The organism is Bacillus sp. USDA818B3_A, assembly GCF_009928415.1.
Taxonomy (GTDB): domain Bacteria; phylum Bacillota; class Bacilli; order Bacillales; family Cytobacillaceae; genus Neobacillus.
Genome location: NZ_JAABNN010000021.1, coordinates 1 through 84507 on the forward strand (window position 1 = coordinate 1; position 84507 = coordinate 84507).

The following is an 84507-nucleotide window of genomic DNA, read 5'->3' on the forward strand; positions in this document are numbered from 1 at the left end:
GAAAGTAAAAGAGATAGCGTAAGCTATCCCTTCGAAATCAGTTTCTTACTCTACTCTTGTAAAAAGCTTAACAAAGCTGTATTGAAGACTAAGTAAAAATCCGTATTTAAGAGATACTCACTGCAAAAGCATCATCTTCTCACATATGATGAGGGCCTTTTTTATTTATGATGATGGAGCTGCTTTGGAAGCGGGCAATAATTGTCGAAGGATTTTGTTTCAACTTACTTCAAGAGGGTATCTAAATAGAAAATCGTTTAGAGGGGGTGGCACAATATGAAACTGGATGTGAAATGTAATGTTAAAAACTGCAAATACTGGGCTGATGGTGACCAATGTGTGGCTGACTCCATCTATGTGGTAGGTTCACACGGCAGCAGAGAGGCTGATACAGTAGAAGAAACAGCTTGCAAAACTTTCGAGCTTCGTGAATAAAAACAGGGGACTGCTCTTCTGCTTCTGAAGCAGAAGAGCAGTCCCTTTCTTAATTTTTGGAAAGTAACGGTATAGCTTGAACGAGAGAGGAGAAAATCAAGCATGGGAAAACGATACATAATAATTCTATCGTGCGTGTTTCTGATGGGGGTGCTGACTGGCTGCATCCAAAAGGACCAGCTGGCAGATGGAACAAAGCTGATAGATAAGCAGAAATTTATTTTTGCAGCTTCAGGAGAATTTAAGCCCTTTAGCTACGTTAAAAATGATGATTTATCGATGACTGGATTCGATGTTGAGGTAGGAAACGCAGTCGGAAAAGAATTGGGACTTGTACCAGTCCAAAAGAGGATGAAATTCAAAGGACTCATCGAGGGTATTAAAACGGGGCGGGCAGACGCAGCCGTTGCCAGCCACACCATTAACCCAGAGCGTGCTAAACAAGTTGATTTTTCCACACCCTACTATTATTCAGGTCCACAGATTTTCACAAGACTTGACAGCAAAATTAAAACAGTAGATGACTTAAAAGGAAAAGAAGTTGCTGTAGCAAAGGGCTCCACCTATGCGGATACAGCTAAAAAGTATACCAGCAATATTAAAATGTACGACAGTGATATTACGGCATTAAAAGCACTAAGTATTGGCCGGCATGACGCCGTTATTACCGATTTTGTCACTGGTAAAAGTGCAAAAAAGGAAGGATTCAAAATTCAGGGGCAGCAGTTAATCGAGCGAAGCGAGCAGGCGATTGTTATTCCGAAAGATAATCCAATCCTGCTCAAGCGGGTAAATAAAGCACTTCAAAAACTTCGTAACAATGGAACACTATCCCGAATCAGCGAAAAGTATTTTGGTGAAGATATTACGAAAAAACCAGAATAATAGATTGATTAATAGAAAGAAAGGATGTCGTTATTTTGCCTAGTTTTTCGCACTTTTTACATACATTTCTCAGCAGCGAAAACCTTTTCATTGATGCAGCGCTGTTGACGTTAAAACTTACGATCGTTTCCATTTTAATTGGGATTTTATTCGGATTATTTTTTGCTCTTTTAAAAATTTCAAGGATTAAAGTATTGGGCTATATTTCAAATGCGTATGTATTCCTTGTAAGGGGAACTCCACTCATTGTCCAGATATTTATTCTATATTTTGGCTTCAGCGGGATTTTCCTCATTCCTGACTTTTGGGCAGCGGCTCTTGCGCTCGCCTTCCATAACGGTGCCTATATTGCAGAAATTTTCCGGGGGACGATTCAGTCCATTGATAAAGGGCAAATGGAAGCGGCGCGCTCTCTCGGTATGACGAGAATTCTAGCCATGCGCCGTATCATTCTTCCACAGGCCTTCAAGAGGGCACTGCCTCCGCTTGGTAACCAATTTATTATTGGACTTAAGGATTCATCTCTCGCAGCCTTTATTTCGATGAATGAGCTGTTTAATGTTTCGACGACACTGGGTTCCAATAATTTCGATGAAATGACCTACTTATTAATAGTAGCTGTTTATTATCTAGTACTAGTTGCAGTATTAACCATGCTGGTGAGCCTGTTCGAAAAGAGATTGGCAGTTAGTGATCGATAGGGGGACGAAAAAGTGAATGAACGAGAAATGATTAAAATAGAAAATTTACATAAATCTTATGGCAATTTACATGTATTAAAAGATATAAACGTGTCTGTGTATGAAAGTGAAGTTGTCTGTTTGGTTGGAGCATCTGGCTCTGGTAAAAGTACTCTGCTGCGATGCCTTAACTTTTTAGAAAAAAGGGATGGTGGGAGAATTTCAATCCGCGGCGAAGAGATTAGCCTGGAAACCCACAATATTAACAATGTCCGCCAAACAGTGGGGATGGTTTTCCAGCACTTTAATCTATTCCCGCATAAAACCGTTCTTGAAAATGTCATTGAAGCACCCATCATGGTAAAAAATATCCCAAAAGACCAGGCCATTGCTGAAGCAAAGGAGCTGCTCCAAAAGGTGGGCCTCGAGGATAAGGCGAATGTTTATCCCAGCAAATTGTCCGGCGGTCAAAAGCAGCGTGTAGCAATTGCCAGGTCGCTGGCGATGAAGCCGGATATCATGCTTTTTGATGAACCGACATCCGCCCTGGATCCGCAGCTTGTTGGTGAGGTATTGGCAACCATGAAGGAGTTAGCCGATGAAGGAATGACCATGGTAGTGGTTACGCATGAAATGGGCTTCGCTCGTGAGGTTGCTGATTGGATTGTCTTCATGGATGATGGCAGAATTATCGAAAGAGATCGGCCGAATGAATTTTTTGATCATCCAAAGGAGCAGCGTACAAAAGAATTCCTCCAAGCTACCATGTTAAAATAATTTGCAAATGGGTTTCTGGCTGCAAAGATCGTTTTTAATTAGAGTATACCGAAATGGCCCAGTTCAAACTGGGCTATTTTGTATGTGGAAATTTTGATTTGGTGAAATTAAACAGTTCCAATCTGTTTGATTAATAGTACTTGAGCGTGGTATAAGTGTAAAAGAGCATCTTGCTTTTTTAATTTTGGGATAAAGGGTTTGCATGGTATCCCATAATGAGAGGATTTGAATTTGAATATGAAAGATAATTTTTGGCGTGATTTACCACGACCTTTTTTTATACTAGCGCCCATGGAAGAAGTGACGGATGTTGTTTTTCGTCATGTAGTGAGTGAGGCAGCCCGACCTGATGTGTTTTTTACAGAGTTTACAAATAGCGAGAGTTATTGTCACCCAGATGGAATTAAAAGTGTGCGCGGGCGTTTGACTTTTACAGAGGATGAACAACCAATTGTCGCTCATATATGGGGGGATAAGCCTGAAAACTTTCGGAAAATGAGCATTGGTATGGCGGAACTGGGCTTTAAGGGTCTGGATATCAATATGGGCTGTCCCGTCCCTAATGTGACACAGAACGGGAAGGGAAGCGGCCTGATCCGTCGGCCTGAAGTTGCAGCTGAATTAGTTCAAGCGGCTAAAGCAGGAGGATTGCCCGTAAGTGTAAAGACAAGGCTTGGCTTTACGGAAGTAGACGAATGGAAGGGCTGGCTGAAACACATATTGGAACAGGACATTGCCAATCTGTCCATTCATCTCCGTACAAGGGATGAGATGAGCAAAGTACCTGCTCATTGGGAGCTGATCCCGGAGATTAAAAAGCTTCGTGACGAGTTGGCTCCTGAGACCCTTTTGACGATCAATGGGGATATTCCTGACCATCAAACTGGCTTGAAGCTCGCCCAACAATATGATGTCGATGGGGTTATGATCGGCCGCGGTATATTCCATAATCCATTTGCCTTTGAAAAGGAGCCGAAAGATCATTGCAGTCGGGAATTACTTGATCTCTTAAGACTGCATATGGACCTTCATGATAAGTATTCGCATCTAGAGCTGCGGCGGTTCACAGCGCTTCATCGATTTTTTAAGATATATGTCAAAGGATTCTCAGGGGCTGGTGCTTTAAGAAATCAATTGATGAACACGAAATCAACAAATGAAGTTCGTGCATTGCTCGATAACTTTGAATCAAAGAATCTTGATGGAAAAGAGAACAGTAGCAGTGCCCCAAATCAGGATAAAAGTGAAGTAGGAAGTTAAAAGGGCAGCTGAAATCAGGCCCCTGATAGACGAAGGATATGTCTATCAGGGGCCTGATTTATTTCTGTTTATTGAAATTTAAAACACAAAACGTAATACCATTATCGAGACGATTCCTGCTAAAACAGTTCCTAATAAACTGCGTGTTACAATCGCAATAATAAAGGTGGGCAGCGCGGCAATCAGTTCAAGGTTATTTTGCAAAGGTTCCAGTTTTCCGTTGGGTGTTATCAATTCCTGCCCCACTAAGGCTGCCATAACGGCAATGGGAACGTAGTTCAACCAACGCATGGCCCAATCTGGCAGTTCAACACGACTTAGAATCGCAATTGGAAGCACTCTTGGAATGAATGTTACAAGGGCTGAGCCTAAAATAATTAAAAAGATCGACCATCTTACTTCCATTTTTCCACCGCCATTCCCACGCCGGAGGCAATGATAGTTGCCACAATAACACCTGCACTTCCAGATGCCATTAAGCCTACCCCAACAACAATGGCAACGGCACTTAGTGCGACAATTACATCTTTCAGCAATTTTTTTCGGCTGGCCATCTGCAGGACCAGAAGTCCAATAAACATTCCCGGCAAGGCAAAATCAAGACCGAATTTTTCCGGATTTGAAATCCATTCACCAAAATATGCCCCTGCAATATTGGCAATAAACCAATTCAAATAAGCAGTTATATTTAGCCCATGCATCCATTTTTCGCTAAGCCATTTCTTGCTTGCTGCTTCATTCATTGCTACACCAAAGGTTTCATCAGTCAGTAAAGAACCGATTAATATATTCTTGCCTGGTGTAAGATGACGGAAATAAGGCGATAAAGCCGCGCTCATTAAAAGGTGGCGGAGGTTCACAAAGAAAATAGTAAAGATGATCGCTAGAGCGGGACTATTTGCCCCAATCATTGCGGCAGCAATAAATTGACCAGAACCTGCGTATAAAAGCAAGGATATCAAACCAATTTCAACAATCGAAAGTCCTGCTGTTTTTTCCACAACACCTGCCGCAAAGCCAATACTTAAGTAACCAAGTACAGTGGGCAGACAATCCCGTACACCGGCAAAGAAGTTGTTTTCTTCCCGCAAAAAAGTGTTATCACTGATGTTCAAAATCTTTCACCCACTTATAAAAAATTGTATGTAAATACTTTATCATCCTCATTGTATGGCTTCAATGATATAATTCTATGCAATACAATTTTTCAGATGAAGGTGTTTTAGTACATTCATATTATTGAATTTAGAAAATTGGATTATATTTAAATAGTTTAATAAGGATGCTCAAAAAGACAAAAACGGCGGATTGATTATTTAGAATATTTTGATATAAAGGGCAAATTATGTTTATACCAAAAATTAATACTTCTACAACATTTAATGTTTGTGCTATATTAATAAAGTATTGTTTTTACTCTATTAACAATAATCAAAAAATAGGGGTGTGCTAAATGAGGAAAATTGGTTTATTTAGTCTGTTTTTAATTCTTACTATCTTTATCGCTGCTTGCGGAAGCAAGGATACAGGAAAAGAGAAAGCAGATAGTGAAAAGGTATATAAAGTTGGTGTCGATACTACTTACCCTCCCTTTGAATATAAAGAAGGAAATGAGTATAAAGGGATTGATATTGACTTAATCAATGCAATTGCGAAAAATCAAGGCTTTAAAATAGAACTTAACCCAATGGATTTTGGTGGAATTATCCCAGCCATGCAAGCTAATCAACTTGATGTAGCTATTGCTGGAATGAGTATTACAGATGAGAGAAAAAAGGTAGTAGACTTTTCAACTCCATATTTCGATGCAGGCTTAACTGTTGTTGTTCAAAAAGATAATTCAAGTATTAAATCAGTTAATGATCTTAAAGGAAAAACAGTTGCTGTTAAAAAAGGAACGACAGGTGCGAAATATGCACAAGATAATGCATCAAAACTGGGAATAAAAGTGGTCCAATTTAACGATAGTCCAGCCATGTTCCAGGAAGTATCAAATGGAAATGCAGATGCACTTATTGAAGACTATCCTGTCATCTCCTATGCGATTGCACAGAAGGACCTTGGTTTGAAAATTGTTGGGGACCGCTTAAATGGCGACCAATATGGAATTGCTGTTTTGAAAGGGCAAAACAAGGACTTAATTGAAAAGATTAATAAAGGACTTGCTGAACTCAAAAAAGATGGAACATATGATAAAATTGTAAAAACCTATCTTGCTGAATAATTTAAATCAACGGGCGCGCATAAAGCGCGCTTTCTTTTTGAAAGGGGATGAAAAATATGGACGTAATTACAGCATCTATACCGATTTTATTAAAGGGCCTTCAAGTTACCATTTATATATTTGTTATTGCCATTATTCTAGGTTTTTTAATTGGGTTATTGATGGCCCTGTTACGGCTTGCGCCTATTAAGATCTTAAATTGGATTGCCAAATTGTATGTGGATGCGATTCGGGGAACACCATTTATCGTACAGCTATTTTTTATTTATTTTGGAGTAAATTCCCTGCATTTGATTTCCTTGAACAGTACCACTGCTGGTATTATCACTGTTGCGATTAATGCCGGGGCCTATTTTGCAGAAATTATCAGAGCAGGTATTCAATCCATTGATAAGGGACAAACAGAAGCCGCTAGATCCATTGGATTTACTGGGGCGCAAACCATGCGTTACGTGGTCCTGCCTCAGGCTTTTAGAAGAATGCTTCCTACGATTACGAACCAATCCATTATTAGTTTAAAAGACACGTCTCTTTTATCCGTTATTGGTATTGCGGATTTAACTCAGCAGGGTCAAATTCAAGCTTCAGCAACCTTTGAAGCTTTTAAGATTTGGCTGGCTGTAGGTGTTATTTATTTTATCATTATTTATTTATTAACCCTTCTTGCTAATTTTGTTGAAAGGAGGATTCAAGTTCGATGAGCATTATAACTGTAAAAAACTTAAGAAAGTCCTTTGGGAAACTAGAGGTGCTAAAAGATATTAATGCCGAAGTGCAGGAAAAGGAAGTAATTTGTGTCATAGGTCCTTCTGGATCAGGAAAGAGTACCTTCCTTCGGTGTCTAAATCGCCTAGAAGAAATCTCTGGTGGCGAGGTAATCATTAACGGCCATAATATAACTGACCCAAAGATTAATATAAACAAGGTTAGACAAGAAGTTGGAATGGTATTTCAACAGTTCAATTTGTTCCCTCATAAAACCGTTTTAGAAAATATTACTCTAGGCCCTATTAAAATCCTTTCTTTTGATAAAGCAAAGGCTGAAAAAATGGCCCTTGAGTTGCTTGAAAAGGTTGGACTTAAAGAGAAAGCAAGCAGCTATCCAGGAGAACTATCTGGCGGACAAAAGCAGCGCGTTGCTATTGCAAGAGCACTGGCAATGAATCCAAAAATCATGCTTTTTGATGAACCAACTTCAGCACTTGACCCGGAGATGGTCGGGGATGTTTTAGAGGTTATGAAGCAGCTTGCTAAAGAAGGAATGACGATGATAGTTGTTACCCATGAAATGGGATTTGCCCGAGAAGTGGGAGATCGTGTTATTTTCATGGATGGAGGGTATATTGTTGAAGAAAATGAACCGAATCAGTTATTCGGTAACCCTCAGCATGAAAGAACTAAGGCTTTCTTAAGTAAGGTACTATAAACAAAATAGCAAAGGTCGGTATCCTAAAATAGAAATACGTAAGGGCTTGCTATTTATTTCACTTTAGAGCATGGATTCATGCTCTTTTTTTTATATTGAAGTAAAAAAAGTACATAAGAAAGTGTTCACATAATTGTAGAGAAGTATGAGAAAAGACAAAATTTTTTGAAAGAGAATGTGATATTATTTTTTCTGTAGGAAAGTAGCAATATGAAAAAAGACAATAAAATAATTTCCTTTTTTATTTTGCCGTTCCTCTCCTCATAATCCTCCCATAAAAGCCTCTTGAAATGAAAACAACTAATGAGTTAAGCGAGCGTTTCGGAACAACCCCTTGATCGTAACTTCACATTTTTCCACCGATACTAATCTTTTGTCCTACCATAAAATTTTAAACGAAAACCTTCTAATATATAAACAAGCGTGAAAGGAGTGATAGCCATGTAAATTTTTATTTGGGAGCATTCTAAGAAAATCGCATTCCTTGTTAACAATTTTATAATTGAAGGAGAATGATTAATGGGCCATGATATATTAGGATACAATAAAGTAGGAAAAGAGATTGCTTATGCGCGTTTTAGCATGGGAAATTATAATGCAGTCATACTGTACAGGCTGCTTGATGCAATTAAATACTATGCAGGAGTGAGTGGAATAGGCGCCAGTACTACCTTCTCAAGACAACAAATTGAAAAGGCTTTGAATACCTACAAGGAATTATATGATAATGGTGACAGCAAATTCAAAGGTGATCTATTATCTTGGGATCAAAAACAAATCCTGACTTTTATACTAAATTGTTTGGCAACGGCACAAAAAGAAGAGAGTGTAACAGTGTACTTTGGCTAATTTTTTTTTAGTTTTATCCTTATAACTAATTTAGTAGCAATTACTTCTTATCCCTACTTACACCAAGTCCATCTTATCAATTGTTTTTTATTCCCCCAGTTGCTCTTAAGGATCTATTAGACATCTATTATCTTATCGGCAAAATAATCCTTACTCCCATTTACAGTCTCCTTACTACTCTTAATTTTACTAATAGAACTCTAAATATAATCACTTTTACTTTATATATGAGCTGGGATTACAATGGTCTTGAGAATAGAACAAGAGTTTAGGAGGGAACGCAGTGGGAAATCGATATATTATAATCAATGAGAATGATAACGTTGCTATTACAGTAAATGCAATTCCGGCAGGTACCATTGTCATGGACGATATTCTAGCAAACCAGAACATTCCCCAAGGACATAAAATTGCCCTATCCAATATCGGCGAAGGCGAACCAATCATTCGATATGGCGTCACGCTAGGATATGCCTTACATTCTATTGAAAAGGGCGACTGGATCAATGAACATATGCTGGAACTTCCAATTCCGCCAAGCCTAGATGAAATGCAGTTTGGAACAAATTTAGTAACAGACTTACCTGAACCGCCAGCAAAGACGTTTATGGGTTATCCAAACAAAAACGGGGAATATGCTGGAACAAGAAATATATTGGGAATTGTTACAACTGTTCAATGCGTAACAGGTGTATTAAATAACGCGGTAAAGAGAATTAAAAAAGAACTTCTTCCAAAATATCCAAATGTAGATGATGTTGTCGCAATCAACCATGCCTATGGATGCGGCGTCGCCATCAATGCACCTGAAGCAGTTATCCCAATTCGAATGCTGCAAAACATGGTCAAACATCCAAATTTCGGTGGAGAGACAATGATCATCTCATTGGGATGTGAAAAGTTAACCTTAGAAATGTTACTGGATGAAGAATATAACACTTCAGACAATATTGTAACATTTCAAAACGAAATGGGTCATGATGCGATTATGGCAGCAATTATGAACATGGCTGAAAACAAATTAAAAAGATTAAATGAAAGAGTTCGTGTTGAGCTGCCCCTTTCTCAATTATGCATTGGATTACAATGCGGCGGCAGTGATGCGTTCTCAGGTGTAACAGCGAACCCTTCAGCCGGATATGCAGCCGATATGTTAGTCAATGCTGGTGCAACCGTTATGTTTTCTGAAGTAACTGAGGTCCGTGATGGTGTCCATATCATTGCAGAGCGTTGTGTGGACGAAGAAGTTGGGAAGAAATTAGCTGACGAGATGAAATGGTATGATCAATACCTGAATAATGGCCAAGTCGACCGTTCAGCGAATCCAACGCCTGGAAATAAAAAGGGCGGTTTATCGAATATTGTTGAAAAAGCAATGGGGTCGATTGCTAAATCTGGTTCATCTCCGATTGTTGAGGTTCTTTCACCAGGAGAAAGACCAACGAAAAAGGGTATGATTTTTGCTGCAACTCCAGCCAGTGACTTTGTATGCGGCTCGTGCCAGTTATCTAGTGGAATGACTCTTCAAGTCTTTATGACAGGACGGGGAACAACTTATGGATTAGAAGCTGCACCAGTCATTAAAGTATGTTCAAGAGATGATATGAAAAATATGTGGCAAGATTTGATTGATGTCAATGCAGGACCAATTGCAACGGGTGAAGCTACCATTCAAGAAATTGGAACTCAATTATTCAATGAAATTATCGATGTTGCCAGCGGAAGAAAACAAACTTATGCAGAAAAATATGAAATTTATAATGATTTTACTCTCTTTAACCCAGCACCAATAACCTGATTAAAATATGTGTCTAGTTTGAATTTAGGGTTCTCCTCAGGGTATGGTATACAGGAGGAGTGATGATATGAATAAAACAATTGAATTATTAAGGAATCACCGTTCCATACGGGAATTTGACTTTGAAAAAGAAGTAACCGAAGCACAGGTTAAAACAATTATTGAGGCAGCCCTAGCTGCGCCGAATTGGATTAACGGTCAGCAGGTTAGTGTGATCGAAGTGAGAGAGCATGAAAAGAAATCCTCATTGGCTAAGGCTGCAGGTAACCAACGATGGATAGAAGAGGCTCCGGTATTCCTTGTCTTTTGCATCGACTTTTATCGTGCAAAGCTGGCAGCTGAAAAACATGGCCATGATTTTCAAATTGTCGATGATCTTGAAGCTGTAATCGTCGGATCAACGGACGTCGGGATTGCACTTGGCAGTGCGGTCGTAGCGGCTGAATCGATGGGGCTCGGTATTGTGCCAATTGGAGGGGTAAGGAGAAACCCTCAGACCTTTGTTGACAAGTTAAACCTCCCGGAATATGTATTTCCGATTTCGGGCTTGGTTGTTGGTCATCCAAGAACAATCCCTGACCAGAAACCTAGGCTGCCTCTTAAGGCAACACTTCATAAAGAAAAGTATGATGCTGAGGTTCAAATGGCAGTCATTGATCAATATGATAATACGATTTCAGCTTATATGGCAGAACGCACAAGCGGCAAAGATTCCAGTGACTGGTCCAGTAAAGTAGCACATTTTTACGATGAGGGATTTGAACAATATGCAAAAAGCACCAGTCCTGCGATAAAGAAACAAGGATTTCGTTACAAATAGAAGAAGGGGATCTTAAGTGGTCCAAGCACTAAAGAAACAGGATTTCACCCTGTTTCTTTTTCTTTGTACTAAGGGTATTTTCTATAAGGAATGAATATATGTCGAAAATATATAAGATTATTCTACATAAAATTACATTTATATTACATTATCGACGGTTTCATTGTTTTTATTCAATCCAGACTATAAACTAGTAATATATTAAGAAGAAATTAAGAATCAATTTACATAGGTTACTAGAGGGGAATTTAAAATGTTAAAAAAATTAATCAAATATACCGTATCCGCTTCCATTATTGCTGCGATGATTCATACAACACCTGCTTTTGCTAACCCAGTGACTCAAGGACAAATCAATGCTACCCAAGGCAAAATTGATGACTTTGAAACGAAGATTCAACAGCTAGACAACCGAATCTCACTAGCGATGGAGAAGAGTCAAAAACTAAATGACCAAATCGAGACTCAACAAGCAGAGATTGAAGAGACAAAGGGCGAAATCGTTGAAGCTCAAAAGTCTTTAGATGCCCATAAAGAAGTTTATTCTGAGCGGCTAAAAAGCATTCAGTATGAAGGGAAACAGTCAATCGCTACATACGCAGAACTTTTGGTGTCATCCGACAATATTTCTGAGTTTTTAACTAGGTTTACTGCTATTTCTAATATCTTAGAAAGTGATACAGACTTACTTAACGGATTAAATGAAAAAGAACAAGTCTTAAAAATTGCAGAGGAAAAATTAAATAAAGAATACGATCAATTAAAAGAGAGCAAAAATGAACTAGCAATTGAACAAAACAACATAAAAGAAGATAGAAAAGAGATTGAAGTTGAATTAGCAACGGCAAAAGATACATTAGAAAGCCAAAAAACTCAATTGGCGGAGCAACAGGCTGAAGAGGCTAGACAACGTGCCGCTGCTGCAGCGGCTGCCGCAAAGGCAGAACAAGAACGTCAGCGTGCCGAACAAGCAGCTGCAGAGACTACAGCGCAGTCAACTCCTGCTACACAACCAGCCAAGCAGACCGTGCAGCCGAAGGCACCTGCAAGCAGTACGCCTGCAAAATCAACAGCGCCAACTAAGTCAACAACACCAACTAAGTCAACAACACCAACAGCGCCAACAGTTTCTGCACCTCCTGCAAACACTGGATCGGCAAGTGCTGTCATTGCGTATGCGAAAAAATTCTTAGGTGTTCCTTATGTTTGGGGCGGATCCACACCAAGCGGATTTGATTGTTCAGGATTCACTTCCTATGTATTTAGAAATGCTGCAGGCATCAATCTTCCAAGGGTGTCAAGGGACCAGCAAAATGTGGGAACAAGAATTTCCCCAAGTCAAGTACAGCCGGGTGATTTAGTATTCAGGGGTAATCCTGCTTATCATGTAGGTATCTATATTGGAGGCGGACAATACATTCATGCTCCACAAACGGGTGATGTTGTAAAAATCGCTTCTTATAACCCATCTAAGTTTTCTAGTGCTGCAAGAGTTCTACGTTAAAAAACGGTTAACTAAATTAAATATCTAAAAACATCCTATCATGGCATAGGATGTTTTTTTGTGTGTAAAAATATTTTTTATACTGCACATAGAAAAAACAAGTTTCAAGCCAGATAGAATAAGATATAACTTATTTTTAAGATAAATAGATAGAAACAAACGAATAATTTTAATTGGCTGAATATGACTGATATTATTGACTCTTCGCTGCTACCTTGTTACGATTACCCTTAATTATTTTATAAGTATTTCCTTGTATATGTTCAAGAATATGGCTTGAACGTCTCTACCAGGCTGCCGAAAATAGCCTGTCTACAAGGGGCAATGAACTTAGGCTATTTTTTATTGTCCTTTGCAGAACCTTCGGCAACTGTCCGGAGGTTTTTTTATTTTATTTCATAACTTCATAAATTCGGAGGAATCATCATGATCAAGAACTACTTTCAATTTTCCGAACGTAACACATCCTTTAAGCAGGAGAGTATTGCGGGAATTACTACATTTCTCTCCATGGCATATATCTTGGTTGTCAATCCAGTGATTCTCAGTCAAACAGGTATGGATAAAGGTGCACTATTTACCGCAACTGCATTGTCGGCCATTATTGGTACCCTATTAATTGGATTAATTGCCAATTATCCGATCGGTATTGCCCCAAGTATGGGGATAAATGCGTTTTTTACCTTTACTGTTTGTATTGGCATGAAAATAGATTGGGAAATTGCGTTAACAGGTGTGTTTATTGCAGGTATTTTATTTATGGTTTTAAGTTTGTTAAAGATTCGCGAAAAGATTATTAATGTTATTCCACAGGATTTAAAACATGCGATTGCTGGCGGGATCGGCTTTTTCGTTGCATTTGTAGGTTTGAAAAATGCCGGAATTGTGACTTCTAACGAAGCGACATTTGTGGCAATTGGGAACTTCAGATCGGCCCCAACCTTGCTCGCTGCTGCTGGTTTTATTATCACGATTATTCTCCTTAACAAAGGAGTAAAGGGTGGGATTTTTTACGGAATGGTGCTGTCAACCATTCTTGGTGTTATATTTGGAGTTATTGATACGCCTAAAGCGATTATGGGGAGTATCCCAAGCATAGAGCCATCATTTGGTGTTGTATTCAGTCACATAGATACTATCTTTTCGCCTAAAGTACTGATTGTTATTTTTACATTTTTGTTCGTAGCTTTTTTTGATACAGCTGGAGCGTTAATCGCTGTTGCTTCTCAGGCTGGCTTAATGAAAAATAACGAGATTCCCAATGCAGGGAAGGCACTTCTTGCTGATTCTATGTCAACGATTGTTGGTTCAATTTTAGGTACATCGACCACTGCTTCCTTTGTAGAGTCCTCTGCTGGGATTGCTGTTGGCGGCAGGACAGGCTTTACATCTGTTGTTATTTCAGTTTGTTTCATGATTTCCTTGTTTTTCTCGCCTGTTCTTTCCATTGTTACACCAGAGGTTACAGCGCCAGCCCTTATAATTGTCGGAGCATTAATGGCAACTGAGATCAGTAAAATTAATTGGAGTAATTTTGCTGTCGTTATCCCAAGCTTTGTCACCATTATCATGATGCCTTTGACATACAGTGTAGCAACGGGCATTGCTCTTGGCTTTATCCTCTACCCAATCAGTATGATTGCCATGAATAAAACGAAAGAAGTTCATCCCATCATGTATGTCCTTTGTATAACCTTTATTGGTTATTTTGCATATGTCATTTAGTACACACAGGATCCTGTCGAACCCGATAGGATCTTTTTTGGGTTCTATTGCTTATTCTTTAAAGCTGGTTGAAATATGGTCAGAAAAACTGACAATAGTCTTCATAAAATGTCGAAGAGTCCTTATACTCTAACTATCCATATAACCATATGATCTAACAAATTGAAGAAGGAAATAAGTGAAGGGAGAACGATAAATTTGATACCAGTCACAGCGATTGTATTAGCCGCAGGGCTTTCCTCCAGAATGGGGGATTTTAAGCCTTTATTGCCTATCGATGGAGTGCCTATGCTTGAGGCAGTCTTAACAAAAGTTTTGTCTTTTCCTTTTAAAGAGGCTATTGCAGTTGTTGGACATAAAGAGCAAAAAATAAGAGAGACTATCGAGATCCAAGATGATCGTTTTAATTGGGTAGTTAATAAAAATTTTATCGAAGGATTGAGCAGTTCAATAAAGGCAGCCATTCAGCGTACAAATAATGATACATTCGGGATTTTCATATTTTTGGGTGACCAGCCATTAATAAAGAAAACAACCATTGAACAAATGCTTAAAACCATTATGGAAAAAGAAATCCATCAAACAAAATGTATTGTTCAACCCACCTTTAATGGAATGCCAGGACATCCTGTTTTTATTTCTTCTCAAATGATTCCTTATCTTAAATCATTAACCGGCGCGGAAGGGGCAAAGCCAATTTTTGCATACGCAGAAAAACACATATACCTTCCTATAGATGATGAAGGAATAATTTTGGATGTTGATACAAAGCAGGATTATAAAAAAGTATTAGCAATCCCCAAATCAATTCGAAAATAAGGCAGCTCTCTTAGCTGTTTTTTTATGGTTTGCACAGTGCTTATTAGTCATTCTCAGTGGAGAAGTAAAGGTATAATAACTATACAGAGGTAGAAATTAAAATAGGATGCCTCATAAAAATATAAGTACAAATAAGGATATAGATAGAAAAGGAGCCCAGATGACAAAATCAGGATGGAAATTTGATAATAGTTACTCCCGTCTTCCGGTATCATTTTTCACAAGTCAGAACCCAAAACCCGTAAATTCGCCTAAGCTAGTGATTTTCAATGAACCATTAGCAGCATCCTTGGGTTTAGATGATGAAGCCCTAAAAACTGAAGATGCTGCGGCTGTGTTTTCCGGTAACAAAATCCCTGAAGGTGCTGCACCGCTTGCCCAGGCCTATGCCGGACATCAATTTGGACATTTAACCATGCTAGGGGATGGCAGGGCCGTACTTCTAGGCGAGCAAATAACCCCAAAAGGTGAACGGGTTGATATTCAGTTAAAAGGTTCTGGGCGAACTCCTTATTCCCGGGGCGGCGATGGCCGGGCTGCGCTTGGACCAATGCTTCGTGAATATATTATTAGTGAAGCCATGCAGGCGCTTCGGATTCCAACTACCCGGAGCTTAGCGGTGGTTACAACCGGAGAGACGATTATCCGTGAAACCCTGCTGCCTGGTGCCATCCTTACTCGAGTGGCGTCCAGCCATATTCGAGTAGGAACCTTCCAGTATGCTGCAGGAAAAGGTGATATGGACGACCTCCGTACATTTGCTGATTATACGATAAAGCGCCATTATCCAAACATAGCAGGTGATGACAATCCATATCTATCGCTTCTTCAGGAAGTCATCAGGCGGCAGGCGGCACTTATTGCTAAATGGCAGCTGGTAGGTTTTATTCATGGGGTGATGAACACAGACAATATGACGATCAGCGGTGAAACCATTGACTATGGGCCATGTGCCTTCATGGATGTTTATGATCCACAAACTGTATTCAGTTCGATTGATCGAGAAGGCCGTTATGCTTATGAAAACCAGCCGTATATTGGCGGATGGAACCTGGCACGATTTGCTGAAACCTTACTGCCGCTTCTCCACGACAACCAAGAGCAGGCTGTCCAAATCGCACAAGATGAGATTTCAAAATATATGAATTCGTATCAAACAAATTGGCTCAAAGGAATGAGAGCTAAACTGGGAATTTTTAATGAAGAAGAACAGGATGAATCTTTAGTTGAAGAGCTTCTTAGTTTGATGCAGAAAAATAAGGCGGATTATACGAATACCTTTCTTTCCTTAACAAACGGGCAGCATACGGATAACAAGTTATTTGGTTCAACTGAATTTGCCCAGTGGCTAAAGCGGTGGAAGGAGAGACTTGGACGGCAGGAAGAAACAGAAGAATTATCACGCCAGCTAATGAAAAATAGTAACCCTGTGGTTATCCCAAGAAACCATCGGGTAGAAGAGGCACTTGAAGCCGCGGTAGAACAAGAGGATTACAGTGTGATGAATAGACTTTTACAGGCGCTGGCAACTCCTTATGAACACACTTCTGACAAGGAAGAATACTGTACATTACCAGAGCAATCTGCACGTCCCTATCAAACATTTTGTGGCACGTGACAGGAAATAGATTTTATGATGAAATAATTTAAGAAAATACAGAAAATTCATTTGCTTAAATTGGAAGAATATATTATATTTAAAATGGATACAGAGTTAAAAAGCTCTGTTCTACCCGAAAACTTGATGTAAATAGTAAAATCAAATACGGTAAAGAATTCTAGAAATGTAATGCTAGATTTTAAAGCCACAGTAAGAAGCAGGCAACCACCTGCTGGTCTTATTGTGGCTTTTTTTATTATATAAAATGTAGAAAGGAGGATCGGCCTTATGGTTATGCATGGAACCGACCGAAAAGGTGTCCTTTTAAAAGTATATCGAGATACGAATATGGATAAGGACTTCTCGATCCTATCCAAAAACCGTGATGCGTTTATCTTAATCGACTTGCAAGGGAAATTTGAATATGCCAGTCATGCCTGTGAACCATTATTGGGTTATCCAAGAGATACTTTACAGCAGTTTGAATTAGATAAACTGTTTGTCTCAGACTTTTTAAATCAAGAGCATACCTTCTTTAAAGGCAGAGAACAGAAAAAATTAGATAATTTTGATGCCCAGGTACAAGTAATTGAAGAGAGTATCTTAGAGGTTAACGTTACCTCGATCCCTATTTTTTTTGAACGGGAGTTTCTTGGATCGTATCTAGTCATTAAGGATATTACTTCAATCAAACAGAACAGATTATCAAACGAACGTGAAAAAGAGTACCACACCTTAATCAACGATCTATCCCGCTTATCGGATAAGCAAGCTACTGCAGGACAGCTGGCTGCCGGAATTGCCCACGAGATTCGCAACCCAATAACAGCCATCAAAGGGTTTTTACAGCTGCTAATGGGAGAAAACGATGGTAATAAAATCTACTTTGAAATCATTCATTCGGAAATAGACAGGATTGAAGAAATTCTAAAAGAATTAATGGTACTTGCAAAACCATCTAAAAAAAAATACGAGCGAGTAAATCTTGAAGTCTTAATTGAGCAGGTTATTACCTTAATGGCAACACAAGCTCTCTTAAATAATATTCAAATAGATACACAGTTTAATTATGCTAACATGTGGCTGCTGGGGGATACTAACCAATTAAAGCAAGTCTTCATAAATTTTATAAAAAATGCAATTGAAGCTATGCCTGATGGAGGGGGACTGCAAATTAAAGGGGAGCTCCTTATAGGAGGTAAGCTAAGCATAAGTATCGTTGATCAAGGAGGCGGAATCCCGCCTGATATTCTCCATCAAATTGGTCAGCCTTTCTTTACAACCAAAGAAAATGGAACAGGGCTTGGCATGCTGGTAAGCCGGCAAATTATCAAGGAACATAAAGGGGAATTATGCATAGATAGTAATGCAGCGGGCACCTCTGTTCATGTGAGATTACCTTTATTTTCACAAGAAGAAATTTACTAATATTTTTTACCTTATTAGTATTGTGAACAAATTGAATAAATGTTAATATGATAGATGTCTAATGTCTTGCTGTCATTAGTATTAGAAATTATTTATATTAAACGTTTTTTCATTTATAAATATATTTATCGTGATGGTAAATGGTAGAAACTATTAATTTATAGTCGTCTTAACCGTGGCCTAACTTCCAGTTTGTGGAGTTAGGCCTTTTTTATTTTTAAAGGGGGATTTGAATGGTTGCAACTCAAGAGGATTTGCTGTCTTTGAGCAGTTCAGTCAGTAGAATAATTAAGCGGGGGTTTGGAAAAGGCCCAGAAACTTGTTATACGGTTTTAAAAGAAAACCGATTATACGTTTATATCCGAAATTTTATGACATCTGCCGAAGAAATTTTAATAAATAATAATGAATATAATTTGGTAATGAAATTTCGGTCTTCTGTCATAACAGCCTTGTCTAAAGAATTAGTTCAAGAGGCAACGCAACTCTTAGGGATAACCTTTGAATCTCTATATCAAGATTGGAACTTTCATTCCAATACGGGCATCTTAATGTTAATGAACGATAGTTATGTCTCTAGTGTGAAAATAGAGGATAGTTTTGAACGGAAATTATTACAATTAGTACGGACGGTTGGGTCTCAACTGCATAAAACTCCCAGTGAGTTAAAAGTGATAAAATATACCTTGAATTCATGTGTAATTGAGGCTAAAAGGGTAATGCTGCCAATAGAAACCTTGTTAAGTGATAAGGGGGAATCAGACTTATTAATTACGCATGGCAGAGAAATAAAAAATGGCTATTACCTTCATAGAGAGTTATTTGAAGAGATGTTTAATCGGTCGATTGAGGATATCTTTATGATGTGGGATTTTAATTCTAATAAAAGTTATTTGATTTTTAGTTTCAATAAAATTTATACATAATTAAACCATAAAAATTTTACTGCCTGGACAAGATAATGTCAGGCAGTATTTTTTTGCCTTTTCGAAAGTGAGGTTAAAACATTTATGTCATCGCCTGTGCAGCAAAAATTAATGGATATTAGCAGTTTAACCAGTAAATTGTTAAGAAAAAATTTTGGGCGCGGTCCTGAATCGTGCTATGCCTATGCGAACGGCCGGTATTTGGTTTTTTACATACGGGGATTCATGTCTCCAATGGAATCTGTTTTGATTGATCATGGTAATGCCGATAATGTGGATATTTCACGAAATATAGTCATGAAAACGGTACTTGATCAATTGAAAGGAATTATTGAACTGGAGTTCGAAAGAGACATTGAATCTTTTTATCATGATTGGAACTATCCGCAAAATACAGGAATGATTGCAATCCAATTCGAAGCGGATGTTATCAAGTCTGGGGACCAGGATTCCTCTGACTCTATAGCTTTAAGAACATTAATTGATGAGGTCGATAGAATTAGTATATTGGTACAAAAGAAACCAGACAAAACAGATGCATTTTATATCTCTCCAAAAATGTATCTTGTAAAAAGAGAGGGGATTTTAATTCAGATTGAGAAAGCGTTGATTTTAAAAGGGTATGAACAGACACTTTTAGTTACCAAAGATGAATTGGAAAAGTCTTATTTGCATCGTGATGGACGATTTGAGGAAATCTTTCGGAATCCTGTTGCAGATATTTTTGTAGATTGGGACTTTAACGAGGATAGAAGTATCATTTGTTTTGTTCTAAAGTAAGTACAAGGATTATGGGAAAGATTTTTTGAAAAAGCTGACTTTTAAAGAATACGGAAAAGTTGTTTAATGACGTAAGTAAATTTCAAAAAAAGTCGTGTTTTCCTAAGGGAGAATCCGGCTTTTTTCTATTTCGATTTATTATCATGAAAACGTTGACAGAATTATCTCAAAACAGTACTATAAGTGTATACTTAATATTTACGAACATAATTCGATAATGTCGAACAATAAAGGAGAAACGCAGTGGCGGAAAGACTGATACAATCCATAGAACGAGCAGCAGACGTCCTCGAACTATTTTTAACTTCACATTCTGAACAAAGCATTAAAGAAATAAGTGACAGATTGAACCTATCAAAGAGCACCGTTCATGGCATTATCAAAACCTTGGAGCACCGAGGCTACCTAGAACAAAATACTGAAAACCTGAAATATAAACTGGGAATCAAACTCTTTGAACTTGGTAATTACGTAGGATACCACCTCGATATAGGACGAATTGCCAGACCGATAATTAAAGATTTAGTTGCGGAATTAAACGAAACCGTTCACCTAGTATCACTGCAGCGGGATGAACTCATTTACATCGAAAAAGTAGAAGGTCCAAGTGCCTTAACTATTTACTCGCATATTGGCAAAAAAGCTCCATTTCATTGTACAGGTGTTGGAAAAGCCATTCTGTCACAGTTAACTGAAGAAGAGGTGGATCGTATTTTATCTTCTGTCAGCTTGGAGGCATTTACGGAATTCACAATGACAAATATGGAGGAAATTAAGGGGATCTTACCAGCAATCAGGGAACAAGGTTATGCCTTCGATGATGAGGAGATTGAGCTTGGCCTTAAATGTGTGGCTGCGCCGATTTTTAATCATCAAGGAAATGTCATTGCTTCGATAAGCTGTGCCGCCCCTAAAATGAGGCTGGACGAAGAACGTCTGCCAAAAGTCATTGAGGGAATCAAGCAAGCTGCAGATGAGATTTCAAGACAGCTGGGATGTAAAGGTAAAGGAATCTAAAGTAAAGATAAAAAAATAATAGATGCAGGTATAGGAGGAGAATGATTTTGTCAAAAGTAAAAGTTGCCATCCTTGGCTCGGGGAATATTGGAACCGATTTAATGATAAAACTTGGCCGTTCAGAGTTATTGGAATTAACAGCCGTAATAGGAATTGACCCGCAATCAGACGGTTTACGCCGTGCAAGAGAGTTAGGCTATGCCGGAGTGGATACAGGAATTGATGGTTTTCTATCCGACCCTGATCTAAAAGCGGATATCGTTTTTGATGCAACAAGCGCAAAAGCCCATCTCTATAATGCAAAAGTGCTAAAAGAAGCAGGTATTAAGGTAATTGATATGACACCAGCTGCGGTAGGTCCGTATGTATGTGCAGCTGTAAATATTGATGACCACCTTGAAGAGGACAATATTAATCTTATTACATGCGGCGGTCAGGCAACAATCCCAATGGTCCATGCGGTAAATCGTGTGGCTCCAGTCGAATATGCAGAAATAGTTGCCACCATTTCTAGTCAGAGTGCAGGACCGGGAACACGTGCAAATATCGATGAATTTACAGAAACCACAGCCCGGGCAATTGAAGAGGTAGGCGGTGCCAAAAAAGGAAAGGCGATTATTATTTTAAACCCTGCGGAACCGCCAATCATGATGCGTGATACCGTTTATACGCTTGTTGAAGAAGGGAATATGGATGAGGCGGCCATTCGAAAGTCGATTGCTGAAATGGAGAAAGTTGTTCAATCCTATGTGCCAGGTTACCGTGTCCGTACGGAACCAATTTTCGACGGCAATAAAGTGACCATCTTCCTTGAAGTAGAAGGCGCAGGTGATTACTTGCCGGTGTATGCAGGTAACCTCGATATCATGACTTCTGCAGGTGTAAAAATCGCTGAAGCTTTCGCCACTAAACTATTATCGAAAGAAACAGTTTAAGCTGTTAGAAGGGGGTAAAGAAAATGACAAATGAAAGAGATATCCTGATTACAGAGGTAGCTTTGAGGGATGGAAGCCATGCGGTTAATCATCAATTTATAGTGGAACAAGTACTTAATATTACAAAATCATTGAATGATGCGGGCGTGCCGTTTATTGAAGTATCCCATGGAGACGGCCTGGCAGGATCTTCTTTGCAGTATGGCCTTTCCCGTACGAATGAAATGGAATTAATTGAAGCCGCCGTATCCGTTGCCGATAAGTCTAAAATTGCTGTCCTTCTTTTACCAGGGATCGGCACCTTGCATGAATTAAAAGAAGCTGCCAATTTAGGGGCAAAAATGGCCCGGATTGCCACCCATGTGACAGAAGCAGATGTGGCTCCGCAGCATATTGCTTACGCAAAAGAATTAGGGATGGAAACCGTTGGATTCCTCATGATGAATCATATGGCTCCAGTAAATAAATTAGTTGAACAAGCTAGATTAATGGAAAGCTATGGTGCTGATACTGTGTATGTTGTAGATTCCGCCGGTTACTTATTGCCTGACCAGGTTCGCGAAAGGATCCGCGCCTTAAAACAATCTGTTGGTATCAATGTCGGTTTCCACGGCCATAACAATCTATCCCTTGCGATGGCTAATACACTTGCTGCAATCGAAGAAGGGGCAACAAGAATTGATGGAAGTGTCCGCTGCCTTGGTGCGGGTGCCGGTAATACGCAGACAGAAGTATTGGTTGCCGTTTGCGAACGGATGGGGATTAAAACTGGGGTAGATCTATATAAAATGATGGATTTGGCGGAAGAAATTGTAGCGCCGATCCTCCAGGTGCCACAGGAAATTACCAGAGATAGTTTAACATTAGGATATGCAGGCGTATACTCAAGCTTTGCACTTCATGCAAAGCGTGCTGCAGCAAAATTTGGTGTCGATTCACGTGATATTTTAATAGAGTTAGGAAAACGAAAAGTGGTTGGCGGCCAAGAGGATATGATTGTTGAAGTGGCGGCTGAAATTGCTAAGAATAACAATAAAGTTGCATTAAGTTAATAGTTAATTAATAGACTTATCTGAAATAGAAAAATTCTATGATAAGCAGCTTACTTTAATAAATAGGAGAAATAGTGAGTAGACATGTCATTTTAATGAGATGTTTACTTGCTTTTTTTATTAGCATTATACTCCATCTGATTTTTTTGTTGGATTATATCATATTTAACCCTATTTTCCGAAAAATATGTTAAAATAATCGAAATAGTATTAAAATTATGTGACTATATCTTTTAATAATTATAGAACTAGGATGGGAGCCATAATCATGAAGGAGTTAAAACTTGACGTAACCTTAACCACTGAAAAAAAACAAAAGCCATCATTCGACAATTTAGAGTTTGGTAAATACTTTACCGACCACATGTTTATTTGGAATTATACAGAAGGAAAAGGATGGCATGATCCGCGAATTGTCCCTTACCAGCCAATTACCTTAGACCCTGCGGCAACTGTATTTCATTACGGCCAAACGGTTTTTGAAGGATTAAAAGCATATTTGACAAAGGACGAACAGGTTCTATTGTTTAGACCAGATGAAAACATGAAAAGGTTCAATCGATCCAATGATCGTTTGTGTATGCCGAAGCTGGATGAAGAGGGAGCATTAAGCGCCTTAAAGCAATTAATTCAAATTGAGCGCGATTGGATTCCTTCTGCAGAAGGGACTTCCCTTTATATTCGTCCATTTATGATTGCTACTGAAGCGTTTTTAGGAGTGCATCCTGCAAAAACCTATCAATTTATGATTATTCTTTCACCGGTAGGTGCTTACTATAAAGAGGGTCTTAATCCTGTTAAAATTGCAGTGGAAAGTGAATTTGTCCGTGCGGTGGCTGGCGGAACTGGTAATGCCAAGACAGCAGGGAACTATGCAGCAAGCTTAAAGGCGTCTGAGATTGCCGAGCAAAATGGCTATTCTCAAGTATTATGGCTTGATGGAAAAGAAAATCAATATATTGAAGAGGTTGGCAGTATGAACGTCTTCTTCAAAATCAATGGGGAAGTTATTACTCCGGAATTAAATGGAAGCATCCTTGAAGGGATTACCCGTAAATCCGTTATCGAGTTATTGAACTATATGGATATACCAGTTGTTGAGCGGAAAATTTCTATTCATGAAATTCAACAGGCCTATCAAGATGGGGTTTTAGAGGAAGCCTTTGGTTCAGGAACGGCTGCGGTTATCTCGCCAATCGGAGAACTTCTATGGAATAACGAGAAAATGTTAATTAATAATGGAGAGATTGGTTCGGTATCGAAGCAAGTATACGATACCTTAACTGGAATTCAAAATGGCGTAAAAGAAGATCCTTTTGGCTGGTCAGTAAGACTCTAGGTGAAACAATGACTATAAGAAAAGTCTCTATTATTGGATTGGGAGCATTAGGCATTTTATTTGGTCATCAATTATCCAAAAACATGCCTGCTGCAGATTTAAGAATAATAGCTGATCAAAACCGGATTAGGCGCTACCTGGAAGAGGGAGTTTATTGTAACGGTGAGCGCTGTAACTTCCAATACGTGACACCAGAGGAATCATGCGAGCCTGCCGATTTATTGATTATTGCTGTTAAATTTACAGGCTTACATGAGGCCATTCAAGCCGTTAAACATCATGTAGGCGAGAACACATGTATTTTATCCCTATTGAATGGAATCTCTAGTGAAGAAATCATTGGTAAGACTTATGGTTTGGATAAAGTGTTGTATTGTGTGGCCCAGGGCATGGATGCTGTAAAAGTTGGCAACAAATTAACGTATGACCATATGGGTATGCTCTGCTTTGGTGAAAAAGAACCAGGGGTGATCTCGGAGAGGGTAAACACTCTTGCTGAGTTTTTTGATCAAACAAAGGTTCCTTATCAGGTGGACCAAGATATGGTAAAAAGGCTTTGGGGTAAATTTATGCTAAATGTTGGGGTCAATCAGACAGTTGCTGTATTTGAAAGCAATTATGGAGAAGTACAGCAAGAAGGGCCGGCAAGAAGCATGATGATCTCTGCTATGAGAGAGGTTATGGATCTTTCCGAAAAAGCTGGTGCATTTATTACCGAGGAAGATTTAAATTATTGGTTAAGAGTTCTTGGTGCCTTAAGTCCAAACGGCAAGCCCTCCATGGCCCAAGATGTTGAGGCAAAACGGTTCAGTGAAGTAGACCTGTTTTCTGGCACAGTAGTGGAACTTGGTAAAAAGTTTGGAGTACGAACACCAGCCAATCAAACATTGTACGAAAGAATAAAGCAGATGGAGAGCCATTATACACATATATAAATTTTAAAGAAAAGGAAAGGCAGCTTCCGGATGGGAGCTGCCTTTCCTCTTCAATAGAGAGATTTTTTGTTTTAGTAGAAAAATGATTGTTTTTTAAAATATTATAATGTTATAATGTGGTAGTATGATAATATGGTAACGTACTAAAGGATTAATAAAATTAACTTTTAAAAGGTGGTAATATATGATGAAACGGATAGCAACAGTGATATTGACCATTGCAGCTGTATTCTCGCTGCTTACAGCCTGCGGAAAAACAACTAGTAATAAAGACGATCAGACCCTAATCATTGGTATTGACGATAAATTTGCACCTATGGGATTTAGAGATGAAAATAATAAAATTGTTGGCTTCGATATTGATTACGCCAAAGCGGCTGCGGAAAAAATGGGACAAAAGGTAAAGTTCCAGCCTATCGATTGGAAAACAAAAGAATCTGAATTAAGCAGCGGACGGATTGATTTAATTTGGAATGGCTATACGATTACCGATGAACGTAAGAATAAAGTACTGTTTACTAAACCTTATTTAAGTAATGCACAAGTAGTTGTAACAAGAACTGATTCAAACATTACCAAGCTAGCTGATTTAGAAGGTAAAGTTGTTGGTCTTCAATCACTATCCTCCGCATCAGATGCCTTAGATGCGAATCCAATTAAAGCAAAAATTAAGACTGTTACAGAGTTTAAAGACAATGTGCTGGCTTTAAATGATTTAAAGAGCGGCCGTTTAGATGCGGTAGTAATTGATGAGATTGTTATCAACTATTATATGACAAAAGAAAACGATTCGTTTAAAATAGTAGATGAATCACTTGCACCTGAAGAATACGGAATTGGTGTAAAAAAAGGTAATGAGGAATTACTTAAAAAACTTCAAAAGGCCCTTGATGAAATCAATGCGGATGGTACGGCAGCTAAGATTTCAACTAAGTGGTTTGGCGAAGATAAAGTGTTGAAGTAAAATTACCTACTATACAAAACAGGATTTCCTTTGGGAACCCTGTTTTGTTTTGTTATTCAATCAGGTAAGATAAGATTAGCTATCTTACTATTAAATCGTTAAATGGTAATCATGCTGCTTATGCTTTTTTTAATTGGAGGAAAATTAAGAATGTCAATTAATTACATTGTATCTATTCTGAAGCCAATGCTTGAAGGGGCTCAGATGACGGTCCTGCTATTCTTTATTGCAATTATCATAGCAATACCATTGGGCTTTTTATTAACTTTGGCAGTTAGAAGTCAGATTAAACCATTATCATGGCTTGCTCAAGCCTATATATATGTGATGCGTGGAACTCCCTTGTTACTGCAATTGTTATTTATCTGTTTTGGGCTGCCGATGATTCCTGTTATCGGTGAATATCTAGTTTTAGACCGTTTTGTAGCGGCTTGTTTAGGGTTTATATTAAATTATGCTGCCTATTTTGCAGAAATTTTCCGCGGAGGCCTATTGGCGATTGATAAAGGACAATACGAGGCTTCCCAGGTACTAGGGCTGAATAAATGGCAGATGACGACCAGAATTATCATGCCGCAAATGTTTCGGATCGCCTTGCCTGCTGTAGCCAATGAATCCGTCACGCTTGTAAAAGATACGGCTCTCCTCTATGCAGTAGCGGTCCCTGAACTTTTGCACTTTGCGGAAACAGCAGTAAATCGTGATTTTACAATCGTACCATTTGTAGTTGCAGGGGTTATTTACCTTTTAATGACACTGGTTTTAACTTTAGTATTTAAATGGATTGAAAATAGATTTAGATTTGAATAGAAGGTATGGGTGAATATGGCGATCATTGAAGTTTCAAACCTTAAAAAGTCTTATGGAGAATTAGAGGTATTAAAAAACATTACGTTTGATGTAAATAAAAACGATGTCGTCGCGGTGATTGGTCCTTCGGGTTCAGGGAAGAGTACGATGCTCCGCAGCCTTGTTCATCTAGAACAAGTGGATGGCGGCAGTATTTGTGTTTCAGGTGATAATTTAGTGAAGGATGGAGTTTATCCAAAGCTGCCTGAAATCAAACAAATAACTGCGAAAATGGGAATGGTGTTTCAGCACTTTAATTTGTTCCCGCATCTTACAGTTCAGGAAAATTTGATGATTGCGCCTAAATTGGTGAAAAAAGAATCAGCAGGTGACCTTGGGCACCGAAGCTCGGAGCTTCTTAAAAAAATTGGTCTCCTTGAACGTGCTAAGGCCTACCCAGCTAATTTATCGGGCGGCCAAAAGCAAAGGGTAGCGATTGCACGGGCTCTTATGATGAGACCTGAAATTCTGCTGTTTGATGAGCCTACATCGGCTCTTGATCCGGAGTTAACAGGGGAAGTACTTCAAGTAATGAAAGAATTAGCCGAAGAGCATATGACCATGATTGTGGTCACACATGAAATGGGATTTGCGAAAGAGGTAGCAAACCGGGTCGTTTTTATGGATAATGGAGAAATTGTTGAATCGGGACATCCATCCCAAATCTTTACTAATCCAAAGTTCGACCGGACAAAGGCTTTCTTAAATCGAAGTTTATAAATGCTATTAAGTCCATCTTACAAAAAGTAAGATGGACTTTTTGTTTTTGTAAGAAAATTTTTTTATTAACAATCTGCAACTAAAGGCCCATAAAAAGCTTGTCAAAAGACCTATATTCATTTTTTTAATGTACCATAGATTACCTTTTTGGTAAAATATACATGACTGTAAATTAAGAAAATTACTAAAATTCAATATAAATAATGTTATGAGGAAAGGATTCTTCCATAATGATTACAAATGAAAGAGTAAACCCAAAATCAGGAAGTGATACACATTTAAGTCAGTTAGCTTCCGTAGGGCAAATTGCGGCAGGGATTGCTCATGAGGTGAGAAACCCCTTAACAGCGGTTAAAGGGTTTCTTCAATTGCTTGAGCAGGATGGAAGAAGGGAATATATTGATATTGCGCAGGCAGAATTAGATAATGCCCTAATAACGTTAAATAATTTATTACAGGTATCAAAACCTGATTTAGAAGATGAGGGGTTTCAAAGTATCTATTTGGCTGTAGAACTAGAATCTATTCTCAATTTATTTCAAGACAAATTGTACAATATCGAAGTGTTTACGGAATTTAACTTTACAGATGTATCTATTTATGGAAAGAAAAATCAGTTTAAAAAGGCCCTCTTTAATCTTATAAAAAACGCAATTGAATCCATGGAGGAGAATGGGACACTTACGATCAGCCACGATTTAAGGGAAGATGAAGTGGTTGTAAAAATAAAGGATACAGGAGTAGGGATTCCAGAAGACAAAATCCAAATTTTAGGGACGCCTTTTTTTACCACCAAGGAACAAGGAACAGGGATGGGGCTGACACAGGTATTTTCGGTCATTTATCAGCACGGCGGGAATATCACGGTTGACAGTAAAGAAAATCAAGGTACCATGTTTACGATCAAGATTCCCAAGCAGCAGCAGGTAAAACAAAGGGGAGTAAAAACTTTGAAATTACATTATGAGGAAAGATTGTCTATGAAGGATTTCTTTTTCGAAAACCGCCAGGCATTTGAAGCAAGATTGTTACATGAAGCCATTAATGTGAAAGATAAAATAGATGAAATCCAAAGAGTAGGGAACATTAATCTGTTATCTAATGCACATAAACTCGTCTTGTTTATCGTAGAGGAACGGGAGCATGAATTAATTTCTTTTGCTAAACAAGAAGGAAAGGCATGGGCAAAATATTCGTTAACACTTGCTTTTAAGTTGGAATGGATTCAAGCCGTTAGAAGAACATTATGGGACTTTTTATATAATTATGACCTCCTAAGTAAAGCAGAAGTAGATCGAACAGCCTTCTATGGATTAGAAAAACAAATAAATGAGAGTATCGACCAGTTTCTAACATACTTTTTTATTAGTTATTCTAACTACAAAGACGAGTTGCTCGAAGCCCAAAGAAAAATGGTTGATGACCTCTCAGTTCCAATTATCCCTATCAATAGAGACATTTGCATCTTACCTTTAATTGGTACAATTGATTTATTAAGGCTTACGACCATTCAAGATAAGGTATTATCAGAAATTGAAACCCGTCAAATTCAATACTTAATTATTGATCTATCTGGAGTTACCCCAACGGATTATGAAGCATCCAAACAATTTGTTAAGATTATCGAAGGTATTTCGATGATGGGCTGTAAAACGATATTAACAGGTTTACGAGCAGACATTGTCAAAAATATAATTAACCAAGGTATAGGTTTTAACCTGATGGCTGATTTCAAAGGTACTCTTCAGCAAGCCCTAAATGATGTGATTTTTTCAAACACATTAAAGTAAAAAACATAAATATAATTTGCTTAGAGAAGGATATAAGTAAAAGGAGGTCCTTCTCAGATGGATTTAAATTTAGATAACAAAAAGGATAAAGATGAAAAGGAAAACCTTGCATCTACTCTTGAAAACTCAAAAGAAATAGAAGAAGATTTGATGCGGACTTATCTTATTACAGCAGAGCGAATTCATGATAATGAAGAATTAAAAGAACGTCTCGAAAATTTTGCTGAGGGAAATGCAAAGCGGACTAAGCAGTTAATCGATGAGTTGAATGATTTAAAAACTGAATAGCGCAAAAAGAAAAGGTGAAAGATCTCTCAAAATACTTACGAGATCTTTCACCTTATTATAATCTAGGGATTTTATCTAATCCCTTTCATTAAGCTCTGAATTTTAGGTGACAGTGCTAATAGAATAATTCCAAGAACGATGGAAGCACCGCCAATGACACCGAAGTAGGTCATTTCAGTTTCAGGAGTATAGAACTTAACGAGTTGCGCATTTAATGCCTGGGCAGCGGCACTTGCTAAGAACCAGAGACTCATGGTTTGTGCTGAGAAAGCTGCCGGAGCTAATTTGGTAGTAGCTGATAAACCGACAGGTGATAAACATAATTCACCCAGTACTACAATTAAAATACTAAGAACCAGCCATAATGGATTTACTAAAGAATCAGTTCCGCCGAAATAAGCAGGAATTAGAATGACCATAAATGACAAGCCGGCAAATAACAAACCAAGTGAGAATTTTTGCGGAATGGAAGGCTCGCGCTTTCCTAACTTTACCCAAATAGCAGCGAATACAGGTGCCAATACAATAATAAATAATGGATTTAGCGATTGGAACCATGCCGGGGAAATATCTATTCCTGCAAAGTGTAATTGTGTACGATTATCTGCATAGCTGGCAAGGATGGTTGATCCCTGTTCCTGAATTGCCCAGAACATAACTGCTGCAATGAACAATGGAATGTAGGCAATTACACGTGAGCGCTCGTCAGATGTAGTTTTAGGGCTTGTGTACATGCGAATAAAGTAAATAGCTGGAATTAAAATACCAAGAATACTAACAATGTTAATGAACCCTTCAAAGGTTAACAATCCTTTTGGAATGGTAATAAAACAAATAATAGCGACAATAACAATCCCAATTACAAAATAGGTAGATACTTTTTTCTTCTCAGCTGATGTCAGCGGATTTGCTACCATTGTTCCAGCGAGACCAAGATTTTTCTTCTTAGTTAAAAGAAATAGAACTAATCCAAGGAACATACCCACAGCTGCAATTCCAAAACCTAAATGAAAGCTGGTGTTCATGATTGTTTTGGATCCAACGATTAATGGTGAAAGGAACGCACCTGCGTTAATTCCCATATAGAAAATACTAAAACCAGCATCACGGCGGTTATCGTTTTCGGCATACATTTCACCAACAACAGTTGAAACATTCGGTTTTAATAATCCTGTTCCCAAAACAATGAGAACCATGGAAACAAAGAAAAAAGCGATACTGCCTGGAATGGCAAGGGCAATATGTCCCAGCATAATAAGAATTCCACCGAAGAACACGGCCTTTGAGGTACCGAAGATACGGTCAGCCAACCAGCCGCCGATAATCCCTGACATATATACGAGAGAACCATATATAGACATAATCGATAGCGCCAAGGTTTGGTCCATACCTAGACCACCCTTAGTTACACTATAATACATATAGTAAACGAGAATAGCTCTCATTCCGTAATAAGAGAATCTCTCCCAGAATTCGGTGAAGAAAAGTGTGAATAACCCTTTAGGATGTCCAAAGAATCCTTTCTGAGGTACACTATCCACAATTTTCTGCCTATTTAGATTTGACATTGTACAGCCTCCTTTTTATTATTCTATAATACTTTTCTTATGTTTGAATTGTCAAAAACTATTTTTGGTAATAAAGTGAATTATCTATAAAAACCTTGATAATTCAATGGATGAATGTTTCCTGCTAGTTAAAAGAAAGTTTTTTTGAAATAATGGATTTTTTTAGAAAATAGAGACTATTCTTTCTAGTAGCTTCATAGAAACAATTTGACTTGAGTTTTGGTTATTATAAGAAACCCCAGGGTATTGTATAATTATTGTTAAATTATTTCTAAGTGGTGAAGGGTAGTATGACAACAGACAATCTTGACTTTTTAAATAAAGATTTATTCTTTAAGTTATTCAACAATATGTCGGATTTGGTCTATTTGACGAAGGTAAGGGACGATAGTCAGTTTACCTACGTTCTTGCAAATGAGCCGGCAAAAAAATTCTCAAGAATCACTTCAGAAGCATACGGCAAACCCGTTAGCGAAGTTCTTCCGCCAGAGGTTTATCAAGTGATCAAGGATAAGTACTTCCAAGTCCTCTCAACCAAAAAGCCGGTTAAATATGAAGATAAATTTATCCTAGCAACCCCTAGGGACCATAGTAACAATCATATCGTTTATTGGGAATCGACAGTGACGCCAGTTGTTAATCAAGAGGGTGAATGTACACATTTATTAGCAGTAGTCCGCGATGTAACGGAACGAAAAAAATACGAGAAGCAATTAGAACACCTGGCACACCATGACAACTTAACAGGGCTTCCAAATAGGACCTACTTTTTTCAAAAGTTAAAGGAAGAAATGGAGTTATCCAAACAGACTCATACATCGTTAGCTGTCTTTTATCTTGATGTTGATCATTTTAAAGAAATCAATGATACGCTGGGACATGATATTGGGGATGAGCTATTAAAGGAATTCACCAAACGGATTAAGACATGTATTCGCGAGGAGGACATGTTCGCTCGTTTAGGAGGGGACGAATTTGTCATTTTACTGACAGGCTTATCAGACGAAAACATCATCGAAATTGCCAAGCGGATATTAACTTCCGTTAAGAGGACATGGACAGTAAATAATCATCGAATCAATATATCCACCAGCATTGGAATCGCATTCTATTCTCATTTAAACCACGACGAAAAATCCTTACTTAAACACGCGGACAATGCCCTCTACCAGGCAAAAAAGAACGGCAGAGGCAGCTTTTCACTTTACAAAAACTAACCGGTGTCTGTACACCCCGAATGGACAATGTCTTTTTGCGGTGACAGGCACCAATTTTTTTATTTTCAAGTGATTTATAGTGATTGACTTTAACGTTGCGTGAAGGTGTATCGTTATATCAAGAGGAGGTAAAACGAATGGAGTATACAGTGCAAAAGTTGGCCAGTTTGGCGGGGATTAGTACGAGAACTTTAAGATATTATGATGAAATTGGGATTCTTAAGCCGGCAAGAATCAGTTCGTCAGGTTATCGTATTTATGGCCAGGCGGAGGTCGATCGGCTGCAGCAAATTTTATTTTATAGGGAACTAGATGTCAGTTTAGAAAAAATTAAAGAAATAGTCTACGATCCATCCTTTGATGGTGCGGCCGCACTTAGAGAACATCGTGAAAAACTCCTTGAGAGAAAGAAACAATTAGATTTATTAATCGCTAATGTCGATAAAACCATTGCGTTAACGGAAGGGAGAATAAAGATGTCTGATAAAGAAAAGTTCGAAGGGTTTAAGAAAAAGATGATAGAAGAAAACGAGAAGAACTATGGTAAAGAAATTCGTCAAAAATATGGTAACGATCAAGTAGACCAATCTAATGCGAAGGTCATGAATATGACGCAGAAGCAGCATGATGAAGTCACTGCATTAGCTGAAAATATTACCGTAACTTTGGCAGAGGCGTTTAAAACTGGTGACCCTGCAGGAGAATTGGCTCAAAAGGCAGCTGAACTCCATAAACAATGGTTATGCTACTATTGGAATGAATACAGCAAGGAAGCTCATGCGGGTCTAGCCCAAATGTATGTAGACGATGAAAGATTCACAGCCTACTATGATAAAGAGCAGCCAGGCACAGCTAAATTTTTAAGAGATGCAATATATATTTACACAGGGAAAAAGTAATTAAAGGTGCCTGACACCACCGAAGGTGGTGTCAGGCACCTTTTTTCATTTATATCACTTAAAAATGTAGAAAGTCGAAAGATTGTATGAATATTTGGTACTGAAAATCAATAGATTATAGAAGCTTTTTTGTTTCGCTAGTAGAAAAGAAAAGGCAGGTGTGATGGTGGATAAAGGACCTATTCTTCGAATTAATGAATTAAAGGTATCGTTTCAAACGGGTGGGAAATATGTCCCGGCTGTAGATGGAGTCAGTTTTGATTTAATAGAGGGCGAAATTCTCGGTATTGTTGGCGAATCAGGGAGTGGAAAGAGTGTAACTTCCCTGGCTGCGATGGGGTTGGTGCCTTCTCCCCCTGGAAAAGTCGACAATGGCAACATTACCTTTGCAGGAAAGGATCTAACAGCCAGTTCGGAAAAAGAGTGGAGAAAAATCCGCGGCAATCAAATATCGATGATTTTTCAAGAACCAATGACATCGTTAAATCCGTTGTTCACGATTGGAAATCAATTGGATGAAGCCATTCGCTTACATACCAATCTGACAAAGAAGGAAATGAAAGTCAGGAGCATTGAATTACTGCGATTAGTTGGCATTCCTAGAGCAGATGAAATTCTAAAGGAGTACCCTCACCAATTATCAGGCGGGATGAGGCAGCGGGTTATGATTGCCATGGCCATGGCATGCAGTCCTAAGGTGCTGATTGCGGACGAGCCTACGACCGCTCTCGATGTGACGATACAGGCACAAATCCTTTCATTAATGAAGGATTTAAATAAAAAAACAAATACCTCCATTATTCTCATTACTCATGATCTAGGTGTCGTTGCTGAAATCTGCCAACGAGTGATTGTCATGTATGCAGGGCAAATTGTAGAACAAGGGGATGTCAGGAAAATCTTAAAGAATCCGCAGCATCCTTATACAAAAGGCCTGCTAAAGTCCGTTCCAGATATTAGAGGGAAGAAAGATCGACTATACAGTATACCTGGAACCGTTCCAGCTCCAGGAACAGTAAAACAGGGCTGCCGTTTTGCCGCAAGATGCCCTCACTTATTTGCTAAATGCCTAAAAGAAGCGCCTGAATTAGCTAATCTGCAAAAAGATGGACATGAAGTACGATGCTTCCTACATACATTGAAAGAGGGGAGTGATCAGCTTGACAAAAGTGCTACTTGAGGTCAATGGTCTAAAAAAATATTTCCCAATTACAGGCGGTTTATTTGGTAAGAAACAGGGGGAAGTCAGGGCAGTTGACGATGTTTCCTTTTTTGTAAAAAAAGGAGAGACTCTCGGCATTGTTGGGGAGAGCGGCTGTGGGAAGTCTACTACAGGCAGGTTATTATTGCGCTTACTTGAAGCAAATGATGGAAAAATAATGTTTGAAGATAAAGAGATTACCAGTATGTCAAAGTCGGAATTAAGAAGAGTGCGCAGGGACATTCAAATGGTCTTCCAGGACCCATATGCATCGTTAAACCCTAGACATTCCATTGAACAAATCCTTGAAGAACCTTTAATTGTACATGGAATTGGGACAAGGGAGGAACGCCGCAGGCAGGTAAGAGAGATGCTCGAGGTAGTAGGCTTAAGCAGTTATCATGCCAAAAGATATCCACACCAATTTAGCGGCGGGCAGCGCCAGCGGATTGGGATTGCCAGGGCACTGATGACAAAACCGAAACTAATTATTGCAGATGAACCGGTATCAGCCCTCGATGTTTCGATTCAGGCCCAAGTTCTTAATCTAATGAAAGATATCCAAAATGAGTTTAAGCTGACCTATATTTTTATCGCCCATGATTTGGGGGTGGTCCGGCATGTCAGCGACCGTGTGGGTGTGATGTATTTAGGCAGATTAATAGAGGTGGCAGACAGTGAGGAACTCTATGAGAACCCGATGCACCCGTACACAAAAGCACTTTTATCGGCGGTTCCAATACCTGATCCAGATTTCCAAAAGCGAACGGTCTTAATAGAAGGGGAGCTGCCAAGCCCGGCTAATCCCCCAAAAGGTTGTGCTTTTCATACAAGATGCACCGAATGCATGGATATCTGCAAAACAACAAGACCAATAGAAAAAGAAAGTAATGGTCATTTTGTTGCCTGTCACTTATATAACGAGTGATTTGCAGCATTGATGTTAATAAATAAAAAATTTATTAGGGGGAAAGAAACTCATGAGGAAGAAGTCTTTTAAACTGCTGTTGATCGCAGTATTAGCCATCAGTTTGTTTTTAGTTGGCTGCAGCAGCAAATCAAATGAAACAACAGGAGGCAAGGATGAGTCTGCTTCTGGAAATGAAACGAAAAAGGATACACTAGTCTATGGCCGTGGAGGGGATTCTACCTCACTTGACCCAATCACCTCAACGGAAGGGGAGACTTTTAAGATAACCGAAAACATTTTTGAAACATTAATCCAATATGGCGACCAAGATACAACAATAAATCCGGGACTTGCTGAATCATGGGAAGTCACTCCTGATGGATTAACCTACACCTTCAAGCTGCGGCAGGGAGTTAAATTCCATGATGGGACCGATTTTAATGCAGAAGCAGTGGTATATAACTTTAATCGCTGGATGAATGGAAATGCGGACAGTTTCCCTTACTATACGATGTTTGGCGGATATAAAGGGGAAGAGGGGCACGTCATTAAAGAGGTTAAAGCGATAGATGAACATACCGTGCAATTTAGCTTAACTCGACCGCAGGCACCATTCCTAAAGAACTTGGCAATGTCTCCGTTTGGGATTGCCAGTCCTGACGCTGTGAAAAAATACGGTGATAAATTTAGAGAACACCCTGTTGGCACAGGCGCATTCAAATTCGTTGAATGGAAAGAAAACGATACAATTACACTTGAAAAAAACCCAGACTATTGGCAAAAAGGCTACCCTAAATTAAATAAGGTCATTTTCCGTGTTATACCTGAAAACACCGCTCGTCTTAATGCGCTGGCCAATGGCGAGATCGATGTCATGGATGGCCTAAACAATTCAGATGAGGACGCTGTAAAAGCAAATAATAATCTTCAAGTGATTGAACGTCCATCAATGAACGTAGGGTACATTGGTTTGACTACCACTCGGAAGCCATTCGATAATAAGCTGGTTCGCCAAGCGATGAACTATGCGATTGATAAAAAATCAATCATTGATGCATTTTATGGGGGGAAAGCCCTCGAGGCCGCTAATCCAATGCCTCCTTCTATTGAAGGCTATAACAAGTCAATTGAGCCATACCCATATGATTTAGAGAAAGCAAAACAATTATTGAAAGAAGCTGGATACGAAAAAGGCTTTGAAATTGACCTTTGGGCTATGCCTGTAGCACGCCCGTATATGCCTGAGGCACAAAAGGTTGCCGAAGTGATTCAAGAGAGCCTAAGTAAAATTGGTGTCAAAGCCAAAATCCAATCGGTTGACTGGGCTACTTATTTAGACAAAGCCGCCAAAGGTGAGTTTGATATGTTCATGCTTGGCTGGACCGGTGATAATGGGGACCCGGATAACTTCCTATATACATTGCTTGATAAAGACAGCATCGGCAGCAATAACTATTCTTACTATAGCAATGACAAATTGCACGATATCCTAATTAAGGCTCAGACTGAAACAGATCAGGCGAAACGTAATGCCCTTTACGAGGAAGCTCAAGTCATCATTCATGAAGATGCTCCTTGGGTTCCGCTTGTACATTCCACACCATTGTTAGCAGCAGGGAAAGATGTGGTTAACTACCTGCCGCACCCAACAGGTTCAGAAGCGCTGACAAAGGTTGAATTTAAATAGGACAAAGAGGGGAGGGGCTTTCCCTCCCTTTTGTTTACCAATCGACGACCAAAAGAGGTGAAAAAATTGTTTCCCTACACCGTCCGCCGCGTATTGTCGTTAATTCCAGTTTTAATTGGAATGACACTAGTTGTATTTGCTATTATCCATGCGATACCGGGAAATCCAGCTCAAGTTATTCTTGGTCAAAGAGCAACGGCAGAATCTATTGCTACATTAACAAAGGAATTAGGGCTGGACCGGCCTTGGTATATACAATACGTAGATTATCTTAAAGGCTTGCTTCATGGGGACCTTGGAATTTCCCTCAGGACAAGAGGCCCTATTAATGAAGAAATTTGGTCTTACTTAGCAGCAACAGTGGAATTAACGCTTGTTGCGATGATTATTGCTGTGATTATTGGAGTAAACGCTGGTATTATCAGTGCCTGGTTCTCCAGGTCATGGTTTGATTATGCTGCAATGATGCTCGCTCTTATTGGGGTGTCAATGCCTATTTTTTGGCTTGGGTTAATGGAACAATGGGCATTTTCTATTCATTTAGGCTGGCTTCCCACAACAGGCCGGGAAAATGTTAGAGATCCCGTATCAGCAATTACTAATCTTTACTTACTAGATACCTTATTACAAGGAAGATTCGATCAGTTTATCGTGGTGCTTAAACATTTAATTCTGCCAAGTTTGGCTCTTGCCACTATTCCGATGGCTATTATTGCAAGAATGACTCGTGCAGCCATGCTAGAGGTGATGAAATCAGATTACATCCGTACAGCCAGGGCAAAGGGGCTAAGTATGTTTTGGGTAGTTTATAAACATTCATTAAAAAATGCCATTATTCCGGTATTAACCATTATCGGGCTGCAAACGGGCCTGCTGTTAGGGGGAGCTATCCTGACAGAAACAATCTTTGGCTGGCCGGGAATTGGCAGATACCTATATGATGCAATTGGCTATCGTGATTATCCAGTCATTCAGTCGGGCATTTTAATTATCGCAGCTATCTTTGTAGTTATTAATTTAATCGTCGATCTATTATATATCCTTGTTGATCCAAGGATTAAATATACGAAATAATGGAGGTGTCTTCAAAAGTGGCTGAACTTGTAAAAAAATCACCAACACTCACTCCAGAGATCGTTGAAGAGCAGTTGATACCTCCCTGGAAGGAAGCGTGGATCTCATTCTATAAAAATCGGCTTGCGCTGGCTGGCTTATTCATTGTCGCTTTTTTTATCATGATTGCTGTTTTAGCACCGATCATTGCTCCCTATAGTTTTAAAGAGCAAGTGCTGACGGACAGAATGCTCCCGCCTTCAAGTGACCATTGGTTCGGCACCGATGACTTTGGACGTGATATCTTCTCACGGATTGTTTATGGGGCGAGAATATCCTTGTGGGTCGGCTTTTTCTCCGTTCTGGGGTCTGTTGTTTTCGGGACCATCTTAGGAATAACAGCAGGATATTATGGCCGCATTATAGATACAGTTATTTCACGTATTTTTGATATTATGCTTGCATTTCCAAGTATTCTATTAGCCATTGCGGTCGTTGCCATTCTAGGACCATCCTTAAAGAATGCCCTGATTGCCATTGCAATTATTAATATTCCAACCTTTGGCCGGCTGGTCCGCTCCAAGGTTTTAAGTGTCAAACAAGAAGAATATATTATGGCCGCCCGTGCAGTTGGAATGAAGGATACGAGAATTCTCCTTCGTCATATTTTACCTAATAGTATTTCTCCGGTTATTGTCCAAGCGACCCTGGCAATTGCCACATCCATTATTGAAGCCGCTGCCCTTGGATTTTTGGGTATGGGGGCACAGGCACCCGCGCCAGAGTGGGGGAAAATGCTTGCAGATTCAAAGAATTATATTACTCAGGCACCATGGACACTCTTTTTTCCAGGTATAGCAATTATGCTGACAGTGTTGGGATTTAATTTAATGGGAGATGGACTTAGGGATGTGCTTGACCCAAAAATGAAGAATTAATCGATTCATAGACTCCGCTTGGGGTCTTTTTCTGTTCTTTAAAATGACGGTAGTTTCTAAATTTTCAATTAAGCATTATAATGATGTAAAAAAACAGGTTTGGCCTTTAGGGGGATGAAAGGTTTTGAAGAACGGAGAGAAAAGTATTGTTTTTATCGGATTTATGGGAGTTGGAAAAACGACGATTGGAAAGCTGGCCGCTAACAAGCTAGGTCGTCCTTTTATAGATGTAGATGAAGAGATTGAAAAAGAATATGGTCTGCCGGTTTCACAAATTTTTAAACAAATCGGCGAAAAAGCATTCAGAGCCAAGGAGAAACAGTTGATTGCGAATTTTGCAGAACAAGAAAACAAGGTGATTTCACTCGGCGGTGGTGCGTTTCTTCAAGAAGAGATTAGAGAGATTTGTCTATCCTCCTGCATCGTCATTCATCTGGATTTATCCTTAGAAAGTTGGAAAAACAGGCTCAGTTTAATTTTTGAAAGCCGACCCGTTTTACATGGGAAGTCTATTGGTGAAATGGAAGAGCTTTATTATAGCAGACAAGCTATCTATGCTCAGCATCATTTGAAAATCAATACAGACCAAAGAAGCGCGGATGAGATTGCTGAACAAATTGTTTCCAAACTAAAAATGGAATTTGGTGTGAAATAATGATGAAAGAAAATGTTAAAAAATACGTTACAGTTAGAGGAGTAACCATAGGTGATGGTGCTCCAAAAATATGTGTACCGATGGTAGGGACAACTTTAGCTCAATTAATAGAGGAAGCTAATTTCTTAAAAACACTTGATTTAGATGTAGTCGAGTGGCGGGTGGACTTTTTTGAACATGTTGAGCAAATTGATAAAGTCAAAGAAGCTTTGATTCAAATTCGAGAAGTTCTTGCAGAAATCCCGCTTGTGTTCACCTTCCGCAGTGCAAAAGAAGGCGGAGAAAAAGAGGTTGGCAGTGCTTTCTATTTTGAATTAAATAAGGCTATCGCAGAAACTGGCTTAGTTGATATAGTTGATATTGAGTTATTTAATGAAGAAAAGGATGTTAAAGCTTTAATCGAAGCAGCTCATGTTCAGAATGTTTATGTGATTATTTCTAATCATGATTTTCATGCAACTCCTTCTAAAGAGGAAATTATTTCGCGCTTGCTTAAGGCCCAAGAATTAGGAGGAGACCTGCCAAAGATTGCAGTAATGCCGAAGAGTACAGTTGATGTATTGACATTGTTGGATGCCACTGCTGCCATGAATGAACAATTCGCTGACAGACCGATTATTACCATGTCTATGTCAGGAAAAGGGGTTATCAGCCGATTAGCCGGAGAAATATTTGGCTCAGCCCTTACCTTTGGGGCGGCTAAGAAAGCTTCAGCGCCAGGTCAGATAGCCGTAACGGAACTTAGAAGCATATTAAATTTGCTTCATACTAGTTTATAACTCAATGATTTCATAAAATCCTAATGGGAGTTCCTTATTTTTGAGGAGCTTCTTTTTTGATTTATACATGTTTTTAGATCTATGCATATAGAATGTATAATCTTACAAAGGAGAATGAAAACGTTTACAAAATAAAAGGCGATAATTTTCAGTAAAAATAAAAAATTAAGGTATTTAGTGGTTGAATATTTATATATAAGTATGTATAATAATTCATTATGAAAGCGACTTGGGAGTGGAAGAAATGAAAGCAGCGATCATCGGTGGAACGGGTTATGGTTCGATTGAGTTAGTCAGGTTAATTAATAAGCACCCATACTTGGAGATTGGTTCAGTTGTATCCAACTCTCAAGCTGGAGTTCAATTTAGTGATGTGTACCCACATCTTTCAGATATTGTTGTGCAGCCTCTTGAAAAATTTGATACTAATAGATTAAGTGAAGAGAATGAAATTGTTTTTCTAGCCACCCCTTCAGGTGTGAGCAGCAAACTTGTACCACAGCTGCTTGAAAAAGGAATAACGTGCATTGATCTTTCCGGCGACTTCCGGCTAAGGTCACGCGTAGAGTATGAAACCTGGTATAAGCACCCATCACCGGATGAGAAGTACTTATCACGGGCAGTGTACGGTTTGAGTGAAGTTTATAAAGAAGAAATTAAGAATGCTTCTTTCATTGCAAATCCTGGCTGTTATCCAACAGCAACTAATCTTGGTCTATTGCCAATTATCAAGTCTGGATTTGCTGATGAAAGATCCATCATTATAGATGCCAAATCCGGAGTATCAGGTGCCGGTCGGGGCCTTTCATTAACTTCTCATTACTCAGAGATTAACGAAAACTTCAAAGCTTATAAACTAGGAAAACATCAACATATTCCTGAAATAGAACAAGTGCTGTCGGATGAGAGCGGTAATCCAATTACCGTTACCTTTACTACACATCTTGCTCCAATGACAAGGGGAATCATGTGCACGATGTACGTGAATCTAGAAGAAAAAATTTCAACAAAAAAAGTTATCGATTTATATAAACAATTTTATGATGAATCTCATTTTATAAGAGTACGGCCGGAAGGAAACATTCCTTCAACAAAAGAAGTGATGGGATCAAACTTTTGCGATATTGGTTTGCATGTGGATGAACGGACCAATCGGTTAACTGTCATTTCCGTAATCGACAATTTAGTAAAAGGTGCTGCAGGTCAAGCAATTCAGAACGCCAACCTGATGAATGGCTGGAATGAACATACTGGGCTCACTGATTTACCAATGTATCCATAATGAAAAGATTAATAATTACAAATTAAAAGCCCGGTTAAATGCCAAGGGGAACTTAAGGGGGAAAAGTAAATTGACACAAGCCACATCAACCAACAAGATCGTTGTACTTGGAAATGAAAGTGTAACCTTACCAAAGGGTTATAAGGCGGGCGGTATGCATTGCGGAGTTAAGAAGAAGCGTCTTGATTTGGGATATATTGTATCGGAAGTTCCGGCAGCGGTAGCAGGAGTTTATACAACAAATATTTTTCAAGCAGCACCACTCATCGTAACGCAAGAAAGTATCGCAAAAGAAAAGAAAATTCAAGCCATACTTGTTAATTCAGGTAACGCCAATGCTTGTACAGGAGAGCAGGGGCTGCTTGATGCAAAGGCAATGCAAAGTAATTTCGCAAATGAGTTAGGCATAGAGACCGATCTTGTTGCCGTAACCTCGACTGGTGTAATTGGTGAATTGCTCCCAATGGATTGCATCAATAGCGGGATTAAACAAATCCTCCAACAGGAATACGAACAAGAGGCCAATTTTAAACAAGCCATTTTAACTACGGATACATGCATCAAACAAATTGGAGTTCAATTATCGATTGATGGTAAGACCGTTTCAATCGGCGGTGCTGCAAAAGGTTCAGGAATGATTCATCCAAATATGGCAACCATGCTTGGCTTTGTAACAACTGATGCCAATGTAGCCCAGGATGACCTGTTATCAGCACTAAAGGGTATAACCAATACAACTTTCAACATGATCACCGTTGATGGAGACACAAGTACCAATGACATGGTTCTCGTTATGGCGAATGGATTAGCAGACAATGAGCAGCTGACAAAAGAGCATCCTGAATGGGATATCTTTGTAGAAGGATTAGGTATTGTCTGCAAGGAACTTGCGAAAAAAATCGCTAGAGACGGTGAAGGAGCAACAAAGCTTGTGGAAGTCCAAGTAAGTGGAGCTTTCAATACAGATGCAGCTAAAACAGTGGGCAAATCAATTATTTCATCTAATCTCGTAAAAACAGCTATCTATGGAACGGACCCAAACTGGGGACGCATAGTTACAGCTGCAGGATACAGCGGAGTACCAATTGTACCTAATTTATTAGAAGTTTCAATCGGTGAATATAAAGTATTTGAAAAGGGCCTGCCGTGCCCAATAGATGAGGAAGAAGTAAAAAGCTACTTAGAACAAGAGAATGTTGTTATATTTGTTAACTTAAATCAAGGTGACTACAGTGCAACTGCCTGGGGATGCGATCTTACTTACGACTATGTAAAAATTAATGCATCCTACCGCACTTAAGGGAGGACTTAAAATGAAATATTTAGTCATTAAGTGTGGCGGAAGTGTGTTAGAAAATCTGCCAAGATCCTTTTATGAAGATATTGTAAAGATGCACACATCCAGTGAGTGGACGCCAATTATCGTTCATGGCGGCGGCCCGCTGATCACGTCCCTATTAAAAAGTTTGAATGTTGAAACTAAATTCGTGAACGGACTAAGAGTAACTGACCATCAGGTTCTAGACATAGTCGAAATGGTATTAAGCGGTTCGGTCAACAAACAAGTGGTGAGAAACCTTGTAGAAGTTGGCGGAAATGCTGTAGGAATTAGCGGCGTAGATGGAGGATTGCTGAAGGCAGCTCCAACAGCGAATGCAAAAACCTTGGGATTTGTTGGAGAAGTGGTTGAAGTAAATCATACTATCATCGAAGGAATTGTCAGCCAAGGTTTTATTCCAATTATCTCTCCGGTTGGGATCGATTCTTCCGGCCAACGGTACAACATAAATGGTGATATCGCCGCATCTGCGATCGCCAAATCATTGGAAGCAAATCTTTGCTTCATTAGTGATATTCCAGGAATCTTAGTTGAAAATGATGGTGTTAAAACCAAACTCGATAAGGTCTCAAAGGCGATTATTGAACAGATGATCGAAGATGAAACTATTTATGGGGGAATGATACCAAAGGTTCAAGCAGCGATTGACGGCCTTGTTCATAATATCCCTGAAGTTGGAATCATTAACGGCTTTGAAAAAAATAGCCTATTAGACTATACAAATGGTAAATGCGTCGGAACAAAAATTGTCTTAGAAGAGGAGATTGCGTAATGACGAATGAGACTTCCGTTTCCCTAATCACACCTGTAATGGCCACCTACAGCCGATTCCCTGTCACCATAGTAAAGGGAAAAGGAAGTTATGTGTGGGATGACCAAGGAAACCAATTCTTAGATTTTACTTCAGGTATTGCCACTTGTAACTTAGGGCATGTTCCCGATCCAGTAAAAGAAAAACTGGAAGAACAATTGCAAAACTTATGGCATTGTTCAAACCTTTATCATATTCCTAATCAACAAAAGCTAGCTGCATTGTTAACAGAAAATAGCTGCGGCGATCAAGTTTTCTTTTGCAACAGTGGCGCCGAAGCGAATGAAGCTGCTATTAAGTTGGCAAGAAGATATGCGAATAAAGTAAAGGGAAACAGTTCATCAGAGGTTGTTACCTTTCAACAATCCTTTCATGGAAGAACCTTAGCTACTTTAACAGCAACTGGGCAAGAAAAAATTCAGCACGGTTTTGCACCACTATTGCCTGGCTTCAGCTACCTGCCATTTAATGACGAGGAAGCACTTGAAAAACTTACAACCCTTAAGCCTGCAGCGGTTCTACTAGAACTTGTTCAAGGTGAAGGCGGCGTTATTCCTGCAAAGCAAGAATGGGTAACGAAACTTGCTCAAATCTGTAAAGAAAACGAGATTCTCCTAATGGTAGATGAGATCCAAACAGGAATCGGCAGAACAGGTACATTATTTGCTTATGAACAATATTCCATCGAACCGGATGTGATTAGTATCGCAAAAGGTTTAGGTTCCGGCTTTCCCATTGGGGCCATCATTGCGAAAGAAAAGGCTGCGAAAGGCTTTGAACCGGGCAGTCATGGCAGTACCTTTGGAGGAAACCCATTGGCAACTGCAGCAGGCCTTGCCACTGTAACTCATATTGTTGAAAGCAATTTACTTGAAGATGTGAAAGTTATGTCAGATTACCTAGATCAGCAGCTTCAAGCTTTAAAGGTAAAGTACTCTTTTATAAAAGAAGTACGCGGTAAAGGACTCCTAAAAGGCTTAGTAGTGGAAATTAATGCCTTAGAAATTGTACAAAAAGCCATTACTAATCATCTTTTAATTTTAACAGCCGGTCCTAATGTGGTTCGTGTTTTACCACCATTAACTGTAACTAAAAAAGAAATTCTTGAATGTATAAAAGTCTTGGAAGAAACATTCCAAAGTATAGAGAAAGGCGCGTGAGTATTTTGGAAAAAGGTTATCTTACTTTGGAAACGGGAGAAGTATTTGAGGGTGTACTAATTGGTGCGGAAAAGGATTCTCTTGGGGAAGTCGTTTTTAATACAAGTATGACGGGATATCAGGAAATTATCACTGATCCATCCTATGCCGGACAAATCATTACTTTCTGCTATCCGATTATTGGAAACTATGGAATCAATGCATTGGATGACGAAAGCATTTCTCCAGCATTAGCAGGGGTTGTCATTAGTGATTTATGTGAAGAGCCAAGTCATTATCAATCTATTAATAAATTTTCAGAAAAGCTAAAGTCTGCAGGGGTTTCCGGGCTTGCCGGGGTGGACACAAGACGACTCGTTAAAACCATTCGCAGCCGTGGTACAGTAAAAGGATATTTAGGAAAAGAAAAGAAAAATATTGTTCCTAACGATCTAAAACCGACCATGTGGGTGGATCAAGTATCTACCAAAAAGATTCAATATTTCAAGAATAATGGTCCTCAGGTAGTGCTAATGGATTTTGGATATAAGAAGTCAATCCTTCATGCGCTTCTAGAGGAAAACTGTTCAGTAACCGTTGTTCCTTACACAACCACATTTGAGAAAATTAAATCCTTAAATCCAGATGGTATTCTTTTAAGCAATGGACCTGGAGATCCAATGCAGTTAAAAGCATGGTTCCCGGAAATAAAGAAAATCACACAGGCCTATCCAACTCTCGGAATATGCCTGGGACATCAGTTAATTGCCCTGTCATATGGGGCAAAAACGACCAAACTTGCTTACGGACATAGAGGTGGAAACCATCCAGTGAAGGAATTGACGACTGGAAAGGTAAAAATAACTGCACAAAATCATAGCTATGTTGTGATGGATGAGAGTATTGATCAAAAAGTATTTAATGTTTCTTACCGTAATATAAATGACAAATCAATTGAAGGGCTGCAACATAAATTGTACCCCATTCAAACCGTTCAATTTCATCCTGAAGCACATCCAGGACCAAGCGACACGGAATATATTTTTAAAGACTTTGTGAGTCAGATTGCATCATTGGGAGAGAACGTATATGCCGTTAAATAAAAATCTAAAAAAAGTACTTGTTATTGGTTCAGGACCAATTGTAATAGGGCAGGCAGCAGAATTTGACTATGCCGGTACACAAGCATGTATCGCTTTGAAAGAAGAGGGCGTTGAAGTAGTTCTCATTAATAACAATCCAGCCACTATTATGACAGATGAAGCAGTGGCAGATAAGGTATATATTGAACCATTAAATGTAGAAACGATTGAGAAGATCATCCAAAAAGAACGACCTGATGGTGTAATCGGTACACTTGGAGGTCAAACTGGATTAAATCTAACTGTTCAGCTATTTGAACAGAAAATTTTAGAAAAATACAATGTTGAACTTTTAGGGACTTCGGTCGCATCCATTAAAAATGGAGAGGACCGCGAGAAGTTCCGTAACTTAATGATAAAAATTGGTGAACCCATCCCTGAATCTGAAATCATCCACACGTACGAAGAAGGAGTTCAATTTGTTCAAAAAATTGGGTTCCCTGTCATCATCCGTCCTGCCTATACATTAGGAGGAGAGGGTGGAGGTTTCGCCTATAACGCTGAGGAACTTGAAGTTGTGCTGAAAAAAGGGTTAGCAGCGAGTCCTATTCACCAGGTCTTAGTGGAAAAGAGCATTAAAGGCTGGAAGGAAATTGAATATGAAGTCATGAGAGATGCAAACGATACGTGCATCATTGTTTGTAATATGGAAAATATGGACCCTGTAGGCGTTCATACTGGCGATTCCATTGTTGTGGCTCCATCACAAACATTAACAGATGTTCAATATCAAATGCTTCGTGACGTTTCGATAAAAGTTATAAGAGAATTAGAGATTATTGGCGGATGTAATATTCAGATGGCTTTGCATCCTGAATCCAATCAATACTATATTATCGAGGTAAATCCAAGGGTAAGCCGTTCATCGGCGCTTGCCTCAAAAGCAACTGGATATCCGATTGCAAGGATGGCCGCAAAGTGTGCGATTGGTTATCATCTTGATGAGATTGTGAACCCGATAACAGGTAATACCTTTGCTTCTTTTGAGCCAGCGATTGATTATATTGTGGTGAAACTGCCTCGCTTTCCATTTGACAAATTCCCTGAAGCAGACCGGACACTAGGGACACAAATGAAAGCAACTGGGGAAGTTATGGCAATTGACCGGACGTTTGAAGGGGCTTTAAATAAAGCCATTCGTTCTATGGAAATGAATGTTTACGGTCTCTGTCAAACAGCATATGAGTCATTAGATGAGTCTTCTTTGATTGATTTGCTTAAAACAGCCAATGACAAGAGACTATTTGTTATTGCCGAAGCATTTAGAAGAGGCCTCACTATACAAAAAGTAAAACAACTGACTGAAATTGACCTGTGGTTTTTACACAAAATTAGCTCAATCGTTGCGTTAGAAAAGGAACTAGCTTCCTATGAATGGAGTTTAGTTCCAATCGACCTGCTAAAAAGAGCCAAGCGGAACAATGTAGCTGACAAATTATTAGCCCAAATTTATCAAATCCCTGAAAAACAAGTAAGAGACAAGTGGAAAGAACTCGGATGGAAGCCTGGCTACAAAATGGTAGATACGTGTTCAGCTGAATTTGATGCCGTTACACCTTACTATTATTCCACTTGGCATGGCAGTGATGAGGTAGAGAATACTGACAATAAAAAGATTCTTGTTATTGGATCTGGTCCGATTCGGATTGGGCAGGGCATCGAATTTGATTATTGTTCTGTTCACGCTGCGAAAGCTCTTAAGAAAAAAGGCTTTAAGGCCGTAGTCATTAATAACAACCCAGAAACGGTAAGTACGGACTATTCGGTTGCTGACAGTTTGTATTTTGAACCGCTTGCTGCTGAAGATGTCTTACATGTCATTGAAAAAGAAAAAGTAGATGGCGTATTAATCCAGTTTGGCGGTCAAACAGCGATTAATCTTGCGCATGATTTAGAAGAAGAAGGAATTACGATTTTAGGAACATCAGTTAAGAATGTGGACCGTTTAGAGGATAGGAAGGAATTTTATCAACTCCTAGATGAATTAGCAATTCCACATATTGAAGGGAAAACCGTTTCCCATCCAGAAGAACTGATCGAAGCAGCTCAAGGATTAGGATACCCGGTACTTGTCCGTCCATCGTATGTTATTGGCGGTCAATCGATGTATACGATTTATTCAGAACAAGAATTAGCGGGATACATTGCCCAGCTTGAAGATAACTCACATGCAGAAATGTGGCCGTTATTAGTGGATAAATTTTTACCTGGCCAAGAGTGTGAAGTAGATGTTATAAGTGATGGTAAACAGATTGTGGTTCCTGGGATTTTTGAGCATATCGAAAAGGCTGGAGTGCATTCCGGAGACAGTATCACAGTGTTTCCACCAATTTCACTAACTAACAAAGTAAAAGAAACATTAATTGATTATGCAGGCAGAATCGCTAAGTCAGCACCTGTTGTTGGCATCATGAATATCCAATTTGTTATTTATGATGAAACGGTTTATGTGCTGGAAGTAAATCCGCGCTCATCACGTACCGTGCCGATTATTAGTAAGGTCACTGGCGTTCCAATGATCGAGTGGGCTACCAATGTTCAATTAGGTGATTCATTGTTAAGTTTAAGCCAAGAAATAGGATTATTAGCTGAACCTAATTACTATGCCGTAAAAGCACCAGTATTTTCTTCAAGTAAGCTTAAGGGAGTCGATCATGTACTCGGACCTGAAATGAAGTCAACAGGGGAAGCACTTGGAATTGGGACTACTTTTCAGGCAGCCCTGCAAAAATCGGTACCTTTAATCAATGGAATCAAGGAAGAAAGTTATCTGCTTTGTTCGATTTCGGACAGAGAAAAAGCAGAAAGCCTTGCGGTATTAAAGGAATTGGTAAGAGAAGATTACAAAATTGCCGCAACAGAAGGTACGGCTTTATTTCTGAAGTCTAATGGCGTTACTGTGGATTTAGTAGTTAAAGATGAAAAGGATTTAAATGATATTTTCCGAAATAAGGCGATTCAGGCCGTTATTAATATACCGAACCAAGGTCGTAATAAAAACAAATTTGGTTTCCAGATTCGTGAGTATGCAGTCCGCTATAAGGCACCTGTGTTTACTCATCTAGATACAATTGAAACCACATTGGATGTTCAAAAGAAATTTGGCGCTGAATATGAAGTACGAACGGTCAGCGAGTATTACAATTTTAAGAAAGAAGGTGCCGTTCATGTTAGAAGCAATTAATGCGGACGGAAAAAGCATCGTTAACAAACAGACATTTAAGGGTTTAAATTTTTTACAGTTAGCTGATTATAGTACGGATCAAATCCTTTACTTGCTTAATGAAGCAGTCGAATTAAAAAAACTGCAAAAGCAGGGTAAACCTCATCACTTCTTAAGTGGAAAGGTATTAGGGATGATATTTGAAAAGTCCTCTACACGTACAAGGGTTTCCTTTGAAGTGGGGATGCTCCAGTTAGGCGGGCATGCGATTTTCTTGAGCTCAAAGGACATTCAGCTTGGCCGCGGCGAGAGTATTTCAGATACCGCTAAGGTTTTGTCCCGTTATATTGACGGAATCATGATTCGTACCTTCTCACATGAGTCGGTTGAAGAGTTAGCCTCACATGCAACAGTCCCTGTCATTAATGGATTAACAGACCTGCAGCACCCGACCCAGGTGCTTGCAGATTTGCTGACCATTCTCGAGCATAAAGGAAAATTGGCAGGATTAAAGCTATGCTATATCGGTGACGGTAATAATAATATGGCCCATTCTTTAATGGAAGGGGCTGTAAAGGTCGGAATGAATATCAGTATTGCCAGTCCAGAGGGGTATATGCCTAATGAAGAAATTACTGAAAGGGCCATCCAAGCAGGAAAGAAATCTGGAACTGCGGTTACGATCACAAACGATCCTTGTGAAGCGATAAAGAATGCTGATGTGGTCGTCACAGATGTTTGGACCAGCATGGGGCAGGAAGAGGAAACTGCCATCCGTTTAAAAGCATTCCAAGGTTTTCAAGTGAATGAGGAATTATGCAGTCATGCGGATAAAGATTTTATCTTTTTACACTGTTTACCGGCACACCGCGGTGAAGAGGTAACCGGTGAAATTATTGATGGCCCTCATTCCGTTGTCTTTGATGAAGCTGAAAACCGTTTGCATGCGCAAAAAGCAATTTTAAAACTTTTACTATCATAATTGCTTCCTTTTCTATGAAACATGTTGTATAATAATTCTATCAAATGAATAAAAATCCACATTAGAGTTCGAGGAGAGTAAAAATGACTAAGGAAAAGATTGTTTTAGCCTACTCAGGCGGTTTAGATACATCCGTTTCAGTAAAATGGATCCAAGAAAAGTACGGTTATGATGTTATTGCTCTAGGTTTAGATGTTGGTGAAGGAAAAGACTTAGAAGCTATTAAAAATAAAGCATTAAAAGTTGGCGCTACAAAAGCGTATATGATAGATGCAAAAGAATTGCTGGCAAAAGAATATATTTTACCAGCTTTAAAGGCTAATTGTTTATATGAAGGAAAGTATCCACTATCTTCAGCCCTATCAAGACCGCTTATTTCTAAATTACTAGTAGAGGTTGCGGAAAAAGAAGGCGCAACAGCGGTTGCTCACGGTTGTACAGGTAAAGGGAATGACCAAGTCCGTTTCGAGGTATCCATCCAAGCGTTAAATCCTAGCTTAAAGGTGGTTGCACCTGTTCGTGAGTGGGGAATGACCCGTGACGAGGAAATCAAATACGCGGAAGAAAACGGAATTCCTATTCCAGTAAATTTAGACAATCCGTTTTCCATTGATGCCAATATCTGGGGACGTGCCTGCGAAGCCGGAGTTCTAGAAGATCCATGGGCAGAAGCTCCTGAAGCAGCTTTTGACTGGACAAATCCAATTGACTTGACACCAGATACTCCTGAATATATCGAAATTGAATTTGAACAAGGGGTACCGGTTGCTCTAAACGGAGAAAAGCTTCCGCTTGTTCAGCTGATTGAAACACTTAATACAATTGGCGGTAAGCACGGGGTAGGCCGTATCGACCATATTGAAAATAGATTAGTAGGGATTAAATCGAGAGAAGTATATGAAAACCCTGCAGCGTTAATTTTAATTAATGCACATAAGGAATTAGAGTTCTTAACATTAACCCGTGAAGTGACCCAATTCAAGACACAAGTTGAACAGCAGATGGCAAAGATTATTTATGAAGGTCTTTGGTATTCTCCGATAAAACCAGCTCTTGATGCGTTTATCAATGAGACGCAAAAGGTCGTTACTGGAACAATCCGCGTGAAGCTGCTTAAAGGCACTCACACAGTGGTTGGCAGAAAATCACCACACAGCCTTTACAATGAGGAGCTAGCTACTTATGCAAAAGGCGATGCTTTTGATCATAATGCTGCTGTTGGCTTTATTAAGCTTTGGGGACTGCCAACAAAGGTGTATTCTGAAGTAAATAACAAAGAAACCATTTTAAAATAATCCGGATTGCCCTCGAATCCCTTTCGGGGGCTCTCTTCTTTATATTTAGGAGGAAAAGCAATGTCGAAGTTATGGGGCGGCCGTTTTACGAAAGAAACCAATAAGCTCGTTGAGGAATTTACAGCATCAATTTCCTTTGATCAAAAGTTAGCGAAGGAAGATATTGCCGGCAGCATGGCGCATGTTCAAATGCTCGGAGAATGCGGCATTATTCCAGCAGAGGATGCGGATAAAATAAAGGATGGCCTTTTAGCCATTAAGAAAATGGTGGATGCTGACGAGGTTGAGTTTTTAGTTGAAGATGAAGATATTCATATGAATATTGAAAAGCTTTTAATTGAAAAAATCGGTCCTGTCGGAGGTAAGCTTCATACTGGCAGAAGCCGTAATGACCAAGTGGCTACTGATATGCATTTATACTTAAGGACGAAAACAACTGAGTTGATTAAATTAATTGAAGATGTTCAGCAGGCATTAATTGTACAGGCGAAAGAGAACATTCATACATTAATTCCAGGGTACACTCATTTACAGCGAGCTCAGCCAGTTTCCTTTGCCCATCACCTGATGGCTTATTTTTGGATGTTTGAACGTGATAAAGAGAGATTGATCGATTCACTGAAACGTGTCAATTGGCTGCCCCTTGGTTCAGGAGCACTTGCAGGTACTACTTTTCCTATCAATCGTGAACGTGTTGCAGAATTATTAGGCTTTGAAACGGTTTATCCTAATAGTATGGATGCTGTGAGTGACCGTGACTTTATTTTGGAATTTTTATCAATTGGCTCTATCATTATGACTCATATTTCCCGATTTTCAGAGGAATTGGTCATTTGGTCAAGCCAGGAGTTCCAGTTTGTTGAGCTAGATGATTCTTTCTGTACAGGTTCGAGTATCATGCCTCAAAAGAAAAACCCAGATGTACCAGAATTACTTCGTGGTAAAACAGGCAGAGCGTATGGGAACCTGATTGGGCTATTAACCGTTCTTAAAGGCTTGCCACTCGCTTATAATAAGGATCTGCAAGAAGATAAAGAAGGCATGTTTGATACAGTAGAGACACTTGAAGGTTCTTTAAAGCTGTTAGCTCCAATGATTGAGACGATGACAGTAAATAAAGATGTAATGCGAAAAGCCATCAATAATGATTTTTCCAATGCTACAGATATAGCCGATTATCTTGTTAGAAAGGGCTTGCCATTCCGTGAGGCACACGAAGTCATTGGGAAAATCGTCTTATATTCCATTCAATCGAATAAATTTTTATTAGATTTAAGTTTTGAGGAATACCAGGGCTTCAGTCCATTATTTGAGGAAGACATATACGAGGTATTGGCTCCAGAACATGTAGTCGCAGTTAGAAACAGTTTCGGCGGCACCGCTCCGGCACAGGTGGAGCAGCAAATCGTTCTTGCAGAGGGAAAACTTCAAAGATAACTAGTGATTTAAAGACTCGCCCAAGGGCGGGTTTTAATTTTCTTTATTCAAATTAAAAGAATATATTGACATTTGTAAATAATTAAATTAAAATATCCTTTATAAATTAACTTGGCAATTTAATTCTAATAAAATATGACTCTTATCCAGAGAGGCGGAGGGACTAGGCCCGATGAAGCCCGGCAACCTTCAAGGTATTCCTTGAAAAGGTGCTAATTCCTGCAGGTTTGTAACCTGAAAGATAAGGGGAGGATTAGGCCCTCTTCTTATGTAAGAGGGCTTTTCTATTAGTTTATAATATTAGCGAAATTTAGAAGGGTGGATCAGCATGTCTGTAATTAAAGTGGCACTCCTTGGCTTTGGCACCGTTGGTGAAGGATTTTATAGGACGATACAATCTCATTCAGAAGAGCTGACTGCTGTTTTAGGCAGAAAAGTAGAAGTTGCTGCAGTTCTGGTTAAAAATAAGCAGAAAGAAAGGAATATAAGGAAGAATGTATTAGTCACAACAGAATTTACCGATATTCTCAATTTGCCACAGCTGGATGTTGTCGTCGAGGCTATTGTTGATAAGGATCCAACCTACTCTTATTTACAGAAAGCGATTGAGCGCGGTTGTCATATTATAACAGCTAACAAAGAAATGTTTGCCCATTATGGACAAGAGCTTCTTGAACTTGCGAAAAGGCATAATGTTTCCGTCGGATATGAGGCAACTGTTGCTGGAGGGATACCGGTCATACAAACCTTGAGACAATTATTAAATGTCAATCGAGTACAGCAAGTTCAAGGAATATTAAATGGAACTTCAAATTACATATTGACGGAAATGAGAGAGAAGAAACTTTCATTTGAAGAGGCTCTGCGGGCAGCACAAGAAAAAGGTTATGCAGAAGCAGATCCTACAAATGATGTCGAAGGCTTTGATGCCTTTTATAAAGCCATGATTCTAAGCCGTCTTGCTTTCAAGGAAGAGCCAAATTGGCATGATGTTGAGCGGAAGGGAATTACATCAATAACTGGCCAATTAATTGAAACTGCTGAAAACCTTGGGTTAAGATTTAAACATGTTGCGAGCTTAAAAATATCGGGTAATCAATTGCATGCATCTGTTAAACCAATACTGATTGGCAAGGAACACCCTTTATATCATGTTGAAGGGGTACAGAATGCAGTAAATATTTATTCTGATATCGTCGGCCAAATTACACTTCAAGGTCCAGGTGCAGGAATGTATCCGACAGCAAGTGCCGTTATTGAGGATTTAGTTTACGTCTGCCAAAATCGTCCAACAGGCCAAGGGTTTATTTCAACTAAGGAGACTAGTTTAGTCACAGAACAGGACCAGAAAGAAGAAACATGGTTAATAAACGGTAGGCTGCAAAATGTGAATAACGATTCGATTAAGTTAATTGAACATGTTGATGATGAAAATTGTATTGTCAAAGCGGTAAGGGAAGATATAGGAAGGCTTTCAACACAAAATGAGGAGCTCGTTTTTTATCCCATTTTAGGAGAATATGAAAGCGGGCGTAAACTGGCAAAAGTAGCTTTATAAAACATAGAACCTTACTACATAAAAGAGCCTTGGGCTCTTTTTCTTTTTTATTCTCCATCCTTAGCAAAAAATAGGGTGAACGTTTAGTCAGATACAAATGACTATCATATCCTATAGGGACAAACCGGACAAGTTATATCAAAAGGATGTGAAGAATCAATTATGCTCGAAAATAATTCGAATCATGAGATTGAGGTTAGTATTATTATTCCATCGCAAAATAAGTACCCCCTAAACTTACTTACACTCTATTCACTCGAGAAACAAACCTTCAACCCAAACAAAATGGAAGTGGTCTTTATTAATGATGCTTCCACTGATGAAACTGAGAGGACACTGCAGAACTATCATCCCCCCTATCATTTTCAATACATTCACAGCACACAAAATTTAGGGAGAGCGAGGGTCAGAAATTTAGGAGTTCAATCGGCAAAGGGCAGTATTATTATTTTCCTTGATGCGGAAATGATCACAGAGCCTGACTTTGTTGAAAATCACTATAATTACCACCAAACTTCTAATAAAGTTATTGTGTCAGGGGCAATGTACTCTAAAGCATTATATTCCTGTATTTACCCCGCTTTCTCCGATGAAATCCTTAACATGCTCGGCAAGCTGACAAAAAATAATCAACAGGTATATAAGAGATATAAAAATTGCAGCTTCCCGCTTACGAAACCATACCAACTGTTAGAGAAAAAAGATATCGATACCGGTACCTATAAAGATCTATCATTCCATGCTTATCCATGGTTTCAAGAGATTACTAGTAATTTTAATGAGGAAATGGAAGGATTCTCATTCCCATGGATGGCTTTCTTAACAGGAAATATCTCCATGCGGAAAGAGTTAATTATCAAGGCAGGGTTGTTTGATGAAGAGTTTTACCATTACGGTTATGAGGATTGGGAGTTAGGATATCGGTTATATCAAATGGGTGCCCAATATATTAACAGCAATCAAATGGTCACATACCATCAGGAACATCCAGTTGGGGAAAGAAAGTGGAGAGAAGCTGTAGGAAACTTTGGTTTATTTACTATTAAGCACCATGATATGGATGTACTGATTTTAGCCCTAGAGCTTGCTAGAATGACTGATTTGATGACAATGAATAACATTTTAAAGGAATATAAATCACTGCTTGGATCTGATTCAGATGAATTTAAAATATTCTCAGAAAAATTGGTCTATATTCTCGAAACAATTACCCTTTTGCTAGAAGTTGATATTCGTCACAAAAATATCCTAGGTGCAGCAGGTTTTAGTTCAAAAGCTAGAAAAGAATTAAAAAAGGATATGAAAAAAATGAAAAAACTGTATCCAAATTTATCACAATTTATCTACCTGGTGATTAATTCATAAGAAAGGAGTAAAAAGAGTGGTTTCTATTATAACTTGTACAATAAGAGATGAATGCATGGATAATATTTTTAACAATTATCAGCAGCAAACGTGGAAGGAAAAAGAACTCATTATTATTTTAAATAAAGATTCCATGGACATTGATAAATGGCTAAAGAAAGCAAAGAACTACCCAAATGTTCGGGTTTATCAATTACATGAACAGGCTGCCTTAGGAGACTGTTTAAATTTTGGGGTCTTGAACTCTGACTATGACATTATAGCTAAATTTGATGATGATGATTATTACGGACCCAATTACATTACAAACGCAATGTCAGTGTTTGAAGACCAGAATATCTCGATAGTGGGTAAAAGCTCGGTTTATATTTACTTTCAAAATAAAAAGGCTTTAATTCATGTTCAGGGAACAGAAAATGCGATAGCAGATTCAGTAGCTGGGGCAACCCTGATGTTTAGAAAAAACGTGTTTTATTATGTCCGGTTCGAAAAAGTAAATCGTGCGGAGGATTACTTTTTTATTGACCAATGCAAAAAAGAAGGTTTTCAAATTTATTCAACGGATCCTTATGATTTTGCTGTTAATAGGCAAAACTCAAAAAAACATACTTGGAAGATTTCAGATGAAGATTTGATGGAGTGGGGAGACCTTGTTGGTTATATGGATGATTTCCAAACAATCGTGTCTAAAAAGGAAAATACTTTTGTTTAAGAAGCAGGGTCCCCCCTGCTTCTCTATTTAGAATTAGTGTTTTTATCTGTTCCGATTTTTTACCCGCTGATTAGCGGCATTGGCACGTGCTTGTGCCTCAAGATCTGCGTGATCAGCAAACTCTGCTGAATACTCAACATCTTTCCCATCCGTTTTTAAATTCTTTGGAACTTGTGGAAGTGACCCTTTATTATGCTTTTGCCCTTGTGCGCGGCCCATGAAAAAAACCCCTTTCAAGTTGAACTAATAAGAGCAGTAATTGCCCTCATGAGTAGTTTTTACTGTCTGAAAGGAGTCCATTAATGGAAAAATTTTATTTTTAAGCTTAAGAATTTTCGGGTTAGATGCGAGTCTTTTTATCCGTGAACCCAGCTGCACGGTCAGCCATCTTAAAATCGCGCTGGTAGCGCACCTCTTGCATGCTTGTTAACGGATATTTTCCTCCGCCCCTGCTGTCTTTCTTCTTCTTTTCACCCATTATAATCATTCCTTTCAACATTTTTGGTAAAAGCTAATCAGGCTGAAAACTAAATATGTACTTATTTCCATTTTTACCTTTTAGAAAAAAATGATACGGTTTTTTGCAATATATTTTTAAAAAAGCTTTCGTAATATGTTAAATTAGTCTTGAGGTGAATGAAATGGGCATTATTACAAAAATCACCACACAGCAGAAGAACCAAGACCGCTTTAACGTTTTTATGGATTACGGCAAGGGAAAAGGCGAGGAATTTGCGTTTAGTGTCGACAGTGATGTTCTAATCAAATTTCAATTGAAAAAGGGAATGGAGCTTGATGACTTTTCCTTCCTAGAGATTCAATACCAGGATGACATTCGGAAGGCTTATCATTTGGCTGTAAATTACCTCGCAAGAAGAATGAGGTCGGAAAAAGAAATTAAAGATTACCTTGTCCAGAAGGAAGTGGACGAGCCCGTCATTAAAGAGGTTATTTATAAATTAACTTCACAGAAATATATCAATGACCAAGACTATGCGTTTGCTTATGTAAGGACTCAGGCTAATACCACAGATAAAGGTACAAATGTTGTTAAAATGGAATTAAAGGAAAAGGGAGTTTCTGAGGATATTCTTATCAGGGCACTTGAAGAATTTCCATTAGAACAGCAAATAGAGAAGGCCATGAAATTAACGGAAAAGTTTTACCAAAAAAACGCAAAGGATTCTCTAAAGGTCCAAAAACAAAAGCTTGAGCAGTTGCTCCTAAGAAAAGGATACACATACGAGATCATAAACATTGCTGTTAAGGAAACGGATATAGAAAAACAAGATGATGGTGAAATGGAGGCTGTTCGATTTCAGGGTGAGAAACTTCATAGGAAGTATGCTCAACTTGGAGGTTATGAGTACCAGCAAAAGATGAAACAAGCTCTATACCGTAAAGGTTTTACCATCGATTTAATTGAGCGTTTCTTGGAAGAGAAAAACGCAGACTTTTGAATGGGCAGTCCTTCGACGAAGAAAAATTGAAGGCAGGAATTCTTAAAAATGGAGTGGGAAAAATGCATCAGCAGGAAAGACGTTACAGTGAGATGACAGAGCATGAATTAAGACAAGAGATTGCGGATCTCAAAGAAAAGGCTCGGAAAGCGGAGCAAATGGGAATGGTGAACGAGTTCGCTGTCCTTGAAAGAAAGGTGCAAATGGCCCGAGCATATATAATAAATCCAGATACATTTAAACCTGGAGAGATTTATCAAATTGAAGGGGATCCGGGTCAATATTTTAAAATTGATTATATGAATGGTGTGTTTGCTTGGGGTTATCGGTTAAAAGGTGACGGGAAAGAAGAAGCACTGCCTATCTCCGTGTTAACACCTTTAAAATAAAAGAGATGGAAAAATTAAAAAGACAAACCAGAGATGAACTCTGGCTTGTCTTTTTATCTTGATAATTGTCCAGCTACAGCGCCTGTTCAAGGCGCTTTCGCTCTTCGATGTTATTTCCAAACTGCTTGCGGTGATTCGTCATCACGTTCACCAGATGCCCGCATACGTTCTTGTGGATGAGTATTGATACTGCCATCCGCTCTTGTGGAAGCATATTCGGCTTTTGCCCGCGGTTCTCCCTCAAGCTTGTTATTATTTTGGTTTGGAAAATTAGTTGCCTTATTTCTCATGCTGTACCTCCAATTAGGGAATGAGAAAAACGTGAAAAACACATATGTCAATGTGCCAACCACGTACCGTTAGTATTGACGCATCGATTGAAGGTTATGTTATAAGAAAATGGTAATGAGGTGTATGAATGAAGGAATACCATGAAAGATTAATTCAAATGTTGATAGATAAAAACGGCCAGCTCACCTATGAACAGGCTCGAACATGGGTGGAGTTATTATGGGATGATTTTGAAACCACCTACGCCAAAGCTGGCTGGGAATACAAGGGCAGTGAAATGACTGAACGAATTGTCACCCAATGGATTTCTAATTACGGAGACAAGCTCCACGAGTTTGTTGCAACCAATCCTAAATATAAAAAATTCTTGATACAATAAAATAAAAGAAGGGCTTATAGCCCTTCTTAACCCGGTATAATACTCAACTTCTTCCTTAACTTCTTCTCGCTAAACACCCAGCCCGTATAAGAGCTAATCGGATTTAAATCCCGATCCAATTGAACAACAGCTACAAATGGATAGTGACCATTACTTCGATATCGTAGATCGATAAAGCGCACTTCATAAAAATCAGTATATTCATCAACTTCCCATCGATAAACAGGAGAGAATGACAAGAACGCGGAAAGGTTTTTATCCTTTTTAGCTGCTTCAATTACAGGTGTATTTGGAACAGGGATACGGATAAACTTGTCAAGGATCTCAATATTATTATTTAAAGCTCTGCCCACAAAAAACTCTTCCTTATTCATCGCTGCAATTCTCCACTGATGAAACCTCATCGTTGGGGCAATAATTATTTCTGTTGCATCAGGAATAATTTTTTTAACTTCCTGCAAGACCTTATTCTTCGCTAAGTATCTTCTAATGTAATAGGCAATGATAACAGCATACATAATTAGAAAGGTAACCCCAGGATTCGCTCCAATAATCCAAATGAAGATCCCAATGATATGAATGGTAAAGATTACCGGATCAAAGGTATTAATCACTCCAAGTGCTACCCATTTGGATGAGAAAGGTCTAAGTGCTTGAGTGCCGTATGCATTAAAAATATCAACGAAAACATGGATAAATACAGCAGCAAAAGTCCATGCCCATAAATGCAAAAGGTTTGCACCTGAGAAAAACGGATAGACAACCGCAATAATCAGCAGCGGCCATAAAATAACGGCGGGTATAGAATGTGTAACTCCGCGATGGTTTCGAATATAGATAGCATTATTTCTAAGTTTTAAGACGGTGTCAATATCTGGGATTTGTGAACCTGCGATGGTCCCAATCAAAACACTTGTTGCCGTAGCATGACTGCCGGCAACTACTGGATCGAGGGCTGCAAGTCCGCCTAAAGCAATACCCATTACCACATGTGTTCCAGTATCCAAATGGATATTCCTCCTTTAATATATTCTTGTCAAACAAACTATTTTAGCTTATCGTAAATGAATGGACTCTTAACATTGTCCAGCTTCATAGGTAGGAGCGCACCTAAAGGCGCCTTCGCTTTTCTTTTTATTTTCCCTCTTTTCGTGAGGTTTAACAACTTGGAGGAACAAAAGTTATGATTATTGAACCTGAAAATTCTGAAAAAATCAATATAAATGCTTTTCAAAATGATTTAATTTCTTGGTTTAAAGAAGAACAGCGCGATCTGCCGTGGCGCAAGGATCAAGATCCCTACAAGGTTTGGGTTTCAGAAATCATGCTGCAGCAGACAAGGGTTGACACAGTCATCCCATATTTTAATCGCTTTATTGAGTGGTTCCCGACGATTGATGATCTGGCTGATGCTGATGAAGATAAAGTACTAAAAGCATGGGAAGGTCTAGGATATTATTCTCGGGTACGTAATCTTCAATCTGCAGTGAAGGAAGTCAGGGAGAAATACAATGGAGAAGTACCTAATACGCCTAAAGCAATAGCTGAACTAAAAGGAGTAGGTCCTTATACAGCTGGGGCGATTTTAAGTATTGCCTATGGTATCCCCGAGCCGGCTGTAGATGGAAATGTAATGAGAGTACTATCCAGGATACTGCTAATTTGGGATGATATAGCTAAAGCATCCTCTAGGAAAGTTTTTGAACAGGCTGTCAGGGATTTAATTTCACATGACGATCCATCTTCATTTAATCAAGCATTAATGGAGCTTGGCGCTATTATATGCACGCCCACTTCTCCTTCGTGTTTATTATGTCCTGTCCGGGAACATTGTCAGGCCTTTTTCGAAGGGGTTCAAGATGAACTTCCTATAAAAACAAAAAAGGCAAAAACACGTGATGTTCAACTAGCTTCAGCTGTCCTAGTAAATAGAGAGGGTAAACTCCTTATACACAAACGTCCAGCGAGCGGCTTACTAGCAAATTTATGGGAATTTCCAAATGTTGAAATTCATCACCAACTGCAAAATGATCGTGAAGAAATAGTAAAATTATTTGATCAAGAGCTGCAACTAAAAACGGACCTTGAAACGATTATTGGCCAAATAGAACATATTTTCTCCCACTTGGTATGGAATATTAAAGTCTATACTGGTACAATTTCTGATGATTTTCAAGAAAATGAGGATTGGAAACTTGTCTCATTTAAAGAAATGGAGAACTATGCATTTCCTGTATCTTATCAAAAAATTTTTCAAATGTATAAAAGTTCCTTACAGGAATAAACGCGCTGGTACCGCGTTTATTCCTTTTTGGATAAATGTCCAGCTCCAGCGCCTAGGGGCTCGGGGTCATAAGCCAATCCGTCAAGAAGGCTAAAAAGCAGCCTTCTCGCCGGCTCGTCTTATGCCTGTCACCCCTGTTCAAGGCGCTTCCGCTTTTCTTCTCATTATATTAATCATATACAGTTTTGGTTCCATGTGTATAATCCGCTTCTTGCCGTTTGATCCCGCCTCGATTTTCAATTTCCTCAATAATTTCTCGATGAATTGTTTGTCCTTCACTATTTAAATAGGGAGCAATTTGTTGTAAAGAATGATGAAAGAAGGCTAGTTCGCTATCTTTCCAATCTGTTTTTACCATCAGGGAAAGCTCTGTCATATCTCGGCCTATGTACATATCTCCTGAACTCCTCTCGAACCGTATTTAATTTTAGTGTTTTATATTAATTGTCATCTATACATGGAAAAGATAAAATGAATAGAAAAGTAAAGCATTTCGTGATTTAACTTAAAATACATAGTAGGGGATGATCTAATTGACACAAAAAGTCGCACTTATTACAGGAAGCTCAAGAGGAATTGGTAAGGCTACGGCCCTTCGTCTGGCAAAAGAGGGGTATGATATCGTAATTAACTATGCAAGAAGTAAAAGGGGCGCCCTTGAGGTTGCAGAGCAAATTGAAGCATTGGGTAGAAAGGTATTGGTTGTAAAGGCAAATGTTGGTGATGTGGCTAAGATAAAAGATATGTTTGCCCAGATAGATCAAGAATTCGGCCGGTTAGATATCTTTGTTAATAATGCTGCTTCCGGAGTTCAGCGCCCGATAATGGAATTAGAGGAATCGCATTGGGATTGGACATTAAATATCAATAGTAAAGCTTTATTATTTTGTGCCCAAGAAGCCGCAAAACTGATGGAGAAAAATGGCGGCGGGAAGATTGTAAGTATCAGTTCACTCGGTTCAATTCGTTATTTAGAAAATTATACGGTTGTGGGTGTTTCTAAAGCGGCACTAGAAGCATTAACAAGATACTTAGCTGTTGAATTAGCTCAAAAAAATATAATTGTTAATGCCGTATCAGGCGGGGCAGTGGATACCGAGGCATTAAAGCATTTTCCTAATCGGGAAGAGCTTCTGCAAGAGGCAAGAGAGAAGACACCTGCAGGACGAATGGTGGAAATTGACGATATCGTTAATAGTGTCATGTTTCTTTTATCAGATCAATCCAGCATGATTAGAGGACAAACAATCATTGTAGATGGCGGAATTTCGTTACTCGTTTAGTTCAATTTTAAAAATTATTTTTAAATAATTTTTTTGGGATATTCTCCACGAAGCCGGGACATATTAATTTCGTGGAGGTGATATCAATGGCAAACTTCAATCAACAGCCAAACAAAACTTCTGCTGGAACTAACATCCAGCAAGTAAGACAACAGAACGCTCAATCAGCTGGTGCTGGTTCTGCAGGTTCTTTTGGAACTGAATTTGCAAGCGAAACAAATGCTGCTGAAGTAAGACGTCAAAATGCACAATCAGCTGGTGCTGGTTCTGCTGGCGCTGCAGGTTCTGCAGGTTCTTTTGGAACTGAATTCGCGAGCGAAACTAATGCTCAAGAAGTAAGACAACAAAACCAACAAGCAGAATCTCGTAAAAACCAAAACAGCGGTGGTCAATTCGGCCAAAGCTAATAAAGCTTAAAAAAAGAAGGCACTCTTCATTCGTAAGAGTGCCTTCTTTATTTTTATGAGCAAGGCGCGCTTCTGCTTTTCTACTTGTCCAGCTCCAGCGCCTAGCCCCTCGAGGTCACAAGCCAATCCGTCCAAAAGGTTAAAAAGCAACCTTTCAGCCGGCTTGTCTTGTGCTTGTCGGGGCTGATCAAGGCGCTTCCGCTTTTCTACTTTCGACAAAACTTCTGATTTGTCTACAGAACTAGTCAAAGGGAAATTCGTGCTGTTCGAGAATACATATAATAGCTTAAAATAAGGCGGTGAGGGAAATGGATCATTTTAACCGATTAGTTTCCGAGCAAATGGTGACAATGGAAAAATTATTATATCTGCAAGCTGAGCTTGAGCGATGCCAACAAATTGAGGAAGAACTTCAGAATCTGCAAAATGAGACCCATCTTGAGAGTATAAAAAATGATATACAGTTAATGAAAAAAGAGCTAAAAGATATTCAGCTAATGTTTGAAAAACAGACAGAAGAAGTCATAAACTCCTATCGTGAAATGAACTTAACCCCAACTTTATAATTTTTGGGACCAAAAATCGAGAAAAATTAAACAATTTTTTACAAAGAGCCATTGAAATCTGGCTCTTTTGTTTTAAATTCTTGTCTTAACCGTTATAATAATAGTAAATAGGAATTTTACTTTGTTACCTTTTGTTGTATTAAACGGTTAAGAAATAGGTTTCAAAGCGTTCAGAAATGAAGGTAGGGGAGAAAATGGTCGTACCCATCGAAGGTGAACCAATGCAAATACATAGCTATAAACACAATGGGCACATCCATCGCGTCTGGGAAGAAACAACAGTTTTAAAAGGGTCTCAGAATTTAGTGATTGGCGGAAATGACCGGACACTTGTAACGGAATCAGATGGAAGAACGTGGATAACAAGAGAACCAGCTATATGTTATTTCCACTCTCAATACTGGTTCAATGTTATTGGAATGCTTCGTGAAGATGGCATCCACTATTACTGTAATATAAGTTCACCATTTATTTTCGATGGTGAGGCACTTAAGTATATTGATTATGATCTCGATATCAAGGTATTTCCTGATATGACCTTTAACTTACTAGACGAAGATGAATATGAACGGCATCGCCGTGAAATGAATTATCCAGATGTTATTGATAAAATCTTAAAGAGGAACGTTGAAAAATTAATTCAAATGATTCGGCAGCGTAACGGTCCTTTTGCACCGGATTTTATCGATATTTGGTATGAACGTTATTTAACTTACAGACGTTAAATAATTTTTGCTATATGAAGAACCTGTTGTTTGGAAAGCAACAGGTTTTTAACTGTTTAAGTATAATGGATAAAGGAGGGGATTGCTTGAACAGTATTCGCAGGTATCTGCAATTTGTCAAACCATATCGCGCACAAATCATATGGACCATTATCATTGGCATTATTAAGTTTTCTATACCGTTAATCATTCCTATGCTGATAAAGTACGTAGTTGATGATATTGTTGGAAATAATGGGATTTCTCATGATGAAAAAATAAGTAAACTGCTGCTTATTATGGGAGTTATGATTGTTGTATTCGTCATCTTAAGACCGCCGATTGAATACTATCGTCAATATTTTGCCCAATGGACGTCAAGTAAAATCCTATATGATATTCGTGATCAAATGTATACTCACATCCAAAAGCTTAGCTTTCGTTATTTTTCCAATAACCGTGCAGGTGAGATCATTTCACGTGTAATTAATGATGTAGAACAGACAAAGACCTTCGTTACTTCTGGATTAATGAATCTTTGGCTCGACATTGCTACAATAGTTATTGCTATTATCTTTATGTTTTATATGAATGTTAAATTAACCGTTGTATCTATTTTGTTATTTCCACTATACGCCTTCTCAGTTCGCTACTTTTTCGGTAATCTGCGGAATTTGACTAGGAGACGTTCACAGGCACTTGCAGAGGTACAAAGTTATTTGCATGAAAGAGTCCAGGGAATGCCGGTTATTAAGAGCTTTGCAATAGAAGAGTATGAACAATCGCAGTTCGATAAACAGAATAAAAACTTTTTAGAAAAAGCCTTGCAGCATACTAGCTGGAATGCAAAATCTTTTGCAGCAGTAAACACGATTACTGATATCGCCCCATTGATAGTAATTGGATACTCAGCCTACCTTGTTATCCAGGATCAATTATCACTTGGAACAATGGTTGCTTTTTTTGCCTATATCGATAAACTGTACAATCCGTTAAGAAGGCTTGTAAATTCATCTACTACCATCACCCAATCATTTGCTTCGATGGACCGGGTATTTGAATTCCTTGATGAGAAATATGATATAGTGGATGAGCCTAACGCTCGGGTCTGCACAGAAGTAAAGGGGAATATCTCTTTTGAACATGTATCCTTTTCATATGACAAAGAAGATGAGATGGTCTTGAAAGACATTCATTTAGATATTAAAAAAGGAGAAACCATTGCTCTTGTTGGGATGAGCGGTGGAGGAAAATCTACGCTTGTTAGCCTTATTCCACGCTTCTACGATGTTACAAAGGGAAGGATCACCTTAGATGGTGTTGACATACGCAAATTTAAGGTACAATCTCTTAGAGATAAAATAGGAGTCGTATTTCAAGATAACATTCTATTTAGTGAATCGGTAAAAGATAATATATTATTGGGGAAGCCTGATGCCTCTGAAGAAGAAGTTTACAAGGCAGCCAAAGCAGCCAATGCTCATGAGTTTATCTTAAACCTATCAGAAGGATATAACACCAAGGTAGGAGAACGGGGTATAAAGCTATCTGGCGGTCAGAAACAGCGTGTTGCGATTGCCAGAGTATTTTTAAAAAATCCCCCAATCCTGCTACTCGATGAAGCCACTTCTGCATTGGACTTAGAAAGCGAGCATCTTATTCAGGAATCACTTGAGGAGCTTGCAAAAGACAGAACGACCTTTATTGTTGCGCACCGCTTATCAACTATTACCCATGCCAACCGGATTGTACTAATTGAGCACGGGGAAATTGTCGAGGTAGGAACACACGAAGAACTAATGGCTAAGCAGGGGAATTATTATAAACTGTTCCAGGTTCAGCAGCTAGAAAGTAAGGAAGAACAGGCGTCTGTTTAAGTCATAAAAAGAAATAAATATAATGATAAAAGAACCCGTGCTATTGGCAGGGTTCTTTCATTTAAGTTATGACTCTTCGATTGATACTTCGTTGTGATGATAGGAATGAAAGCTGGTTATTAGGGTATCTAGATGCTCCACCTGTTCTCCGTAATCAATAATAGTTGCGATAATCTGCATGGAATGATATAAGTGCGGATTATCATGATCCTCAATTTCCCTTACATGTTTTAAATAAAAATCAAACAATTCTTTTTTATTAATACAGTCTGTTTCTTTAACATTGGAATGGGGAATAGGTACCTTCCCAATAAAGCGAAGTATAATCTGTTCATGATGATAAATTAGACTATCTAATTGCTCCTGGATAGACTCCTTAAAGCTCTCAGGAAGCTGCAGGAGTTCATTTTCAAAGCGATGAAGCCTTTTTAAAGTATCCAATGCTTTTTTAGCTGTTATATTTAATTGACGGTAAATGACTAACTTACGGGATTTTTCCAATTTAACTTTCTTAAAGTAACTGCGCTCTTCCTTATACATTGTATATAGCTGTTCCATCGAATGGATGCTGTCTTTAAAATCTAATATATCTGCCTTTAGTAATTGATGATCATAGTCGTGCCTAGTGCTTAGCCGAATCCATTTTATGATTTCTTCTGTCGTATTTACGATTTTAAAATACAGTTTATTTTCATACTTTGGCGGCATGAAGATAAGATTGACAAAAAAAGCGGAAAATACACCAATCATAATCGTCGAAAAACGGATACCAGCGAACTGGATAAAATTATCACTTTGCGTTTCCATAATGGATATTAAAGTTACGAGTGATAATCCAATCGTATTTTCGAGTTTAAGTTTTAGATTTAACAGGATGACAATAATAGCTGCAAGTCCAATTACAATAATGTGATTTCCTAATAAAAGAACAAAAATAACCGCAAATAAAGCCCCAATAATATTTCCCTGAATTTGTTCAATGATCGTTAAATACGAGCGATATATGGTCGGTTGAATCGCAAAGATTGCAGCAATCCCGGCAAAGACAGGGGAAGGTGAATGGAGCAGCTGTCCTATGAAAAGGGATAATGCAATGGCTATTCCCGTTTTTAAAATTCGGGCACCTAACTTCATTTAAGTAGATTCCTTTCAACTGGTCGTTTAAATTGTATGAGTACAAATGAATAACAAATATGTACTATACAATGAATAAAGGATATTAGCAAGAGATATTATATCAATTTTTATATTCAGTTTATATTAAAAAAATGTAAAAAAAAACGTCCACTATAATTAGTGGACGTTTCCTGCGTAAACCTGTTCCTTTGTCTGCAAATGCATAGTGCATGTGCTTGCTCTTTTCCTTAGATCACTCTGTTGATACAGAAGGGTCAGCCTGCTCTTTAACAGGTAGAATTTGAACAAAGTGATTTTCTGGATTCTCTAAAAGAGCCTTAAGCTCATTTGCCTCTTCTGATTGACCATTTTGTGCAAGTAAAGCAGTATATTGACCTAAAAGTTCATTAATATCCTTTTTACCTTTTTCGTCTAAATTCACAACAGATACTTTGGCACCTTTTGCAACGCGGCGCTGGATTGCATCCTTGGTTAGACCCATTTCAGGCTGATGGCGGATATAAACCACACCACCGGTCATACCTGCACAAATCCATGGACCTGGGTCACCGAGAACAAGACCGCGGCCATTAGTCATATATTCGAAAGCAAAGCCTTTGATATTCGCATTTGCTCCGATATTTCCTGTTTCTTTTTCTGGCAGTGGCTGCTTTAGGGCACCGCCGATAATTAAATCAGCACCAGAAAGACGAATTCCCGCACGGGCATCAGCATTACCCTGAGCAACAAGAAGTCCTTTTTGTGCACCATAACCGAAACCTTTACCAACTGAACCATTCAGATAACGGCCATTTTTACCTTTAGACTTAAGAACGTGAATATTACCGCCAAATGAAGTTTTACCAACGCCGTCTTGACCGCCGCCATTGACAGTAATTTCAATGCCTTCACTGTTATAAGCACCTAAACCGTTGCCAGGAATGGAACCTTCTTTGTACTTAAGCTGTACTGGAGCCAGCTGTTTATAAGAGCCATCCAGTCTTCCGCGGACACGGTGGCAGGATACCCGGCTTCCTAATACTCTTTGCTCAGAGGTTACACTTTCAAACTCGCGTGACGAATGAAGCTGATCTACACTTGCATCAAGGTACTCTGCACCTGCTGCCACTTGAAGTTGAACTTCCTCAATTGATTTTGATGCTTCTATTTTAGCAAACTGGCCGATTTCAAGCGGTTTTAACAGATAAGAAAGATTCAGTTGATCTTCTCCTTTAACCTGCTCTAATAGTTCGGAATGGCCAACTGCATCCTGTAAGTTATTAATTCCCAATGAAGCGGCAAGAGCCTTTAACTCCGTGCCAAATGCAGTAAATAGATTCATAATTCCTTGAACCGCTAAATCAAACTGTCTTGGTACAAATCGACGAAGTCCGTGTTCTTTTGCTTGTGCTTCCGATTCAATTTGCGTCGCAATACCGACATGGCAAGTATCCAAATGACAGCCGCGGCAAGTTGTACAACCAATCGAAAGCATAGCTAATGTACCAAAACCAACCCGGTTCGCACCTAGAAGCATAATCTTCATAACATCCATGGCGCTCTTCATGCCGCCATCTGCCCATAATTCAACTTTATGGCGAAGACCGCTTTCTAATAGGGCATTGTGAGCGGCTTTAACACCAATTTCAACAGGTAAGCCCACATATTGAAGGGCATGGATTCTAGCCGCACCTGTACCGCCATCAAAGCCGCTTAGTGTGATGATATCTGCTCCAGCTTTGGCAATACCAACAGCGATTGTACCGATATTTGGTACAACAGGTACTTTAACAGCAATTTTTGCTTGGTCATTGGCAGTTTTTAATTCTAGAATCATTTGTGCCAAATCTTCAATTGAATAGATATCATGGTTATTTGATGGTGAAATCAAATCGGAACCTAGTGTAGCGTTACGAGCTGCGGCAACCTTTGCTGTAACCTTTGAACCAGGTAAGTGACCGCCTTCACCAGGCTTTGCGCCTTGACCAATCTTAATTTCTAATAGGTTTGAAGAGTTTAATAGTTCGGCATTTACCCCGAAACGGCCGGAAGCGATTTGCTGTCCTCTTGTTCTTGGATATTTACCGAGCATATCTTTAATTTCTCCGCCCTCACCATTTAAACTCACCATGTTTAAACGATCAGCACCTTCAGCATAGGCTCTAAAAGCAATTTCGTTCTGAGAACCAAATGACATTGAAGAAATTAAGAATGGCAGATCATGTTCACCAACCCTAAGATCGACTTCTTCTGATGCTACTTGTTTATTACTCTTTTTAAGTGATACTAAATGACGAATGGTAGTCGGGTTTTGCTCTTCCTGTTCAGTGATTTTATCACGGTATACGTTATAGTCACCGGTTGAAGCAACTTCACCTATTGCTTTCCAGATACGAGGGAAGAGGTGGAATGTTTTACCGACTCTCTCCTTATCATTCTGGTAATCTGCCGCTCTTTTAATGGAATCCTGCTTCAATGCCTCGAAATCCATTTCGAGTTCTTTTGAACCGAAGAAGTTTACTATGTTTAATACCTTCGCTACTTCTTCATGTAAGCCAATACTGGAGTATAATCTGCCGTAACCGCGCAGTTCATGAATTCCAATAGTGGAAATAACTTTTTCTAATCCTTTTGTAAGGGCACTATATAGGTTTGTTAATGGTTTAGCTGTTTCATCGAGAACTGTTAAGAACATGTAGTACGGGCTGATCATATCTGCTCCTAAACCAAAAACAGTAATAATGTCATGGAGAGAGCGGATGCTTGCAGAACGTAATAGGATCGAACAATCTCTTCTTAACTCAGCTTTTACTAATGCTTGATCGATAGCAGAAGTAACTAAATGTGAATCCATCCAATAGGAATCTTCTTGATGGGCTTTCGCATCATCAAGAATCAGCAGTGTTTTACCAGCTTGAACGGCTTGAACTGCTTCATTTGCCAGTCTTTCTAATGCTTTATCTAATTTTTCGCTGCTTGCAAAGGTAGTAGAGATGAAGGCCGCTAATTTTTGTTCTTGGAAGTGGTGTACTACCTGATCAAAGCTAGGCTGACCTAATGCTTCTGCACATGAGAATCCAGCTTTTCCTTCCACTAATAAAGGAGTGGTAAGCTCAATGACTGCATTTGCTTTTTCAGCAGCAAAAAGATGCGGCCGTTTCCCGATAATTACACGAGTAGAGAAGTGCTCTGTTTCACGGTCACGGTCAATCGCAGGATTTGTTACAACGGCAACACTTTCTTTAATATAGTCAGCGATATTTACGCGTTCTGGATTAAGGGCAGCAAGCGGTGCGTCGTGTCCAAGTGAACGAATCGGCTCGACACCTTTTTCGGCCATTTGTTCAATTAATTGGATATGGTCCCGTTCCCAGCCAAAAGCCTTATATTGTCCATTATGAATTTTATCCGGATAGCTCATTGTAACGGTTTTATTAAAGGCAGGAGGCTGCAGGCGCACTCTTGATTCGTTAATCGTTAATCGCTCATTGAAACGGCTGTAAACCTCGTTTTGGTAACGGCTGTGCTCGAAAACCTCTAAGGAGTCACCATTCCATTTAAAACCAACCTTCTCACCAGGTGCTAATGGCTTCGGTTCATTCACATATTCACTAGAAGGAATAATCCCTGGTTCAGAAGAGAAAAGATAAGAACTTTCTGTTTCTAGCATCCATAATGGACGTAAACCTAATGCATCTACACTAAATACGGCTTCATCACCATTACGGGAAATAATCCCTGCAGGTCCTTGTGCAAAATGTCCCCATGCTTCGCGGAGATAAGTATATAAATCCTGAAGGTGTTCAGGGTATGACTTAATTTCGTTTACGATTGGCGGGAACAATAAATCCATTGTTTCAAATAAAGTATATCCCTCGCGACAGATTAAAGTTTCCATTGTACGGCTTAAATCTTGGGAGTCACTGCCGTCTTTAACTAAAGGAACTCCGATCATTCTTGCTTCGTCACGAAGCTTAGCAATGGTATTGATTTCACCATTATGACCTAGAACACTAAAAGGCTGCACTCGGAAAAAGCTTGATAATGTGTTCGTAGAATAACGGTTATGCCCAAGCGTCATGGTGGAAGCAACAATCGGGCTTGCTAAGTCCTTATAGTAACGGGGTAAAATATCTCCAGCACCCATTACTTTATAGACAACGTGATGCTGACTAAGAGATGCTACATGAACATTCTCGTTTGTTTCAATGTCGATAAGGGCATTAAAAAGATTTTTGGTCAACTCATTGCCTTTCTTTGTAGAAACGCAGGCAAATTGCCAGAACACAGGGTTCTCTTGAATCGCAATTGGGCCTAAGGCAGAGGAGTCTGTGACCTCATCTGTTTCAAATACTAAGGTCAACTGATAATCTTCAAGCTTTTTTTGTAATTCTTGTTTAGTAGTTTCCCAGTTTACCTTTCGGCTGACAAACACATGTCCGACTGAAAAATCATCTTGATCTGCTAGGTTTGGATCTATACCGGCATTACTTAATTTTTCTTTCCAAAGCTTATTAGGAATGTCCATATGGATCCCTACACCATCACCTTCGCCGTTAATGAAACCAGCACGGTGGTTCATGGTAACCAGGGCGTCGATACAGTCAAAGATGTTTTTTCTTGTCGGAATTTTATTTTTTTCAAGACATGAAACAATACCGCAGGCATCATGTTCCTGCTTGTGAAAATCTTTAAATAGGGAAGGGGTCCAATTTTGTGACATTATTAATGGCTTCATCGGTTTTACCGTTAAAGCCGTTTCACCTCCTATGGTACTTTTGGATTATAAATCTATTATTTTATAAATTATATTTATTAACTCTTTTAGGATGTTAATAAGCAAAAATTAAAAAGAAAAATACTACACTTATATTATCACAAGAATTTTCAGAAATCAAATAAATATACATAATTTTGGATATGAAAGTAAGTTGAAAAATATGCAAATTCAGGAAGAAAACCATTTATGTAAACGTTTTCATTTATGTTTTAAAAATAAAAGGAAGTGTTTTCCACTCCCTTTCGTGCATAAAAAATGTATAATTATTCGTTCTTAAGTGAAGAAAATGCATTTCTTACCGCGTGTAATGTCGCTTCAATGTCTTCTTCTGTATGAGCTATCGTTAAGAACCAAGCTTCATATTTCGATGGAGCGAGGTTTATACCTTGGTGAAGCATTAGTTTAAAAAACTTACCAAACATTTCACCATCAGTATTTTCTGCCTGCTCATAGTTTTCTATTTTTTCATTTGTAAAATAAACAGTAAGAGCGCCTTTCAAACGGTTAATAGTGATTTCAATCCCATTCTCCTTGGCCGCTTCTAGAATTCCCTCCTCAAGCATCGCCCCTAATCGGTCTAAATACTCATAAACACCATCTTGCTTCAATACCTCAAGGCAGGCAATTCCTGACAGCATGGAGGCAGGGTTTCCAGCCATTGTCCCAGCTTGGTAAGCAGTGCCAAGCGGTGCAACCTTATCCATTATTTCTTTCCGTCCGCCGTAGGCTCCGATCGGAAGACCGCCGCCGATAATTTTTCCCATTGCAGTTAAATCTGGCTGCACTCCCAGCAAGTCCTGTGCGCCGCCATACATGAAGCGGAATGCTGTAATGACTTCATCGTAAATGACAAGTGCTCCCGCTTCGTGGGTGAGGTCGTTAACCTGCTGTAAGAAGCCTGGTTTTGGTTCAACAATCCCAAAGTTACCGACGATTGGCTCAACTAATACAGCAGCAACTTGATCGCCCCATTTTTCTAATGCATGTTTGAGTGGTTCAATTTCATTAAAAGGAACAGTGATGACTTCTTGGGCAATACTCTTAGGTACGCCTGCTGAATCTGGTGTCCCGAGTGTGGATGGACCTGATCCTGCAGCAACTAAAACCAGGTCTGAATGCCCGTGATAGCAGCCGGCGAATTTAATGATTTTGTCACGGCCTGTATGTGCCCTGGCTACACGGATAGTGGACATCACTGCTTCTGTGCCAGAGTTAACAAAGCGGACTTTGTCTAATGAAGGAATGGCTTCCTTGAGCATTTTGGCGAATTTTACTTCATGCGGGGTTGGAGTTCCGTAAAGCACCCCTGTCTCTGCTGCACGTTTAATTGCTTCTGTAATGTGCGGGTGGGCATGTCCAGTAATAATTGGCCCGTATGCTGCCAGGTAGTCAATGTATTGGTTGCCATCAACATCCCAAAAATAAGCGCCTTGACCTCGCTCCATGACGACTGGAGACCCTCCGCCAACTGCCTTATAAGATCTAGATGGGCTGTTAACACCACCTACAATATGTTCTAATGCCTCATTATGTAGTCTTTCTGAATTTGTAAATTGCACAATGTTACCTCCTTAATCACGTATCATTCTATTTTAACATTATTTTAATTGACTGCTATCTGTTTAATATTTTTGAAAATTTGATGAAATAAGCGAGTAGTTGTCTTATCAAAAATATTTGGCTAAACTAATTGGTTAGAAGTGTAAAATCTTTGAAAAATCTGCAGCTTCAGCGCCCAATTGACAAGTTGACTTACATGGCGCTTTTCGTTTTCAGGAGGAAATTAGAATGGATCATGATGTAATTCAAGTTAAGAATTTACGAAAAGAGTTTAAATCCTACTCCAGCCGTACTGGTTTGAAAGGGGCGTTCCGGGACTTGTTTACCCGTAATTATAAAGTTGTTCCCGCGGTAAATGATATTAATTTTTCCGTGAAAAAAGGAGAAATGGTTGGATACATTGGTGAAAATGGGGCAGGAAAGTCGACAACGATTAAAATGCTGACGGGCATTTTGACTCCGACCTCTGGTGAAATCTGTGTCAACGGAATGAATCCGCATAAGGAACGGGAACGATTTGTCCAAACCATCGGAGTCGTATTTGGACAGCGCTCCCAATTATGGTGGGATATTGCTGTACAGGAATCATTCCGTTTATTGAAAAAGGTTTATAAAGTATCTGACGAACAGTACGACCAGCACATGAACCATGTGATCAAAACATTGGATATAGAACCGCTGTTAGACAAGCCTGTCAGGAAGTTATCACTTGGTCAAAGAATGCGCTGCGAACTTGCTGCTGCCTTAATTCATAATCCTCCCTTACTCTTTTTAGATGAACCGACCATTGGTTTGGATGTCCTTGTAAAGCTAAAGATTCGTGAGTTTTTAAAAGAAATTAATGAAAAATATAACACAACCATCCTTCTAACCACACATGACCTCTCAGACATTGAAGCCTTATGTGAGCGTGTGGTCATGCTTGATGAAGGAAAAATCATTTATGATGGGGGATTAAGGGAATTAAAGGAAAAATGGGGCGACCAAAAAGAATTACAATTCCAATTCCTTGAGAGCGTGGATTTGACTGCTGTTCAAAAAATAACCAGCGGATTGCCTGTTGTATGGGAAATGGATGAGAAAGATCAAATTTTTACAGCGGCAGTTGAGGACCGAGATGAATTAATTTCACAAGTCATCGCCCAAGTGGTTGCTGCATTAAAAATCAAAGATGTAAAAATAAATGAAACCCAGACGGAAGAAATTATCCGGAAAATCTATGAAAAGGGTGCTGTGGAAGTTGGATAAGTATTTAGAGATGATTAGGATCCGATTTTTAATGATGCTTGCTTATCGGACAAATTATTATACTGGTATTCTTATTTATAGCATTAATATTGGAGCCTATTATTTTCTTTGGACGGCCATATATGGCGGCAAAGAACAAATCCAGGGACTTTCTGTCGTACAGATGACTACTTATGTGGCGGTTTCTTGGATGGCAAGAGCTTTTTATTTTAATAACCTTGATCGGGAAATGGCCCAAGAAATTATGGAGGGAAAAGTGGCGATTGAATTAATCAGGCCCTACAATTACCTCGGGATGAAAACCATGCAAGGTTTAGGAGAAGGGATTTTTAGGCTTTTCTTCTTTTCTGCTCCGGGGCTTATTATCGTTTACTTTGTCTTTCCGATTAAGTTTTCTTGGGATTTGAGTGTGTGGGGTTTATTTGCAGTTTCTATTTTATTAAGTTTTTTGATTAATACCCAGCTGAATTTATTGACAGGAATAACGACTTTCTTCTTATATAATAATGCCGGATTGATTCGTGCCAAGCGGGTAGTCATTGATTTGTTTTCAGGGCTATTACTGCCGATTAGTTTCTTCCCGGGATGGGCGCAAACCATTATGGGCTTTCTGCCTTTTCAAGGAATTAGTTATACGCCAAGCATGATATTTACCAAAGGCTTTTCACATGATCAGGCGATAGCAGCGATCGGCCAGCAATTTATTTGGGTAATCATCTTAATTTTGCCTATTTATATACTTTGGAATTTGGCGAAGAAGCAATTGATTATTCAAGGGGGATAAGCTGTGTTTTATATATCGATGTTTTTTCAATACATGTCACAATATTTGAAGACCCGGTTCCAATATCGGGCGGATTTGTTTGTAGAATTTTTCTCGGATTTGATGTCACAGGCCATCAATTTAGTATTTATTTTAGTTGTTTTCGGACACACGCAATTATTACACGGATGGAGCAGAGATGAGATCATTTTTATCTATGGCTTTTTCCTAGTCCCGTTTGCGGTATTTTCAGCGTTCTTTAATATTTGGGATTTCAATGAGCGTTATATTGTAAGAGGGGAGTTGGACCGAATTTTAACAAGGCCGATTCACAGTCTATTTCAAATAATTCTGGAACGCCTAGAACTCGAATCACTATTAGGTGCCATCACTGGGCTGGCTGTGATGTTTTTTGCTGGGAGCCGGCTGCATTTGGATGTTGATTGGTATGATCCTATTTTGTTTATTATTTTTGTTATGGGCGGGGCACTTGTATACGGTGGTGTGTTTATTATGTTAGCCTGTATAAGCTTTTGGGCCGATGCGAGAACGTCATTGATGCCGATGATGTATAATATCAGCAGTTATGGCAGGTATCCGATAAATATCTATAATCCATTGATTCGGTTTGTATTAACGTGGATCTTGCCGTTTGCTTTTGTCGGGGTATATCCAGCGGCATTCTTTTTGGAAAAACAAGAATGGTATTGGTATTCATTTTTAACGCCAGTTATAGGAATGATCTTCTTCATCGTTTCAGTGATGTTATGGAATCAGGGAATAAAAAAATACCGTGGTGCAGGTAATTAAGTAAAGGCCGCACTTAGGTATTGTCCAGCTCCAGTGCCAAACCAAGGCGCTGGAGCTTTTTATTATGCCTGGTTTTTGATATTTTATTGTCCAAGCCGGCATAGGAATAGAATAAGCCGCAATTCCATAGAGGTGGTTACTTTGTTCTATTTTCTATTGCCAATTGTTATTTTTTGCATTTTTATGAGTTTGCGAACATTATTTACTCCTAATACGCTTAAGGGGAAAATTGTTTCTACTGAGAATTTTTTATATTTAGGGGCTGTGTATTTAACGATTATTCTTGGCTTTGGAATGATTTATATCTTGTTTAATTTAATTGGTATGCCGCTCTTGCGTGAAGTAAATGTACCCCATAAGAATATTTTTGAAAGTAGTTTTTATTTTAGTGCAATGACACTTTTTTCAGTGGGGAATGGTGATGTGCTTCCCCAAGGAATAGGAAGAATGATTGCTGTTATCGAAGCATTAATCGGCTACACATTACCTGCGGCCTTTGTAGCGAGAGTTGTGCTTAATAATGAAAAGTAGTTCCTTTGATTGCGTTTAGTTGTGTTCTTCAGACAGTTTGGTTACGCTAAGAGTATATACGTACCAAACAGCAAATGAGAATGATATTAACTAAGCAAAGGAAGAGATAAATGACAATTGAAGTTGGGAAAATGGCGCCTAATTTTGAATTAAGGGCTACGAATGAGGAAAGTGTTAAGTTAGCTGATTTCAGAGGGGAAAATGTGGTTTTATATTTTTATCCGAAAGATATGACTCCGGGATGTACTACGCAAGCTTGTGATTTTAGGGATAATCATCAGAGTTTTGCAGAGTTAAAGTGTGTCATTATTGGTGTGAGTCCTGATCCGCAAGAAAAACATGAAAAGTTTATCGAGAAGTATCATTTGCCTTTCATGCTTTTAGTAGATGACGAACATAAAGCGGCTGAATTGTATGAAGTGTGGAAACTAAAAAAGAACTTCGGTAAAGAGTATATGGGAATTGAACGATCCACTTTTATAATTGATAGAGAAGGTAAACTAGTTAAAGAGTGGCGTAAGGTTAAAGTAAAAGGCCATGTTGAAGAGGCCTTACAGTATGTAAAAGAGAATTTAGGCTGAGTATTAAATCCCCGAATTGGTTTGGTTAAGAATATACAGTTTGGTAATGCTAAGCAGGTATTCTTATCATCATTAAGGGGGATTTTTTTTGTATTTTTATAAAGAAGATTTAATTAACATAATCGTTCCGGATAAACCGGATCCAGCTGCTGCTAAGGTGCTTCAAGAGGCTCTCGGCGGAAGATTTGGAGAAATGCGGACGATGATGCAGTTCTTTTTCCAGAGCTCAAACTTCCGAGGAAACAAAAAGCAGTATCGTGATTTAATTAGAGGTGTTTTCCTGGAGGAAATCAGCCATGTGGAGCTTGTACAAACAACGATAAATCAGTTGCTCAATGGTTCGGGAGAAGATGCTGTAGGGGCGGAAGGAAGTACAGGTGCTCCGCTTGAGGCAGCCGTTAAAGACCATGCCAACCCTCATCACTTCATTATGGGAGCACAAAGCTCGCTTCCGGTAGATGCGGGCGGTAATCCCTGGACTGGTAACTATGTATACAGTCACGGAAACTTAATTAGCGATTTATTGGACAATCTAGTATTGGAATCTACAGGGGTCCTGCAAAAGTCACGTATTTATGAGATGAGTTCTAATAAGACCTTTAGAGAAACATTAGCATTCTTAATTGTTAGAGATAATGCGCATCAAAATGCGTTTGCTAAAGCATTAGAAACATTAGGTGTCAATTGGGGAAAAATTTTCCCGGTGCCGAATTACGATATCAATAAGTACCCTGAATGCCGTAAATATGTTGAGATGGGCTTCCATAATGCGCAGTTTAATTTTAGATTGGATGACACATTGATAGGACAAATATTCCAAGGGGAATCGCCAAGCCGGAATGACGGTACACTTCAAGTTATTCCTCCGCCAAATGGATATCCAGTTCCGGAGCTCCCCGAGATGCCTAACGAACATAGCCCTGGGTTATACGATTTAAATAATTAAAAAAACGAAAAAGGACGACGTGTTTTAATGGACATGTCCCTTTTCGTTTTTTTTTTATATCTCAATAATAATTGGAAGAATCATTGGCTTTCTCTTTGTTTGAGTAAACAGATACTGTCCCACTGATTTTTTTATGTTTTGTTTGATTACATTCCATTGGCGGATATTTTCAGCCTGCAGGTCATTGACGGTCTTTTTTACTAGGCGGTTTACTTCTTTTAGCAATTCATCCGAGTTGCGTGCGTAAACAAATCCCCGGGTAATGGTATCAGGTCCAGAAATAATCTTTCGGTCTCCCTTGCTGATCGTTATGACGACAACAAGCATTCCGTCTTCAGACAACTGCTTCCTATCGCGTAACACAATATCACCGACATCACCAACCCCCATCCCATCTACATAAGTGTCACCTGCTGGGACCGAGCGGGTTTGATATGCGGCACCATTTTTTATATCAACGATATCGCCATTTTTTATAATAAAGGTATTTCCTTTCTCTACTCCGACAGACTCAGCCAACATTTGGTGATGGTGCAGCATCCGATATTCCCCATGAATCGGGATGAAATAAGTTGGTTTCATAAGGGTCAGCATTAGCTTTAAATCTTCCTGGTAGCCATGTCCAGAGACATGCATGCCTGTTGTACTGCCTGAACCATAAATGACCTTTGCACCGATTTGAAATAAGTTATCGATAATGCGCGAGACATCCTTTTCGTTTCCTGGAATGGGGGACGCTGCTAAAATCACGGTATCTCCAGGGTAAATTGCGACATCGCGAAAGTTTCCGCTTGCCAGCCGGGAAAGGGCTGCCATAGGTTCCCCTTGGCTGCCTGTACAGAGGATAGCTACTTTTTCTGCAGGCATATTATCGATCTCACTTGCGTCAATCAACATCCCCTCCGGAACATTTAGATAACCTCGTTCAATGGCCACATTAACAACATTCACCATACTGCGGCCCAGCAATGCTAGTTTACGATTGGTCTTAATGGCCGATTCAACGACTTGCTGGACACGGTTGACATTGGATGCAAAGGTGGAGATGAAAATTTTCCCCCTTGCCTTTATGAACGCTTCATCCATATGGGAACCAACCATCTGCTCAGAAGGGGTTAACCCTTTGCGCTCGGCATTCGTACTTTCGGAAATTAAGGCTAAAACACCTTGTTGGCCAATTTCCGCCATTTTATGTATATCTGAATATTGATTATTAGCGGGTGTCAAATCAAATTTAAAATCTCCAGTATGGACAACCTTCCCCTCTGGTGTATGGAATACAATCCCAAGGCAGTCAGGTATACTGTGGCTTACTTTAAAAAAAGAAATTTGGACCTGACCGAACTCTAATTTTGAATTAGAGTCTATCGTGATAAGTTTGGTATCTCTCTTTAATCGATGTTCATCTAATTTTAATTCAATGAGCCCAAGGGTAAATCGGGTTGCATAAATAGGTACATTTAATTTTCTTAAAAAGTAGGGAATCCCGCCAATATGATCTTCGTGTCCATGTGTAACGATTAGAGCTTTAATTTTTTCCTGATTCTCTTCCAGATACGTTATGTCAGGAATAATTAAGTCAATCCCTAGTAAGCTTTCGTCGGGAAATTTCCCCCCGCAATCAATAATATAAATCTCGTCTTCATATTGAACCACATACATATTCTTTCCGATTTCATTGATTCCGCCTAGGGCGAAGATAGATAAGGCGTTTTCAGTGATTTTCATCTTTTATTCCTCCATTCAAACCTAGAGCCTTTTACATAATTTTATTATTCCTTTCTGTTTACACTTTGATGCAGTGAAAGCAGGATCCTTTATACTTAAACGTTTTCAATTTATAGGACATGAATGATGAATTTCATCATAAAATGTACAAGTTGATAAACAATAGGGTGGAGTGGTTTTATTGAGTGTAAACATATTAATCAGTTATATCATCCTAGGGTTTACCTTAGCAGCACCCATTGGGCCGGTGAATTCCGCCCGTTTGGATAAGGGGATAAAAAATGGTTTTTGGCATGCATGGGTTGTAGGGGTTGGATCCATGATGGCTGATGGAATATTCATGTTATTGGTTTATTTAGGGATGGTCCGCTTTCTTGGAATTCCTATCGTACAAATTTTCCTTTGGCTTTTTGGAGGGTTTATTCTGATCTATTCGGGGTTGGAAAGTATTAAAAATGCTAATACGATAACCCTATCCTATAGCCGGAATAAAGAACCGCTTCATAAGTGTTTCTTAACAGGATTTATACTCTCGATCACAAGCCCTTTGTCGATCCTATTTTGGCTTGGTATTTATGGTTCCATTCTGGCAAAAACAGCAGAGACTAATGGGACGGAATCGTTGTTAATCTATAGCAGTATGATTTTTTTAGGCCTGACTTTCTGGGATTTATTTGTGGCTGCCCTTACAACAGGGTTCCGGAAATTATTAAATATGAAAAGCTTGATTGCCATTTCATTTATTTCCGGAGCATCCTTAGTTGTTTTCGGGATTTATTTTGGATACCAGGGTGTTTCCGCGCTTTGGGGTTAGAAATTACATAAAATAAGAGCCTATTTTCTTTAGAAAAGGCATTTGTCCAATGCAAGATAGCTTAAACTGAATATCATCTTATTAGGGCATACCTCCTCAGATAAATTTATTAGGGTCCTTAGCGGCCCTTCTTTTTTTATAAAAAACCATTATATATTCACAACTTTCTAAATATAAGTATAGGTGTTAAGATGAAGAAAATAATTCTCCTTAGAATACATAGTAATCAATAAATCAAAATGCTGTTTATGGAGGGGTCTGTAATGAAGATCTATACAAAAACTGGTGATAAAGGTACTACTTCTTTAATTTATGGACAGAGGGTAGCGAAAAATGACCTGAGGGTTGAAGCTTACGGAACTTGTGATGAGACCAACTCTATGCTTGGACTTGCGTTAAGCTACTTGAAAAATGAAAATTTTCAAGGGAAAGAAACAATAGAAACTGTATATCATAAGATTCAAACAAACCTTTTTCATGTTGGAGCGGAATTGGCTACCCCAAAAGGTAAGGAAGTAAAGTGGAAGCTTGTCTCTGCAGACATAGAAGAATTAGAAAAACAAATTGATGATTGGGATTCAACTTTACCAGCGCTGACTAATTTCATATTGCCAGGTGGACATCCTGCAGGTGCTGCTTTCCATACGGCGCGGACAATCGCTCGTAGAGCAGAACGATGTGCGGTTTCCATAGGAGAAGATGTAAATCCCCTTGTTTTGGCCTACTTAAATAGGCTTTCAGATTTATTGTTTGTAACGGCCAGATATGTTAATTATCTACTGGGAGAAAATGAACAAACCTTACATGGGAATAGTTAGTAACAAATAGTGATTATTAGATTACAATGTTGACAAAAGTACAAATGACCTAGTAAAATTAATTATAACAATTATAATCTAATAATATTTTTTAGAAAGAAGGTGCATGGCGATGAATCAGTTAAAAGAAGCGTTGGATACCTTGAAGGATACAGGTGTGCGAATTACTCCGCAACGTCATGCTATACTTGAATATTTAATAAACTCAATGTCACATCCTACTGCTGATGAAATTTATAAAGCTCTTGAAGGAAAGTTCCCTAATATGAGTGTGGCAACAGTTTACAATAATTTACGAGTATTTCGTGAAGTTGGCCTAGTTAAGGAATTAACCTATGGAGATGCATCAGCGCGTTTTGATTTCGTAACCACACACCATTACCATGTGATCTGTCAAAGCTGCGGCAAAATTGTTGACTTCCATTATCCTGGTCTTGACGAGGTTGAGCATCTTGCTTCACACGTAACTGGTTTTAAAGTGGATAATCACCGTATGGAAATTTACGGTTCTTGTCCTGAATGTGCTGCGAAGGAAGTACATTAATCTATAAAAAAAGGGTGACTAAAATCCTTTGGTTAATACCAATAGGTTTTTAGTCACCCTTTTTTTAGTTACTTTCTTTTTTATGATTATAATCTTCATTAAACTGCTTTCCTTCTAGATTAGGATCTAAGGTTAAAGGTTCGCGGCAGTACATACACATGTCTACCCGGCCCAGCATCTTTGTTGGTTTCCCGCAGTTTGGGCATTTTACCTGAATGGTTTTCGTTGACAGCATACCAATCCAAAAATATACGACTGTGCTTGCAATAATAAAAATGAGCCCTAATAGCATAAAAATGGTCATAATAATTGGTGAAGTACGAAAATAAATTCCGATGTACATAACAATAAATCCAATAAATATTAAGGATAATGCAAAGGATCGGATTTTATTTATTTTACTTGAATATTTAGCCATATTTCTCCCTCCTAGACAAACTATACCACAATTATTTTCTAAGAAAAAATACAAAGAATGTCGAAAAATGTCTTTTGCGAAAGAAGGAAATTAGATTTCACTGTCGAACATATAATGCTACCTGAATAAAATGGAGGAATGATGAATGGAAGACATCCTTCGGCCCATATATCAAGAAAGGGCGAGCCAATCCAATACTCTGGGAGTTTTGTTGGTTGAAAAGAAACAGAGATCCAGCCATATCACTGATTCATTTGATGTTATTTTATTGATAATTGTAAAAGAGGCAGACCATCCATTGTTTATTAAACATTATACTTACGATGATAAAAAGGCTGCTATGCACATCGTAACAGAAGATCTGCTGCAGGAATGGCTGCTGTTGGGAACAAATCGAAAGATATTTGAATGGCTTCATGAAGCGAAGATTTTATTTGATCGAAATGAATACGTACTTAATTTAAAAACAGAGCTGAGAGATTTTCCTTTCAATGGCCGGAAAATTAAAATGGGGTTAGAATTTGCTAAACTAATTCGCAGGTATGTGGATGGGAAAGCATTATTCGAGAGTGGTCAATTCCTTGATGCCTATAATCATGTGGTGCATTCTTTACATCATTTAGCCCGCTTAGCGGTTATTGAAAATGGTCTTCATCCAGAACTGACAGTTTGGAATCAAGTAAAACAAATAGAGCCGGAAATTTATAAGCTCTATGTAGAATTAGTAAATAGCGAAGAAACTATAGAGAAAAGACTAGAATTGTTGTTCTTGGCTAGTGAGTTTTTAATTCATTCCAGAACAAATATTGGTACTTCACACTTATTGGAAGTATTAAGCGGCAAGGAGTACTGGATGTTTAACGAGATTATGACTGAAAAAGAATTAATCCCTTATTCTGTAGATTTGGCTGTGCTGATTGAATATCTTATCGAGAAACATCTAATAGAGGTAGTGAATGTTGAGACTAAAGGTCATGGTGTTTTTCATAGATATTATCATGTCTCATAATTATTTTAAAAAAATAAGAAAAAGTATTGACCTTTTAAAAAATACTTGGTATATTAATAACCGTCGCTGCGAAACATTCTTAAAGAGCTTCGCGGATGACGGTTCAAAAGTTTTTTAAAAAAGTGTTGACATCACATTCGGTGATATGGTAAATTAATAAAGTCGCTTGTGAACAACATCGATTGCTCTTTGAAAACTAAACAAACAAAAACGTCAACAAACAATAATTATTCATTTCTTATGA

At 38.8% G+C, this 84507-nt stretch carries 82 protein-coding genes and 2 riboswitches; of the genes, 68 read left to right on the plus strand and 14 right to left on the minus strand.

The features are described from left to right. The first annotated feature begins 276 nt into the window (after positions 1–276). The 5 genes from GXK58_RS22295 to GXK58_RS22315 all read left to right on the plus strand — a co-directional run bounded on the left by GXK58_RS22295 (position 277) and on the right by GXK58_RS22315 (position 4037). Positions 277–435 (plus strand): DUF1540 domain-containing protein, encoded by a 159-nt coding sequence (locus GXK58_RS22295; protein ID WP_160725391.1) that lies wholly within the window; start codon positions 277–279, stop codon positions 433–435. 102 nt (positions 436–537) lie between these two features. Further along, entirely contained in the window at positions 538–1320 is a 783-nt protein-coding gene (locus GXK58_RS22300) for a transporter substrate-binding domain-containing protein (protein WP_160725392.1), read from the plus strand. 35 nt (positions 1321–1355) lie between these two features. After that, positions 1356–2021: an amino acid ABC transporter permease gene (locus tag GXK58_RS22305; protein WP_160725393.1), complete on the plus strand. Its 666-nt coding sequence runs from the start codon at positions 1356–1358 to the stop codon at positions 2019–2021. A gap of 27 nt (positions 2022–2048) precedes the next feature. Beyond that, positions 2049–2777, plus strand: a complete 729-nt coding sequence (locus GXK58_RS22310; protein WP_202171434.1) for an amino acid ABC transporter ATP-binding protein — start codon at positions 2049–2051, stop codon at positions 2775–2777. Positions 2778–3014: 237 nt separating this feature from the next. After that, positions 3015–4037, plus strand: a complete 1023-nt coding sequence (locus GXK58_RS22315) for a tRNA dihydrouridine synthase (protein ID WP_160725463.1) — start codon at positions 3015–3017, stop codon at positions 4035–4037. Between the two features lie 78 nt (positions 4038–4115). Here GXK58_RS22315 and GXK58_RS22320 read toward each other — a convergent pair whose 3' ends face one another. Both GXK58_RS22320 and GXK58_RS22325 read right to left on the minus strand, forming a co-directional pair. Next, on the minus strand, positions 4116–4442 hold the full coding sequence (locus GXK58_RS22320; RefSeq protein WP_160725395.1) for an AzlD domain-containing protein: 327 nt from the start codon (positions 4440–4442) through the stop codon (positions 4116–4118). Then, positions 4433–5152, minus strand: a complete 720-nt coding sequence (locus GXK58_RS22325) for an AzlC family ABC transporter permease (RefSeq protein WP_160725396.1) — start codon at positions 5150–5152, stop codon at positions 4433–4435. The genes GXK58_RS22320 and GXK58_RS22325 overlap by 10 nt, the downstream gene beginning before the upstream one ends. A gap of 338 nt (positions 5153–5490) precedes the next feature. Here GXK58_RS22325 and GXK58_RS22330 point away from each other — a divergent pair, with 338 nt between their 5' ends. The 23 genes from GXK58_RS22330 (at position 5491) to GXK58_RS22440 (ending at position 29825) form a co-directional block, all read left to right on the plus strand. Next, on the plus strand, positions 5491–6261 hold the full coding sequence (locus tag GXK58_RS22330) for a transporter substrate-binding domain-containing protein (protein WP_160725397.1): 771 nt from the start codon (positions 5491–5493) through the stop codon (positions 6259–6261). A 56-nt stretch (positions 6262–6317) separates the two neighbouring features. Then, positions 6318–6962 carry an amino acid ABC transporter permease gene (locus GXK58_RS22335; protein WP_160725398.1) on the plus strand — a complete coding sequence of 215 codons (645 nt, stop codon included), beginning with the start codon at positions 6318–6320 and terminating at the stop codon, positions 6960–6962. Beyond that, positions 6959–7687, plus strand: a complete 729-nt coding sequence (locus GXK58_RS22340; RefSeq protein WP_160725399.1) for an amino acid ABC transporter ATP-binding protein — start codon at positions 6959–6961, stop codon at positions 7685–7687. Before GXK58_RS22335 ends, GXK58_RS22340 begins: the two co-directional genes overlap by 4 nt. 519 nt (positions 7688–8206) lie before the next feature. Beyond that, positions 8207–8536, plus strand: a complete 330-nt coding sequence (locus GXK58_RS22345; protein ID WP_202171432.1) for a hypothetical protein — start codon at positions 8207–8209, stop codon at positions 8534–8536. Positions 8537–8819: 283 nt separating this feature from the next. Then, positions 8820–10334 (plus strand): galactarate dehydratase, encoded by a 1515-nt coding sequence (garD, locus tag GXK58_RS22350; protein ID WP_160725400.1) that lies wholly within the window; start codon positions 8820–8822, stop codon positions 10332–10334. 67 nt (positions 10335–10401) lie between these two features. Continuing rightward, a complete protein-coding gene (locus GXK58_RS22355; protein WP_160725401.1) occupies positions 10402–11154 on the plus strand; it encodes an NADPH-dependent oxidoreductase in 753 nt (250 codons plus the stop codon). Between the two features lie 253 nt (positions 11155–11407). Next, entirely contained in the window at positions 11408–12658 is a 1251-nt protein-coding gene (locus tag GXK58_RS22360) for a C40 family peptidase (protein ID WP_202171433.1), read from the plus strand. Positions 12659–12891: 233 nt separating this feature from the next. Continuing rightward, positions 12892–12993: riboswitch (purine riboswitch) on the plus strand. Between the two features lie 94 nt (positions 12994–13087). Beyond that, positions 13088–14383 (plus strand): NCS2 family permease, encoded by a 1296-nt coding sequence (locus GXK58_RS22365; RefSeq protein ID WP_160725466.1) that lies wholly within the window; start codon positions 13088–13090, stop codon positions 14381–14383. A gap of 162 nt (positions 14384–14545) precedes the next feature. After that, positions 14546–15202 (plus strand): nucleotidyltransferase family protein, encoded by a 657-nt coding sequence (locus tag GXK58_RS22370; RefSeq protein ID WP_160725402.1) that lies wholly within the window; start codon positions 14546–14548, stop codon positions 15200–15202. A 160-nt stretch (positions 15203–15362) separates the two neighbouring features. Beyond that, complete coding sequence (locus GXK58_RS22375) at positions 15363–16820, plus strand: protein adenylyltransferase SelO (RefSeq protein WP_160725403.1); 1458 nt, start codon at positions 15363–15365, stop codon at positions 16818–16820. Positions 16821–17090: 270 nt separating this feature from the next. Further along, on the plus strand, positions 17091–18230 hold the full coding sequence (locus GXK58_RS22380) for an ATP-binding protein (RefSeq protein WP_160725404.1): 1140 nt from the start codon (positions 17091–17093) through the stop codon (positions 18228–18230). A gap of 233 nt (positions 18231–18463) precedes the next feature. Further along, positions 18464–19156 carry a Na-translocating system protein MpsC family protein gene (locus tag GXK58_RS22385; protein ID WP_160725405.1) on the plus strand — a complete coding sequence of 231 codons (693 nt, stop codon included), beginning with the start codon at positions 18464–18466 and terminating at the stop codon, positions 19154–19156. Between the two features lie 84 nt (positions 19157–19240). Beyond that, positions 19241–19936, plus strand: coding sequence for a Na-translocating system protein MpsC family protein (locus GXK58_RS22390; protein ID WP_160725406.1), 696 nt, complete (start codon positions 19241–19243; stop codon positions 19934–19936). A 243-nt stretch (positions 19937–20179) separates the two neighbouring features. Continuing rightward, a complete protein-coding gene (locus tag GXK58_RS22395; protein WP_160725407.1) occupies positions 20180–20953 on the plus strand; it encodes an IclR family transcriptional regulator in 774 nt (257 codons plus the stop codon). Positions 20954–21000: 47 nt separating this feature from the next. Next, positions 21001–21888 carry an acetaldehyde dehydrogenase (acetylating) gene (locus GXK58_RS22400; RefSeq protein ID WP_160725408.1) on the plus strand — a complete coding sequence of 296 codons (888 nt, stop codon included), beginning with the start codon at positions 21001–21003 and terminating at the stop codon, positions 21886–21888. 23 nt (positions 21889–21911) lie between these two features. Next, positions 21912–22940 (plus strand): 4-hydroxy-2-oxovalerate aldolase, encoded by a 1029-nt coding sequence (gene dmpG / locus GXK58_RS22405; protein WP_160725409.1) that lies wholly within the window; start codon positions 21912–21914, stop codon positions 22938–22940. Between the two features lie 268 nt (positions 22941–23208). Beyond that, a complete protein-coding gene (locus GXK58_RS22410; protein WP_160725410.1) occupies positions 23209–24279 on the plus strand; it encodes a branched-chain amino acid aminotransferase in 1071 nt (356 codons plus the stop codon). Positions 24280–24287: 8 nt separating this feature from the next. Then, the gene (locus tag GXK58_RS22415) at positions 24288–25214 is read left to right on the plus strand and encodes a ketopantoate reductase family protein (protein ID WP_160725411.1); all 927 of its coding nucleotides are present in this window, start codon (positions 24288–24290) and stop codon (positions 25212–25214) included. Positions 25215–25401: 187 nt separating this feature from the next. Then, positions 25402–26178, plus strand: a complete 777-nt coding sequence (locus GXK58_RS22420; RefSeq protein ID WP_202171436.1) for an amino acid ABC transporter substrate-binding protein — start codon at positions 25402–25404, stop codon at positions 26176–26178. A gap of 150 nt (positions 26179–26328) precedes the next feature. After that, positions 26329–26988 carry an amino acid ABC transporter permease gene (locus tag GXK58_RS22425; protein ID WP_160725413.1) on the plus strand — a complete coding sequence of 220 codons (660 nt, stop codon included), beginning with the start codon at positions 26329–26331 and terminating at the stop codon, positions 26986–26988. A 15-nt stretch (positions 26989–27003) separates the two neighbouring features. Further along, on the plus strand, positions 27004–27747 hold the full coding sequence (locus GXK58_RS22430; RefSeq protein WP_160725414.1) for an amino acid ABC transporter ATP-binding protein: 744 nt from the start codon (positions 27004–27006) through the stop codon (positions 27745–27747). Between the two features lie 230 nt (positions 27748–27977). After that, positions 27978–29537 (plus strand): ATP-binding protein, encoded by a 1560-nt coding sequence (locus GXK58_RS22435; RefSeq protein WP_160725415.1) that lies wholly within the window; start codon positions 27978–27980, stop codon positions 29535–29537. A gap of 57 nt (positions 29538–29594) precedes the next feature. Next, on the plus strand, positions 29595–29825 hold the full coding sequence (locus tag GXK58_RS22440; RefSeq protein WP_160725416.1) for a hypothetical protein: 231 nt from the start codon (positions 29595–29597) through the stop codon (positions 29823–29825). Positions 29826–29896: 71 nt separating this feature from the next. On the opposite strand, the gene GXK58_RS22445 is transcribed toward GXK58_RS22440, so the two are convergent. Then, a complete protein-coding gene (locus GXK58_RS22445; RefSeq protein WP_160725417.1) occupies positions 29897–31393 on the minus strand; it encodes a peptide MFS transporter in 1497 nt (498 codons plus the stop codon). Between the two features lie 290 nt (positions 31394–31683). Between GXK58_RS22445 and GXK58_RS22450 the strand changes: the two genes are divergently transcribed. From GXK58_RS22450 to GXK58_RS22550, 21 genes are all read left to right on the plus strand, one after another. Continuing rightward, the gene (locus GXK58_RS22450; protein ID WP_160725418.1) at positions 31684–32610 is read left to right on the plus strand and encodes a sensor domain-containing protein; all 927 of its coding nucleotides are present in this window, start codon (positions 31684–31686) and stop codon (positions 32608–32610) included. A gap of 137 nt (positions 32611–32747) precedes the next feature. Then, positions 32748–33509 (plus strand): MerR family transcriptional regulator, encoded by a 762-nt coding sequence (locus tag GXK58_RS22455; RefSeq protein ID WP_160725419.1) that lies wholly within the window; start codon positions 32748–32750, stop codon positions 33507–33509. A gap of 163 nt (positions 33510–33672) precedes the next feature. Next, a complete protein-coding gene (locus GXK58_RS22460) occupies positions 33673–34689 on the plus strand; it encodes an ABC transporter ATP-binding protein (protein ID WP_160725420.1) in 1017 nt (338 codons plus the stop codon). Continuing rightward, positions 34670–35638 (plus strand): ABC transporter ATP-binding protein, encoded by a 969-nt coding sequence (locus tag GXK58_RS22465; protein WP_160725421.1) that lies wholly within the window; start codon positions 34670–34672, stop codon positions 35636–35638. Before GXK58_RS22460 ends, GXK58_RS22465 begins: the two co-directional genes overlap by 20 nt. A gap of 52 nt (positions 35639–35690) precedes the next feature. Further along, complete coding sequence (locus GXK58_RS22470) at positions 35691–37307, plus strand: ABC transporter substrate-binding protein (protein WP_160725422.1); 1617 nt, start codon at positions 35691–35693, stop codon at positions 37305–37307. A 66-nt stretch (positions 37308–37373) separates the two neighbouring features. Beyond that, positions 37374–38381, plus strand: coding sequence for an ABC transporter permease (locus GXK58_RS22475; RefSeq protein WP_160725467.1), 1008 nt, complete (start codon positions 37374–37376; stop codon positions 38379–38381). Positions 38382–38398: 17 nt separating this feature from the next. Beyond that, a complete protein-coding gene (locus tag GXK58_RS22480) occupies positions 38399–39298 on the plus strand; it encodes an ABC transporter permease (RefSeq protein ID WP_442862496.1) in 900 nt (299 codons plus the stop codon). Between the two features lie 163 nt (positions 39299–39461). Further along, on the plus strand, positions 39462–39953 hold the full coding sequence (locus tag GXK58_RS22485) for a shikimate kinase (protein WP_160725468.1): 492 nt from the start codon (positions 39462–39464) through the stop codon (positions 39951–39953). A 2-nt stretch (positions 39954–39955) separates the two neighbouring features. Next, positions 39956–40732, plus strand: coding sequence for a type I 3-dehydroquinate dehydratase (gene aroD / locus GXK58_RS22490; protein ID WP_160725469.1), 777 nt, complete (start codon positions 39956–39958; stop codon positions 40730–40732). Between the two features lie 244 nt (positions 40733–40976). Next, positions 40977–42014, plus strand: a complete 1038-nt coding sequence (argC, locus tag GXK58_RS22495; protein WP_160725424.1) for an N-acetyl-gamma-glutamyl-phosphate reductase — start codon at positions 40977–40979, stop codon at positions 42012–42014. Between the two features lie 70 nt (positions 42015–42084). After that, complete coding sequence (gene argJ, locus GXK58_RS22500) at positions 42085–43314, plus strand: bifunctional ornithine acetyltransferase/N-acetylglutamate synthase (protein ID WP_237389755.1); 1230 nt, start codon at positions 42085–42087, stop codon at positions 43312–43314. Between the two features lie 13 nt (positions 43315–43327). Beyond that, positions 43328–44125 (plus strand): acetylglutamate kinase, encoded by a 798-nt coding sequence (gene argB / locus GXK58_RS22505; protein ID WP_160725426.1) that lies wholly within the window; start codon positions 43328–43330, stop codon positions 44123–44125. Next, positions 44125–45324 carry an acetylornithine transaminase gene (locus GXK58_RS22510; protein WP_160725427.1) on the plus strand — a complete coding sequence of 400 codons (1200 nt, stop codon included), beginning with the start codon at positions 44125–44127 and terminating at the stop codon, positions 45322–45324. The genes argB and GXK58_RS22510 overlap by 1 nt, the downstream gene beginning before the upstream one ends. Positions 45325–45329: 5 nt before the next feature. Beyond that, positions 45330–46406, plus strand: a complete 1077-nt coding sequence (locus GXK58_RS22515) for a carbamoyl phosphate synthase small subunit (RefSeq protein WP_160725470.1) — start codon at positions 45330–45332, stop codon at positions 46404–46406. After that, entirely contained in the window at positions 46393–49629 is a 3237-nt protein-coding gene (gene carB / locus GXK58_RS22520) for a carbamoyl-phosphate synthase (glutamine-hydrolyzing) large subunit (RefSeq protein ID WP_160725428.1), read from the plus strand. The genes GXK58_RS22515 and carB overlap by 14 nt, the downstream gene beginning before the upstream one ends. Then, complete coding sequence (gene argF / locus GXK58_RS22525) at positions 49613–50590, plus strand: ornithine carbamoyltransferase (RefSeq protein WP_160725429.1); 978 nt, start codon at positions 49613–49615, stop codon at positions 50588–50590. The genes carB and argF overlap by 17 nt, the downstream gene beginning before the upstream one ends. Before the next feature lie 83 nt (positions 50591–50673). Beyond that, positions 50674–51885 carry an argininosuccinate synthase gene (locus tag GXK58_RS22530; RefSeq protein ID WP_160725430.1) on the plus strand — a complete coding sequence of 404 codons (1212 nt, stop codon included), beginning with the start codon at positions 50674–50676 and terminating at the stop codon, positions 51883–51885. Between the two features lie 60 nt (positions 51886–51945). Then, positions 51946–53322 (plus strand): argininosuccinate lyase, encoded by a 1377-nt coding sequence (gene argH, locus GXK58_RS22535; RefSeq protein WP_160725431.1) that lies wholly within the window; start codon positions 51946–51948, stop codon positions 53320–53322. A 139-nt stretch (positions 53323–53461) separates the two neighbouring features. After that, positions 53462–53570: riboswitch (SAM riboswitch) on the plus strand. A gap of 80 nt (positions 53571–53650) precedes the next feature. Continuing rightward, positions 53651–54880, plus strand: coding sequence for a homoserine dehydrogenase (locus GXK58_RS22540; protein ID WP_160725432.1), 1230 nt, complete (start codon positions 53651–53653; stop codon positions 54878–54880). Positions 54881–55042: 162 nt separating this feature from the next. Continuing rightward, on the plus strand, positions 55043–56245 hold the full coding sequence (locus GXK58_RS22545) for a glycosyltransferase family 2 protein (protein ID WP_160725433.1): 1203 nt from the start codon (positions 55043–55045) through the stop codon (positions 56243–56245). A gap of 55 nt (positions 56246–56300) precedes the next feature. Next, positions 56301–56957 (plus strand): glycosyltransferase, encoded by a 657-nt coding sequence (locus tag GXK58_RS22550; protein WP_160725434.1) that lies wholly within the window; start codon positions 56301–56303, stop codon positions 56955–56957. A gap of 42 nt (positions 56958–56999) precedes the next feature. Here GXK58_RS22550 and GXK58_RS22555 read toward each other — a convergent pair whose 3' ends face one another. Both GXK58_RS22555 and GXK58_RS22560 read right to left on the minus strand, forming a co-directional pair. Further along, positions 57000–57176 (minus strand): YfhD family protein, encoded by a 177-nt coding sequence (locus tag GXK58_RS22555; protein ID WP_160725435.1) that lies wholly within the window; start codon positions 57174–57176, stop codon positions 57000–57002. A 121-nt stretch (positions 57177–57297) separates the two neighbouring features. Next, positions 57298–57444, minus strand: coding sequence for a YfhE family protein (locus GXK58_RS22560; protein WP_442862497.1), 147 nt, complete (start codon positions 57442–57444; stop codon positions 57298–57300). Positions 57445–57598: 154 nt separating this feature from the next. Between GXK58_RS22560 and recX the strand changes: the two genes are divergently transcribed. Further along, complete coding sequence (gene recX, locus GXK58_RS22565; RefSeq protein ID WP_160725436.1) at positions 57599–58417, plus strand: recombination regulator RecX; 819 nt, start codon at positions 57599–57601, stop codon at positions 58415–58417. Positions 58418–58479: 62 nt separating this feature from the next. Next, entirely contained in the window at positions 58480–58806 is a 327-nt protein-coding gene (locus GXK58_RS22570) for a YfhH family protein (protein ID WP_160725437.1), read from the plus strand. Between the two features lie 110 nt (positions 58807–58916). On the opposite strand, the gene GXK58_RS22575 is transcribed toward GXK58_RS22570, so the two are convergent. Beyond that, positions 58917–59096: a small, acid-soluble spore protein K gene (locus tag GXK58_RS22575; protein ID WP_160725438.1), complete on the minus strand. Its 180-nt coding sequence runs from the start codon at positions 59094–59096 to the stop codon at positions 58917–58919. A gap of 128 nt (positions 59097–59224) precedes the next feature. On the opposite strand from GXK58_RS22575, the gene GXK58_RS22580 reads away from it, so the two are divergent. Next, positions 59225–59476, plus strand: coding sequence for a YfhJ family protein (locus GXK58_RS22580; RefSeq protein ID WP_160725439.1), 252 nt, complete (start codon positions 59225–59227; stop codon positions 59474–59476). A gap of 26 nt (positions 59477–59502) precedes the next feature. On the opposite strand, the gene GXK58_RS22585 is transcribed toward GXK58_RS22580, so the two are convergent. After that, positions 59503–60483, minus strand: coding sequence for a metal-dependent hydrolase (locus GXK58_RS22585; RefSeq protein ID WP_160725440.1), 981 nt, complete (start codon positions 60481–60483; stop codon positions 59503–59505). 176 nt (positions 60484–60659) lie between these two features. Between GXK58_RS22585 and mutY the strand changes: the two genes are divergently transcribed. Then, the gene (gene mutY / locus GXK58_RS22590) at positions 60660–61760 is read left to right on the plus strand and encodes an A/G-specific adenine glycosylase (RefSeq protein ID WP_160725441.1); all 1101 of its coding nucleotides are present in this window, start codon (positions 60660–60662) and stop codon (positions 61758–61760) included. A gap of 169 nt (positions 61761–61929) precedes the next feature. On the opposite strand, the gene GXK58_RS22595 is transcribed toward mutY, so the two are convergent. Next, the gene (locus GXK58_RS22595; protein ID WP_160725442.1) at positions 61930–62154 is read right to left on the minus strand and encodes a hypothetical protein; all 225 of its coding nucleotides are present in this window, start codon (positions 62152–62154) and stop codon (positions 61930–61932) included. A 139-nt stretch (positions 62155–62293) separates the two neighbouring features. Here GXK58_RS22595 and fabL point away from each other — a divergent pair, with 139 nt between their 5' ends. Both fabL and GXK58_RS22605 read left to right on the plus strand, forming a co-directional pair. Further along, complete coding sequence (gene fabL, locus GXK58_RS22600; protein WP_160725443.1) at positions 62294–63043, plus strand: enoyl-[acyl-carrier-protein] reductase FabL; 750 nt, start codon at positions 62294–62296, stop codon at positions 63041–63043. Positions 63044–63129: 86 nt separating this feature from the next. Next, complete coding sequence (locus GXK58_RS22605) at positions 63130–63450, plus strand: gamma-type small acid-soluble spore protein (RefSeq protein ID WP_160725444.1); 321 nt, start codon at positions 63130–63132, stop codon at positions 63448–63450. Positions 63451–63456: 6 nt separating this feature from the next. Here GXK58_RS22605 and GXK58_RS22610 read toward each other — a convergent pair whose 3' ends face one another. After that, positions 63457–63699 carry a hypothetical protein gene (locus tag GXK58_RS22610; protein ID WP_160725445.1) on the minus strand — a complete coding sequence of 81 codons (243 nt, stop codon included), beginning with the start codon at positions 63697–63699 and terminating at the stop codon, positions 63457–63459. 59 nt (positions 63700–63758) lie between these two features. Here GXK58_RS22610 and GXK58_RS22615 point away from each other — a divergent pair, with 59 nt between their 5' ends. The 3 genes from GXK58_RS22615 to GXK58_RS22625 all read left to right on the plus strand — a co-directional run bounded on the left by GXK58_RS22615 (position 63759) and on the right by GXK58_RS22625 (position 66597). Further along, on the plus strand, positions 63759–64016 hold the full coding sequence (locus GXK58_RS22615; protein ID WP_160725446.1) for a YgaB family protein: 258 nt from the start codon (positions 63759–63761) through the stop codon (positions 64014–64016). A gap of 194 nt (positions 64017–64210) precedes the next feature. Next, positions 64211–64741, plus strand: coding sequence for a nucleoside tri-diphosphate phosphatase (gene ntdP, locus GXK58_RS22620; protein ID WP_160725447.1), 531 nt, complete (start codon positions 64211–64213; stop codon positions 64739–64741). Between the two features lie 86 nt (positions 64742–64827). Further along, positions 64828–66597 (plus strand): ABC transporter ATP-binding protein, encoded by a 1770-nt coding sequence (locus GXK58_RS22625; protein WP_160725448.1) that lies wholly within the window; start codon positions 64828–64830, stop codon positions 66595–66597. A gap of 66 nt (positions 66598–66663) precedes the next feature. On the opposite strand, the gene GXK58_RS22630 is transcribed toward GXK58_RS22625, so the two are convergent. The 3 genes from GXK58_RS22630 to GXK58_RS22640 all read right to left on the minus strand — a co-directional run bounded on the left by GXK58_RS22630 (position 66664) and on the right by GXK58_RS22640 (position 74052). After that, positions 66664–67731 (minus strand): FUSC family protein, encoded by a 1068-nt coding sequence (locus GXK58_RS22630; RefSeq protein ID WP_160725449.1) that lies wholly within the window; start codon positions 67729–67731, stop codon positions 66664–66666. Positions 67732–67966: 235 nt separating this feature from the next. Further along, entirely contained in the window at positions 67967–72436 is a 4470-nt protein-coding gene (locus tag GXK58_RS22635; protein ID WP_160725450.1) for a glutamate synthase-related protein, read from the minus strand. 320 nt (positions 72437–72756) lie between these two features. Next, a complete protein-coding gene (locus tag GXK58_RS22640) occupies positions 72757–74052 on the minus strand; it encodes a glutamate-1-semialdehyde 2,1-aminomutase (protein WP_160725451.1) in 1296 nt (431 codons plus the stop codon). Between the two features lie 229 nt (positions 74053–74281). Here GXK58_RS22640 and GXK58_RS22645 point away from each other — a divergent pair, with 229 nt between their 5' ends. From GXK58_RS22645 to GXK58_RS22670, 6 genes are all read left to right on the plus strand, one after another. After that, complete coding sequence (locus GXK58_RS22645; RefSeq protein WP_160725452.1) at positions 74282–75301, plus strand: ABC transporter ATP-binding protein; 1020 nt, start codon at positions 74282–74284, stop codon at positions 75299–75301. Then, a complete protein-coding gene (locus tag GXK58_RS22650) occupies positions 75294–76085 on the plus strand; it encodes an ABC transporter permease (protein ID WP_160725453.1) in 792 nt (263 codons plus the stop codon). The genes GXK58_RS22645 and GXK58_RS22650 overlap by 8 nt, the downstream gene beginning before the upstream one ends. Before the next feature lie 3 nt (positions 76086–76088). After that, a complete protein-coding gene (locus tag GXK58_RS22655) occupies positions 76089–76874 on the plus strand; it encodes an ABC transporter permease (protein ID WP_160725454.1) in 786 nt (261 codons plus the stop codon). Positions 76875–77015: 141 nt separating this feature from the next. Then, on the plus strand, positions 77016–77405 hold the full coding sequence (locus tag GXK58_RS22660; protein WP_237389756.1) for a potassium channel family protein: 390 nt from the start codon (positions 77016–77018) through the stop codon (positions 77403–77405). A gap of 110 nt (positions 77406–77515) precedes the next feature. Further along, positions 77516–77986, plus strand: coding sequence for a thioredoxin-dependent thiol peroxidase (bcp, locus tag GXK58_RS22665; RefSeq protein WP_160725455.1), 471 nt, complete (start codon positions 77516–77518; stop codon positions 77984–77986). A gap of 88 nt (positions 77987–78074) precedes the next feature. Further along, a complete protein-coding gene (locus tag GXK58_RS22670) occupies positions 78075–78932 on the plus strand; it encodes a manganese catalase family protein (RefSeq protein ID WP_160725456.1) in 858 nt (285 codons plus the stop codon). 54 nt (positions 78933–78986) lie between these two features. Here the strand turns inward: GXK58_RS22670 and GXK58_RS22675 are convergent, their stop codons facing one another. Further along, positions 78987–80660 carry a ribonuclease J gene (locus tag GXK58_RS22675; RefSeq protein WP_160725457.1) on the minus strand — a complete coding sequence of 558 codons (1674 nt, stop codon included), beginning with the start codon at positions 80658–80660 and terminating at the stop codon, positions 78987–78989. Between the two features lie 181 nt (positions 80661–80841). Between GXK58_RS22675 and GXK58_RS22680 the strand changes: the two genes are divergently transcribed. From GXK58_RS22680 to perR, 3 genes are all read left to right on the plus strand, one after another. Then, positions 80842–81474: a LysE family transporter gene (locus GXK58_RS22680; protein WP_160725458.1), complete on the plus strand. Its 633-nt coding sequence runs from the start codon at positions 80842–80844 to the stop codon at positions 81472–81474. A 263-nt stretch (positions 81475–81737) separates the two neighbouring features. Next, entirely contained in the window at positions 81738–82292 is a 555-nt protein-coding gene (locus GXK58_RS22685) for a cob(I)yrinic acid a,c-diamide adenosyltransferase (RefSeq protein WP_160725459.1), read from the plus strand. Between the two features lie 106 nt (positions 82293–82398). Beyond that, positions 82399–82836: a peroxide-responsive transcriptional repressor PerR gene (perR, locus tag GXK58_RS22690; RefSeq protein ID WP_160725460.1), complete on the plus strand. Its 438-nt coding sequence runs from the start codon at positions 82399–82401 to the stop codon at positions 82834–82836. A gap of 64 nt (positions 82837–82900) precedes the next feature. On the opposite strand, the gene GXK58_RS22695 is transcribed toward perR, so the two are convergent. Further along, the gene (locus tag GXK58_RS22695) at positions 82901–83254 is read right to left on the minus strand and encodes a YgzB family protein (RefSeq protein ID WP_160725461.1); all 354 of its coding nucleotides are present in this window, start codon (positions 83252–83254) and stop codon (positions 82901–82903) included. A gap of 145 nt (positions 83255–83399) precedes the next feature. On the opposite strand from GXK58_RS22695, the gene GXK58_RS22700 reads away from it, so the two are divergent. Then, positions 83400–84263, plus strand: a complete 864-nt coding sequence (locus GXK58_RS22700) for a nucleotidyltransferase-like protein (protein WP_160725462.1) — start codon at positions 83400–83402, stop codon at positions 84261–84263. Positions 84264–84507 lie beyond the last annotated feature (244 nt).

Coding starts and splice junctions, on each gene's coding strand:
- GXK58_RS22295 (WP_160725391.1), top strand. CDS start 277: ATGAAACTGGATGTGAAATGTAATGTTAAAAACTGCAAATACTGGGCT.
- GXK58_RS22300 (WP_160725392.1), top strand. CDS start 538: ATGGGAAAACGATACATAATAATTCTATCGTGCGTGTTTCTGATGGGG.
- GXK58_RS22310 (WP_202171434.1), top strand. CDS start 2,049: ATGATTAAAATAGAAAATTTACATAAATCTTATGGCAATTTACATGTA.
- GXK58_RS22315 (WP_160725463.1), top strand. CDS start 3,015: ATGAAAGATAATTTTTGGCGTGATTTACCACGACCTTTTTTTATACTA.
- GXK58_RS22320 (WP_160725395.1), bottom strand. CDS start 4,442: ATGGAAGTAAGATGGTCGATCTTTTTAATTATTTTAGGCTCAGCCCTT.
- GXK58_RS22330 (WP_160725397.1), top strand. CDS start 5,491: ATGAGGAAAATTGGTTTATTTAGTCTGTTTTTAATTCTTACTATCTTT.
- GXK58_RS22335 (WP_160725398.1), top strand. CDS start 6,318: ATGGACGTAATTACAGCATCTATACCGATTTTATTAAAGGGCCTTCAA.
- GXK58_RS22340 (WP_160725399.1), top strand. CDS start 6,959: ATGAGCATTATAACTGTAAAAAACTTAAGAAAGTCCTTTGGGAAACTA.
- GXK58_RS22345 (WP_202171432.1), top strand. CDS start 8,207: ATGGGCCATGATATATTAGGATACAATAAAGTAGGAAAAGAGATTGCT.
- GXK58_RS22355 (WP_160725401.1), top strand. CDS start 10,402: ATGAATAAAACAATTGAATTATTAAGGAATCACCGTTCCATACGGGAA.
- GXK58_RS22360 (WP_202171433.1), top strand. CDS start 11,408: ATGTTAAAAAAATTAATCAAATATACCGTATCCGCTTCCATTATTGCT.
- GXK58_RS22375 (WP_160725403.1), top strand. CDS start 15,363: ATGACAAAATCAGGATGGAAATTTGATAATAGTTACTCCCGTCTTCCG.
- GXK58_RS22380 (WP_160725404.1), top strand. CDS start 17,091: ATGGTTATGCATGGAACCGACCGAAAAGGTGTCCTTTTAAAAGTATAT.
- GXK58_RS22385 (WP_160725405.1), top strand. CDS start 18,464: ATGGTTGCAACTCAAGAGGATTTGCTGTCTTTGAGCAGTTCAGTCAGT.
- GXK58_RS22390 (WP_160725406.1), top strand. CDS start 19,241: ATGTCATCGCCTGTGCAGCAAAAATTAATGGATATTAGCAGTTTAACC.
- dmpG (WP_160725409.1), top strand. CDS start 21,912: ATGACAAATGAAAGAGATATCCTGATTACAGAGGTAGCTTTGAGGGAT.
- GXK58_RS22410 (WP_160725410.1), top strand. CDS start 23,209: ATGAAGGAGTTAAAACTTGACGTAACCTTAACCACTGAAAAAAAACAA.
- GXK58_RS22415 (WP_160725411.1), top strand. CDS start 24,288: ATGACTATAAGAAAAGTCTCTATTATTGGATTGGGAGCATTAGGCATT.
- GXK58_RS22420 (WP_202171436.1), top strand. CDS start 25,402: ATGAAACGGATAGCAACAGTGATATTGACCATTGCAGCTGTATTCTCG.
- GXK58_RS22425 (WP_160725413.1), top strand. CDS start 26,329: ATGTCAATTAATTACATTGTATCTATTCTGAAGCCAATGCTTGAAGGG.
- GXK58_RS22430 (WP_160725414.1), top strand. CDS start 27,004: ATGGCGATCATTGAAGTTTCAAACCTTAAAAAGTCTTATGGAGAATTA.
- GXK58_RS22435 (WP_160725415.1), top strand. CDS start 27,978: ATGATTACAAATGAAAGAGTAAACCCAAAATCAGGAAGTGATACACAT.
- GXK58_RS22440 (WP_160725416.1), top strand. CDS start 29,595: ATGGATTTAAATTTAGATAACAAAAAGGATAAAGATGAAAAGGAAAAC.
- GXK58_RS22445 (WP_160725417.1), bottom strand. CDS start 31,393: ATGTCAAATCTAAATAGGCAGAAAATTGTGGATAGTGTACCTCAGAAA.
- GXK58_RS22450 (WP_160725418.1), top strand. CDS start 31,684: ATGACAACAGACAATCTTGACTTTTTAAATAAAGATTTATTCTTTAAG.
- GXK58_RS22455 (WP_160725419.1), top strand. CDS start 32,748: ATGGAGTATACAGTGCAAAAGTTGGCCAGTTTGGCGGGGATTAGTACG.
- GXK58_RS22460 (WP_160725420.1), top strand. CDS start 33,673: ATGGTGGATAAAGGACCTATTCTTCGAATTAATGAATTAAAGGTATCG.
- GXK58_RS22470 (WP_160725422.1), top strand. CDS start 35,691: ATGAGGAAGAAGTCTTTTAAACTGCTGTTGATCGCAGTATTAGCCATC.
- GXK58_RS22485 (WP_160725468.1), top strand. CDS start 39,462: ATGGGAGTTGGAAAAACGACGATTGGAAAGCTGGCCGCTAACAAGCTA.
- aroD (WP_160725469.1), top strand. CDS start 39,956: ATGAAAGAAAATGTTAAAAAATACGTTACAGTTAGAGGAGTAACCATA.
- argC (WP_160725424.1), top strand. CDS start 40,977: ATGAAAGCAGCGATCATCGGTGGAACGGGTTATGGTTCGATTGAGTTA.
- argB (WP_160725426.1), top strand. CDS start 43,328: ATGAAATATTTAGTCATTAAGTGTGGCGGAAGTGTGTTAGAAAATCTG.
- GXK58_RS22510 (WP_160725427.1), top strand. CDS start 44,125: ATGACGAATGAGACTTCCGTTTCCCTAATCACACCTGTAATGGCCACC.
- carB (WP_160725428.1), top strand. CDS start 46,393: ATGCCGTTAAATAAAAATCTAAAAAAAGTACTTGTTATTGGTTCAGGA.
- argF (WP_160725429.1), top strand. CDS start 49,613: ATGTTAGAAGCAATTAATGCGGACGGAAAAAGCATCGTTAACAAACAG.
- GXK58_RS22530 (WP_160725430.1), top strand. CDS start 50,674: ATGACTAAGGAAAAGATTGTTTTAGCCTACTCAGGCGGTTTAGATACA.
- argH (WP_160725431.1), top strand. CDS start 51,946: ATGTCGAAGTTATGGGGCGGCCGTTTTACGAAAGAAACCAATAAGCTC.
- GXK58_RS22540 (WP_160725432.1), top strand. CDS start 53,651: ATGTCTGTAATTAAAGTGGCACTCCTTGGCTTTGGCACCGTTGGTGAA.
- GXK58_RS22545 (WP_160725433.1), top strand. CDS start 55,043: ATGCTCGAAAATAATTCGAATCATGAGATTGAGGTTAGTATTATTATT.
- GXK58_RS22550 (WP_160725434.1), top strand. CDS start 56,301: ATGGATAATATTTTTAACAATTATCAGCAGCAAACGTGGAAGGAAAAA.
- GXK58_RS22555 (WP_160725435.1), bottom strand. CDS start 57,176: ATGGGCCGCGCACAAGGGCAAAAGCATAATAAAGGGTCACTTCCACAA.
- GXK58_RS22560 (WP_442862497.1), bottom strand. CDS start 57,444: ATGATTATAATGGGTGAAAAGAAGAAGAAAGACAGCAGGGGCGGAGGA.
- recX (WP_160725436.1), top strand. CDS start 57,599: ATGGGCATTATTACAAAAATCACCACACAGCAGAAGAACCAAGACCGC.
- GXK58_RS22570 (WP_160725437.1), top strand. CDS start 58,480: ATGCATCAGCAGGAAAGACGTTACAGTGAGATGACAGAGCATGAATTA.
- GXK58_RS22575 (WP_160725438.1), bottom strand. CDS start 59,096: ATGAGAAATAAGGCAACTAATTTTCCAAACCAAAATAATAACAAGCTT.
- GXK58_RS22580 (WP_160725439.1), top strand. CDS start 59,225: ATGAAGGAATACCATGAAAGATTAATTCAAATGTTGATAGATAAAAAC.
- mutY (WP_160725441.1), top strand. CDS start 60,660: ATGATTATTGAACCTGAAAATTCTGAAAAAATCAATATAAATGCTTTT.
- GXK58_RS22595 (WP_160725442.1), bottom strand. CDS start 62,154: ATGTACATAGGCCGAGATATGACAGAGCTTTCCCTGATGGTAAAAACA.
- GXK58_RS22605 (WP_160725444.1), top strand. CDS start 63,130: ATGGCAAACTTCAATCAACAGCCAAACAAAACTTCTGCTGGAACTAAC.
- GXK58_RS22615 (WP_160725446.1), top strand. CDS start 63,759: ATGGATCATTTTAACCGATTAGTTTCCGAGCAAATGGTGACAATGGAA.
- ntdP (WP_160725447.1), top strand. CDS start 64,211: ATGGTCGTACCCATCGAAGGTGAACCAATGCAAATACATAGCTATAAA.
- GXK58_RS22630 (WP_160725449.1), bottom strand. CDS start 67,731: ATGAAGTTAGGTGCCCGAATTTTAAAAACGGGAATAGCCATTGCATTA.
- GXK58_RS22635 (WP_160725450.1), bottom strand. CDS start 72,436: ATGTCACAAAATTGGACCCCTTCCCTATTTAAAGATTTTCACAAGCAG.
- GXK58_RS22645 (WP_160725452.1), top strand. CDS start 74,282: ATGGATCATGATGTAATTCAAGTTAAGAATTTACGAAAAGAGTTTAAA.
- bcp (WP_160725455.1), top strand. CDS start 77,516: ATGACAATTGAAGTTGGGAAAATGGCGCCTAATTTTGAATTAAGGGCT.
- GXK58_RS22675 (WP_160725457.1), bottom strand. CDS start 80,660: ATGAAAATCACTGAAAACGCCTTATCTATCTTCGCCCTAGGCGGAATC.
- GXK58_RS22685 (WP_160725459.1), top strand. CDS start 81,738: ATGAAGATCTATACAAAAACTGGTGATAAAGGTACTACTTCTTTAATT.
- perR (WP_160725460.1), top strand. CDS start 82,399: ATGGCGATGAATCAGTTAAAAGAAGCGTTGGATACCTTGAAGGATACA.
- GXK58_RS22695 (WP_160725461.1), bottom strand. CDS start 83,254: ATGGCTAAATATTCAAGTAAAATAAATAAAATCCGATCCTTTGCATTA.
- GXK58_RS22700 (WP_160725462.1), top strand. CDS start 83,400: ATGGAAGACATCCTTCGGCCCATATATCAAGAAAGGGCGAGCCAATCC.